The sequence below is a fragment of the Bacillus sp. 9.4 genome, assembly GCF_055486415.1.
This window is the reverse complement of sequence record NZ_JBVFMU010000004.1, coordinates 1-115,343: the sequence shown is the minus strand read 5'-3', so window position 1 is coordinate 115,343 and position 115,343 is coordinate 1. Positions and strand designations below refer to the sequence as shown.

Genomic DNA, 115,343 nt, shown 5'->3' with positions numbered 1-115,343 from the left:
TTATTTTGCTGATGCTGTTTTGGACAGCGGGACAGCAAGCGGACGGCGAGCTCGCTAAAACGATGATTGCCGCTTTTGTGCTAGTGGTGTTTCCGTTGACGGAAGCCTTTTTGCCGCTTTCGGATGCCTTAGGCGAAGTGCCGGGCTATCAGGATTCTATCAGACGCATGAACAAGGTGGCTCCTCAGCTGGAGGCGTCACAAACTGAATCAGGGGATCAAATGCTCGATCTTCAAGATGTCACCTTGGTCTTTCGTGATGTGACGTTTTCTTATGATAACAGCAGCCAAGTGCTGCACAACTTTTCCTTTACGCTGCGCCAAGGAGAAAAAATGGCGCTGCTCGGCCGATGCGGCTCTGGGAAATCAACATCGCTTGCATTAATAGAAGGCGCCTTGAAACCGGACTCCGGTTCTGTGACGTTAAACGGAGTGGAGACAGCGCTGTTAAAGGATCAGATTGCGGATGCGGTGGCCGTGTTAAATCAAAAACCGCACCTGTTTGATACAAGTATTTTGAACAACATCAGGCTCGGAAACGGAGAAGCAAGCGACGAGGATGTGCGCCGCGCCGCAAAGCAGGTCAACCTGCATGACTACATTGAGTCATTGCCTGATGGATATCATACCTCTGTACAAGAAACCGGCATCCGTTTTTCCGGTGGAGAGCGCCAGCGGATCGCACTTGCGAGGATTTTGCTGCAGGATACACCGATCATCATCCTCGATGAGCCAACAGTCGGCCTCGATCCTATTACCGAACGTGAATTGATGGAAACGGTGTTTGAGGTGCTGAAAGGAAAAACGATTTTATGGATTACCCACCATCTCGCGGGAGTGGAAGCGGCTGATAAAATCGTATTTCTCGAAAACGGCAAAACAGAAATGGAAGGAACCCATGAGGAGCTTCTGGCGGCAAACGAACGGTACAGCCGCCTGTATCACCTTGATGTTCCTGTAAAATAGAAGACAGCCCTAAAAGGCTGTCTTTTTTGTTTGAAAAAGAAAAGGGACAGGAAAAATAGGAAAAGAAAGCAGAGGAGGGATAGAGATGAATGTTCCATATTGGACGGAAGAGCATGTAAGGGCCACGCTTCCTGAAAGAGATGCGGAGAGCCATAAAGGCACGTACGGTACGGCTTTGCTGCTGGCTGGAAGTGACGACATGCCGGGGGCAGCGCTGCTTGCAGGGCTTGGGGCCATGCGGAGCGGTCTCGGCAAGCTTGTCATCGGTACATCAGAAAGCGTAATCCCGCTAATTGTTCCTGTTTTGCCCGAGGCGACCTATTGGCGTGACGGCTGGAAAAAGGCGGCGGATGCTCAGCTTGAAGAGACGTACCGGGCCATTGCCATCGGACCGGGCCTTCCGCAAACGGAAAGCGTACAGCAGGCAGTCGATCATGTGCTTGCGGCTGATTGTCCTGTTATTTTGGATGCCGGAGCGCTGGCGAAGCGCACATATCCGAAACGGGAGGCCCCCGTCATCCTCACGCCGCACCCGGGCGAGTTTTTCCGAATGACAGGGGTGCCCGTGAACGAATTGCAGAAAAAAAGAGCGGAATATGCAAAGGAATGGGCGGCTCAGCTGCAGACTGTCATTGTGTTAAAAGGAAACCAAACCGTCATCGCGTTTCCTGATGGAGACTGCTGGCTCAATCCAACCGGAAACGGGGCGCTCGCCAAGGGCGGAACCGGTGACACGCTGACGGGCATGATATTGGGGATGCTCTGCTGCCATGAAGATCCAAAGCACGCCATATTAAACGCGGTCTATTTGCATGGTGCGTGCGCCGAGCTCTGGACGGACGAGCACTCCGCTCATACGTTGCTCGCTCATGAGCTATCTGACATCCTGCCCCGCGTGTGGAAACGATTTGAATGATAAAAAAGCTGTCTTCAGAGAGAAGACAGCTTTTCTTGATACCCCGCCCGTTTTTTCAGACGCGGTTTCATTAATACATAGTAAAGCACAGAAGGCACGGCCAAGCCGATAATCCATGCGATGTCTCCGCCGCCAAACATTTTGGCAAGCGGTCCGATGTAAAAGCTTGTGTTGATAAACGGAATTTCCAGCAAGATAGACAGAACGAACGCAATTGTGGTGATCCAATTGACCTTTCCATAAGGCCCGTTTACGTCGAACATGGCTTTGACTTGATACTTTCCGTGGCGAACGAAGTAGTAATCGACTAAATTGATTGCCGTCCACGGAATTAAGAAATAACTGATGAAAAAGATAAAATTCAAAAACAGCTCCATAAAATTGCTCTGTCCCAGTAGGCTTAAGACTGTGCCGACAAGCGTGACACCCAGGATCATGATGATTCTGACTTTGGGCGTGACTTTTAATTTCAGAAACGGCTCCAGCGTTGTTGTCGTGGACATGAAGGCCCCATACAGGTTAAAAACATTGATTGCCATTTGCCCAAATAACACAATGATCAGCATAATAAACGAGAAGGGACCGAACAATTGGACAATCTGGCTGCCTGAGTTTGCCGTAAAGTCAGGAAGTGAGGTTGTCAGCAATGCGCCGAGCAGCATCATCCAGATGGAGCTGACAGATGTACCTGCATAGCTGTACCAAAATGTTTTTGAAGCCGGTGTTTTAACTGGCAGATATCTTGAATAATCGGCAACATACGGCGCGTAGGCAAGCTGCCACGTCGCAACTGCGCTGACTGCCACCAAGAAAATTGGCAGATCAATCGCTCCGGGAATCCAGCTGCCTGCCGGAATCGGCAATTGAAAAATGAGAATCGTTGCAGCAAAAAATACAGCAAAAGAGGTCCAAGAAAGGATTTTTTGCATTTTATGAATCAAATCATGGCCGAAAATGGTGAGTAAAAAACATACGGCGCTTAAGCCTATAATGCTCCATGATCCCGGGATGGGAACAAAGCTGCTTAAGGTTCCGGCCGCCAGAATCGTGCTGCTTGCGAAGAAACCAAGGTAGATAAACATGACTAAGAAGAGGGGAAGAATCGCTCCGATTACGCCGAATTGGGCACGGCTTTGAATCATTTGCGGGATGCCTAGCTGAGGGCCTTGCGCGGAATGAGACGCCATAAATATGGCACCGATTAAGGTTCCGCAAATAATAGCGGCAACACTCCAAAACAGATTAAGTCCCATTGCAACGGGAATCGTGCCGGTCACTAACGTGGTGATATGCATATTAGCCCCGAACCATACGGGAAATAAATCTTTCGCTTTACCATGTCTTTCTTCATTCGGAATATATTCAATCGTTCGCCTTTCTACTTTCAATGCATCGTCCTCCATATTGGATGTTTTTTTGAAATCGACATAAAGTCATAGCTTAACAGACTATAAGGGGGTTTACAAATAAGGATATGCAGCCAAACGGCCGGGAAGCCTGATCTGTCAATGGCTGAAAAGAATTGTAAAAAAGATGAACGCTTTTGAATCCGGTGTCGTCTCATAAGGCAGAAAAACAAAAAAGGGGGGATCACGGTCATTGGATACACATGAAGAACAGCGGCTGATCCAGCAGGCGAAAGAGGGAAACGACGAGGCGTTTACAGCCCTTTTCCACTATCACTATTCTTTCTTATATAAATACTTGTTAAAGCTTTCCCTTCACCCCGATCTCAGCGAGGAACTTGTTCAGGAAACCTTTCTGAAAGGGTACATCCATTTAAGAAGCTTTCAGGGCCGTTCAAAATTCTCCACATGGCTGATCTCCATTGCATCGCGGCTCTATCTCGATCACCAGAAAAAGAGAAAGAGAGAATGGAAACGGAATCAGACAGTTACGGAGGAAACAATCCGCAAGATCAAGTGGGACGTGTCGGCGAAAGGGGCAGAGTGGAGCGAAACGCTCGATCTGTTTTCAAAGCTGGACCCTAAACTGCGCACACCGGTTTTATTAAGGCATTACTACGGCTATACCTACGCTGAAATCGGGGTGATGCTTCAAATCAAAGAAGGCACTGTAAAGTCCAGAGTTCATAAAGGGCTCCAGCAAATCAGAAAGGAGTGGGATGATGAATAAAGAAAAGCTTTCTGATCATTTAAAGTCAGAATGGAAAAAAATTGATCAAACAGCCAATCCCTCTATACCGAATCAAAAAGAACTGCTTCACCAGCTGTCACAAATGAAAGCTGAATACAGAAAAAAACTTCTTCAAGAGATCATTTTATTTGTATTCTGCGCGCTGATGGTTGTGAGTGCTGCAATCTTAGCTTTCACTCAAGTTCCTGCTGTGTTTATTGTGCTTCAGGTTTGTGTGCTTGCGGTGCTGCCGATTTTGATTGCGGCTGAGAAAAAAAGGCATCTCGGCGAATGCGAGGTGAAACGCGGATGACACAAACAGAAATTGTCATAACGGTTGCGGCTTGTCTCATCGTATTGGCGCAGGGAATCTTTTTATTTATTGATGCGAAAAAACGTAATCGCATGGCATGGGTTTGGGGGATTGTCGGATTGATTCAAGCACCGATGCCTCTGATTTGTTATTACTTTTTTGTCATTAGGCCGGATCGGAAGAAAAGGGGGATCAAGCAATGAATATTTCTTGGGAAATGATTTTGCCGCTGATTGTATTACAGCTGGCTTTGGCGGTGTTTGCCCTTATCAGCTGTATAAAAGAAGAGCGGACAAACGGGCCAAAGTGGATGTGGGCTGCAATTATTGTATGTATCAATATTATCGGGCCGATTTTGTTTTTTACCGTCGGCAGAAAGCAAAGGTAAGCCGATATGCTGTCTATTGAATCATTATGCAAATCGTACAGGCATCATGAAGCTGTAAAGAATATCAGTTTTCACGTGAATGAAAACGAGTGTGTTGCGCTATTAGGTCCCAATGGAGCCGGCAAAACCACGACTCTGCAAATGCTGGCCGGACTGCTTTCGCCAACCTCCGGAAACATTAAGCTGTTAGGAGAAAAAAAGCCGGATCGGCGTTTGATTGGGTACCTCCCGCAGTATCCAGCTTTTTATTCCTGGATGACCGCAAATGAATTTTTGACATTTGCGGGGAGACTGTCCGGCCTTTCGAAGAGAAAATGCCAAGAGGAAATCGGCGAGATGCTGGAATTTGTGGGTTTGCACGAAGCGGAGCACAAAAGGATCGGGGGCTATTCAGGAGGCATGAAACAAAGACTCGGTCTGGCACAGGCACTGCTCCATAAACCGAAGTTTTTGATATTGGATGAACCGGTGTCTGCACTTGATCCGACAGGACGGTTCGAGGTGCTGGACATGATGCGGGAACTGAAAAAGCATATGGCCGTTCTGTTTTCTACACATGTTTTGCACGATGCAGAACAGGTGTGTGATCAAGTGGTGATTATGAAAAACGGTGAGATTTCATGGAAAGGCGAGTTACAGGAGCTGAAACAACAGCAGCAAACGAACGTTTTTACCCTTTCAGTGAAAGAGAAGCTGGAAGGTTGGCTTGAAGAGAAGCCTTACGTCTCAGCTATTGTCTATAAGAATCCGTCCCAAGCGGTTTTCGAGCTGCCTGATATACACGCTGGCCGGTCATTATTAAGTGACTGTATCCGAAAGGGATTGACCGTCACCCGCTTTGAACAGAAAACGGAGTCTCTAGAAGACGTCTATCTAAAGGTGGTGCACGCATGAAGGTGATGATGGCGCTATTGCAGAAGGAGTGGCTGGAAGGATGGAAAAGCGGCAAGCTGATTTGGCTGCCGATTGCGATGATGATCGTCGGGCTGACACAGCCGCTGACCATTTATTATATGCCGGAAATCATCGCACATGGAGGGAACCTTCCTGACGGCATGAAAATCATTTTTACGATGCCCTCCGGGTCTGAAGTGATGGTCAGCACGCTTTCTCAATTCAACACGCTTGGCATGGCTCTGGTCATCTTTAGCGTGATGGGCAGTGTAGCCAATGAAAGAAATCAAGGGGTAACAGCGCTGATTATGTCGCGGCCTGTGACGGCAGCCCATTATATCGTGAGTAAATGGCTCATCCAAAGCGTGATCGGCATTATGTCGTTTGCAGCTGGATACGGGCTTGCTTACTATTACGTCCGGCTGCTGTTTGAGGACGCATCATTCAGCCGCTTTGCCGCAAGCCTTGGCCTTTACGCGCTTTGGGTGATATTTATTGTGACCGCCGGCCTTGCCGGAAGTACGATATTCCGGTCTGTCGGAGCAGCTGCGGCTTGCGGGATCGGGCTCACAGCAGCCGTTTCCTTTGCTGTTTCATTATTTCCAGATGGTGCGAAGTGGCTTCCGGCTGAGATTTGCAAGCAGGCGGAGCATATCCTTCTTCATGGAGAGCGGGCAGATTTTTTCGGATGGTCACTCACTTTCTCCATTCTGTGCATCATGCTTCTGGCCGTGTTTTCTGTGTGGCGCTTCCAGCAGTATGAAAGCTATTAATTGATCATGTTACGTTTTTGCGCGAGCATCACAAAAAAGGCGGCAAATGCCAGAGACCCGGCTCCATAAAAAACTCCCGCAAGCCCGACAAGCTGTGCGATTTTTCCGGCAAGAAGGGGACCGAGGAAGATGCCTAGCGCATAAAATGATTGATAAAACCCCATCACTGACATTTTTAATCGGGCAGAACTGATTTCGACGACATGGCTTAGCAGCAGAGGAAAAACGAAGCCGAGCGCCAGTCCGATACAGGCGTGTGTGATGCAAACCGTGAACAATGCAGCTGAAAAAGGAACATATAGCAAACAGACCCCGGTGACAGCGAAACTAATGAGCATCACGGAGTAAGCGATAAGGCTTGTAAAGCGCAGAAACACAAAGCTTAATGTGGCGGCTGCGTGTGGGAGGAAAAAGGCGCTCATCACCCAAAGCAGCTCCGCGTCGCCCATTCCGAGCTGATCCATGTAAAGCGGCGTAAAACCAAACACTGTCATAAATAATACGGCATGGGCCGTCATAGACAGGATGGTGAAAAGCTTCAGCTTTGGCAGCCGCAATGTATCTTTGATGTACTGATTGACACGAATGGTGTCACGGTTTGCGGGAGGAGCAGACGGATCCTTAATAAAGCAGCAGATCACCAGACCTGCGGCAGAAGCTGACAGCGCCATCCAAAAAGGAACCTGCCTCCCTAAATGGGCTGCGGCGAGCCCGCAGAACACAATGCTGGCAAACTGAGGCATGACGGTAAAAAACTGCATGATGCCCATTGCTTTTGATGCATTGCCATTGTTGAAATAATGTGCGTATAAAATGGTCGCCATCACCCACATAGAAGCAGTGATTCCCGCGAACAGCCGGGCGGCCAGCACGAAGAAGAAAGAATCAAACATCAGAAAAAGCAGGCTGCTGAAGACGGAAAAGCCGAACCCGGCAATTAACAATTGCTTGCGCAAGGAAAACAGGATGTCTGACAAAAGGCCGAGCGGGAATCGCAGAAGGATTTGCGTGACCCCGTAGCTGCCGAGAATGATGCCGATTGCGCCATATGAAAAGTGCAGATCCTCCAAATACAGGCTGAATACAGGAACGTAAATATAGCCTGAAAACCAGAAACAAAATACCATGCATAAAAAAACGGCGTGATCTAAGGCGCCGATTGTTTTTTTCTGAGGAATCAAGTCCTGCTGTAATTCCATCGTATCTCTCCACCCCTTTCCTTCCAGTACAACACAATTGTTGAAAGCGTTTCAATAGAAAAATAAAAAAACAGGGCTTCAAAAAAGCCCTGTTCGCTGTTGTTAATACGGATCAGATGGATGGCTCTCCTGTTCAGCCTGCTTTGCAGCCTGTTCCGTTTCAGTTGTGCCGATCGGCCCGTTGCTGTTGTTTTCGGAAACCTTTTTTAGCCCTTCTGCTACGCGTTTTCCGTAGTCAGGATCAGCTTTTGTGAAATTCTCAATCATTTGATCCTGAATTTCTTTTCGGCACGTAGAAAGCGTATTCACCAAATTCGTAATCAGTTCGTTCCGCTCAAATTCAGTAAATCTCCGGTACGTTTCTCCAGCCTGTCCGAAGTTGTTTGTTCTGTCAATCGCTTCACGCTTTACATCACCTTCGACATGCGGCGTATGGTCTTTTCCGTCCTGCTTCGCTTCCTTCAGCCCGCCCATAATGGATGGCTCATAGTTGACGTGCGGGTTTTGTCCTTCTGCTCTATCGACCCGATATTGCATTTGCCCGCCTTCCTGGTTGGTGGCGACATGCTTTTTCGGCGAGTTGATCGGAAGCTGCAGGTAATTTGCGCCTACACGGTAGCGCTGCGTATCAGAGTAGGCAAACGTACGCCCCTGGAGCAATTTGTCGTCTGAAAAATCAAGCCCGTCGACAAGCACTCCCGTTCCAAATGAAGCTTGCTCCACTTCCGCATGGTAGTTTTCCGGATTTTTGTTCAGAACCAATTTGCCGATCGGTTTCCATGGGAAATCGTCTTTATACCACAGTTTTGTCGGATCAAGAGGATCAAAGTCCAGTTCAGGATGCTCATCATCACTCATGATTTGAGCATACACTTCCCACTCTGGATAATCGCCATTTTCAATCGCGTCATATAAATCCTGTGTGGCATGGTTAAAGTTTTTCCCTTGAATCTCTTCTGCTTCCTTCTGTGTCAGGTTGCGGATGCCCTGCTTCGGTTCAAAATGGTATTTCACGAGAACGGCCTTGCCCTCCTCATTCACCCATTTATAGGCATGTACGCCTGAGCCCTGCATTTGCCGGTAGTTGGCCGGAATGCCCCAAGGCGAAAACAAGAAGGTGATCATGTGTGTCGCTTCAGGAGATTGAGAAATGAAATCGAAAATACGTTCACCATCCTGGATGTTGGTCACTGGATCAGGCTGAAATGCGTGTACAAGATCCGGAAATTTCAGCGGGTCGCGGATAAAAAAGATTTTCAGGTTGTTTCCGACCAAATCCCAGTTTCCGTCTTCTGTATATAGCTTTACAGCAAAACCGCGCGGGTCTCTCAATGTTTCAGGCGAGTGTTTTCCATGATTCACAGTTGAAAAACGGACAAATGCCGGTGTTTTCTTGCCTTTTTCCTGAAAGAGCTTGGCCCGTGTGTATGTTGAAATCGGTTCGTCTCCGAAGCTTCCGTACGCTTCAAAATATCCATGTGCACCTGCTCCCCTGGCATGAACAACCCGCTCTGGGATGCGTTCCCGGTCGAAGTGGCTGATCTTTTCGAGAAAATCATAGTTCTCAAGTGTTGTAGGCCCTCTATTCCCGACGGTTCTCACATTCTGGTTGTCAGTAACAGGATGCCCCTGCCTATTCGTTAAGGTATCCTCTGACTCGTTTTTCCCGGATGTCTTATGAGAAAGCGCTTCCTCGCTCCCTTGGGCATTTGATTGGTGCTGCTTGTTTTGATGATCATCTTTCAATGGTTGGCCCTCCTTTTTTGAACGGTAACAATATTCCCTGAATGGAAAGATTTTAAAACAGCCGTTTTTTTTGATCTGCTTCGGGAATGGTACAATGTACAAAAATCGGTAAAAGGAGAGGTCGATTCGTGACGAGAGAAAAAAATCCGCTGCCCATCACGTTTTATCAAAAAACCGCTCTTGAGCTTGCCCCATCGCTTCTGGGCTGCCTTCTTGTAAAAGAAACAGACGAAGGTATAGCGTCAGGCTTTATTGTGGAAACAGAGGCCTATATGGGGGCTGGAGACAGAGCGGCCCACAGCTTTAACAACCGCCGGACGAAGCGGACTGAGATCATGTTTGCAGAAGCTGGGCGGGTATATACATATGTGATGCACACCCATACATTGCTGAATGTCGTTGCCGCGGAAGAGGATGTTCCGCAAGCGGTATTAATCAGGGCGATTGAGCCGCATGAAGGCCAGCTGTTAATGGAGGAGAGAAGGCCGGGCAGGAGTCCGAGGGAATGGACAAACGGACCCGGAAAGCTGACGAAAGCGCTTGGCGTTACGATGAATGACTACGGACGCTGGATCACGGAACAGCCGCTTTACATCGAAAGCGGGTACACACCGGAAGCAATTTCAACCGGCCCGCGCATCGGCATTGACAACAGCGGGGAGGCACGCGATTATCCATGGCGTTTCTGGGTGACGGGAAACAGGTACGTGTCGCGTTAAATGTTTAAGGAAGAGGCAATCAGGGGAATGGTTGAGAAAAAAGAAGGGAGAATCGGAGCTTTGAAAAAGATGATCAAAACCGTTATCAAATGGGCGCCGGTCATTTACCCGATTGTTCGAAAAATCATGAAGGACCGCAAGGCGTCTAAACAAAAGAATATGTCCGCATCTAGAACAGCCGGCTGACCCCGGCTGTTTTTTTATAGGTCAGTTTTCCCTCTAGTCCTCCGGATGCTCATTGACTTGCCATTCTCTCCATTATAGAATTTATATACATTTCGCATCCCTTCATCATCCTTTCTGCCTATTCACTGAATCCCTGCATCTACTAGATAGGAGGTTTTTCTCATGCTTCATGGGCGACTTCGTGATATTCTGCGCTTGCTGATGGCGGCTGAAGCCCCGGTGACAAGTTCGTTTTTTGCCGCGCAATTAAACGTAACGACGCGGACAGTCCGCAATGATATAAAGGAACTTCAAGGTGTGCTAAGCGGTCACGGTGCCTTTGTACAATCTGTAAGAGGCTCCGGCTACAAGCTCCGCATTGATGACGAGCAAGTATTCAGAACACTGCTGCAAGATGTATTTCAGCAAAAAAAGGGCCTGCCGGTATTGCCGGAGGAGAGAATGGCCTATCTTATGAAACGTCTGCTGCTGGCGGACCATTATCTCAAGCTTGATGAACTTGCTGAAGAACTATTTATCTCAAAATCTACACTCCAAACGGATTTAAAGGAAGTAAAGAAACGTCTGCTGCCTTACCGCATCGTCATGGAAACACGTCCGAATTACGGCTTCAAGCTGCGCGGGGACGAGGTGCAGATGAGGTACTGCATGGCGGAGTACATTGTTGATGAAAGAGAAACGGAGATAGATGTTTTAAATGAAAAGGCTGATATTTTGCCAAAAGAAGAAATTGAGATCATCCGTTCCGCCATCTTGAAAAAAATGAAAAACGACCGCATCCCTCTGTCCAACATGGGACTGAATAACCTCATTATCCATATCGCTATCGCCTGTAAACGGATCAGAACGGAAAACTATGTTTCTCTTTTCCCGAAAGATATGGATCATATCCTGCATCAAAAGGAGTACCAGGCTGCAGAAGCCATCGTAAAAGAGCTGGAATCAGCGCTTGCCGTTACGTTTCCGAAAGACGAGACGGCCTACATCACCATGCATCTCCTTGGCACAAAACGAATGACACATTGCGGAGAGGACACATTTTCAATAGAAGAAGAAACCGATCAGCTGACACTTGCCATGATCAAAGCTGTTGATCGTGAACTGAAGCTTGGCATCCTGCATGACAAAGAGCTGAAAATCGGCTTGGCCCTGCATATGAAGCCGGCGATCAGCCGCAACCGATACGGCATGAATCTTCGAAATCCGATGCTGGCAGCGATCAAGGAACATTATCCACTCGCTTTTGAAGCCGGGATCATTGCCGGAATCGTGATAAAGGAACAAACGGGTATTGAGATTCATGAAAACGAAATTGGATATTTGGCTCTCCACTTTGGCGCCGCGATTGAACGAAAAAAAACAGAAAGTCCGCCGAAACGCTGTATCATTGTATGCGCATCGGGTGCCGGAAGCGCCCAGCTTCTGCGCGAAAAACTGCGTTCCTATTTCGGCAAGCGGCTCGATATTCTTGGAACGGCTGAGTATTATAGTCTTGATCAAATGTCCTACGAATCAATTGATTTTGTCATCAGCACCATTCCGATTAAAAAAGAGCTCCCTGTACCAGTACTGAAGGTTAACACCATCTTAGGCGGAACTGACTTTACAAAAATAGAATCTATTCTGAGTGATGAAAAGGAAAAAGCCAATCGCTACCTAAAAAAAGAACTCGTTTTTTTTCAGGAGGATCTGCGCTCAAAAGAAGAAGTGATTCAATTTTTAGGGCAGAAAGCGGTCGAATGCGGCTTTGCCGATGAAGAAATCATAGATTCCATTTTTGAAAGAGAAGACATGTCGCCAACGTGTTTTGGCAATCTTGTTGCCATCCCGCACCCGCTTGTTCCGCAGACGAAAACAACGTTTTGGGCCGTTTGTACGCTCAAAAAACCGATCGATTGGGAGAGTCAGCGAGTTCAATTTGTCTGTCTGCTTTGTGTCGAAAAGGAGAACAAAGCGGATTTGCAAAGCATGTATAAACTGCTTGGCAGCATTTTGGATGACCCGGCGGCGGTGAACCAGCTGGTCAAATGCCGTTCGTATCAAGAGCTTTCGGATGTGTTTGACCAAAAAATGCTGAGCTGACAGCCTGTATATACCTTTTTTCCGTTGCCTGCGGAAAAACCCTGAGTGTTTATGAAAGCGATTTCATAATATGATGATAGCAACAGCAGGACATTACAAAATTGATCAAACTCTAGGGGGTCTTTTACATGAATATATTACTCGTTTGTGCAGCAGGCATGTCTACTAGCTTACTGGTGAGCAAGATGGAAAAAAGTGCGCAGGAACAGGGAAAAGACTATACCATTTGGGCAGTTTCAGGCGATTCTGTACAAAATCATATCGATAAAGCGGATGTATTGCTTCTCGGTCCGCAAGTCCGTTACATGCTTCCGCAGCTCAAAAAATTAGGAGAGTCAAAGGGGGTTCCGGTAGACGTCATTAATACCGTCCATTATGGCACGTGCAATGGGGCGGAAGTGCTGAAATCAGCTGAACAGCTTGGACATGTGTCATAGAGAGGGGCGGGCTATGTGAATAAAGTCAATCAGATCTTAGAAGAAAAGGTCATGCCTATAGCGGGAAGAATTGCGGGACAGCGTCATTTGCAGGCGCTGCGTGATGGTATCATCCTCACGATGCCCCTGATTATCATCGGTTCCTTTTTCCTCATCATTGGCAACCTCCCGATCCCGGGATACGCTGAGTTTATGGCAAAAACGTTTGGCAGCTCCTGGTCTGAAAAACTGGCCTACCCAGTCGACGCGACCTTTGAAATTATGGGTCTTGTCGCCGCGTTCGGCATCGCCTACCGGCTCGCCGAGAAATACGGCGTTGATGCCTTGTCGGCCGGAGCCATTTCCCTTGCGGCATTTTTATTAGCAACACCTTATCAAGTGCCGTTTATGCCGGATGGCGCGACGAAAGAAATCATGGTTGGCGGCGGGATTCCGCTTTCGCTCATGGGAAGCAAAGGCCTGTTTGTCGCCATGATTATCGCAATGGTGTCCACAGAGATTTACCGCCTCATTATCCAGCGCAATTTAGTCTTCAAAATGCCGGACGGTGTTCCGCCGGCGGTAAGCAAGTCATTTGTCGCGTTAATCCCCGGCTTTGCCGTCATCTTCCTGATTTGGGCAGCCCGGCTGATTGTTGAAGCGACACCGTTTGAAAGCCTTCATAATATTGTAAGCGTTTTATTGGGGACTCCGCTTTCCATTCTGGGAGGAAGCCTTGGAGGAAGCCTTGTCGCCGAAGCCGTCAAAATGCTTTTATGGGCCTGCGGCCTTCACGGTGCAAACATTGTCGGCGGCGTCATGGCACCGATTTGGTACGGCGCAATGGATGCCAACCGGATCGCATTCCAAGCCGGTGAGGAGCTTCCTAAGATTTTCACCCAGCAATTTTTCGATATCTGGGTCAATATCGGCGGAAGCGGCGCCACATTGGCACTGGTTGTCACGATGTTCCTGCGCGCCCGAAGCAAACAAATGAAGCAGCTCGGGAAGCTTGCGGTCGGCCCGGCCATCTTCAATATTAACGAACCGATTATATTCGGAATGCCGATCGTCATGAACCCAATGCTCTTACTTCCGTTTATCATCACACCGCTTGTCACAGTGACACTTACGTACATCGGAATGAGCACCGGCCTTGTCGCAAAACCGGCGGGTATCGCAGTGCCGTGGACCATGCCGCCGATCTTTTCAGGCTACTTGGCGACAGGAGGAAAAGTCTCAGGCGCGGTCATGCAAGCCATTAATATTGCCGTGTCCTTTGTTGTCTACTATCCATTCTTCAGAATGTGGGATAAGCAGAAGCTGAAAGAAGAAAACGATCTGGAGCTGGTCCAAACGCCTGCAGCATCAGATGACAAAGAAGCGGCTCTGTAGAGAAAGGAAGTGAATCGCGTGAATGAGGAAATGGAACAAATCATTTTTCAAATCATCCTTCACGGAGGAAACGGTAGAAGCTCCGCAATGGAGGCCATTGCCGCTGCGAAAAGCGGTGACGCAGAAGAAGCGCGGAAAAAGCTTCAAGACGCTGCTGAAGAATTGTCAAAAGCCCATCATTATCAGACAGAGCTGATCCAAAATGAAGCGGGCGGAGAAAAGACGGAAATGACGCTTCTGATGGTTCATGCACAGGATCATTTAATGAATGCAATGACAGTGAAGGATATGGCTGCAGAGATCATTGAGTTATATGAAAAAATCACCGAGCAAAGGGGAGCAAGCATATGACAAAAGGATTGAAGATTGTAACGATTGGCGGAGGTTCAAGCTATACGCCCGAGCTAGTGGAGGGGTTCATTAAACGGTATGATGAGCTGCCTGTCCGTGAATTATGGCTTGTCGATATCCCCGAGGGCGAAGAAAAGCTGAATATTGTCGGCACACTCGCCAAACGGATGGTTGAAAAAGCTGGCGTCCCGATTGACATTCATCTTACGCTCGATCGGAGAAAAGCGCTGAAAGACGCAGACTTTGTCACGACTCAATTCCGCGTCGGACTTTTGCAGGCAAGAGCAAAGGATGAGCGAATTCCGCTAAAATACGGTGTAATAGGCCAGGAAACAAACGGCCCGGGAGGCCTGTTTAAAGGATTGCGCACAATTCCGGTCATCCTTGAGATCGCAAAGGACATAGAAGAGCTTTGCCCGAACGCTTGGCTTGTTAACTTCACAAACCCTGCCGGCATGGTAACAGAAGCCTTGCTTCGCTACTCCAACCTGAAGAAAGTCGTCGGTCTCTGTAATGTTCCAATCGGCATCAAAATGGGCGTAGCCAAAGCGCTTGATGTAGATGTAGACCGCGTAGAAGTCCAATTCGCCGGACTGAACCATATGGTATTCGGGCTGGATGTTTTCTTGGACGGCGTAAGTGTGAAGGAGCAAGTCATCGAGGCGATGGGCGACCCGAAAAACGCGATGACAATGAAAAATATCTCAGGCGCCGAATGGGAACCGGATTTCTTAAAAGCGCTCAATGTCATCCCTTGCGGCTATCACCGTTACTATTTCAAAACAAAAGAGATGCTGGAGCACGAACTTGAAGCATCACAAACGGAGGGCACCCGCGCTGAAGTCGTACAGAAGGTCGAAAAAGAGCTGTTCGAGCTTTATAAAGATCCAAACCTTGCGATCAAACCGCCGCAGCTGGAAAAACGGGGCGGAGCTTACTACAGTGATGCAGCATGTAACTTAATCAGCTCCATTTATAATGATAAACATGACATTCAGCCGGTGAACACGATCAATAATGGTGCAATAGCGAGCATTCCAGACGATTCCGCAGTTGAAGTGAACTGTGTGATGACGAAAACCGGCCCTAAGCCAATTGCTGTCGGCGACTTGCCGGTGTCTGTCCGCGGCCTCGTCCAGCAAATCAAATCCTTTGAACGTGTCGCGGCAGAAGCGGCAGTTACAGGTGACTATCAAACTGCACTCCTTGCCATGACGATTAACCCGCTTGTCCCGTCCGATACTGTGGCCAAACAGATTTTAGACGAAATGCTGGAGGCGCACAAAGCGTATCTGCCGCAGTTTTTCAACAAAATTGAAGCGTAAAAAAAGCCGGCCTGTAATGGGCCGGCTTTTTTCTTATTTGCTTTCAGTCAGCGCTGCGACTTCGGTCGTCCATCCGAATTCGTCTGCGACAGCGCCTTTTTGAATGCCTGTAATCGTGTCATATAGTTTTTTTGCGATTTCCCCTGTTTCACCGTTGTTGATCGAAAGTGTTTCATCCTGCCAAATCAGCTCGCCGACTGGGGAAATAACAGCTGCTGTACCAGTTCCGAAGGCTTCTTCCAGGATGCCGTCTTTATAGGCTTGGATGACCTCATCGATCGCAATTTTTCGTTCTGAAACTTGAAGGCCCCAATGCTTAAGCAAGGCGATGACTGAATTGCGCGTAATGCCTTCCAGGATGCTTCCGTTCAGCATCGGCGTTACGATTTCACCGTTGATTTTGAAGAAGATGTTCATGCTTCCGACTTCTTCGATGTATTTCTTCTCAATGCCGTCCAGCCAAAGCACTTGGGAAAATCCTTTCTCTTCGGCGACCTGCTGCGCTTTTAAGCTTGAAGCATAGTTCCCTGCGGTTTTGGCATTTCCTGTTCCGCCTTTTACCGCACGGACAAATTCACTTTCAACAGCGATTTTGACCGGCTTAATGCCTTCTTTGTAATAAGAGCCGACCGGAGAAAGAATGATCAAGAGCTTATACGTATGAGATGCCGCAACACCAAGGAAAGGCTCGGTTGCGATGATGAACGGACGGATGTAAAGGGACGTGCCCTCCGCATTTGGAATCCAGTCTTTATCAATTGCGACAAGCTGCTTTAAGCCTTCAAGAACCTGTTCTTCATCAATTTGCGGGATGCAGAGGCGGTCGTTTGATTGATTCAGGCGTTCCATATTTTTTTCCGGTCTGAAAAGCAGAACATGGTCATCCTCTGACACGTAAGCCTTTAACCCTTCAAACACGGTTTGGCCGTAGTGATAGACCATTGCGGCCGGATCCATTGATAAGGGTTGATAAGGAATGATTCTTGGATCGTACCAACCTTTATCTGCCGCATAGTCCATTACAAACATGTGGTCTGTAAACACTCTTCCGAACGAAAGCTGATTGGGGTCTGGTTTCGGTTTTTTTGTTGATGTCAATTCAACGCGAATCGTTTGTTTAGTCATGGTCAATCTCCCTGCTGTTAAATTGTTTATATTATCAAACTTATTTGAAAATAATTATATTCTATTGTATACCTTCAACAAATAATCGCAATAGGTTTGCTCAAATTTGTAAGAAATTCATATGAAAAAAGCAGGAGAAATTAATTCTCCTGCGTGTTCATATGCTCGAATAACCTGTCATAATCGGCGCGAGTGGCATCCCGAAGACCTTCAACACGTTCATTTGTAATCTCCTGTTTGCCTTCCTTCAAGCCGTCCAAGAAATATTGAACATATTCTTCAGATGAAATGCCCCGGTACGTCAGGCCTTGTTTATCGCGTGATTTTTGGTTTAAGCCCGTGTCCACCATAGGCGGTGCCATTTCAATCACTTCCACGCTCGTGTCGCGGAGCTGGTGTCTGAGCGTAAGCGAGAACGAGTGAAGTGCTGCTTTTGTTGCGCAGTACACCGGATAAACAGCTAACGGGTTAAACGCAAGCCCGGATGTGACCTGAACGATTGCCGCTTCAGGCTGCTTCATCAAATGAGGTGTGAAAAGGGCGGATAAATGGACAGGCGCTTGGAAATTAAGTTCAATTTCATCACCGTCCACAAAAAGATCCTCTGTCCCTTTTTTAAAGTCAATTTCCTTTTGAATGCCGGCGTTGTTGACGAGAACATTCAAGTTCGGATATTCCTTTAAAGCCCATTCATACAATGCTTCCCGCTGCGAACGGTCTGCAACATCACATTGCTTTGTATGGATGTTTGGGAGCTGCTGCTTCGCTTCTGCAAGACGTGCTTCGCTGCGTCCGCAAATGATAACTTCATTGCCAATTTCCAGCAGGCGCTTGGCCAGTTCAAGCCCGATGCCAGCAGAACCCCCTGTGATTAAAACCGTATTGCCTGTCATCTTCATTGGATGTAACACCTCTTAATTAAGTTGGCTGTGATTCCTTTACTATTTCAAATCTTAGCAGGAAATATGCAGCCGCGTCCTATGAGATGCTCAGGATGAAGTGACTTTTCCGGTTTTATAAAATTCGTCAATTGCTTTATCGACATACACCCAGCCTTTCCAGCCGATGTGAATGGTGTCTTTCATGAAATACGGGTCATATTCATGCCCTGAGAAATCAGCAACCTGGAAGCCCTTCGCTCTGATTTGTTTATTTACCTTTTTGTAATAGTCAGTGCGTCCTTTTTTCGGGAAGCCCGTGTAATCGTACCATTTCCCGTTAACAGGAATGGTGACAAACATAGGCTCTGCGCCCGCATCCTTCAGGATATCGAGCATCATTTCAAAGTCGCCATATTCCGGTGACACCGCATACGATCTTCCTTTGTTTTTCCCTTTCAGCTTAGGCACTTTCGGCTTCAGCTTTTTATAGACAGGGTTGTCGATGTGAAAATCGTTAGAACCGGAGTGGCGTTTGCCCGATTGATCCGCTAGTTTATTCAATTCAGACCATGACTTATCCTTTACTGACTGCGAGATATAGCGCTTTGGCCCGGATGATTCTGTCGTTGAATAATACAGATCTTTCTTTTCCAGCATGCTGTAATACACTTTCGCCGCCGGCTTCAGCGCGTTCACTTTCCACGTCTGGCCGTTTACCATTGCTTTGTACAGCTCAGAAAGAATGGCATCGTTTTGCACAGCCTTAAAGCGAAGCATGCGTTTCATCATTTTCTTTTTAATTTCAGGATCGATCTGATCGTTAAATGCCAAATCAAGCCCTTGCAGCGCAGAATAGTTCGGCGCGAAATGCTGTTCATCAGACCCGCGCTTAATAAACCATTGCGGAGACACGATGAATACGATTTTTTTGCCCTTCAGCTGATCCATATGGGCAGCGAAGTTTAAAGAATGAATCAATGACTGGGATCCGCCTTTGCCGACAAGGTATGGCGTGAATCCCTCATTGTTTACCTGAAAATAATTAGATGGGTGGAACTCGTCCAGCCGAGAAAGCTCAGAAGACCCGTAAATCGGAAGATATGTCGGATCTTTGAGCATCTGATCTTGTAAATATAGCCCTTGAAACATACTCGGATTCAAGGCTGTTGCTGACTCTTTCACACGCTTATCGGTGATGAAGCCTGTCAGCCATGAAGATGGAATTGCGATGGCGCCTGCGAATAGAATAAACGCCAAAATAATTGGACCGAAAAAACGCTTTTTCATTATTTCAACTCAGACAGCTGATTTACAATGTTGTTAGGTGTATTCCAAACGTCCCGGTCAAATTCAGTGATCGGCACTAAAATATCAAAACGGTTTTCAATCGCAAGCAGCAATTCTACTGTTCCAAAAGAATCAAGCAAACCTTCTTCAAAAATTTCAATATCAGGATTTTCCTTTACGATGTCATCCTGGCAAACCTCTGCTAAAACGTCTAATACCTCTTGTTTAAAATCCATAGCTTTCTAATCTCCTTTAATGGTGGTGATGAAATGGTTTTCCTGAGAAAATGTAAAACCCGAAGCAAACGAAATGGAATGTGATCACAATAGCGAGAATGGTTGTCCAGCGGTTGGACGGCAGCCATTTATATTTCTTATTCCACTTCTCGAAAAAGTTGTAACATGTCATCAGCACGGCGTGATAAAGGCCGTAGATGATATATTGCGGCGCGAGCCCGTGCCAAACCCCCATCAGCATAAACAGCAGGAAATACCCGATGTTAGAGACGGCCATACGGTTTTTGATCCACTTTTTCTTAGTCATCCAAAATACGAATCTCATAAACACATAATCTCTGAACCAAAATGACAGAGACATATGCCAGCGATTCCAGAAATCTTTAATATTTTTACTGATAAACGGTTTATTAAAGTTTTCTGGTGATTTAATGCCCATAATGTAGCTGACCCCGACGGCAAACATCGTGTAGCCGGCGAAATCAAAGAATAAATACATGCTGTAGCCGTACATGTACAGCAGGTTCCCAAGAATCTTATTGTGCGTGATTGCGGGAAGATTCATGATGAAGTACGTATTGATCGCGTAGCCGATAATAAATTTATACAGGAAACCGATGAAGATTTTATGGATTCCCGTATACAGCAGGTCGGCGTATTCTTCTTTCGTCCAAGCCTTCTGTTCATCCTTGACGAACCGGCGGTATCTGTCGATCGGGCCGGAGGAAATCGTCGGGAAAAACAGGATGAAATACAGCAGGCGGTGCAATGGCAGCTGTTCTTTCAGCAGTCCGTCTCTTGCTTCCATAATCAGCTGAACGCCTTTAAAGGTTAAATACGAAATACCTAAAAAGCTGATCAGGTTATGCGGCGGATGATGCGGCTGCGGGTGTGAAAGAAACGGCCATATTTTTGACAGAAATAAAGGCAGAATAGACGCGATAACAGCCCCGCAGAAGACAAAGCCGCTGTTCGCTTTCTGCCGGTATGCCAGATAGCCGCTGATCAGGAGCACCTGCCATATTGTAAACAGGCACAGCGCGATGACCCCGTGTAAGTCGTGCGAAAAAATTAAAGCCAATATAATGATAGATATGAACATGTTGTATGCTTGAAATCTTTTTCCGTTTAAGCCGAGAATGATCGTCGGCAGAAGAAGAATGCCAAGCAGTATAAAGAATAAAAACGAGCTGTAAGGCGTCATACAAGAACCTCTTCGCCAATGCGTTTTCGGTCAATTTTGCCGTTAGCCGTCATTTGAATGTGATCCTGATAGATAAATTTTCTTGGGATCATATATGCCGGAAGAGAAGCGGCAAGCTCTTTTTTAATAGCGCTTGTCAGCTGGAATTCCTTCTCGAACTCATGCTCCTCAGGCACAATAGCAGCGATCAGGTACTCAACTGTTCCGTTTGGCTGATAAGGAATCACGACAGCAGAGCGAACGTACTGTGACTGTCTGACATGGAACTCGATTTCCTCCAGCTCCATTCGATAGCCGTGAAGTTTAATCTGAAAATCCAAACGTCCTTGGCAGAAAATCTGACCGTCTTGAATAAAGCCGGCATCGCCAGTTCGGTATGCCCACTGGCCTTCATGAGAGAAAAACGCTTTTTCCGTCAGCTCTGGCTCACCAAGGTAGCCTCGGCTTACACTCGGCCCTGCAATGACGATTTCTCCTTTTTCTCCATCAGGAAGCGGCTGTCCCTGTTCATCCATAATGAAAATGTTCATATCTGGTTTGGCGAAGCCCACTGGAAGCGATTCGTTGCGGCTGATGACGTCATCCGTAATTTCAACCGATGTGACAGCCACTGTCGCTTCAGTCGGGCCGTACGTATTAAAAATCTTCGCTTTCGGAAAACGCTCAAGCAGCGCTTTTGCCACAGAAACCGGAAGAACCTCTCCGCAAAACATAAATGTGTCCGCATGAGGCAGCAGATCCTGTGAAAAACCCGGATCCATCAGGCACATTTGCACAAAGGAAGGTGTTGATGTCCACACATTCAGCCCGGACTTCTTCAGCTCTTCAAATAAGACTTTCGGCTTGTTCACAGCATCCTTTGTCACGCAATGTAAAGTCCCGCCTGATTGAAGGCACGGATATAGGTCCATGACAGACAAATCAAATGAGAACGGCGCTTGGTTTAAAAATATTTTTCCTCCGCTGACTGGAAAGTCTGCACAAATCCAGTCTGTGAAGCTTTGAAGATTCGCAGCGGAAATCTGCACGCCTTTCGGATTTCCTGTGCTCCCGGAAGTGTAAATGATATAAAACGTCTCGTGTTCCTTAACCCATTGATCTTGGATGACAGAGCCGCCTTCGTTTTCCAGCAGTTCTTCCGCAGAAACTGTCTGAATCTGCTGGCCGACTGCATCAATTGAGAGTCCTGCTGCATGGATCAGCAATTCTGCTCCAGAACTTTCGATAATTTTCGCAATCCGTTCGGACGGAATGGACAGGTCAACCGGAATATAAGGATGTCCCGCTTTGACACTTCCCAAGAAGGAAACGATCATGTGCGGCTCCATATGGCCGTACACAAGGATAGGAGATTTCTTTTCCCCAGAAATGCGTTTTTGGATCGCGGCAGCCGCGCGGTCAGACTGCTCCCATAATTCCTGATACGTGAGCGACTGGCCTTGAGAGCGGAAGGCATCGGTTTGCGGATAAGTTTCCGCATGTGTTTGAATAGCATGTAAAAGTTTCATAGTTATTCTCTCTCCAATTAGAAATCGTTATAAATATATGAACCGGTATTCGCGGTGTGAAAACCATACATAAAAAACAAAACAAGCAGTATCATCAAATAAAAGCCTGTATGACATGTCCACTTGACAGCGGGTTTTTCATACAGCTGTTTCATTAATTGCAGCATATCAAAAATTCCCTTCCCGTTTTTTCGACAATCACATGAGTATTTGACGATCAGATGCTCAAAAAGTTTCATTTTTTCCCTAATCTCCCTCAAATTAATATATCGGCGTATGTTTTTGAAAATGAATCTTTATACCTGCAAGGGCAAGAATGGAATGTTTCGAGCTGATTCATAATAAAGGAAAAGATAGCTGGAGTCAAAAGATCTTTTTAACTTTTAAAAAGTGTAATGTACTTAAAAAAATTTTTCTGTACCTGTTCGTTCAAGTGAAAGCAGAAACCTAATGAAATCAGGGCGAGAAGCGTATAATAAGAAAGAAAACGCCTTCTTGCGGTATCTTGTGAAATAGGGGAGAAGTCATTATGATAGATAAGGAAGCAAAAGGAGTTTTTTATTAAGCTGCCGGCTGAAAAAAAGTAAGCCTTTTAATAGAAAGGAAGAGGAAGATGAACCAAACAAATAAGGGTGAGGGTCAGACAGCGCCGCAAAAAGAAAGCATGGGGCAGATCCTTTGGCAGTTAACTCGTCCTCATACGTTAACCGCATCGTTTGTGCCTGTGCTGCTCGGAACCGTTTTGGCGATGTTTTATGTGAAGGTTGATCTGCTGCTGTTTTTGGCTATGCTGTTTTCTTGCCTATGGATCCAGATCGCGACGAACTTATTTAATGAATACTATGATTTTAAACGCGGGTTAGATACAGCAGAATCAGTCGGAATCGGAGGGGCAATTGTACGCCACGGAATGAAGCCTAAAACGATTTTGCAATTAGCTCTCGCATCATACGGGATTGCCATTTTGCTCGGTGTCTATATTTGTGCGAGCAGCAGCTGGTGGCTTGCGCTGATCGGCCTTGTCGGCATGGCGATCGGCTACCTGTATACAGGCGGGCCGCTGCCGATTGCGTACACGCCGTTCGGTGAATTATTCTCAGGCATTTGCATGGGTTCGGTGTTTGTGCTGATTTCGTTTTTCATTCAGACAGATATGATCAACACGCAAAGCATTTTGATTTCCATCCCGATTGCGATTCTTGTCGGCGCGATTAACCTGTCGAACAACATTCGTGATATTGAAGAGGACAAAAAAGGCGGCCGCAAAACATTGGCGATTTTGATGGGGCATAAGGGAGCTGTTACTCTGTTAGCTGCGTCGTTTGCCGTCGCTTATATCTGGGTTGTCGGCTTGGTTATTACCGGTGCCGCAAGCCCATGGCTGTTTGTCGTCTTTTTGAGCGTGCCTAAGCCGGTTCAGGCAGTGAAGGGCTTCGTCCAGAACGAAATGCCGATGAATATGATTGTCGCAATGAAATCAACAGCCCAAACAAATACATTTTTCGGATTCCTGCTCTCGATCGGATTATTGATCAGCTATTTCCGATAATAAAAAAGACCGCTCGTTTCGTGCGGTCTTTTTTTGTTACAATCGACCGCATTTTGTAAAAAAATTCATAGAACCTTGCAGCAGACAGGGACGTCTAGTACATGGACAGCGGATAAAGTTCCGTTAAAGGAGATGACGAAAATGGATTTATCTGTAACACATATGGACGATTTAAAAGCAGTAATGGAAGACTGGAAAAATGAATTATTAGTTTATAAATTTGCGCTAGATGCGCTCGATACAAAGTTCTCAATTATTAGCCAGGAATATAACCTCATTCACGGACACAACCCGATTGAACATACAAAATCCCGTGTCAAAAGCTTTGAAAGCATCGTGAATAAGTTAATGAGAAAGGGCTGTGAGATTACGACGAAGGAAATGAAGGAGCATATTCACGACATTGCCGGCGTGCGCATCATCTGTTCCTTTATTTCTGACATTTATAATGTCGTGAATGTGTTGAAGCAGCATGAAGATTTGAGAATCGTAAAGGTAAAGGATTATATCCAGACACCCAAACCGAATGGCTATCGAAGCCTGCATTTAATCATTGAGATGCCTGTGAATTTAACGAACCGTGTGGAATACGTCAAAGCAGAAATTCAAATCCGGACAATCGCGATGGATTTCTGGGCGAGCCTTGAACATAAAATTTATTATAAATTGAACAATGACGTTCCTAAGCAATTAACAGATGAGCTGAAGGAAGCCGCGGAGATTGCCCATTACCTAGATGAGAAAATGCTGGGGATTAAGAAAGAAGTGGATTAAAAAAAGACGGCACCCAAGTGCCGTCTTTTTTTATTTGATATCTTCAAAAATGTCAGATGCTTTCGCCTTCATTTGTTTCTTAATGGTTTTCGGTTTCTTCTCTTTTTTCACAGCCTCATAGACTGCGGCTGTCACAAGATCGCCTGCTTGCTGGAGGCGTTCTTTGCTGATATGTTCGATCGAGTCTTCAGGGGTATGATACCACGGCTCAACTTCTTCTGTTTCCGGGTCTCCCCAAATAAAGTTCGCGGAATCAATGCCGGCTTCGTGGAATGGCACATGATCAGATGATCCTCCCTGTGTCAGAGACAGGCTGTCAAACCCAATTTTTTCAGCAGCCGTATGGCTGGATTCCCAAACATAGTTAGATTGGCCATCCAATGTGTTGACATACAGCTCAGACGCTTTTTCCCAGCTTGTGCCTACCATATCTAAGTTGAAGTTCACTTCGCTTCGTTTCAGCTCTTTTTCCGATAGATGATCTACATAGTGAGAGGAGCCGAGCAGGCCGAGCTCTTCGGCGCCGAAAGCGATAAAGCGGATTTCTTTATCAGATGGAACGCTTTTTAAGACACGCGCCATCTCCAGCATAACAGAGGTTCCTGAGCCGTTGTCATTTGCTCCGGGTGAAAAAGGAACACTGTCGTAATGGGCCGTCACGTACACAATGTCTGGATGTTTGATGTTCTTTGGTTTTTTGATTCCGATGATATTCTGGGAGGTTTGGTTTGTGAATGCTTTTAGTTTTAAGGTGGCTTCTTTTTGCTGGGTAAGTGCTTCGCCGTCTTCTTTCTTAATGCCGACGACCGGAATGCCGACTTTATTTCCCGACAGGTTTGGCGTCATAGGCACGAGGCTTTCTTTGTTGTTATAAATGATGACAGCTTTCGCTCCGGCGGCTTCGGCATTTTTGGCTTTCTCGTAATAAGTCAGGTCTCCTCTGGAAATCAAGGCGATTTTGCCCTTGACGTCAGCGGTAAAGTCCTTTTGATAGCCCAATCCCGCATTGTAAAGCGGGGCCGTCAGCCCTTGTTCCTCAGTCGGAGCTGAACCGGACGCCGCTTGGAGAAGAATATCGCGTCCTGCTGAAGACAGTGTTCCCTCAAGCCGGTCAGGAATGTTGAATCGTTGAACCTTCACATCAAGCTTTAATTTTCTCATTGATGAGGCGATCAATAGGGCACTCTTTTTTTCAGCTGCAGTTCCGGCTATTCTGGGGCCGATTGCTTCACTTAGCTGAGAAATGGTAGAGTACGCATGTTTTGCTTTGAATGGAAGCTCGCGCTCGCTATTTGATATTTGTACAGCGTGCGCGGCAGGGGTGACACTCTGTGCCGGCAAGAGCAGTGTGCCGGCAGTTAAAACAGCCATCGTCATGACAGTCAAAAGCTTTTTCATCAAAAATAAACCTCCCCTAAATGTATGGTTGGGGAATATTTCGGGATGCTAAAGGAGTTTCCTGCAAGATGGAGAGCGTTTTTGAAAAGACAGTGCTTTATACCTGCAAAAAAACGCTTATGAATGAAGGGTCATAAGCGTTTCGGAATATCAGACTATTGGAGCTTTAAAAACTTGCGTTTGCCGACTTGGATGATCATATTCTCTCTTATCTCTGCTTTGGCGTGAACATCTGTTATTTTCTCTCCGTCGATGCGTACACCTCCGTTTTGAATCATGCGGCGCGCCTCGCTCTTCGAAGAGAGGAGTTTTAGCTTGACGAGCAGATCAATCATCGCTATCGTTTTTTCGCCTTTCCAGTTTACGGCCGGTATATCTTCCGGCAGGCTGTTTTCCTGAAAGACTGTTTTAAACGAGTGTTCGGCAGCTTCTGCTGCTTTCTCTCCGTGATACATTCGGACGATTGTTTTGGCTAAAAGCATTTTGGCATCACGCGGATGAACGGCGCCGGTTTCTAAGTCTTTTACGAGCTGTTTTTTCTCTTCAAGCTCTAAGTCTGTCGCCAAGTGGATGTATTTTTTCATCAGGCTGTCGGGCAGTGACATCGTTTTTCCGTACATGTCGTTTGGATGTTCGTTAATGCCGATGTAGTTGTGTTTCGACTTTGACATTTTTTCGACGCCATCCAAGCCTTCCAAGAGCGGCATAAGGATGACGACTTGTTTTTCTTTGTTGTATCGTTCTTGGAAATGCCGTCCCATGAGGACATTGAAATGCTGATCCGTTCCGCCTAATTCAATATCACTTTCGAGAACGACAGAATCATATCCCTGCATCAATGGGTAAAAGAATTCATGCAGTGAGATTGGTTTTTGCATGGCGATGCGTTCTTCAAAGTCGTCGCGCTCCATCAGGCGGGCTACCGTTATTTTCCCTGCTAATTCAATGACATCTTCCAGATTCAATGTTTTCAGCCATTTTGAGTTATAGTGAAGCTCGACTTTTTCTGGATCAAGCACTTTTCCGAATTGCTCAAAGTAGGTTTTGGCATTGTGCTGAACTTCTTCATCAGTCAGTTGCTTTCTGGCTGCCGATTTTCCCGTCGGATCACCAATTTTTCCTGTGAAATCCCCAATTAACAGCTGGACAATGTGGCCGTTTTCTTGAAATTGGCGAAGCTTATTTAACACAACCGTATGGCCCAAATGTACATCCGGTGCAGACGGATCTAATCCGAGCTTAATTTTAAGCGGCGTGCCCGTGGAAATTGATTTCACGAGCTTTGCCTTTAATTCCTCCGGCGGTATGACTTCGTGGGCGCCTGTCATGTATAGCTGAAGCTGTCTTTCTACCTCTTTTTGCTGTGACGCTGTGAGCTGCTCAAATGTTCTCATCATTTTTCCTCCTTTTTTACAAACACAAAAAAGAGCCCATCCCGATAAGGGACGTGGCTCAATGCACGCGGTACCACCCTGGTTGAAGACATTGTCTTCCGCTCATTCGAATAACGGTTTCCCGTTCTTTGCTACTTTTAAGGTTCACAAAGAAAGCTCGGGGAGGTAATTCACGTTTGCTGTGTGCCGGCTCGCACCTTCCGCCGGCTCTCTGAAACAGGGAGACAAACCGCTACTGGATTCCCGTCAAAGCTTATGTTGTATGAAGATTGTCAGCTACCTTTCTAAGCAGCCCTGTCAATATTTTCTGTTCGTCCTTCGTCATTCCCGCAATGAGCTCTGTTTCCCCTTTGTGAAACTCCGGGTAGAGTTCTTCGATCGCTTGTTTGCCGGAATCGGTGATAGAGACAAACACGAGTCGCCGATCTCTTGTGTCGATGCTTTTACGGCAAAAATTCTTTTTTTCGAGCGTTTTGATCACGTTGCTTGCTGTAGCTGTAGATATCCCTGACAGCTCAGCGATTTTTCTCGTTTCGAGCGCTCCCCATACCCATAGATCATAAAGAATGGAGAAAGCGGTCCAAGAAAGGTTATAGGAAGAAAGAACCTCAGTCTCCATTTTGACACGGAGCCTTTGTGCAGACCGATACAGATTCGTAGCGATCGAAATGGCTTCTAGGTTGAGTGACTCGACGGGCATTTGTTTGAGCTTAGAAAGTGTATCGTGTTCTTCCTTCCGAAGCTGCTGATGTTGATGTGAACGTTCCATTTTTTAGGCCTGCCTTAAATTAACAGAATCATTAGCTATGAAACGAATTGTAACAGAGGATGATGTGAACTTCAAGCCCATATATCGGTTGAATAAAAAAAGCCCAAACAACGCCAAAATAAACAAAAAACCGCAAACGGGGGTGCAGTTTTGCAAAAATATGTTCAATCCGTCTATAAACATGATCCGTTTCATCTATTTTCGACAGAGCATGTAGTGACGTTAGCGATTATCGCCCTTTTCGCCATTCTGTTGTTTTTGTTCCAAGATGGGGTCAAGCAGCCGAGGGCCAGCCGGTTTTTGCGTTCTCTGTTTGTGTTTCTTTTGCTTGGTTCGCAAATCGGCTATCAAATATGGATGGTCGCCACGGGCAGGTGGTCGGTGCGCACTTCATTGCCTCTCCAGCTTAGTGACCTGTCGGTGTATTTGTCAGCTATTATGTTAGTGACAAAAAGCAGAAAGCTGTTTGTGTTTTTATTTTTTGCCGGCATCGGCAGTTCGATTCAGGCTCTTGCCACTCCTGACCTTGGTATGTTTTCATTTCCGCATATCCGATATATCCTCTTTTTTATTTCTCACGGGTCTGTGTTTTTATCCTGTCTGCTGATGGCTGTGATTGGCACCTACAGAATGGGCCAGCGCTCGTTATGGGTGACAGTCCTGCTTGTTAATGTGTACGGCGTCTGTATTTTCCTGATTGATCGCTGGCTTGGCGCGAATTATATGTATTTGACGAAAAAACCGGGCGGATCCTCTCTCTTAGATGTTCTCGGGCCATGGCCATGGTATATCGTCTCGGCTGAAGCCATCACGGTCGCCAGCTTTTTCATTCTTTATTGGCTTTATCGCATCTTCAAAAAATGACACCTTTTTTGTTGTATCACACATTCTGTTTTAAAAAATGTCGGAGAACGTGTTTATTTTTTTGAAAAAGGGTATGTAACTTGTACAACAAAAAGGGAGATGAATACCATTGAGGAAAGATGAAATCATGCATATCGTATCATGCGCAGATGATAATTATGCTCGTCATTTAGGTGGGATGTTCGTTTCTTTATTGACTAACATGGATCAGGAGAGAGAGGTAAAATTATACGTCATTGATGGCGGAATTAAGCCTGATAACAAAAAAAGACTGGAAGAAACCACTTTGAAATTCGGAGTGCCGATTGAGTTTTTAGAAGTGGATACCAAAATGTATGAACATGCGGTAGAGAGCAGCCATATTACAAAAGCCGCGTATTACCGCATTTCGATTCCCGACTTAATTAAGGATGAAAGCATCAAACGAATGATTTACATCGATTGTGATGCGCTTGTCCTAGAGGATATTTCTAAGCTATGGGACTTAGACATTGCGCCATACACCGTAGCCGCTGTTGAGGATGCGGGGCAGCATGAACGCCTGAAAGAAATGAACGTCACTGATACAGGGAAGTATTTTAACTCAGGTATCATGATTATTGATTTTGAGTCTTGGAGAAAGCAAAACATCACAGAAAAAGTCATCAACTTTATCAATGAACACCCAGACGAAGACTTTCTTGTGCTGCATGACCAAGATGCACTGAATGCGATCTTGTATGATCAGTGGTATGAACTTCATCCGCGCTGGAACGCTCAAACCTATATCATGTTAAAGCTGAAAACCCCACCGACTCTGTTAGGGCGGAAGCTTTACAACGAAGCGAGACAAAACCCGGCAGTCGTCCACTTCTGCGGCGGTGAAAAGCCTTGGAATTCCAATACGAAACACCCATATCGTGATCAGTATTTCCATTACATGTCGTATACGAAGTGGAATACGATCAGCAACCCGGCGATCAACCAATAATACAGATATAAAAAAACGCTTTTGAGATGATCAAAAGCGTTTTTTGTTTGTCTCAGCGTGCGACTGACCGTTGGTAGAACCGCTGAATATGCATGGCGATGTAGCACAATTCTTTTTCAGGAAACTCAAAGCCGTATTCCTTCTTCACAAAGGTGCCGATGCTTAGGGCACACAGGAAGGCATCCTTAAACTTCTCTTTAATGATGTCGATCATTTCTGCGTCCAGCTCGTAAATGGATTCGCCTGCTTTGATATGCTGAATGGCAAAGCGGAGATGGGTCACAAGCCGTTCATAAGAGATGGTATCTTCAACGATATTAATAGACAGTTGAATTTCGATAATCTCGATAATATCACGGATCATTGTTGTAATATCAAGCGTTTGTGTCATATCGCCGGCATTGTTTCTTGCTGTGTGGATATGCATGGCGATATTGCCGATTTCATCATCAGGAATGTGAATCCCCAGTTTATCTTTAATCAGTGCTCTGGCCCATAAGCCGATCTGGAACTCCTTTGGATAAAGGACTTTGATTTCATTCAGCAGCGGATTTTTGATAACCATCCCATTGCTCAGGCGTTCAATCGCAAAAGAAAGATGGTCTGAAAAAGCGACATGAATGCGCTCGTTGATTTTGATGTTCAGCTCTTTTTCGGCATGAGAGATAATTTGCTCAGAAATCTGAATGTGGTCTTCAGGCAATGTTTCTAAAATCTCTTCGAACTGCTTATAGTCAGGTGTATCTTTTCTGATAAAGGTTTTTTCTATTTTTGACGGATCGACAATATCATTCTTCTTTTTGTTAAACGCAATTCCTGCACCCAAGAGAATCTTCTCTTCATTTTGATCCTTTACGACGATAGCATTATGATTTAAGATTCTTTTAATTTTCATAGCTTTTTTGTCCTTTCATCCCCCGTTTTATGAATGAAAACGAATAAATCCAGTTATTCTGTCTCTTCTTTAAACCCGAGAAACAATGTAGCTATAAAAGCAGAGACGGCTGCGATCAAAAAACCGATCATATAATGAACAAAATTCGCGGCGCCAAACGGCAGCACAATTGAAATCATCGGAATGCCTGTCAGCCCGTAGGAATTTGCCACAACTTGTACCGCAACCACGTATGCTCCGCCAATAGCACCGCCGATGGCTGCTCCGATAAAGGGACGGATCAATTTGAGATTTACCCCGAATACAATCGGCTCAACAATGCCTAAAAACGCGGTCAGAGAAGCGGGGAGCGCAATTTTCTTCAGGCTTGATTGTTTCGTTTTGAGGAATACCGCAAGCCCCGCTCCGCCTTGGGCCACATTCGCCATCGACCATATCGGCACTAAAAAGTTGACACCGACATGCGGATTAGCAAGCAGCGTTGCCTCAATTGCATAAAAGCTATGATGCAATCCAGATAGGACGATGGTGGAGTAGATGCCGCCGAAAAGGGCTCCGGCGGCAATGCCGGCGTGATCATAGATATAGACGATCGATTGTGTCATGATCTGGCCGATGATGGACGCGGCGGGATTCATCACAATCAGCGCGAGGCACCCTGTCACCATGACCGTAATAAAGGGAATAATCACGACATCAAGTGACTTCGGCACAATCGATTTTAATAGCTTCTCAATTTTGCTCATGACAAAAACGGAGAGAAGAATCGGTATCATGGAACCCTGATACCCCATCATCGGGATATGAAGCCCCCATATGTCTAAAGAAGACGGGGTTTTGCTGCCGAGCATAGACGGGTCCAGCAGATCAGGATGCGTCAAAAGCCCCGCGATCACTGCCCCTAGGTATGGGTTGCTGCCAAATTGCCGTGCGGCACTGAAGCCGACTAAAATCGGCAGTAAAATAAAGGCTGTGCTGGACACGAGGTCGAGCATTTTAATCCATGGGCTGCCGGCAGCGAACCAGTGAAACACCTTAATCATGCCGATCAGCCCCATGAGCAGGCCGCTTGCTGTTATTGCCGGAATAATCGGCACAAAAATATCGGACAGTGTTTTCGCAAAAGCTGCGGCAGGGTTCAGCTTCCGGCTGGCTTTTTTCTGGTGGACAGGTTCTTCAGAAGGCGCGTTCTCCCATACATGAACGACTTCTTTATATATTTTGTTGACGACGCCTGCTCCGAAGATAATCTGGAAAAGCCCATAACGGAAAAAGGTGCCCTGCACACCTTGCAGGTTCTCAATGGCATGTATATCAATTTTCGTCTCGTCCTTTACATCAAAACGAAGACGGGTCGTACAATGGCTGATGCTGATAATATTGTTTTTTCCTCCTGCGAGCAGCAGTAATTCTTTTGCAATCTCTTTATGCAAGCAATCAAAACCTCCTTTGCTGAAGAAAAGTCGGCTTGTTCATCGTATCAAATGAAAAGTTGACAATCAAAATGAAAAAAGTGAGAAATACCGGCTGAAAATGACAAAAATGCCCGCGTCGACGACGGAGCATTAGAATAGGGGTTGTCCAAGGCGCCGTTATGAGCCCAACACGAAAAGAAGAGTTAAAATGCCCTGCTTTTTAGGCACTAATACTCCCTTTGCATCATTGGGTCTTGCCTGCCTGCCCAGTCACAATCCCGCCATATGTGGTGATAACTGTAATAACGTTCATTTTATGCTGTTCATGGCTGTATAGCAATAGTATGAAAAGCCTGTGAGGCGGATGGGAAAAAGGTTGTGTACGATTTTCTTAGAATGTAAAAAACCTTTAAGACCTGGAATGCAAGTCTTAAAGGTTTTTGGTTACTTTTTCGGTTTGACGGCGTTCAGCCGTTTTTGCAGCTTTGTTTTTTCATTGGATGCTTTTAATTGATTCACTGCAGACTGAGCGGATGCCTTTGATTTCTTTGTTTTGTCTTTTTCCGCTTTCTTCACTTTTGCCTTGGCAGTTTCCACTTTTTTTGCTTCAGCCGCCGCCACCTTTTTCTTCACTTTGTCTAACCGTTTTTGCAATGCCGTTTTGTCCTTGCCTGCTTGAAGCTGATTGACGGCTGATTGTGCTTTTGCCGTATTTGCATCAGTTGATTTCTTTTCGGCCGCAGATACGGATTGCTGCGCCGTCTTCAAATTGGTGCTCTTCACTTTGTTAAGGCGTTTCTGCAGGGACGTTTTTTCTGAACTTGCCGGCAGCTTGCCAATTGCTGATTGTGCGCTGTCCACATCTGTTTTCTTTTTGCTTTTCTCCGCTTTCGCAACTTTGTCTTTCGCTTGCTTTGACGCGATGTAGCGTTTTACTTGGTCTAAGCGTTTTTGCAGGTTCTTTTTGTCTGTTCCGTTTGGCAGCTTGTTGATGGCAGTTTGTGCTGTATCAACGGTTTGCTGTGTTTTATATTTTTCTGCATTTGCGACTTTGTCTTTCGCATCTTTTACATTTCTGTATGACTGTACTTTATCCAGTCTTTTTTGCAGGGCAGTTTTGGCGTCGGAGCCCGGCAGCTGGCTGACGAGTTCTTGCGCTTTGTTGATATCGGTTTGTGCTTTTGTTTGTTCCGCTTTTTTCACCGCTTGCTCTGCTGCCGCGTACGCTGAATCTGTTGCCTGTGCTTTATATTGGATTAAGCCGTAGCCAAATTGCTGATCGCGGCCTGCGGTACCAAGATCAACGATATTTCTCCGCATTTCCTCGCGAAGCTGGACGTTTGTCTCGGCAGGATCACGCTGTTTTAACAAGGCAAACATGGCAGCGGCGTGCGGTGTCGCTTGGGATGTTCCGCTTCCTGTTGCATAATACTGGTTTAAGTAAGTGCTTGTGATGTTTGTCCCCGGCGCTGAAAATTCAACTTCATCTCCAGTTGTTGAGAAGGAGGCAAGCTGATTCTTTTCGTTTGTTGCTGAAACAGCAACGACACTGCTGTATGCCGCCGGATAATTCACTGGCTTGCCGTTTCCGTCGTTACCGCTTGCGGCAACAAGCAGAACGCCTTGTTCATATGCTTTGTTCACGGCGTCATGAAGGATTTTGCTGTCTGACGTCGTGCCAAGGCTCATATTGACGATGTCCATCCCGTTTGCGATCGACCAGTCAATTCCTTGGAGAAGACTTTGAAGATCCCCCGAGCCGTTCTGATCAAGCGCTTTAACCGCGTATATTTGTGCTTCCGGTGCGATGCCGTCAATTCCGTAGCCGTTATGCTTGGCTCCGATAATCCCTGCGACATGTGTTCCGTGGCCGTTATCATCTTTGTAAGAAGAGGTATAACTGACAGCTGAATACCCGCCGGCAATCGACAGGTCATCGTGGGGGGAGATCCCGCTGTCAATGACGGCAATTTTGATATTTTTTCCTGTCAGTCCTGCCTTCCAAGCCTGTTTCACCTGAATGGGCTCAAGGTTCCATTGCTCAAAGTTGTCAGAGGTGTCAGAGCCGTCTGACAGCACTTTGAAATCCGTGCTGTCTGCTGCGGTAAATGATACGTTGTTTTCTACATACAAAATATCAGGATCCTGCTTTAATTCTTTTACTGTCTCCTGGTCTGCTGTGACCGCTACCGCGGGAAGATGCTTATACTGCTGTTCAACATCAGCATCACTATCCAGGATAGTTTCCTTTCCGGCCTTGTTTTTATAAACCACAATAACCTCTTTCTCGCTGCTGTTTTGCGCATGAGCGAGAGGGCCTATGGCGAGAAAACTGAAAAACAGAGTGACTGATACAACAAGTTTGCAAGACATGTTTTTCATGATTAATCTCCTTTTTCTATGATGTTTGATATATATATCGGAGAAAAAAGAGAGATTAATAGATAAAAATTTTTCATAGACAGGATTGTTTGGCAAAATGCAGATTTTTTCCGCAGGAAGAGGAAATTTTCCAAATGAATTTGTAAGCGTTTTCAAAATAAGATAAAGAAAACATTGCGGAGGTTGTTCACAAAGCAATGAGAAAAGGGGGCTTTTAAGATGAGCGCATTCACTCGGGTAATGGAAGAAAAAATAATGCCTGTCGCCGGGAAAATTGCCGGACAGCGGCACCTCAGCGCTTTGCGTGACGGAATTATCCTGACCATGCCGCTGATTATTATCGGGTCTGTCTTCTTGATTTTAACGAGCCTGCCGATTCCGGGGTATGCTGATTTCATGGCGAGTGTGTTTGGGAAGGAGTGGGCTGATAAGCTCGGATATCCCGTCAATGCTTCGTTTGATATTATGGCGATGATCGCCGCTTTCGGGATCGCCTATCGGCTGGCGGAAAGCTATGGTGTTGATGCCCTTTCGGCCGGAGCGATTTCAATTGCCGCATTTCTATTGGCAACGCCGTTTGAGGTGCCGTTTACACCGGATGGCTCAACGGAGTCCATCATGGTAGGGGGCGGAATCCCGATCACGCTACTTGGCAGCAAGGGCTTATTTGTCGCCATGCTGATCGCCTTGTTTTCAACCGAAATCTATCGGTACATTATTCAAAAAAATATCGTCTTCAAAATGCCAGACGGTGTGCCGCCTGCGGTAAGCAAATCATTTGTCGCGCTGATTCCCGGCTTTATCATTGTGCTTCTCGTATGGCTGGCGCGTCTTCTGATTGAAATGACACCTTTTCAGAGTCTGCACAATGTCGTAGGAGACCTGCTTGGCACACCGCTTTCCATCCTTGGCGGCAGTCTCGGCGGAAGCCTGATCGCTGAATTTGTGCAGATGCTGCTTTGGTCGTGCGGGATTCACGGGGCTTCCATCATTGGCGGAATCATGGCGCCAATTTGGTACGGCGCGATGGATGCCAACCGTCTCGCCTTCCAAGCGGGCGAGGCGCTGCCGAGTATTTTTACGACTCAGTTCTTTCAAATTTGGATCAATGTCGGCGGGAGCGGAGCGACGCTGGCGCTTGTCCTGACGATGCTTGTCCGATCTCGCAGCAAACAAATGAAGCAGCTTGGCCGATTAGGGATTGGGCCCGCGCTTTTTAATATCAACGAGCCGATCATTTTCGGCATGCCGATTGTCATGAATCCGCTCCTTATTGTCCCATTTATCATCGCACCGCTCCTCACGATTACCGCGACTTATATCGGCATGAGCACCGGGCTGGTGGCAAGACCGGCCGGAATCGCGGTGCCATGGACGATGCCGCCGCTCATATCAGGTTACCTGGCGACAGGCGGAAAGGTGTCGGGCGCCGTTATGCAGCTGGTAAATCTGCTGATCACCTGTGCCATCTACTATCCGTTTTTCAGAATATGGGATCATCAAAAATGGAAGGAAGAGAGTGCGGTTGAATCCGGGGGTGAGAATGTTTCGTAATTTTGTAAGCGTTTAAATAATAAAAAAAGCAGCGTTACGCTGCTTTTTTCTTAACGCTGAAAGAACTCAATCCACTCGCCATCAGGACCTTCAATATAGAAGTAACGGTACCCGTTTGGAAGAGTTGTGATCTCTTCGTCGATAAATTTCGCGTTCATTCTTTCCGCTTTTGTATATTCAGCCGCGATGTCATCCGTCAGCAGGGCAATGTGGTGTACTTTTCCTTCGACGGGAAGCTCACTGCTGTAGCCTTGAATCAGTTCGATTTCTGTTTCCGGACCGTCTTCAAAGCCAAGAAAAGCAAGCTCGATTACGCCGTTCGTATGTGTGATGCGATCCTTCAATTTCATGCCGAGAACCTCTTCATAAAATGTGATGGACGCGTTGATATCCCTTACCATAATGCCTGTATGGTCAATTCGTTTTGCCATGCTGCTCCTCCTCGTAACTCTTTTTGTCTATCGTAGAAAAACCTTTCCTTTCTGTCAATGCAGACATCTTGGCGTTTTGTGGTACGATAAGAGAAAGCAAACAGAAAGAGGACGAAATATATGAAGTTACTCACCCTAAAGAAAGCACATGCTGCAAAAATCAAAAAAGGCTATCCGCTCATCGAAAAGGAAGCTCTCGCAGGGAGTGCGGGGCACGTGAAAGAAGGAGACCTCGTTGATATCGTGTCTGAGAGCGGCGAGTTTCTTGCGCGGGGGTATTATGGCCTGCAAAACAAAGGGGTCGGCTGGACGCTTACCCGCAATAAGAATGAACAGATTGACCAAGCATTTTTTCTCAGCAAATTAACAAAAGCAGTTCAAGCGCGTGCCAAACTTTTCGCGACCCAAGATACTACCGCTTTCCGCATGTTCAATGGTGAGGGAGACGGCGTTGGCGGCGTCACGATCGACTATTATGACGGCTACCTGCTGGTTCAATGGTACAGCAAAGGCATTTACGCCTTTAAAGACATGCTGGTTTCCGCTTTGGATGAGCTGGATCTGAACTATAAAGCCATTTACGAGAAAAAACGCTTCGACACGGCGGGACAATATGTTGAAGATGATGATTTCGTGAAAGGGAAAAGAGGCGAGTTCCCAATCATCATTCTGGAAAATGGCATTCAATACGCGGTCGATCTGAATGAAGGCGCCATGACGGGCATCTTTTTGGATCAGAGACATGTGCGCAAGGTGATCAGAGACCGCTATGCAAAAGGAAAAACAGTGTTAAATACGTTTTCTTATACGGGGGCATTCTCCGTGGCAGCGGCGCTTGGCGGAGCAGAGAAAACAACAAGCGTAGACGTGGCAAACCGGAGCCTTGCCAAAACGATTGAGCAATTCAGCGTGAACAAGCTGGATTACGAGGCACACGACATTAAAGTGATGGACGTGTTTAACTATTTTTCGTATGCCGCGAAAAAGGATCTGCGCTTTGATCTGATTATTCTCGACCCGCCTTCCTTTGCGCGTACAAAAAAACGCACCTTCAGCGCGGCCAAGGATTATAAAAACCTGCTGAAGGAAACGATCGCCATCACAGCTGACAAGGGCATCATCGTTGCTTCCACAAACAGCAGCGCCTTCGGCATGAAGAAATTCAAAGGCTTTATCGATGCCGCCTTTAAAGAAACAAATGAACGCTACACCATCATTGAGGAATTTACACTGCCGGAGGATTTCAAAACGATTTCGGCGTTCCCGGAAGGCAACTATCTAAAAGTGGTTTTTCTGCAGAAAAAATAAAGAAAAAAGCTGCCCTGTTCAGGAGCAGCTTTTGTTATGTAGAAATGATCTGCTGGACGCGGCCGATGCGGCCATCTTCAAGCCGGACTTTAATGCCGTGCGGATGAAAGCTTGATTTCGTTAAAATATCCTTTACTGTCCCTCTCGTCAGTTTTCCTGTTTTTTGATCTGCTTTCAATACAATATCAACCTGTAATCCTTTCGAAATGCTGCTTCGCTCTTGCCCGTTCATAGCGTACATCCCCTTTCCTTTTGTTCATTATAGTCATTATGGTTTAAAAGTAACAGCCGGCTGATGAAGTGTATTTTTGTTTTTTTCAGCCTTCATTAAATATAATGTCAGCCCAAAGCCTGCTATGCTCAGAATGCCAAAAAGCAAGTAGACTGCGAAGATTGACACGTAGTCAAAAATGTATCCGCCTGTAAATGTACAGAACCAGTTGCCGAATCCATTGCCGATGGCGGCGTACATGGTCAGCGCCGTCGCTTCAACGTGGCTTGGCGTAATCTTTTTTACATATTGAAGCGCCGCCGGGATAAATAAACCGATCGCAACTCCCTGAAGAAAGACCGTCGCATAAATGATCCATAATGAAGGCGCTGTAAAATAGAGCGCCCACCTGAATAATGAGACCCCGCCTGACAGCATAATGACGTTGAGCAGCCCCATTTTATCTATAAATGTTTGGGCAAATCGCATAAATGGAATTTCCGAAATGACGCCGATGAAAAATAAAATGCCGATAGCGGAAAGTGACGCGCCGCTTTTGTCCAGAAAAAGACTGAAATACGTATTGTTCGCTAAGTTTGGAGCAAATGTCGTAAAGGTGATGATCATAAAGATGAGGAAGGTTTTGTTGCTGATAAGCTCCCGGAATCCTTTGCGGATATTGACCTTTGTTTTCGTTTTCTGCTGGCCCGGCATTTGAGAAGCCAATATGGCGGCAATGCACAGAAAGGCACAGCCAAAGATAAAGATCACGTGAATGGGGTACAGCTGGTTCGTCACCTGTCCCATGGCAAACACCGCGACGCCGAAGCCGAGAGAGCCAAACAGGCGGATTCCGCCGTAGTTGCCGTTTGTTTCTTGTGTGTACCTTAGTGAAATGCTGTCCGAAAGTGGAATAATCGTGCTTTGAAAGGCTGCAAAACAGGCCGCAATCAAAATAAACAGAGGAAAGCTGTCAAATGCAATATAGCCTAGTCCAATGATGCCTGTGATTGATGTGCAAACCGCCAGCAGGCCTTTCGTTTTTTGCGTATAGTCGCTCAGCATGCCCCAAAACGGCTGAAAGAAAATCATCACAATCGGGCCCAGTGACATGATCAAGCCGACCTGTGATCCGCTTAAATGCTGTTCCTTCGTTAAATACATACTGAGTAGGGGAATCATGCTGCCCGTACCGAGAAAAGCAAACAAATAAAATCCTTTTAACGCGGCATAATGCCGTCTCACCTGCAAGTTGTGCATCAGGGTGCCTCCTTTGGTATCCACAAATACATTATATTGGAATTCGTCAGCTTTTCAATAAGGGGAAGCACATAAAAAAAACTGCCCTCGAGAGGACAGTTTTTTACATAAATGAAAGCAAAAATGGCGCCGCGCAAAGCGTCATAATCGCAGCTAAGATCATCGATACGCTTGAAATTGTGCCGGACACAGAGCTGAGCTCAAATGCCTTTGACGTTCCCGCTCCGTGCGCGCTTGTGCCAAGCAGCACGCCCCGCGCAATTTCGTTATCAATGCGGAAATAACGGATGACCATCGGGCCGATCACTGTGCCGAGCAAAGCGGTTAAAATCACAAACACGGCTGTGACGGCAGGCATTCCGCCGATCATTTCAGATACGTTCATCGCGATCGGCGTTGTCACTGATCTCGGGACGAGGCTGTCAATTAAGCCGGTGCCGAGGTGAAGCCATTTCGCAATAAGAGCGGTAGAAATAATCGCGATGCATGAACCGACGGCCACATTCAAAATAATTTCCACTGCGTATTTCTTTAAAACAGGGAAATATTTATATAGCGGGATCGCGAATGCCACGGTGGCCGGCTGTAGCATATCGGTCAGCAATCCGCCGCCGAGATTATAGGACTCGTACGGGACATTCACCAGCAGCAGCAGACCGACTAACACAGCGGGCGTCACCAATAGCGGCGACGTATAAACACGCGGAAAGCGTTGATATACCTTTTTTGCTCCTAAATACACCAAAACCGTTAAAAACAAACTTACAATTCCGATGAACACGTATGCTTTTTCTCCTTTCTCTTTGCAATGAGTTGTGTAAGCGTTCCTGTAGACACCATCACGACAAACGTGCTGATGATGACAACAAGCAGAATGCTGACACCAAATTTCGACATAATGTCTCCGTATTCAATCACTCCGACGGCAGACGGGATAAAAAATAAAAGCAGCTCCCCGAGAAGCCACGCTGCACCAAGCTCTATCCATTCAAGCTTGATAATGTTAAAGTGCAATAATGTGAAAAGAATCACAATCCCTATTATACTGCCGGGAATATTTATATGAAGAAGGGCTGTCACCCAATTAATCAGCCGAGCAAATATAAATAACAGAGCGATTTGAATAACGGTTAGCAACAGTTTTTTCATATTGATGCCTCCCTTATATACTTATTGTACATAAGGTCTCGCTATAGGTAAAATATATATTAAGAATAAGAAGTATTCCTTTTGTCTATAGAAAGGGTGAAGCACATGGATATCCGCCATTTAACATATTTCTTGGAAGTCGCCCGTTTAAAAAGTTTTACGAAGGCTTCCCAATCCCTTTATGTTTCTCAGCCGACGATATCAAAAATGATCAAAAATTTAGAAGAAGAGCTCGGAATTGAACTGTTTTACCGAAACGGCAGGCAGGTGGAACTGACTGATGCCGGTCATAGCATGTATGTGCAGGCGCAGGAAATCATTAAATCATTTCAAAACCTGACGTCAGAATTAAATGATATTATGGAAGTCAAGAAAGGGCACGTACGGATTGGACTGCCGCCGATGATCGGATCGGGGTTTTTCCCCAGAGTGCTCGGCGATTTCCGTGAAAACTATCCGAATGTCACCTTTCAGCTAGTCGAAGACGGTTCTATAAAAGTCCAAGAAGGTGTCGGGGACGGCTCTCTTGATATCGGCGTTGTGGTCCTTCCCGCAAACGAAGATATCTTTCATTCGTTTACAATCGTAAAAGAAACCTTAATGCTTGTCGTTCACCCTTCCCACCGGCTGGCTGATGAGAAAGAATGTCAGCTGCGTGAGTTGAAGGACGAGCCTTTTATTTTCTTCAGGGAGGATTTTGTCCTGCACAACCGAATTATGACGGAATGTATCAAGGCTGGGTTCCGGCCCCATATCATTTATGAAACATCACAATGGGATTTTATTAGTGAGATGGTATCAGCCAACCTTGGGATCGGGCTTTTGCCGGAACGGATCTGCCGCGGCCTTGACCCGGAAAAAGTGAAAGTCATTCCGCTTGTCGATCCGGTCATCCCTTGGCACCTCGCCATTATTTGGAGAAAGGACCGGTACTTGTCGTTTGCCGCCAGAGCTTGGCTCGAACACACGAAATCGTATTTATGGGACCCGAAAAAAGAAAGTAAAGGATGATGCAAACATGGATGCACAATCAGCAGCGAAATGTCTTACGGCTGTCCGCCGGCATAGCCCACTGGTGCATAGCATAACCAACAATGTCGTAACAAATTTCACAGCAAACGGCCTGCTCGCGCTCGGCGCATCGCCCGTTATGGCATACGCGAAAGAAGAGGTCGCCGATATGGCGAAGATTGCGGGTGCACTCGTTTTAAATATCGGAACGCTGAGCAAGGAGTCAGTCGAAGCGATGATCATCGCGGGAAAATCAGCTAATGAACATGGCGTTCCCGTCATTCTTGATCCTGTCGGTGCCGGAGCAACACCGTTCCGCACTGAATCGGCACGTGACATCATTCGTGAGGTGCGCCTAGCTGCAATCAGAGGAAATGCGGCGGAAATTGCCCATACCGTCGGCGTGACCGATTGGCTGATCAAAGGTGTTGATGCGGGTGAAGGCGGAGGCGACATCATCCGGCTGGCTCAGCAGGCGGCACAAAAGCTAAACACGGTCATTGCGATAACTGGTGAAGTTGATGTCATAGCCGACACGTCACATGTATACACCCTTCATAACGGCCACAAGCTGCTGACAAAAGTGACAGGCGCCGGTTGCCTGCTGACTTCCGTCGTCGGTGCGTTTTGTGCTGTGGAAGAAAATCCATTGTTTGCTGCTATTGCGGCCATTTCTTCGTATGGGGTCGCCGCTCAGCTTGCCGCACAGCAGACGGCTGACAAAGGCCCTGGAAGCTTTCAGATTGAATTGCTGAACAAGCTTTCAACTGTTACTGAACAAGACGTCCAAGAATGGGCGACTATAGAAAGGGTGACTGTCTCATGACTCGTATTTCTCGGGAAATGATGAAAGAGTTTTTATCTGTTTACTTCATTATGGGGTCAAACAATACGAAAGCCGATCCTGTTACAGTTGTACAAAAAGCGTTAAAAGGTGGTGCCACCCTGTACCAGTTCCGTGAAAAAGGCGGGGATGCGCTGACAGGAGAGGCTCGGATTGAATTTGCTGAAAAAGTGCAGGCAGCCTGCCGTGAAGCTGGTGTTCCGTTCATTGTCAATGATGATGTGAAATTGGCTCTGAAGCTGAAAGCTGACGGTATCCACATCGGCCAGGAAGACGCAAATGCGAAAGAGGTAAGAGCTGCCATAGGTGATATGATTCTCGGCGTTTCCGCTCATACGATGTCTGAGGTGAAGCAAGCTGAAGAAGACGGAGCGGATTATGTCGGGCTTGGGCCGATCTATCCGACTGAAACGAAAAAAGATACGAGAGCGGTACAAGGGGTATCTCTTATTGAAGCAGTCCGCCGTCAAGGCATCAGCATTCCAATTGTCGGCATCGGCGGCATCACAATAGATAATGCAGCACCTGTTATCCAAGCGGGGGCCGATGGTGTCAGTATGATCAGCGCCATTAGTCAGGCGGAGGATCCTGAGAGTGCTGCACGCAAGTTTCATGAAGAAATTCAAACGTATAAAACAAGAAGATAAACGTTCTTCTTCCTTCAAAAGGCTGTTCTGTAAAAGGACAGCTTTTTTGCTGTCCATCAAGGTTTTCAGACCTTCAAATTTTAATTGACAAAGGACAGGAACTGGCTATGATTATGTTATACAATGATAATCATTTTCAATTATAGGAGGAACATGATGGCTCGGGGGCTGGCACTTATTCTATTCAGCTTGTTGATGGTTTTCGGTTCTGCGGCACATGCGGAAGATGATCCGATCGCTGCATTAATTCAATTAAACAAGCAAATGATCAAATCCGTACAAGACGGAGATATAGACTCGGCACAACAAACGTTTGAAACCTTCAAGGCGAAGTGGAAAAAAGAAGAACCTTCTATTAAGAAGGAAAACCTTTCTTCTCACAGCGAAATGGACGCGAATATCGCAATGATTTCTCTTTCTTTTATCAATAAAGACGCAGATAAGCTCAAAACACAGCTTGAAGAGCTTTCGTCTCATTTAGAAACCTATCAGCAGGCTGTCGTGCTGAAAAAGACAACCTCAGGTCAATCAAGGGCGTCCTTAACAGCCTATATACACAGCTTGAAAGACACGAAGCAGTTAATAGAAAAAAAACAATTGGATGAAGCATCATCCGCAATCGACAATTTAGTTACATCCTGGCTCGCCGTAGAGGGAGACGTCGTGTCCCAATCGAAAGAAGCCTATACGACATCGGAGGAAAATCTGGCACTGATGAAGGCGGAGATCGGCAGCCATCCCGAAAAGGTATCAAAGCAAATTGACGAAATGATTCAATTGCTCGAGCCGATCGCTTCAAGCAGCTACAGCTGGTGGGATGCCGCGCTGATCCCGATTCGTGAAGGAATGGAGGCCCTCCTTGTCATCGGAGCGCTATTAACCATGACAAAAAAAGCGCGTGTCACACGTTCCTCGACATGGATCTGGGGCGGAGCGTCCGCCGGCATGGCTGTTTCCTTAGCAGCCGGCATCGGTGTCACGGTTCTGTTCTCCTCCAGTGTATTCGGAGAAAACAATTTCTTGCTTGGCGGCGTTACCGGCGTACTGTCCGCTGTCATGCTTTTGTATGTCGGGGTGTGGCTGCACAGAAATGCCTCAATGGATAAATGGAGAGAAAAAATCAATATCCAGAAGTCACAGGCACTAAAAAAACGAAGCCTGCTTTCCTTTGCGCTCATTGCATTTCTGGCAGTTGTAAGAGAAGGTCTCGAAACGGTCATCTTTTTCATCGGGCTTGTCGGGAAGCTCCCGCTCACTGAACTGATCGGCGGAACTGCCGCAGGGCTTATCGTTCTCGTCATCGTCGGTGTTCTGATGATCAAGCTCGGAATGCGCATTCCATTGAAGCCGTTTTTTCTTCTATCAATGGCGGTTGTCCTGTATATGTGCGTGAAATTTCTCGGAACCGGCGTTCACAGCCTTCAACTGGCGGGCATTCTTCCGTCTGATGCAGAAAGCTGGCTGCCGTCTGTATCGGTGCTAGGAATTTATCCGTCTGTGTACAGCACGATTCCGCAAATGTTGATTTTCCTCTTTTTACTGATTGCGCTTGTTTCAGAAGCGGCAAAACATTTTACAAACGGAAAGGAACTGACAAAATGAATTTCACAAAAATCGCTGTATCAGCCGGATGCATCCTTGCGCTGTGCGCAGGCTGCGGAGCCAACGACACATCTTCAACTAAAGAAAAAGCTTCATCTGAAAAAAGCGGGGTCACTAAAGAAATCACCGCATCCGTAAATAAAATGGAAACCATCATTTCCAAGCTGAATGACTCAGCGGAAAAAGGAGACCAAAAAGAGATTGAAAAGAAGGGGAAAGAGTTAAACAGCTACTGGCTTTCCTTTGAAAACGACATTCGCAGCGACTATCCATTCGAATATACAGAAATCGAAAAGCATCTTCAGCCAATCTACACAGAAGCGCAAAAAGACAAACCGGATACAGCAAAAATCAAGACAGAATCCGAGTCATTGAAAGCGTCCTTAGAAGACCTGACAGAAGCGAAGAAGAGCGGCAAAAAGGCTAGCGATCAGCTGGCAAAAGCAGCGGATGAGTATAAAGGCTATGTCAAAAAGCAGAGTGACCAGCTTGTCAAAGCGACTGAAGCATTTACGAGTGTTGTGAAATCCGGTGATATCGAAAAATCTAAAACGTTATATGCGAAAGCGCGTGTTTATTACGAGCGTATCGAACCGATCGCTGAAAGCCTTGGAGATCTTGACCCGAAAATTGATGCACGAGAAAACGATGTTGAAGAAGGAGACAAATGGACAGGCTTCCATAAGCTTGAGAAGGCCATTTGGAAGGATCAAGATATTTCCGGGGAAAAGGCAACAGCTGACCAGCTTCTCAAGGATGTAAAAGAGCTTGACGGTTCAATTCAATCACTGAAATTAACACCTGAACAAATTGTTGCAGGCGCGATGGAGCTTCTGAACGAAGCCGGAATTTCGAAAATCACGGGAGAAGAAGAGCGCTACTCACGAATTGATTTAGTTGACCTTATGGCAAATGTGGAAGGCTCCGAAGCCGTTTATCAAACAGTGAAAAGCGCGCTTGTAAAAGATCACTCCGACTTGACGGAAAAACTGGATACGGAGTTCAGCGAATTTGAAGTTTTAATGGCAAAATACAAAACAAATGATCAGTCCTATACGTCTTATGATAAATTAAGTGAAAAGCAAATCAGAGAGCTGAGCACAAAGCTGACGACTCTTTCTGAAACCATGTCGAAGATTGCGAATGTGCTATAAAAGGAGTTTTGTAACAGCATGAGCGATGAACAAAAAAAGCCAGAACAAATTCACAGACGGGACATTTTAAAATGGGGAGCGATGGCGGGGGCAGCCGTTGCGATCGGTGCCAGCGGACTCGGCGGACTCGCTCCGCTTGTGCAGACCGCGGCTAAGTCATCGAAAAAGGATGAAAAAGAGGATGATCAGGTCGTTCCGTTTTACGGAAAGCATCAGGCCGGAATCACAACTGCCCATCAAACATATGTCTATTTTGCTGCGCTGGATGTAACAGCAAAAGACAAAAGCGACATCATTACGTTATTTAGAAACTGGACAAGTCTCACACAGATGCTGACGTCTGGCAAGAAAATGTCAGCTGAGCAGAGAAATCAATATCTGTCGCCGCAGGATACAGGTGAGTCTGCTGATTTATCCCCTTCCAACTTAACGGTCACATTCGGATTTGGGCCTGGCTTTTTTGAAAAAGACGGAAAGGACCGCTTCGGGCTGAAAAGCAAAAAGCCGAAGCACCTAGCCGCTCTTCCAGCGATGCCCAATGACAACCTGGATGAAAAGCAGGGAGGAGGGGACATCTGCATTCAAGTATGTGCAGACGACGAGCAAGTGGCGTTTCACGCGCTGCGTAACCTGCTAAATCAAGCGGTCGGCACTTGTGAGGTCCGCTTTGTGAACAAAGGCTTTTTAAGCGGAGGAAAAAATGGCGAAACACCGCGCAATCTCTTCGGGTTTAAAGATGGAACAGGCAACCAGAGCACGGAGGATGACAGCTTGATGAACTCGATCGTGTGGGTTCAGTCCGGTGAGCCTGACTGGATGACGGGCGGCACCTATATGGCTTTCCGGAAAATCAAAATGTTCCTTGAGATATGGGACCGCTCTTCCCTCAAGGACCAAGAGGATACCTTCGGCCGCAGAAAAAGCTCAGGGGCGCCTTTCGGACAGAAAAAGGAAACAGATCCCGTGAAGCTGAATCAAATTCCGTCTAATTCACACGTCAGTCTAGCGAAATCTACGGGAAAACAAATTTTGCGAAGAGCTTTCTCTTACACAGAAGGACTTGATCCGAAAACCGGCTATATGGATGCAGGTCTCCTGTTTATCAGTTTTCAAAAAAATCCCGACAATCAGTTTATCCCGATGCTGAAGGCTCTTTCAGCAAAGGATGCGTTAAACGAATATACACAAACAATCGGTTCTGCTTTATATGCATGCCCAGGCGGCTGCAAAAAAGGAGAATATATTGCCCAGCGTTTGCTGGAATCATAAAAGAAGCCTAAATCGGCTTCTTTATTTAAAAAACAGTTGTAACTTTAATTGTTACAGTTTAAAATCAATTTATACGAAAGGAGATTATCATGACAGTACACATTAAAGTTTATTCAGATTACGTCTGCCCATTTTGTTTTGTTGGAAAAGCCGCTTTTGAAGAAGCGACAAAAGGAAAGGATGTTGAAGTCGAGTGGATGCCGTTTGAACTGCGCCCAAGCCCATCTCCTCAGCTTGATCCGGTCAATGATTCTTCCAAACAGTACATGTGGCAGACATCTATTCAGCCAATGGCGGAGAAATTAGGGGTCGAGATCAATTTTCCAAACGTCTCGCCCCATCCGTATACAGACCTCGCGTTTGAAGGCTTCCATTTTGCGAAGGAATACAATAAAGGACATGAATACAACACCCGTGTCTTTCAGGCATTTTTCCAGGAGGGCCAAAATATCGGCGATATTGACATCTTGACGAAGCTCGCCGAGGAAGTGGGATTAGACGGTGCATCATTCAAATCAGCACTGGAAACAAGAACATATCAGGACGTGCAGCGCCAAGCCTTGAAGCACGCCTATGAAGAGGCTGACATCACAGCCGTTCCAACCTTTATTATCGGTGACACTGTAATTCCGGGTGCTGCCGGCAAGGATGTATTTGAAAAAGCGATTTCTGACGAGCAGAAGAAAAAGTAAGGAAAAAGCTCTCGATAAAGAGAGCTTTTTTTATTCCTGTTCCATATGGACGCCAGTATGCGCCTTCACCTGTATTTCTGCAAACGTATCCTCATCAATTGTTTTATCAGACGACAGCACCGTTCCGAGCCACGCGCCGAGAAAGCCGAGCGGGATAGAAATAATTCCTGGATTTGACAGCGGAATGAGCGGATCACCGGTAAAAATAGCACCTCCGGCCGGGTCCCACACACTAGGGCTCATCGATACCAGCACAAGCGCGCTGATCAGGCCTGTCAGGCTGCCCCATAAAGCGCCTGAGGCATTGAATCGTTTCCAGAAGACTGTAAACACAATCAGCGGAAGGTTTGCGCTGGCGGCTACTGCAAACGCGAGTGCAACAAGGAACGCCACATTTAAGGATTGTGCAAAAATCGCAAGGAGAATCGAGAGTACTGACACGGCGACAGAAGCCCATCTGGCCGCTTTCATTTGTTCTTTTTCAGTTGCTTCTCCCTTTCTGATAATCTGGCTGTAAATATCATGGGCAAATGCTGAGGCGGCAGACAGCACCAACCCTGTCACGACAGCCAAAATGGTGGCAAAGGCGATGGCTGATACAAACGCGAACAGAAAGTCTCCTCCGAGCGCTTTTGCTAAAAGCGGAGCCGCCATATTTCCCGCTTGATCAGCCGCCGTAATCGCGTCAAAACCGACAAATGCCGCGGCACCAAAGCCGAGAAACACCGTCATAATGTAAAACACACCGATAATCCATGTCGCTGACACAACGGATGTACGGGCCGTCTTGGCATCCTTAACGGTATAAAACCGGATCAATATATGCGGAAGCCCGGCGGTTCCCAGCACGAGTGCCAAATTTAACGACAAGGTCTCAAGCGGCACCTTGTATTTATTTCCGGGGTTCAAAAAATCAGCGCCCAGCGGAGTAGCCGTTTTCATCTGTTCAAACATGGTATTAAGGCTAAAGCCGAATTTCGAAAACACGATAATCGAAATCACGAGTGTGCCGGCCATCAGCAAAACGGCTTTAATAATTTGAACCCAGCTTGTCGCGATCATGCCGCCAAACACGACATAAATGGTCATCAGCACTCCGACGATGAGGACAGCCGCGGTATAATCCAGCCCTAGAAGCAGTTTGATCAGCGCGCCCGCCCCCACGAGCTGGGCGATCATATAAAAAGTAGAGATGGCAATGGTATTGAGAGCCGCGACACCGCGGATTTTCTTTTCTTTAAAGCGAGCGGCAATCATGTCTGCCATCGTGTACTTTCCAAGATTCCGAAGCGGCTCCGCCACGATGTACAAGACAACGAGATAAGCCACCAGAAAACCGATGCTGTAAAAGAAGCCATCAAATCCATATAACGCAATCATTCCGGCAATCCCGAGAAACGAGGCGGCAGACATGTAGTCACCGGCAATTGCCAGTCCATTCTGAACGCCGGTGAGCCCGCCGCCCGCCGTATAAAACTCACTCGTCGTTTTCGTCCGCTTCGCGGCAAAATACGTGATAATAAGCGTCAGGCCAACAATCGCCAAAAATAATAAAAAAGCAGTCATATTCATGTCTGTTCACCCTTCAGATCCTCTTTTAAAGCGCTTACATACTTATCGAAATGGGCGGCTCTCCGGGAATACACAGTACTCAGTATCCAGGTCATAGCGAATTGGGCGATGGCGAACAGCCAAGCCCATGAAACAGCTCCAATGGCCGGTGCATTCAAAAAGGTGAAATAAGATGTCAAAACAGGGAGTGAAAAATAAAAGACAAAAAAGAAAATCGCAGAAGGAACAATAAAAGCGCGTTTCTGCTTTAAAAAAGCTTGAAAAGACGGCGTTGCAGCAATCTGTTTATAATCAGCTTTGTACATGGCTTTCCTCCTTTTATTCGCTAAACGTAAGCAAAAAGGTACACCAATAGGTATGTACTGAAAGTCCGATTTATGCGTTGAACAATATCTGGAGGATGAAAAAAGAAGGAAGTCGTGAAGAGGTGAACACAGTGGTCTAAAGACAGGCGAAGGTTTTCAAGCTCGGCCGTGTATAAACGAGTTTGCTTTCAAAACCTCACCGAATGCAGCTTGTTCTCAGCAAAGCTGCTGTTTACCAGAGCACGGTTATCATGTTCGCATCACCTCTTTATGACAATGCATGTGCCAAAAGGTGATCGCATCACCGGCTGTCTGTCGTAGTTAGCTGACACACCGTTTGTCCTCAAGCTCAGCGCAGCGATTTGCTTTTGAATAGAGGATATGGTGAAAACTCAGATCAGGTGATAGAAAAGCCAGAGGTAAATAGATCCGCCTGTTCGGACTAGTCTTGCCGGACGGTTTTTTTGTGGTTTTTCTTTCTCGATGCTGTCTCAGATTCTAAAAACTGCCTCACATCATGAATGCCTAATCCAATGGATCTAGCTTCTTGAATTAACATATGCCAACCTTTGTCCAAATCTTTTTTAACATGAGTTTTCATAGTAACCTCCAATTGTATAAAATGTTTTCCTGCAACATGCGGGCAATAAAAGACAAGCCAGCGCGATGATGAGGCGAGTACAACAAATTTCACACATAGTTGCTCGGTGTCACAAACTGAAGGAAAAACCACCTACCTATTCCCTAAAAAAATGACTAATATAACCAATGGACCTTATTTATAATAATAAACAATTAAATACTGACTGGATAGTATGTAAATGAAAATAAATCATTTAGCCTATTAAAAATGACCCCTGGGAAACCGAATAGCATAACCGTTCAAAGAAATAAATACCGCTAAAGATTGATCCGGTGTAAGATAAGGGTAATCATTACCGCCAGGAGAAAAATATGAAAAAAAACAAATTTCAAATTAAAAGAGAAGCAACATTTGAAAGTTTTATAGACGCTGGCGTGAATTTGTTGATTGACCGAGCGTATGATCCGGTTTCTGTAGAAGATATCAGCAGAGCCGCCGGGTACAGCAAAGGAGCATTTTATGTTCATTTTGTCAGCAAGGACGATTTTCTGCTGTACCTTCTCGAAAAACGTCAGATGAAAAAAAAGATCATTATAGGGTATCTTGATCAAATGGAGCGGGAGTCAGTGAAATCGCTGACATTGGACGAGGCTGCAAAACACGCTGCAGAACTGCTTTATTCCTATTACATAAATAAGCCGTCGTGGGACATCACCTCGTTTGCCATGAACATGCCGACATATAAAGTCTTAAAGAAATGCAAGGCCTATGTCCGGCTGTACGAATTGTGGGTGGAAGAAAATGTGTTATATATTAAGTGGCTGAAGGAGAGAAAGCTGATTGACGCCTGTATTGATCCTGAATATACGGCTAAAATAATATGTGCAGTCCTCGACGGAATCATCAAACAATCATATGTATTGGGCCAGCCAGCCACCTTCCGCAGCTTTTTAGACGCACTCTCGGTATTTTTTACTTTAGACAGAGAGCACGAGACGCCAAGAATTTTGAAAAGTTTTTCAGAAAGCGAGGAACATCAGTGAAGTATAGAGAAATAATTATGTATATCATTATGGGGGTTTTCACAACCATTGTGAATATCGCCAGCTTTTATATCTTGGTAGAGATCATGAATGTGGATTACAAAGCCGCCACTGTTGCCGCTTGGATTTTGTCCGTGCTGTTTGCTTACATAACAAATAAATTATATGTGTTTCAGCAAAAAACACATGATCTGCAGAGCCTGCTGAAAGAGCTCACTGCTTTTTTCAGCGTTCGGGTCCTGTCTCTCGGCATAGATTTAGGCATGATGATCATTCTTGTCGGCCAGTTTAATACAAATGAAACCTTGGCCAAAATACTCGACAACGCGGTCATTGTTGTCGTCAACTATGTTGCGAGCAAATGGCTCGTCTTTAAAAAAACAAAAGAAGAAGGGGTATGAGAGGACTGCAGCATATGATCTGCCGTTTTCTAGAAATAAGGGGAATAAAAAATAAAAACCAGAAAGGTGATTGCACATGCGGGAAGAGCTAAAGGGGATATTTGCAAGTGTATTCGGAGAAAAAGAGGGGTTACGGTTTTTTTTCGCACCTGGAAGAGTGAATCTGATTGGAGAACATACAGACTATAACGGCGGGCATGTCTTTCCGTGCGCGCTGACAATGGGTACATATGCTGCTGTTGCAGAAAGAAACGACGGGCTTGTCCGGATGTATTCAGATAACTTTAGAAACGCAGGCATCAAGGAATGCAGCCTTGACGACATTCGCTATCAAAAAGAAGACGACTGGGCGAACTACCCAAAAGGCGTGATTTATGAATTTCAACAGAGGGGATATGCAGTTCCCCATGGCTTTGACATTGTATTTTCAGGGAATATTCCAAACGGGGCGGGGCTGTCGTCTTCCGCTTCTATTGAATTGCTGATGGGGGTCGTGCTCCAAAGCTATTTTCATCCTGAAGTAGATGCGCTTGAGCTTGTGAAAATGGCGCAGCATGCGGAAAACCATTTTATCGGCGTCAATTGCGGAATTATGGACCAATTTGCAATTGGAATGGGGAAAAAACATCATGCGATGCTGCTGAACTGCGACACGCTTGACTATGAATATAGCAAACTCAATGTCTCAGGCCTCGCGCTGGTCATCGCGAACACGAACAAAAAAAGGACATTGGCTGACTCAAGCTATAATACGAGACGCCAAGAATGCAATGATGCATTGCTTGATTTGAAAAAAGGCCTCGATATTGCCGCACTGGGCGACATCAAGCCTTCTGATTTCGATGCGCATTCCAGCCTGATCCAAAATGAAACGAACAGACGCCGGGCAAAGCACGCTGTATACGAAAATCATCGTGCTATTAGAACGGCCCATATGTTCAAAGAGAACAATATAGATGAAATCGGGCAGTTAATGAAGGAATCCCACCTTTCATTGAAGGATGACTATGAAGTAACATGCCCTGAACTTGATGAGCTTGTGTTTGCGGCATGGGATCACGAAGGTGTAATTGGATCAAGAATGACGGGAGCAGGCTTTGGCGGATGCACCATCAGCATTGTAAAAGATGAGTTCGTTGATGATTTTATTCAGAAGGTTGGAGACAGATATCAAGCAAAAACAGGGCTCCGAGCGGATTTTTATGTCGCGGATATCGGAGAGGGAGCGAGAGAACTAAAGGGGGAGTGACATATGAGTATTATTGAACATCTGGAACAGCTGCTTGAGTATGGCCTGGAACGAAAATTGATTTCGATCTGGGATCGGGAATATACGAGAAACCGTCTTTATGAAGCGCTGGGCATCACACATCCCGAGCCGGTCTCCAGCACCAGCATCAAGCAGTCACAAAGCCTGCCGGACTTGCTCGCTCCCATCTATAAATGGGCTGCCGAAACCGGCCGAATGGAAGCGGATACAGATACGTACCGTGACCTGCTCAGCGCAAAGCTGATGGGCTGTTTTGTACCTGCTCCGTCAGAGGTCATTCGCAAATTTGAAGAGACAAAAGCATTATACGGCCCAAAACAGGCGACAAAGGAATTCTATCAATATTCAGAGGATGTCTATTATATACGGACTGACAGAATCGCCAAAAATGTTCATTGGACGGTGCCGACCGAATATGGCGAACTGGAAATGACCATTAACCTATCAAAGCCTGAAAAGGACCCGAAAGCGATTGCGGCTGCAAAAGAGCAGGAACAGACAAATTATCCGATGTGTTTGCTGTGTAAAGAAAATGTCGGGTTCGAGGGAAGCGTGAATCATCCAGCCCGGCAAAATCACAGAATCATCCCGGTCATCCTTGAGGACGAACAATGGTTCCTGCAATTCTCGCCATATGTCTATTATCCGGAGCACTGCATTGTCTTAAAAGGTGAACATGAACCGATGGAGATCAGCAAAAAAACATTTGAAAGGCTGCTGTCATTTCTCGGGCAGTATCCGCATTATTTTATCGGTTCAAACGCGGATCTGCCGATTGTCGGCGGCAGCATCCTAAGCCATGATCATTTCCAAGGCGGCGCGCATGATTTTCCAATGGCACGTGCAGAAGCGGAAGACGTTTATGAATTAAAAGATTATCCCGGCGTGTCGCTGGGCTTAGTGAAGTGGCCGATGTCTGTGCTCAGGCTCCAAGGAGACGAACCGGGTCATGTCGCCGAAGCTGCTGACCATATCTTCCGCACGTGGCAGATGTATTCCGATGAAAAAGCCGCCATTGCCGCCTATACAGGCGATACGCCCCATAATACGGTCACACCGATTGCGCGGCGCAGGGGAGGCTTGTACGAACTCGATATCGTACTGAGGAACAACCGGACGGATGAGGAGCATCCATTAGGGATATTTCATCCCCATAAGGAAGTTCACCATATTAAAAAAGAAAATATCGGCCTGATTGAGGTCATGGGATTGGCGATATTGCCGGGCCGCTTACAGGAGGAAATGAAAGAAACGGCAGCGGCGCTATGCTCTGCTGATCCGAAAACAGCTTTAGAACAAAATCCGCTCACGGCAAAACATAGTGAGTGGGCTATTCGGATGATGGGAAAAAGAACCATAACAAAAGAGAATGCAGATCTAGTCATAAAAGAAGAGCTGGGACATGTATTCGCTCGCATTCTTGAACACGCCGGTGTGTTTAAACAGACAACAGAAGGAAAACAGGCCTTCAGAAGGTTTATCGACCAGTTGGGCGTCAAACCAGTCAAAAGCCTCAACCGCTAGGGTTGAGGCTTTTTCGATTTTTATGGCAAAACAAACACCCAAAGCGCTGACGCTTCGGGTGCTGCTGCTTTTATCCTCTTTTTCTGGTTAACAGGCTTACTAGAAAGACAACAATGGCTGCACCGATTACCGCTGGAATAATGGCAAATCCGGCTAGGTGCGGCCCCCATGTTCCAAGCAGCCCGTGTCCGATCCAGGCGCCAATAAGACCTGCGATCATAGACCCGATAATTCCTCCGGGCATATCTCCTTTTACAAACAGGCTTCCAAGCCATCCGATAATAATAGCGACGATAAGTGAAATAAGAAAACTCATCATGCAACACATCCTATTTTTTATTTATTTGCTTATATCATTCCTCTTTTTTGTATAAGATAAACAACTGGATGCTCTCATTAAAAAATACGGACAATTCAGAGCATATTGGCTCTTCATTGCGCCTTTTCTTTCAATATTTGATGCGTTAAAATGGTAACCGTGTGAAAAGATGCTAGACAAGGAAAAAATAATTCCTATCTAGAAAGTTTAACAAAATGAAATTTTTGATTGACCTAAGTTTTTTATTGTGGTAAACCTTTATTTGTCAGAATTAGTTCTTCATCATCTTTTCTTTACTTATATGCGGAAATAACTAGAAACTTTTCATCTTAAGCGATAGATGTGAATAAAGTTGGAGCAATTTTTGTCGATTTTATGACATTTAAGCGAAAATGGGATGAAGTTTATAAAAAAATAAAGCTAATAAGTGAAGTTTTTGATAGCATAACAAAGTAGAGAAAAGATTTTGAGGAAGTATGCACTTCAGATTTATTACATCAATAGGAAGGATGGTGATCTTCTTGTTCAGAGCATTAAAACCGTTGCTTGTATTAGCGCTGTTAACTGTGGTTTTCGTCCTTGGGGGATGCAGCAATGCTTCAGTACTAGATCCGAAAGGACCTGTAGCTGAACAGCAAAGTGATTTAATCCTGTTATCTATCGGATTTATGCTGTTTATCGTCGGGGTCGTCTTTGTTCTATTTACCATTATTTTAGTAAAATACCGCGACCGTAAAGGCAAAGATAATGGATCTTATAACCCAGAAATTCACGGTAACACGTTTTTAGAAGTAGTCTGGACAGTGATCCCAATTTTAATCGTCATTGCACTTTCTGTGCCAACAGTACAGACGATATATTCGTTAGAAAAAGCTCCTGAAGCAACAAAAGATAAAGAGCCTCTTGTTGTTTATGCTACTTCGGTAGACTGGAAATGGGTATTCAGCTACCCTGAACAGGATATTGAAACGGTCAACTACTTAAACATTCCTGTCGACCGCCCGATCTTGTTCAAAATCTCATCTGCAGATTCAATGGCTTCGCTATGGATTCCTCAGCTTGGAGGGCAAAAATATGCGATGGCAGGAATGCTGATGGATCAATACTTACAGGCTGACAAAGTGGGTACTTACGAAGGCCGCAACGCGAACTTCACAGGTGAACATTTTGCAGACCAAGAGTTTGATGTGAATGCAGTCACAGAAAAAGACTTTAACAGCTGGGTGAAAAAGACTCAGAACGAGGCTCCTAAGCTGACAAAAGAGAAGTATGATGAATTGATGCTTCCTGAAAATGTGGACGAATTAACGTTCTCTTCTACTCACTTGAAATACGTTGATCACGGACAAGACGCTGAGTACGCGATGGAGGCGCGCAAACGCCTTGGCTATCAAGCCGTTTCACCGCACTCTAAAACAGATCCGTTTGAAAACGTAAAGAAAAACGAATTTAAGAAGTCTGATGATACAGAAGAATGATATTGATCAGGAAAGGAGGAAGCCTGCATGAAATTCAAATGGGACGAATTTTTCGTAACTGGTGACCCATTAATTCTGGGCGCACAAGTTTCCATTGCGCTTTCAACCATTGCCATTATTTTTGTACTGACTTACTTCAAAAAGTGGAAATGGCTGTGGTCTGAATGGATAACTACTGTTGACCATAAAAAACTCGGAATCATGTACATTATATCTGCTGTAATTATGTTATTCCGCGGCGGTGTCGACGGTCTGATGATGCGTGCCCAGCTAGCGCTTCCGAATAACAGTTTTTTAGACTCAAACCACTATAATGAAATTTTTACAACTCACGGTACAATCATGATCATCTTCATGGCGATGCCGTTCTTAATCGGTCTTATTAACGTTGTTGTGCCTCTTCAAATCGGTGCCCGCGACGTTGCGTTCCCTTACTTGAACAACCTGAGCTTCTGGACGTTCTTTGTAGGGGCGATGCTTTTCAATATTTCTTTCGTTATCGGAGGTTCTCCGAACGCAGGCTGGACGAGTTATATGCCGCTTGCAAGTAACGACATGAGCCCTGGGCCGGGTGAGAACTACTACCTCCTCGGACTTCAGATTGCCGGTATCGGTACCCTGATGACAGGGATCAACTTTATGGTAACAATCTTAAAAATGAGAACAAAAGGCATGACATTAATGCGTATGCCAATGTTCACATGGACAACACTGATCACAATGGTTATTATCGTGTTTGCGTTCCCTGTACTTACAGTAGCATTAGCACTTTTATCATTTGATCGTTTGTTCGGCGCTCACTTTTTCACATTGGAAGCAGGCGGTATGCCGATGCTTTGGGCTAACTTGTTCTGGATTTGGGGACATCCTGAAGTATATATCGTTATTCTTCCGGCGTTTGGTATTTTCTCAGAAATCATTTCAAGCTTTGCAAGAAAACAATTGTTTGGTTACAAAGCGATGGTTGGTTCTATTATCGCCATCTCTGTATTGAGTTTCTTAGTTTGGACTCACCACTTCTTCACAATGGGGAACAGTGCGTCCGTTAACTCATTCTTCTCAATTACGACAATGGCAATCTCAATCCCAACCGGGGTTAAAATCTTTAACTGGCTCTTTACAATGTATAAAGGCCGAATCAGCTTTACAACACCTATGCTGTGGGCGCTTGCGTTCATTCCTAACTTCGTTATCGGCGGGGTTACAGGGGTTATGCTTGCGATGGCAGCAGCGGATTATCAATACCATAATACGTACTTCCTTGTATCTCACTTCCACTATGTGCTGATCGCGGGTACTGTATTTGCTTGTTTCGCCGGATTTATTTTCTGGTATCCAAAAATGTTCGGCCACAAGCTGAACGAAAGAATCGGAAAATGGTTCTTCTGGATCTTTATGATCGGGTTCAATATTTGTTTCTTCCCGCAATATTTCTTGGGGCTTCAAGGTATGCCTCGCCGTATTTACACATACGGACCGAACGACGGCTGGACAACATTGAACTTTATCTCAACTGTCGGAGCTTTCATGATGGGTGTAGGATTCTTAATCCTTTGCTATAACATCTACTACAGCTTCCGTTACTCTACTCGTGAAATCAGCGGAGATTCATGGGGTGTGGGACGTACGCTTGATTGGGCGACTTCTTCTGCGATTCCGCCGCATTACAACTTTGCGGTGCTTCCTGAAGTCAAATCTCAAGATGCATTCCTGCATATGAAAGAAGAAAAAACTGAATTATACCCTGAAAGCAAATTCAAGAAAATCCATATGCCAAGCAACTCAGGCAGACCGTTCTTTATGTCTGTTGCCTTCGGTCTCGCTGGCTTTGGACTGGTATTTGAATGGTACTGGATGGGCGTAGTCGGATTGATCGGAGTCCTGCTCTGCATGGTTCTGCGTTCATTCGAATACGACAACGGCTACTACATTAGTGTTGATGAAATAAAAGAGACGGAAAGAAAGATTTCCGAATAAGGAGGCGTGAGTTATGGAACATGCAGAACACGGCAATTCTAACGCGCCTATGGAATATCAATCTGAAACCGGCAGACTTAATATTCTCGGGTTTTGGATCTTTTTAGGGGCAGAAATTGTGTTGTTCTCAACACTATTTGCAACCTTCTTCGTTCTTAAAAACAGAACAGCTGGAGGTGTCTTGCCAGACGAACTATTTGAAGTCAATCTGGTAATGATTATGACGTTCTTGCTGCTGATCAGCAGCTTTACCTGCGGGATCGCTGTTCATGAAATGCGCCGCGGAAGTTTAAAAGGCGTAGTCATTTGGACAATTATCACTCTTCTTCTCGGTGCCGGCTTCGTCGGATGCGAGATCAACGAGTTTGTTCACTATGTACATGAAGGAGCGGCTCTCAGTACAAGTGCGTTCTGGTCTGGATTCTTTGTTTTACTTGGAACTCACGGAACTCACGTAACAATCGGGATTTTCTGGATCACAGGAATTCTGATTCAGTTGAAGAAACGCGGCTTAACTCCGCAAACTTCATCTAAAATCTTTATCTCAAGCTTGTACTGGCACTTCTTAGATGTTGTATGGATTTTCATCTTTACAGGTGTCTATCTCATGGGATTGGGGGGTCTGTAAAATGGCAAACAAATCTGCTGAACACAGTCACTTTCCATGGAAACACATTGTAGGTTTTATCCTGTCTATCGTTTTGACCCTGCTGGCTCTATGGGTTGCAGTGTATACTGACCTGAGCTCATCAGCAAAACTTTGGATAATCTTCGGCTTCGCCTTCATTCAGGCGGCGCTGCAGCTTCTCATGTTCATGCATATGACAGAGAGCGAAAACGGCACGATCCAAGTCGGAAACACGCTGTTCGGATTCTTTGGCGCGATCGTTATCGTACTTGGATCCATCTGGATTTTTGCGGCTCACTATCACCATGGTGACCATATGGACGGAAATCCTCCTGGAGGCGCTGAACACTCAGAGCATTCAGGCCATAACGAATAATACAAAAACCCTCTTCATTGGAAGAGGGTTTTTTGCTGTCTTCAGCTGCTTCGCTTTCTGCGAAGATACGGAAGGCCGTAAATGATAAATGCGGCGATATGAGCGACAATGACGTTAACGGCAAACAAGATAATCATGAGAGTGTGTCCAAGTGGAGAAAGGCTTTCTGTTGCGTAAAAGAAGAAGAATACCCACATTAAGATGATTGGCGGAATAGCTGAGAGTGCGACTTTTTTGTTATCAAGCCAAATAAAGAGAGGCGTTGCGCTGGCAACCAATAAGTAAGCAAAAAACATGTCCATCATACCCGTCTCCTTTCATTTTGTGATAACGTTTACAAAAATGAAATAGAGGAACTGAGTTGTGTCTGTTTTGTGATTGTTTTTTGAACATTCTGTTACAATTATTATACCATGTTTTCCAGAAATTGATACGTGTTTTTGCAGAAATGGACTGGATCTATCGTCTTATTTTTTCGTTTAATGTGCTAGGAGAATGTATGGGCATGGGGCTCTGAATTTTTAGCTGTTTCTTATGAGGTATCACATTATTTGGGAACATAACACATTATCGCATTCGTTTTTTAACAAATTCTTTTGGTATGGCGTTTTTTTCATTTGAAAAGTTTTGTGTCAATCGAAACATTTCGGTTTATGATACGTCATATTTCGTGTAGCTGAAAAAGGGCCGCAAATGCTGAAAAAACATAAAAGGAAGCGAGCTTCACGTGTCATCTTGAACGTGGTTCATGTATAATAAACATTAGTGATTTTCCGATGAAAATGTAAGGCGGGATAGAATGAGTCGATATAAGAAACAGCAAAGCCCCTTTTATCAGGGGGATTTGATTTTTATATTTGGTGTGTTTTTTATTATAAGCGTAGTATCAATTTATGCTGCCGGTCAGTTTGGGCAGTATGGGAACACGGATTGGATTCAGCAAATTGTGTTTTATCTTTTGGGGGCTGTTGCCATTACAGTTCTTTTGTACTTTGATTTAGAACAGCTTGAAAAGTTAAGTTTATATATTTTTATCATTGGTATTTTATCTTTGATTATTCTTAAAATCAGTCCCGAGTCTATTGCACCTGTTATTAAAGGGGCAAAAAGTTGGTTTAGGATCGGTAGAATAACAATACAGCCGTCAGAGTTTATGAAGGTTGGTTTGATTATGATGCTTGCTTCAGTTATTGGAAAAGCAAATCCTAAAGGAGTTCGGACGCTTAGGGATGATATCCACTTGTTATTAAAGATTGCGGGTGTCGCAGTTATTCCTGTAGGTCTTATCCTGATGCAGGATGCTGGGACTGCGGGAATATGTATGTTTATCGTTCTTGTAATGGTTTTTATGTCAGGGATAAATTGGAAATTGATTGCGATCATAGCTGGTTCAGGTATCTTACTCATTTCATTAATTTTATTAGTAATGATAAACTTTCCTGACGTTGCTAAATCAGTTGGAATACAGGATTATCAAATTAAGCGGGTCACTTCTTGGGTGTCTGCTTCAAATGAGACACAGGAAGATTCAAATGACAGCTGGCAAGTTGATCAGGCCATCATGGCAATAGGATCTGGTGGTATTTTAGGTAATGGTATTTCTAATTTGAAGGTTTATGTTCCAGAGAGTACGACTGACTTTATCTTTTCTATAATAGGTGAGTCATTTGGCTTTATAGGCTGTGCAATTGTTGTCATCATGTTCTTCTTTTTAATCTACAGGCTTGTCGTTCTGATTGACAAAATACATCCGTTTAACCGTTTTGCTTCTTTCTTTTGCGTTGGCTATACGGCGTTAATTGTGATCCACACATTCCAGAATATCGGAATGAACATCGGCATTATGCCTGTTACCGGAATTCCGCTGCTGTTTGTCAGCTATGGGGGAAGTTCGACACTTTCCACGTTAATTGGATTTGGGATTGTGTATAATGCGAGTGTTCAGCTGACGAGATACAGAAGTTATCTTTTTAATTCTTAATATGCAGACAGCCTTTACAGAGGCTGTCTTTTTTTTGTGCAGAGCATTTCACTTTTGAGATCACTTTTTTTCGGATATGATAAAAAGTGATAAGGAGGTTCTTGTGATGAATAACACAATCGAAACCATTTTGAATCATCGGTCAATCCGGTCTTTTACTGATCAGCTTTTGACAGCTGAAGAAATTGATACATTAGTGAAAAGTGCGCAGGCTGCGTCTACATCCAGCTATGTGCAGGCATATTCGATTATCGGGGTTTCTGATCCTGAGAAAAAACGTGAGCTGTCCGTGCTTGCTGGGAATCAGCCTTACGTTGAGAAGAACGGACACTTTTTTGTATTTTGTGCGGATTTGTACCGCCATCAACAACTGGCTGAGGAAAAAGGTGAACATATTTCTGAGCTGCTCGAGAATACAGAAATGTTTATGGTTAGCTTGATTGATGCGGCGCTGGCAGCGCAAAATATGAGCATTGCCGCTGAATCCATGGGGCTTGGCATTTGCTATATCGGCGGCATTCGGAATGAACTGGACAAGGTGACAGAGGTGCTGCAAACGCCTGACCATGTGCTCCCGCTTTTCGGACTGGCAGTAGGCCATCCTGCGAACCTTTCCGGCAAAAAACCGAGATTGCCAAAGCAGGCCGTTTATCATGAGAATACGTATAATGTGAACACAGACGATTTCCGTCATACTATGAATACGTATGACAAAACCATTTCTGATTACTATAGAGAAAGAACAAACGGGCAGCGGGAAGAAACGTGGTCCGATCAAATACTGAACTTTATGAAGCAAAAGCCGCGTACGTATTTAAATGACTACGTGAAAGAAAAGGGCTTTAATAAAAACTAAAGCAAACCTCTCCGTCTGGAGGGGTTTTTATGTTTCACGTGTAACATATTCCGACAAATAGGGACAGGCTTTCACAAATAAATGGCGAATGATAGGGGACACTGATAAGCAGTGTGAGCGGCTTTGGAGAAAAAACAGGGGGATCAGTGATACGATGAGGATGAGGTGGTAGGGATGGTTTCATTAAGTATATTAGATCAATCTCCAGTATCAGAGGGCAGCAATGCAGAAACGGCCTTACAGCAAACCGTTGCGCTTGCCCAAGCTGCTGAGGACCTTGGATATAAGAGATTTTGGGTTTCTGAGCATCACTTTTCAAAACGTCTGGCAGGGTCCAGTCCTGAGGTGCTAATCAGTCATATAGCAGCGAAAACAAAGCGAATCCGTGTTGGATCAGGAGGAGTCATGCTGCCGCATTACAGTGCTTATAAAGTAGCTGAAAACTTTCGTGTTCTGGAGGGGCTGACACCAGGAAGAATTGACCTGGGGCTTGGCAGAGCACCGGGGGGAATGCCGATTGCATCATGGGCGCTGAATGACGGCGGAAAGCGCAATGCTGATCAGTATCCGCAGCAAATCAAGGAGCTGACCATGTATTTGCATGATTTGGCGGATGATAAACACCGTTTTCCGAATCTGACGGCTGCGCCGCATATTTCAACGGCTCCGGATGTGTGGCTGCTCGGCTCATCTGGAGAAAGCGCGCTGCTCGCAGCTGAATCTGGCGCTGGCTATATGTTTGCCCATTTTATCAATGGAGAGGGCGGAGAGGGTACTGTCAGACAGTATAAGAGGCGATTCAAACCGTCTGTGTTAGGAGATACGCCTCGAGCGGCAGTTGCTGTTTTTGTTCTTTGTGCTGACACGGAGAAGAAGGCAGAGGAGCTTGGGGCTGTGCTTGATTTTACACTTTTGGCGGGAGAGCAGGGTATTCCTTTAGAGGGAGTTCCTTCGTATGAAGCTGTTCGGAAAAATACGTATTCTCCTTATGAACAGAGACGAATTGCTGATAATCGAAATCGAATGATTGTTGGTACGAAAGAACAGGTTAAGGAGCGGCTGCTAGCTTTGAGTAAAGCGTATGAAACAGAGGAAATCATGGTGGTGACCATCACGCATCATTTTGAAGATAAGCTCCGATCGTATCGCTTATTGCAGGAGGCGTTTGCTGACTGATCTTTAAAAAGCCCTGCCGATTCGGCAGGGCTTTTTCTTATTCAACAGTGAAAGGTTCTTCGGTCAAAACCTGGCTTGACTTGCCTTTGTTCGCGGCATATGCGAGCAAGTAATACTCTCCGGCCGGAAGTTTGGTTCCGCCATTAATCGTGCCGTCCCAGTCAAAGTACTGGTAACCTTTATCTTGGTTTTTATAAATGCCGGCTTGGCCTGCGAAATCAAGGTTGCTGTCATAGACGAGGAACGCCAGCTCTTCCGCTCCCGCAGGAAGGTAGGTTTCAATTTGATAGGTGCCTTGTACAGACCCTTCGCTGACAGAGACAGATGTGACTCTCGGATAATCGGGCTCTTTCACAATCAGCAATGTAGGTACCTTAGCGACCGTTTTTCCGCCTTCTCTGACGATAACCGTTCCTTCATAGGTGCCAGCTTTTGTTTTCTTCGTATTGACCTTTACTTTTGCAGTGGCTTTCCCGGTTTGATGTGCCGGAATCACAACACGGCTTGTGCCGGATGTGGAGATGCCGCTGCCATTAAATGAGTATTCCAGTGTGTATGATTTTCTAATGGAAGATTGATTTTCAATCGTAAACGTTTCTTTTTTCGTTTCGTTTCCGTTTTCCTTCAAGAACGTGCCGTATGAATAGCTTCCAGGTGAGACGAGCGAATCTGCTTTGATTGCGTTCATGATTCTTGCGCTGCCTGCGCCTTGAGCGTTATGCGGATATACTTCCCCATCGCTATCCTTTAAAGTGACAGCGGTATTCATGATGGCGGCTTTAATCTGTTCAACGCTCCACTTTGGCTTGGCTTGTTTAATAACGGCAACCGCTCCGGCAATATGAGGCGATGCCATGCTTGTTCCTTGTTTTGATCCGTAGCCGTATGGATGGTCAGGATCGTGTGTTGGGATCGTGCTCACGATATTGACCCCTGGCGCCGAAATATCAGGCTTAATCATCCACGTATCCATAACAGGGCCGCGTGATGAGAAATCAGCCACTTGTTCACCGAGCGCTTTTGAGACCGTCAACTTGAATGTTGTTTTTGTCTCACCAGCTTTCAGGGCGCTGACGAGTTTTTCGCCGTCTTCTAATGAAAGCTTAATCGTTGGGACAGACATGCCTGGGACATTGGCTTCAATTTCTCCAGAGAGGTTGTTATACACAACCATGCCAATGGCACCGGCTTTTTTAGCGTTATCCGCTTTATCCACAAATGCAATGCTGCCTCGTTTGACAACGGCGACTTTGCCTGTCAGGTCTTTCCCTTCAAAATCCTTTTCTTCGCCGATTCCTGCTTCGACAAGCTCAATTTCTTTGTTATTGAGCGCTTTGACGTCGTCCTCTTTGTTATAGCCCATCACTTTTGCTGAAGAATAGGAGCCGAAAGTGACGGCGTATTCATTGAGCGGCAGCTGAGTCGCACCGACAGAAATCGCTTCTCTTGATGTGCCCGGCGATCCGACTGTCCAGCCGTTCGGTCCGCTGTTGCCGTTTGAGGTAACAGCGACAACGCCTTCTGACATGGCCCAGTCAAGCGCTGTGCTTGTCGCCCAGTCCGGGTTGTTTAAAGAGTTTCCGAGAGACAGGTTCATCACATCTGCTCCGTCCTGCACTGCACGTTCCACACCGGCGATGACGTTTTCCGTTGTGCCGCTTCCGCCAGGTCCTAACACACGATAAGCAAGAAGTGTGGCATCAGGCGCTACGCCTTTAATTGTTCCGTTTGCAGCCACAGTTCCGGCTACGTGTGTGCCGTGGTCAGTCGCTCCGCCCCTCGGATCGCCTGTTGGTGTTTCTTTTGGATCGTAATCATTGTCCACAAAATCGTATCCTTTATATTGTCCAAAGTTTTTCTTCAGATCTGGGTGATTGTATTCAACCCCAGTGTCAATAATCGCCACCTTGATGCCTTTTCCTGTGTAGCCTAAATCCCATGCATCGTTTGCTCCGATATAAGGCGCACTGTCATCCATTTGCGGAGATACGGCGTCTTCGGAGATTGTGACGTCTTTATCCTTCATATTGTCTGTTTTATATGTGACGTTCGGGTACACTGCCTTAACGTCTTTTACCGCGAGAAGTTTTGGAATCTCATTAGCTGGAAGCTTCATAGAGAAGCCTGAGAATACCTGCTCATATTCCCGGTTTACTTTTCCGTTTTTCACCGCTTTGATTGCTTTGTTTTTTGCTTTTGTGCGAGCGGTTTTCAGCTTGCTTTTCGATTGGCTTTCTCCCGCTTCCTTCGCTTCTGCCAAGGATTTTTCTTTTAATTCCACTATAACGGTTGTTTTTTTGCTTGTCGTCATATCGATATCACCGAATACCTCGGCTTTTTCCAGATCAGCCGACGTTTTTGAAGAAGCCGGAGCTGCCTGGACGCCCGTAATACCTGTGGATAACGCAAAAAATAAGACAAAACTTACAAGCAGAAAGCGAATGATCCCCTTTTTCAATGTGTTTCCCCCTTTGTATTTAGAAAAAATGTGAAAGATCTAGTATATATTTCTTGAAAATTCAAAAAAATCCTTGTGTCATTTGGACCATTTATTGGATTTTGTTTGTGTATAACGAAGGAGTTATACACAGAACCCTGTGTATAAGTGAATAAACCTGTGTATATATATAGTTAGGAATATACGTTCGTATACAAAATATAGATAGAGTTTGTGGACATGTGGATATCTCTTGTGATTAAGTTGTTCTTATCTTTGGGATAACTTGTGTATAAAGTTTTCAAAGCGGTTCTCCAATTTTCATTTCAATTCTTTCAGCTTTCAACAAAACTTCTAAAAACTAGTTGGTTTTTTCACTCATATTGTGACAAAGAATTCTCTTTCCACGGTCTATCATAGAGTCATGAGTTTTGCTAGAGCCGCTAGTTTGCGAGAAAAGAAATCGGCCGTCTTTTCTTGCGGGCTGCGGCTGAGAAAACGGGCTGCTAAAAAGGCTGCCTGCCAAAAAGAAGCGGAGGGATGTTTTTCTATGAAACGTTTGCTTGTATCTTTACGGGTGTGGATGGTCTTTTTGATGAACTGGGTGACGCCGGACAGAAAAACTGCGGCTGCTGCGGTCTATTCGGCTCAGCGTACATACCAAAGAAAGGCGGCGGTGCAGGCCGCAGGACTCGTTTCGTTTTATGAATGGCGGATGGCTGTGAATGAGGAAGAAAAGCAGAAAGCGAAAGCCGCCGCGCTTTATAAAAGAAGATGTTTGCAAGCTTTCAAGGAATCGCCAAAGCAGGAGAGAGCGGGCCCGCATCTTTACATGGCGGTCAAAAGGAGGTAAAATCCCAGTCAAAAGCAAATTGGCGGGAGAGATAACCTCTTGAAAATCTATAAAGTATTAAACAACAATGCGGCTTTAATAAAAGAGGATGATCAGGAAAAAATCGTGATGGGACCGGGAATCGCTTTTCAAAAAAAGAAAAATGATCTCATCCCTATGAATAAAGTGGAAAAAATCTTTGTCGTGCGCGACGAGAATGAAAAGTTCAAACAAATCCTTCAAACACTGCCGGAGGAGCATATAGAAATAGCTGAGGATATCATCAGCTATGCGGAAGGAGAGCTCGCGGCGCCGCTGAGCGATCACATTCATATCGCGCTTTCCGACCATTTGTCCTTTGCGATCGAAAGGATTCAAAATGGGCTGCTTGTGCAGAATAAATTGCTGCATGAGATAAAGGCGCTCTATAAAAAAGAATACGAGATCGGCCTGTGGGCGATCGGACATGTAAAAGAGACATTGGGCGTGTCTCTGCCTGAAGATGAAGCGGGTTATATTGCCCTTCACATCCATACGGCGAAGATGGATGCGGAGAGCATGTATTCGGCGCTGAAGCATACGACCATGATCAAAGAAATGATAGAGAAAATAGAACAATACTTTAATCGAAAGGTGGATGAAAACAGCATTTCCTATCAACGCCTTGTCACGCATTTGCGATACGCGGTCAGCCGGTTGGAATCAAATGAAGCGCTCCATCGTATGGACGAGGAGATGCTTTATTTCATCCAAAAAAAGTATTCATTCGCCTATCAATGTGCGCTGGAGCTGGCGGAGTTTTTGAAAAATGAATATCAATTACATTTGCCGGAATCCGAGGCCGGCTATATCACGCTGCATGTCCAGCGTCTTCAAGATCTCTCGGAATAACCGCTTTGACTTGCAGGGAGTGATCTCTGGAAGTTTTTTTATTGATCAGGATTCAGTGTGTAGTACATCCAGCCCATCATAACTATTCCCGCGGTCAGATTGCCGAGCGTAACGGGAATTAAGTTTCTGACTGCTCCCATCAGTGTCACTGTATCAGGGTGCTCGATCAAAAGCGAGATGGCGAATGTGCACATATTGGCAATGCTGTGTTCAAAGCCGGAAATAAAGAAGCAGAAAACGAATAGCATCATGGTAAAAAGCTTTGCTCCTTCCCCTTTGAGAGACATTGGAATGAAAAAGGCGAGGCACACAAGCCAATTGCACAGCATTCCTCTGAAAAACAATTCGGAAGCCGGGGGTTCCATTTTGTGCTCTGCCAAATGAATCAAAAAGGAATGAACAGAAGGCTCCTCAAAAAGTCCCGTCGCGCTGATCAGGATGGCAAACAGAATGGCGCCGATTAAATTGCCGGCATAGCTTGACATCCACAAGTACAGGGTGTCGCGCCAGCTGAGTTTTTTCCGGAGCGCGGTATAGGTGAAATAAAAGGTGTTGCCGGTAAATAAATCTCCGCCTCCGTAAGCAATCAGCAGAATAGCGGCCCCGAAAGTGACAGCGGCTGCCGGAAAGGCAAATGGAGAATCAGCCATAAAGAAATAGCTGCCTGTTTTGCTTGCGGCTGTAATACCAAAACCAATAAACATACTGGCCAAAATGGACCGAAGCACATAACGGATTTTGCTTGAAGCGAATATGTTTTGTTTTTTCAAAGCATACTGTTCAACCTTTTGCAATGCTTGAGTTTCCATTGTCTTTTCCTGCTTTCTTTCATGATTGAGCATAGTATAGCACGATATTGTGAAGTATTTCACAATTAATTTTTACGAATTTTTGTCTACATGTTTTATCAAACTATTTAACTAAAAAAATAGTTGACGAAAACGCTGTCATGATTTATGATGAAAGCGTATTCTTAATCTGAATAAGCGGGATTGTGACTGGTAAAGCAGGCAAGACCTAAAATTTGCGTAAATGAAAAAGGATCGCTGTATCCTTTATTCGTTGGCGAATTTTAGGTCTTTTTTGTTTAAATAAAAGGGGGAGAAATAGATGGATTACAAAGAGACTGCCAAACGCCTCATTGAGCTTCTCGGAGGGAAAGAAAATATTATCAGCGCGGCTCATTGTGCAACAAGACTGCGTTTAGTGATGAAAGATGAATCAAAGATAGATCAAGCACAAGTAGAAGAGCTTGATGGCGTCAAAGGGGCTTTCAGCAGCTCTGGCCAGTACCAGATCATTTTCGGAACAGGCCTTGTGAATAAAGTATTCGATGCCTTTTCTAAAGAAGCAGATATCGAGCGTGAAGAACACGTAAATCATCAGGATGCGGCAAAAGAAAAGCTGAATCCCGCTGCGAGATTTGCGAAAACGCTTTCTAATATTTTTGTTCCAATCATCCCGGCTATTGTAGCCAGCGGCCTATTAATGGGATTGCTGGGTATGATCAATGCGTTTCATTGGATGAGCAAGGATTCTGCAGTTTTTCAGCTGCTTGATATGTTTTCAAGTGCAGCATTCATTTTCTTGCCGATTCTAATCGGAGTAAGCGCTTCAAAAGAATTTGGCAGCAACCCGTACTTGGGAGCGGTCATTGGGGGAATCATGATTCATCCAAACCTTTTGAATCCATGGGGATTGGCGGAAGCGACACCTGATTATATGCATCTTTTCGGATTTGATATCGCGCTTCTCGGCTACCAGGGAACTGTCATACCTGTCCTGCTTGCGGTGTATGTGATGAGCAAGGTAGAGAAATGGACGAGAAAAGTGGTTCCGCATGCGGTAGATTTGCTTGTTACACCTTTTGTTACTGTAATTGTCACCGGGTTTGTTGCTTTTATCGCGATTGGCCCTCTGGGAAGAGCGCTTGGCTCCGGGATTACGGTTGCTTTAACTTATGTGTATGACCATGCCGGTTTTGTCGCAGGTTTGATTTTCGGGGGCACGTATTCACTCATCGTGCTGACAGGTGTTCATCACAGCTTCCATGCGATTGAGGCGGGGCTAATTGCAGATATAGGCAAAAACTACTTGCTGCCGATCTGGTCAATGGCGAATGTCGCACAGGGCGGGGCAGGTCTTGCCGTCTTCTTTATGGCGAAAAAGGCAAAGACAAAAGAAATCGCGCTTCCGGCAGCATTTTCCGCTTTTCTCGGCATTACTGAGCCCGTCATATTCGGAGTCAATCTTCGCTACCGAAAACCGTTTATCGCCGCGATGATCGGAGGCGCATTGGGTGGGGCATATGTCGTCTTTACACATGTAGCTGCAAACGCTTACGGGTTAACGGGAATTCCGATGATCGCCATTGCGGCTCCGTTTGGCGTCAGCAACTTGATTCACTATCTGATTGGCATGGCGATTGCGGCAGTGTCAGCGTTCATTGCAGCATTTGTCATGAAGATTAATGAGGATGAGGAGAGGAAAAAATGACAGCACATGACCAGGAGCTTCGTCGCCGGGCTTATGAAGAAGTGGAGAAAAAAGAGCCCATCGCTAACAGCGATCCGCACCGCCAGCATTTTCACATCATGCCGCCGGTTGGGCTGCTGAATGACCCGAATGGCGTGATTTATTGGAAGGGCAGCTATCATGTATTCTTTCAGTGGCAGCCGTTTCAGACGGGGCACGGCGCAAAATTTTGGGGGCATTATACGACACAGGATGTTGTGAATTGGAAGCGGGAAGAGATTGCGCTGGCTCCGAGTGATTGGTTTGATAAAAACGGCTGCTACTCGGGCAGCGCTGTCACGAAAGACGATCGGCTCTATCTGTTTTACACAGGAAATGTCAGGGATCAGAATGGAAACCGGGAAACGTATCAATGCCTTGCTGTATCTGACGACGGACTGTCCTTTGAGAAAACGGGTGTCGTCGCCCGCCTTCCGGAAGGATATACGGCGCATTTTCGCGATCCGAAGGTATGGGAGCATGAAGGCACATGGTATATGGTGATTGGTGCGCAAACAGAGAATTTGAAAGGGCAGGCTGTATTGTTTGCTTCTGATAACCTGACAGAGTGGAGATTTCTTGGCCCGATAACCGGCGCGGGCTTCAACGGGCTGGACGATTTTGGATACATGTGGGAATGTCCGGATTTGTTTTCCCTTCAAGGATCGGACGTGCTGATTGTTTCGCCTCAAGGGCTTGAGGCTGACGGTTTCCGTTATCAGAACGTATATCAATCAGGTTATTTTGTCGGCCGTCTCGATTATAACAAGCCTGAACTGAAGCATGGTGAATTTACGGAGCTTGATCAAGGTTTTGATTTTTACGCGCCGCAAACACTTGAAGACGATCAGGGAAGGCGGATTTTGTTTGCATGGATGGCGGTGCCTGATCAGGATGAAGGGTCCCATCCGACGATTGACTGCCACTGGATTCACTGCATGACGCTGCCGAGACAGCTGACGCTTTCAGGCCAGAAGCTGATTCAGCAGCCGCTGCCTGAGCTAAAAGCCATGCGCAGAAATGAGAAAAAAATACACATCAATATGCATGGATCATCTGGTACGCTTCCAGTGGAAAAACCTGAAAGAGCTGAGATTCTGCTGGAAGACATTCATACGGAGTCTGGCTTTTCAATCAGTATCCGCGGAACGGCTACGTTTTCCTTCCAAAAAGACGAGGGGATTGTTACGCTGGAACGAAAGAGCTTTGACGGAAAAAGAACAGAAGCGAGACATTGCCACATCAAGGATTTGCATACCGTACACATGTTTCTCGACGCGTCATCTGTGGAAATCTTTATCAATAACGGAGAAGAGGTCTTTAGTGCGAGATATTTTCCTTTCCCGGGAAATCATGAAGTAACAGCCAGTTCGACCGGGAAATCTGAAATGAATGTCGGAATTTGGACACTTATGTAGAAAATCCTTCTATTTTCTTATGTGAAATCTGAGTCATCTGTGCTATTCTTCAACGATAACCTACTATTTTTTTCTGTAAAAGGAGTTGTTTTCTTGAATATACATGAACAGAAGATAACACCGGAATGTTTGGAAAAGGCTGCTAACCAAGTTGAAGATAAGCGGGAAGAATATAAGGATGTGCTGCTTCAGCTGAAAAAAATGCTTGGCGGAACAACGCCGCACAGTGAAACGGCGGAAATTCTCACGCGGGCATATGAACAAATGAAGGAATATGCACTTTTTGTTCAGTCGATAGAAACATTTTTGAGGAAATCTGCAAACAATTTAAAAATCAAATAAACAGGCTGCCGATGGGATCGGCAGTTTTTTCTGTGTAAAGTCTTCGGTGATTTAAAAAGGGCTGCCTCTCTGTAAGGCAGCCCCTTTTGTTTATGATTGTTGATTCAGGCGCAGTGCAGAATGCTTCGTAGGACCAACATACTGGTTTAGCGGGAAAGATTCTTTAATGGCCGCTGTGATGAATTCTTTCGCTGCGTAAATGGCTTCTTTGACTTCCGCACCTTTGGCAAGCTCCGCTGTCACGGCTGCTGAGAATGTACAGCCTGCGCCATGTGTATAAGGCGTATCGATCATTTCGTTTTCAAGGACTTCCGCTGTTTCTCCGTCATAGAGAACATCAACGGCTTTCTCATGTTTGAGTTTGCCTCCGCCTGTAATGACGACATATTGAGCGCCGAGTGCGTGAATTTTTTTCGCGGCTTCGATCATATCGTCAACTGTTTTTAGTTCATCCATGCCGCTGAGCTGGCTGGCTTCAAACAAGTTTGGCGTAATGACAGTGGCTAGCGGAGCCAATTGCTCACGCAGGGCTTGGGCGTGCTCCGGATAAAGGACTTCATTAGCACCTTTGCAAACCATAACCGGGTCAATTACCACATTTTTTAATTGTTTTTCTTTGATCGTTTTTGCCGCAAGCTCGATAATATCAACGGTTGGCAGCATTCCTGTTTTCATGGCGTCCACACCGATGCCGTCCGTAATTGTTGCAAGCTGGGCACGGATTGTATCAGTATCGATCGGGAATACCTGATGGTCCCAGCTGTTGTTTGGGTCCATCGCAACGATCACCGTTAAGGCGGTCATCCCGTATACGTTTTTTTCTTGAAATGTTTTTAAATCAGCTTGAATCCCAGCACCGCCGCTGGAATCTGAGCCGGCAATGGTGAGTGCTTTATGCATAGACATGTCTTGAACCTCCATCGTGTTTTGTCTTTCATTATAGTTAGATTTTCTCTGTATCACAATATAGAAGGCTTAGCAATTCATCTAGTATTTTCATTATCACCTTATCCGGTTCAGTAGGATATTCCCACTGATCTCCCGTCCAATATATGTTTTAATAGTACATGACTATGAAAATGAGAAGGAGAGCATCATGAAGATTTCTATCGTAATTGTGACCTATAATCGGATTCCGGCTTTGTGTGAGCTTCTGGAGTCGATTTCCCGCCAGACCTTGAAGCCGTATGAAATTATTATTGTGAATGATGCCGGGGAATCGGTCGTGCCGGTCAAAGCACTGTATCCGGAGCTGCCGATTGCTGTCATCAATTTAGAAAAGAACTCGGGGCATGTGGCTGCGAGAAATGCCGGTGTAAAAGAGGCGTCTGGCGATTGCATTATGCTGTGTGATGACGATGATTTCTTTACGCCAGGGCATGTCGAGAAAATGGCAAAGGAAATAGAAACGGCAGACTTCGTTCATTCTGATGCGGAAATAGTTTCGTTTGAAGAGAAAAACGGAACAAGATATCCAGTGTCACGGAAATTGTTTGCTTATACCGCTGACTATGAGGATATGAGAGTGTTTTCTACATACGTGCCGTCGGGCAGCATGTACAGACGTTTTCTGCATGATGAAATCGGGTATTTCGATGCTGATGTGCACAATTACTGGGATTGGGATTTTTATTTGCGCGTGGCCAAGGATTACCGGGTGAAGCGTGTCCCTTGCGCCAGCGTGATTTATGCCTTCAGTGACGCGGGAGACAATCAGTCTGCGGACCTTGGCGCCAAGCGGAAGCAATATTTGGATCGTTTAAGTGAAAAGCACGGACTCGGGGAGCTGCCGACGAAAAACTTTGCCGTCCTGCTTGAAGAGCCTGAGATGAAGAGGCGGGAAGCAAAAAGTGAAATGGTTTGGGATGGCGAGCCTGTCTATTCCAGACTTCATTGTTCGTAAGGGGGCCTGAATCTTGAAACAGCTTTTACAAGACAGCTGGTGGAATCAGCTAAAGGAAGAGTTTGAGAAACCGTATTATCAAGAGCTCAGAGAAATGCTGAAGCGGGAATACGCGGAGCAAACGATTTATCCGGACAGCCGGGATATTTTCAATGCGCTGCATTATACCTCATACGATGATGTCAAGGTCGTCATTCTCGGCCAAGATCCGTATCACGGGCCGGGACAGGCTCAAGGTTTAAGCTTCTCTGTCAAGCCCGGTGTAAAGCAGCCGCCTTCGTTAAAAAATATTTTTCTTGAGCTGCAGCAGGACATCGGGTGCAGCATCCCGAATCACGGGTCGCTTGTGAGCTGGGCAAAGCAAGGCGTTCTTTTGCTGAATACTGTGCTGACAGTAAGGCGCGGACAGGCGAATTCCCATAAGGGAAAAGGCTGGGAGCGACTGACGGACCGAATTATTGACGTGCTGAGTGAAAGGGAGCGGCCGGTTATCTTTATTTTGTGGGGACGGCATGCTCAAATGAAAAAAGAACGGATCGACACGTCCAAGCATTTTATCATTGAATCGACGCATCCCAGCCCGTTTTCGGCGAGAAACGGATTTTTCGGGAGCAGACCGTTTTCCCGGGCGAATGCCTATTTGGAGAAAATGGGAGAGGCGCCGATTGATTGGTGTATTAAGGATTTGTAAAAAGCGCAGGTTATCTGCGCTTTTTTATTTGAGTATTTTTCGAATCATTCGCAGCCCGTTTTTGGAGGAAGGATAACGAAATGCGAAGTCGAAGCGGTTCGTTTGTTTGACGACGCTTTTTTTGTGCGTGAATGTGTTAAAACTGTCAAACCCGTGATAGCTGCCGATGCCGCTTTCCCCGACGCCGCCGAATGGCAAATACGGCGTCGCCACATGCATTAACGTATCATTGACACAGCCCCCGCCAAACGACAGGTTTCCTAAAACAGCGCGCTCAATTTCTTTGTTTGTGGTGAAGAGGTACAGGGCGAGCGGCTTAGGGCGCGATTGGACTTTTTCAATGACTTCCCCGATATCGCGGTATGTAAAGAGCGGAAGAATCGGCCCGAAAATCTCCTCCTGCATCACTTGAGAGTCATCCCTCACTTGGTCGAGAATGGTCGGCGCAATTTTGTGATGATTGGGATCAGAGTGTCCGCCTGTGAGTGGGATGCCGTCATTCAGAAAGCTGAGCAGCCGCTGATAGTGCCGTTCACTGACGATTTTGCCGTACTGCGGATTCCGTTCCGGCTGAGGGCCGTAAAATTCTCTGATCGCACGCTTCATTTCTTCTGTGAGCTTCGTTTTGATGTCCTCGTGTACAAATAAATAATCCGGTGCGATGCAGGTTTGTCCCGCATTTGTAAATTTCCCGAAGACGATGCGTTTGGCGGCAAGCTGAATGTCAGCATCTTTATGGACGATGCAGGGGCTTTTGCCGCCGAGCTCCAAGGTTACGGGAATTAATTGTTTGGCGGCGGCCTCCATGACGACTTTTCCCACGGATACGCTGCCGGTAAAGAAAATGTAGTCAAAGGGCTGCTGTAATAATGCTGTGCTGACGTCGGGCCCGCCTTCTGCCATAGCGACATAATCGGTTGGAAAAACGCTGCTGATGAGTTTGGAAAGAAAAGCAGAAACAGCCGGCGTATATTCTGATGGCTTGAGAACGACCGTGTTCCCCGCCGCAATGGCGCCAATCAACGGAGAAAGCGCCAGCTGCAAGGGATAGTTCCAAGGTGCAATCACCAAAACGGTTCCATACGGCTCAGGGATGATGATGCTTTTGGAGCCTAGATGAGTCAACGGCGTTTTGACTCGTTTCGGCTTGGACCATTTTCTCAGCCGTTTCATGACAAAGCTGATTTCCTCCAAGACGATTCCGATTTCTGTTGAGTATGCTTCTTGCTCGGATTTATGGAGATCCTGGTAGAGAGCGGCTATGAGATCGGCTTCATGAGTTCTGACGGCTTGTTTCAGCTTTCGCAAAATGTTCAGTCTCGATTCAAGCGGTCTCGTATGTCCCGCCGCAAAATAGGCTTTATGCTTGCTGATGATAGAGGGGATGCTGTTCATTCCGTTTCTCCTTTTTGTAAGGTATGGTGATTTATTATGTGAAAAATCTCTTCTGCTTGTCAATCGCGCAAGGTTTGTCAGAAAAAATAACAAACTCATATCTGCGTTTTCAGCAGGAATTTGATAAAATGCAGGAAGACAACATTTATTTTTTTGGAGGGTGCTTCATGAACATTCATATATCTGCATTAATTCAAAAGATGGAAGAGGAGCTGAAAAAAGCAAAAACAGCTGAACGGGATGAGGAGCTGAAGCGTTATGTAGCGGTTGTCCGTTCTCTGTGTGATGTCGTGCTTGATCAGCCGGAGAACGTGAGCGCGCCCCGCATACAGCCGAGCGTTACGCCAAGTCCTGCCGCGCCGCCATCGACAGACCAGCTGATGATGGAAAAAATGATGGGGAGCGCGGGATTAAACAAATATCGAAAGCAAGAAAAAGAGAAGCAGGAAGAGGATGGAAACGGAGAGTCTTTATTTGATTTTTAAAGAGAGAGGTTGAGCTTACGTGAAATTGGTTCTTGGCGCGCTGCAATGGACAGCGTTTATTATTGCTGCGGCGATAGTTGTTCCGGTGGCGGTTGCCCAGTCGTTCCATCTGAATCACTCAGATTCTGCGAGATTGATTCAAAGCACTTTTTTTGTACTGGGGATTGCCGCCGTCATTCAGTGTTTGAAAGGCCACAGACTGCCGATCAATGAAAGCCCAGCCGGCTTGTGGTGGGGAGTGTATACGATCTACGCAGGGCTGACGGGAACTGTGTTTGCGACATATGGAGACACACTGCGGGGTTTGCAGGGAGCTCTTCTTGTAAGCGCTGTATGTTTCTTTTTGTTAAGTGTTTTCAAGGTCATTGACAGACTTGCAAAATTGTTTACTCCGGTTGTAACGGGCGTCTATTTATTGCTTCTTGTCATGCAGCTGAGTCAGCCCATTATAAAAGGAATTCTCGGAATCGGTTATCGACAGGACGGGGTGGACGGTCTTGTATTTGGTCTGGCGCTTTTTGTGATCGCTGCCGCCTTTATAATGACAAATTCGAACATCATGTTTTTTAAGCAATATTCTATTTTATTAGCTTTGTTCGGCGGATGGGTGCTGTTTGCGGCTGCCGGAGCGGCAAAGCCGATTGAAATGCCGGACCGGCTGTTTCAGCTGCCTTCCCTGTTTCCTTTTGGGACCCCGTTATTTAACAGCGGCCTGATCATCACTTCTATTTTTATTACCATCTTGCTGATCGTGAATATGCTGGCGAGCATGAAGGTCGTGGACATCGCCGTGAAAAAATTCAGCAAACAGCCTGATGGAAAGCATCATGAACGCCATGCCGGTTTTGCCGCTTCATTCAGCCATCTGCTTAGCGGTTTGACGGGAGCCATTGCGCCTGTTCCGATTTCGGGAGCCGCAGGTTTTATTGAAACGACCAAAATGCCTTCTAAAAAACCGTTTATGCTCGGCAGTATTCTGGTTATCGTGATCAGCGTGATCCCGTTTTTTATGAATACGTTTGCGAGCCTGCCGTCACCCGTTGGATTTGCGGTGAATTTTGTTGTGTTCTCCGCAATGGGCGGTCTGGCCTTTGCCGAATTTGATTCATATGAGAAAGAAGAATCAAAAAGGGTGAGGTCTATCATCGGCATCTCGCTGCTGACAGGGGTCGGTATCATGTTTGTTCCTGAAACTGCGTTAAAGGGATTGCATCCGGTATTTATTTCTCTATTAAGCAACGGGCTCGTATTAGGGACGCTTGCTGCAATAGCAGCTGACCAGGTCCAGCTTTGGCGCAGGAGAAAATCCGACAATCTCGTGTCAACGGAGAACAAACATTGAATTTTGGAGCAGGTGCGATAAGATAAATGATATGAGTTTAACGAAAAGGCGGGAGAGATAGATGAAAGTTTTTATCATATTAGGGGCCATTAACGCCCTGCTTGCCGTGGGACTCGGAGCATTCGGCGCTCACGGATTAGAAGGGAAAATACCTGATAAGTATCTTCAGGTTTGGCACACAGGCGTGCAGTATCATATGTATCACGCCCTTGGGTTATTCGTTGTCGCGTTTCTGGCTGATAAATTATCCGGCATAGGCAGTGTCACGACAGCCGGCTGGCTGATGTTTGCGGGAATTGTGCTGTTTTCCGGAAGCTTATATATTCTAAGTGTGACGCAAATCTCTATTCTTGGAGCGATCACCCCGCTCGGCGGTGTGGCGTTTATTATTTCTTGGATTATGATCGTTGTCGCAGCCGTCAAATATCTATAAACAAAAAAGCCAATCCTCATCATATGAGTGATTGGCTTTTTTCTTATCTTGGCGAATAGGACGCCATGGAATATGGATACGTATAAGCAATTTCTTCATCAAATGTAATGTAATCGAGGTAGATTGTCAGGAGCAGGTAGCGTGTTCCTGATTTCGGGTCGCTGATAATAATGTGATCCCGGCCCGCAGCTTCGATGACGCCGCGAAAAATCTTCGAGCCCCATTCCTTGCTGTTTTCAAATGTCATATAAATGGTGGCCGTTTTTCCTCGATTCAGGCGCAAAATATTCTCGATGTAAGATTCCTCAACAGGCAGCATGCCGGGAACGCTTTGGCCCGGTCCTGACGGTGTAGGCCCCGATGGAATTTGAAAACCGCCGCCCTGCTGCTGGCCCGGGAATCCAAATCCCTGCTGTCCTTGTTGTCCTTGCTGTCCCTGCTGCATTGGCATCATTGGCTGCATCCCCATTGTCTGCATTTGTGAGCCTTGGCCTTGCTGCGGGTACGGGTTGGCGCCAAACTGAGGCTGATACCCCTGCATATTATCAAATGCCTGCATTTGCTGATATTGATTTTTTTTCGGTTTCATATCGTTCCTCCTTTTTATGAAAACCATTCAAAACATGTTCTGGATGTATAGGTGAACGCTCCGCGATGACTCACCTCCGATGGAAAACGATCTTAGTCGCTGGTGCGATTTTTATCTCTTTCACCTTATGAGGCTGATGCTTGGATTATGCTGAAAAAGAACAGCGGACCGATCAGATTTCGCTCTGGGCAGCCGCTGTTTTTCAGAGACATACACAAACTTTTCGCATATTGGTTTGTATCCCTAGCGCAACTTGAGCATAAGCAACATAAGATAACGATAGTTTCAGGTGTGAAGTTCCAAGAAGGAGGTGTAGGATTTGCCTAAAGTATCAGTCATTATGACGAGCTATAACAAAAGCGATTATGTGGCAAAGTCCATTTCTAGCATACTCTCACAAGCGTTTTCAGATTTTGAATTGTTTATTATGGATGACAACTCCAATGAAGAGACGCTGAATGTAATCCGTCCTTTTTTGAATGATAACCGAGTGCGTTTTTATCAAAGCGATGTATCTGGAGTGAAGGAAAGAACAGAAAAAACGAGATACGCGGCACTGATCAATCAGGCGATTGAGATGGCGGAGGGTGAATATATCACCTATGCGACGGATGACAACATCTATATGCCGGACCGCCTCCTGAAAATGGTGCGGGAGCTCGATACCCATCCTGAAAAGGCTGTGATTTACTCAGCCTCCAAAACCTATCATTTAAACGAGAATCGCGACATTGTAAAAGAAACTGTCAGGCCTGCCGCTCAAGTGACATGGAACGCGCCGTGCGCAATTGATCATTGCTCGGTGATGCACAGGTATTCGGTGCTTGAGAAGGTAAAGGGGAAGTTTGGCTCCTATTGGGATGAAAGCCCGGCGTTTTACCGTATAGGAGATGCCCGGTTCTTTTGGAGAGTCAATCATTTTTATCCGTTTTACCCACTGGATGAGGAGCTGGACCTGAATTATATTACCGACCAATCGATTCACTTTCAGCTGTTTGAATCAGAAAAAAATGAATTTGTCAGGAACCTTCCTCCGCAGCGAAATTGCCGAGAGCTGCGTGAATCATTAAAAAAGCTTGGAATGGGGTGAGAGCTTGTCGGCCTATTTAAGCAATTATTGGGTGCTGTACCGGAAGTACGTGGAGCTTTTTGACAAACTTCGCTACAAAGGGATTCCGCTTGGGCTTATCAGTAATTTTTATCAATACATCAGCCCTGAACTGAGGGTGATGATGGAAGAAGAACCGGAATTATTCGGATCGGTGGATCAGCATATCGATGAGGGACAGATTCAGCCGTTTTTTGAAGAAAGAATCCAAAACATCGTTAAAACAAATGATGAACCTGTTAAAGGGAAAGTCATTTTGCACTTTGATTACCTGCGTTTTTCAAACGAAAATTACTATCAATTTGATCCTGAAAAAACGGCTGTTTTGGCCAGATGGAGTTTGCCGCATTATTGTGATCTGCCTGTAATTAGCAAGCGGGAGATTGCGGATTCATGCCAAAAAGGCGATTCGAAGCAGTATCTCGAAACAGCCTGTTCGCTTCTCGCCCCTTATGATGATCACCCGGCATTTGGTGATCAAGCGTTTCGCGACCGGCTTTTCAAAGATATTCCTTTATTTATAGAGGCCATTGATACAGTTGATGCGCTGTTTGAGCAGGAAAAGATTTCAGCTGTTATTGTCGGAACGGCAGAAGACATTTACAGCAGGGTGCTCGCTCTCATGTGTCAAAGAAAAGGGGCCGTCAGCATTTGTCTTCAGCATGGCGCATTGATGGGAGATGAAGCCTTCATTCCTGTTTTTACAAGCTATCAAGCTGTTTTTGGTGCGTATGAAGCAGAGTGGTTCATACGAAAAGGCTGTAAACCCGAGCAGATTCTCGTAACGGGACATCCCCGCTTCGATCAGATTTTTAACAGAACGCCTATGGATATGTCCATATTCTATCGAAAACTTGCTTTTCAGCCGACTAAAAAAATTGTGCTCATTGCCACTCAGCCCTTTTCAGAAGACTTTTATTCCGGTGTGCTGCAGGGGCTTTCTGATCAGAAGCAGCTGCAAATCATTATCAAACCCCACCCGTGGGAAATCGGAAAAAACAAGCTTGATCTGTATCACGAGGCGGCGAAAAAACATCAAGCATGCAGAGTCATCAAAAAGGAGCTGGAGCTTTATGATTTGCTGCCGTATGTTGATGCCGCAGTGACGCAAACCTCGACAGTCGGTCTTGAAGCCATGCTGTTTCAAAAGCCTGTGCTGATCGGAAAATCGTCCGGAAATCGCTCGTATCCGTATTATGAGTCTCTTGGCGATTTTATGTTTGACCAGCCGGATGAACTGGCGCACACCTTGGTTGAGGTTCTTCGAAGTCCCGACGTGCATCAAAAAGCAGAAGAGGCGCGCCTGGCATTCATAGCGGCTAATTATCCGGTGGCAGAATCAACAAATGCTTTATTTGCGGAACTGAAAGCCAAAACAGGGGTTGATTACAGGCGGGAAGATACTGAATAAAATGATAGGAGCGCAAAGAAATGGTGCAAAAGAGAAATCATTTTCTCCCTTACTCATTGCCGTTAATCGGTAAGGAAGAAATTCAGGAGGTTACAGAAACGCTTGAATCGGGATGGCTCTCTAAAGGCCCGAAGGTTCAGCAGTTTGAAAAAGAGTTTGCCGCGTTTGTCGGGGCGAAGCACGCCGTGGCGGTGAATTCATGTACCGCAGCTTTATTTTTGGCTTTGAAAGCAAAAGGGATCGGGCCCGGGGACGAGGTCATTACCTCTCCGCTTACGTTCAGCTCGACCGCCAATACGATTATTCATACAGGAGCGACGCCTGTGTTTGCGGATATTGACGAAAACACGCTCAATATTGACCCGGTAAAGCTTGAGGCGGCCGTCACACCGCAAACGAAAGCAGTTGTGCCCGTCCACTTTGGCGGGCAGTCCTGCGATATGGATGCAATATTGGCTATTGCCCAAAATCATGGTTTATTCGTGCTGGAGGATGCGGCACATGCGGTATATACGACTTATAAGCAAAGAATGATCGGTTCTATCGGGGATGCAACGGCATTCAGCTTTTACGCCACCAAAAACCTCGCGACAGGGGAAGGCGGCATGCTGACGACTGATGATGAGGAGCTTGCCGATAAGATCCGGGTGCTAAGCCTTCACGGCATGAGTAAAGCCGCATGGAACCGTTATTCTTCAAATGGCAGCTGGTACTATGAAGTCGAATCGCCCGGCTATAAGATGAATATGTTTGATTTGCAGGCGGCCCTCGGACTTCATCAGCTGAAACGGCTGGATGATATGCAGAAACGGAGAGAAGAGATTGCCGGCCGCTATCAAACCGCTTTTCAGCAGATTCCTGGGCTGATCACGCCGTTTGTCCATGATGACGGCAGGCACGCCTGGCATCTATATGTTCTGCAAGTTGATGACAAAAAGGCCGGGGTTACGCGCAGCGAAATGATTACGGCTTTAAAGGATAAATACAATATCGGCACTAGCGTTCATTTTATTCCAGTACACATTCATCCGTATTATCAAAAGCAATTTGGATATAAGGAAGCGGACTTTCCGAATGCCATGAATTACTATAAACGAACCCTTTCTCTCCCGCTCTATCCATCAATGTCTGACGACGATGTAGATGATGTCATTGAAGCTGTGCGGGATATCGTAAAAGGGGCTGATTAAGTGTATACGGTAAAAGAAAATGTCTCCAAAGAGTTGATTGAGGAATTTCTCCAAAGCCGACAGCTTACACTGGATGTTCCGTATCAATTTTCCCTCGGCCTTTTTGAAAACAGCAGGCTCCAAGGCGTATTGCTTTACGAAGATTCTTTGTGGGAAAGCAAGGTGCTTCAGAAGAAAGTCATGAACGTCAAACTTCTTGCGGCAAATAGTACCGGGCAGCTAAAGAGGCTGTTTGAAGCTTTTTATACTGTACGCCAAATGGATGAAACGGATTTTATCTTTGTCCGCGTTCCGGCTGAAGATATCGGAGCCGCGCATGTGATACAGCAGCAGCCATCCTCTTACTTTGTCGGGAGTTTGCTGAAGCTGGCGATGCCTCCGTCTTTTTATGACAAAACACCGCCATTTTTTGAACTGGGCCCGCCTGAGCCCGGGGACACAGAAGCGATATGTGAGCTGGCCCGAGACTCGTTTACAAAAAGCAGATATTTTCAGGATCCTCATCTCAGCCGCGATGCAGCAAACAAAATATTTCAGGAGTGGACACGAAACAATCTGAATGGAAGGGCGGCGGTCAATATTGTCGCTAAACACAATGGCGAGGTCATCGGCTATCTTCAGGGCTTATCAAGAGATGATGAATGCATTCTCGATTTGATGGCTGTAAAGCCGGGATTTGAAGGAAAACGTATTGCATTTCATTTATTGGCGAATCTCATAGAACAACCGGAGACCCAGAAGCATAGAACGGTAACAGCGGGGACGCAGCTTCACAATGTAAGGGCGATCCGCCTTTATGAACGAATGGGCTTCACCGCTGAACAATCGTATTACTATTATCATATTTGGCCGGGCAAGGAGGCGAAATAATGGCAGCGTTTCAGATCGCGAATAAAACTGTAGGCAAAGACGCTCCTGTTTTTATTATTGCTGAGGCGGGGATTAATCATGACGGGAAGCTTGATCAGGCTTTTGCGCTGATAGACGCCGCGGCGGAAGCGGGAGCGGATGCCGTGAAATTTCAAATGTTCCAAGCTGATAGGATGTACCAGAAAGATCCTGGTTTGTACAAGACGGCAGCGGGCAAGGACGTCTCTATTTTTTCTTTGGTTCAATCTATGGAAATGCCTGCTGAGTGGATTTTACCGCTATTGGATTACTGCCGCGAAAAGCAGGTGATCTTTTTAAGTACGGTATGTGACGAGGGGTCAGCTGATCTGCTTCAGTCTACCTCGCCGAGCGCTTTTAAAATCGCATCCTATGAAATTAACCATCTCCCGCTGCTCAAATATGTCGCCCGGCTGAACAGGCCGATGATTTTCTCGACAGCCGGAGCTGAAATCTCTGATGTTCACGAAGCTTGGCGCACCATCAGGGCAGAGGGAAACAATCAAATTGCCATAATGCATTGTGTGGCGAAATACCCAGCACCGCCGGAGTACAGCAACCTCAGCGTCATTCCGATGCTTGCCGCCGCTTTTCCTGAAGCGGTCATCGGCTTCTCCGATCATAGCGAGCATCCGACAGAAGCGCCGTGTGCCGCGGTTCGGCTCGGAGCAAAACTGATAGAAAAGCATTTTACGATCGATAAAGATCTGCCGGGTGCCGACCACTCGTTTGCATTAAATCCGGATGAATTGAAAGAAATGGTCGATGGCATCAGGAAAACGGAAGCTGAGCTGAAACAGGGGATCACAAAGCCGGTCTCTGAAAAACTGCTTGGCAGTTCATACAAAACAACAACCTCCATCGAAGGAGAAATCAGAAATTTTGCATACAGAGGCATTTTTACAACAGCTCCGATTCAAAAAGGTGAAGCCTTTAGTGAAGACAATATCGCAGTGCTTCGGCCCGGACAAAAGCCGCAGGGGCTGCACCCGAGATTTTTTGAACTGCTGACCAGCGGTGTTCGGGCTGTAAGAGACATTCCAGCCGACACAGGCATTGTCTGGGATGACATTTTACTGAAGGACAGCCCGTTTCATGAATGATATTCTCTTTATCATTCAAGCAAGAATGGGTTCAACAAGGCTTCCGGGAAAAGTGCTTCGGCCGCTCGGATCGAATCGTTTACTTGATATTCTCGTTCACCGTGTCCGGCAAAGCGCGTTTTACCAAAAGGATCGGGATAATCTTGTCATCGCCACGTCTGACAAAGAAACTGACGACATATTAGAGGCGCACTGTATCAAACAAGGCTTTCGTGTTTTCCGCGGGAGCGAAGAACGTGTCCTCGATAGGTTTGTGAAGGTCATAGAAGCTGTTAAACCGTCAGTCATCATCCGGTTAACGGGTGATAATCCGTTTGTCGATCCTGAGCTGCTCGATGTAATGATTAAGGCGCATTTTGATCAAGGATCGGATTATACGTATATCCTGAATGCGCCATTAGGGATTTGCGGCGAAGTGGTCAACGCCAACCTGTTAATTGACATCAGCCGTATTCAGAATATGGAGGATCAATATCAGGAGCATGTCACGTTATATATAAGGAATCATCCAGCTCTTTATCGTGTTCAGTTTTTAGAGGCGCCGGAACGATTTCGCGCCCCTCAATATCGGCTGACCATTGATACAAAGGAAGACTATGAATCGATAAAGGCCCTCTATCAAAAAGCAGGCGAGCGCCCCGATGTATCCGCCTCAGAGCTTATCACCCTTCTGAACCGGAATCCCGATGCGGCAACCGAACGAGAGGCTGACTAGCCATGCATGTTGGGATCTTCGCAGACGGCGGCTATGAAAAGGGAATGGGCCATGTTGTCCGGATGAAGAGACTTGCGGAAGAACTCAAACAGAGCTGCTTGATTACGTTTTACACGAATCAGGAGTCTGAAGCGTTTCTTCATGAAGAGCATTGGCGTGTCATCGTAAAGCCGGAGCTGCAGCAGCACGAATTTATTCTCCGGGAAATAAAAAGCAAGAAGCTTGATTTGCTTTTGTTTGATATTCTAGGCGCGCCTGCAGAGCTGTTAAAGAAAATAAAGACGGAGACAGATGCGAAAATTGTTCTTTTTGAAGAGAAAAACGGTAAATCGATTCAATATAGTGACGCAGTCATTAACGGAATTTACGGTCACATCAGAAGCAGGGTGTACGTTCAGGGAAACACACGCATCTATGAAGGTCCGGACTATCTTATTCTTCACCCCGCCTTTCAGGCCGCTAGAGAGGATTACACACTTAAGAAAGACTGCCGCAATATCCTTGTTGCATTAGGAGGAAGTGATCCGAAGCAGCTTATTTTTAAAGTGCTGGCTGCCGCTGATCAAGTCCCCGACATAAAAGACAAAAACATGATGTTTGTAATGGGGAGCGCTTCACCGCATCAAGAGGCAGTCCGAAGGCGGATCGAAAAGAAGCCGCAGTACAAGATGATCGAACAGACAAATGATATGGCAGGTTTGATGAAACAAGCGGACGCAGCCATTGTCGCCGGCGGCATCTCTCTATATGAAGCCATTTGCATCGGCGTGCCGTGCCTTGTTCTTTCTCAGGTTGAGCATCAAACGGCAACAGCAAAAACATTTGCTGGCCAAGGCGCCGCTCTTGATCTTGGATTGGGTGAGCTTGTACCGGATGAAACACTCATCTATCAGATGTCACGCATTATGAGCAGCTATCCTCTTCGCCTTTCTTTGCACAAGGGAGGAAGGCCGCTCGTGGATGGCAAAGGCATTATACGGGTAACAGCTATTCTTCAAGATTTATATGAACAAGAGATATAAAAATGCATGTAAGGAAGTGTTAATGTGAAAGGTGTTATTTTAGCCGGAGGAAACGGCTCACGCCTTATGCCCTTAACGAAAGCCGTCAACAAGCATTTGCTTCCTGTAGGCCCGTATCCGATGATATACTGGTCGATTATGAAGCTGGAGGAAGCCGGAATAAAAGACATTTTACTCATCAGCCAAAAGGAGCATATGCCGCAATTTTACAAACTGCTTGGGAACGGGGAAGAGCTTGGCGTTACTATCACTTATCAAGTACAGCCGGCAGCATCGGGCATTTCGGATGGGCTGTCTTATGCAAAGCGCTTTACGAAAAAAGAGTCTTTCATTTTATTATTAGGTGATAATATATTTGAAGATTCATTAAAGCCTTATACAGAACGCTTTGAACAGCAGGGGAAAGGAGCAAAAGTGCTTCTGAAAGAAGTTGATGACCCGGAACGTTTCGGGATTGCTGAGATTGATGAGAAAAACAAGCGGATTCGTTCCATCATCGAAAAGCCCGAACAGCCACCGACCAACCTTTGTGTTACCGGCATTTATATGTATGATGCAGAGGTGTTTTCGTATATTGAACAAATATCACCATCAAAGCGCGGCGAGCTGGAAATCACCGATGTGAATAATCTATACATCGAAAACAGCCAGCTTACGTATGATGTGTTATCAGGCTGGTGGGTAGATGCCGGAACTCACGAATCGCTTTATCTCGCTTCCCAGCTTGTACACCAGGCTTTACGGAAAGGACAGGACGAAAAGTGATGGCAAAATCATATTTAATTACAGGCGGGGCCGGCTTCATCGGGCTCACGTTTACAAAGCTCATGCTGAGGGAAACGGATGCGCGCATTACCGTTTTAGATAAACTGACGTACGCCAGCCACCCGGAGGAAATGGAAAAATTACAGCAAAACAGCCGTTTTCGCTTTGTAAAAGGGGACATCAGCGTTCAGGAGGATATCGACCGGGCGTTTGACGAGACCTACGACGGCGTCATTCACTTCGCAGCAGAATCGCATGTGGACAGAAGCATTTCCCAAGCGGAGCCGTTTATCACCACAAATGTCATGGGGACTTACCGATTGGCGGAAGCGGTCTTGAAAGGAAAAGCCAAGAAGCTGATTCATATTTCAACAGATGAGGTGTACGGGGATTTAAAAGCGGATGATCCCGCGTTTACAGAAACGACGCCGCTTTCTCCTAATAATCCATACTCAGCCAGCAAAGCAAGCTCAGATTTGCTCGTGTTGTCTTATGTGAAAACCCACAAGCTTCCGGCCATCATTACACGATGCAGCAACAATTACGGACCTTATCAGCACAGCGAAAAAATGATTCCGACGATTATCCGTCATGCGAAGCAGGGCCTGCCTGTTCCGCTGTATGGCGATGGACTCCAGATCCGAGACTGGCTGTTTGCGGAGGATCATTGCCGCGCAATCAAACTGATTTTAGAAAAAGGAACCGACGGCGAGGTGTATAACATCGGCGGCGGAAATGAACGCACGAATAAAGAGCTGGCGAGTGTCATTTTGAAGCATCTGGGCTGTGAGGAATTGTTCGCCCACGTGGAAGACCGAAAAGGGCATGACCGGCGCTATGCGATCAATGCATCTAAGCTGAAAAATGAACTGGGCTGGCGGCAGGAAGTGACGTTTGAAGAAGGCATTGCGCGTACGATTCAGTGGTATACAGACAATGACCGATGAGAAGGTGATCTGATTGACAAAGGTATTGGTAACTGGGGCGGGAGGACAGCTTGGCTTGGAACTATGCCGCCAGCTGAAGCAAGCCGGATATGAGGTCATTGCGTTAACAAAGAAGATGATGAACATTGCTGACCAGCGCTCAGTACGGCATTCGTTTGGCCATTATCAGCCGGATATCGTGGTCAATAGCGCCGCGTTTACGTCGGTTGATCAATGCGAGAAAGAGCTTGATAAAGCGTACTTGGTTAACGGAATCGGCGCTTATTATACAGCGCTTGAGTCAACCCGCATCGGTGCTCAATATGTTCATATCAGCACGGACTATGTATTCAATGGGAAAGGAACCCAGCCATACAGGGAAGACGATCCCCTCGATCCGAAAACCATTTATGGTAAAAGCAAAAGGCTTGGAGAAGAACTGATACGATTAACGACAAAAGACAGCACGATCATCAGAACATCGTGGGTGTACGGACATGGCGGCAATAATTTCGTTGAAACCATGCTGAAGCTTGCTGAAACGAAACAAGAGCTTCGGGTTGTCAGCGATCAAATTGGTTCGCCGACTTATACGAAGGATTTAGCAGAAGCGGTCATCAAGCTGTTCAGCCATCCGCGGGGCATCTATCATGTCAGCAATTCAGGCATATGCAGCTGGTATGAGTTTGCGACGGCAATTATGGAAGAAAGCGGGCTGGAAACAGCCATTTTGCCTGTAACGACAGAGGAATACGGGAACAAAACGCCCCGCCCGGCATACTCTGTGCTGAGCCATCGGGCTATTGAAGAAGCCGGCATCCGCCCCCGCCACTGGCGGGAAGCGTTACGAGAGTATTTGCAGGAAAGGAGCAGTGCGTGTGATTGATGGAGTCAAGGTGAAAAAATTGATGAAGCATAGCGATGACAGAGGCTTTTTTGCTGAGCTGGTCCGGGACGATGAGAATCTCCTTGAGCATTTTGGGCAGGCCTCTTGGTCGAAAAGCTATCCGGGTGTGATTAAGGCATTTCATTATCATGAGAAGCAGGATGATCTCTGGTTCTTCCCAACCGGCCACGCTCAGGTTGTCCTATACGATCTTCGAGAGGATTCAAAGACAAAAGGAGAAACGGACGTCTATTATATGGGCGAAGACAACCCGATGCTGTTATTAATCCCAAAAGGGGTGGCTCACGGATATAGAGTGCTGGGAGAGACGCCGCTGACAATTATCTATTTTACCACCATGTCGTATAACCCGGATCAGCCTGATGAAAAAAGAATTCCGTGGAATGATGAGACGATCGGTTTTAACTGGAACACTGAATTCAGATAAAAATAGGAACGTGATCAATCGAAGAGCAGAGGCATCTTCGACTTTTTTTGCCCTTTTTTAAAATAGGATAAAAGATAGAAAATGTCGGGCGGATGTTACTAGAAAAAGAGAGAGAAATCGTCCATTTGAACCTTGTATAAACAGGAAGGAATTCTCATTGAATTCCAAGTGTTAATATTCCTTAAAAAACATTTACTTCCATGGAAAATGATGATAGATTAATTTTTAAGAAAAAGAACTGGTAATTCGCGAATTATGAAAAAGCGCTTTTTCTGCAGAGGACGCTCTGGCCAAATTTCAACAATCAATTAGGGGGAAATGTCATGCTAAAAAGAACTTCATTCGTATCTTCATTATTCATCAGTTCAGCTGTTTTACTATCAATCTTACTTCCTTCGGGCCAAGCTCATGCACAGTCTGCATCAATCGAGGCAAAAACAATTAACAGCACGAAAGAGTGGACCACTTCTGATATTGAAGTGACATATAAACCAAATGCGGTGCTTTCTCTCGGAGCGGTAGAATTTCAATTTCCTGACGGGTTTCATGCTACGACAAGAGATTCAGTGAATGGAAGAACACTGAAAGAAACACAGATTTTAAACGATGGAAAAACAGTCAGACTCCCGCTTACGCTTGATTTGTTAGGCGCATCCGAATTTGACCTCGTCATGGTGCGTAAAACTCTTCCTCGCGCAGGCACTTACACGATTAAAGGCGATGTAGTAAACGGTTTGGGAATCGGCAGTTTTTATGCTGAAACGCAGCTGGTGATTGATCCCCGTTAATCGATAGATTTGTAGTCAGAGACTGAGATGTTTTCAGTCTCTTTTTTTGTGGATTCAAAAGCTGGTATGGATCTTGCATGATGATAAGGGTGAATCCGATGCAGAAAGGAATTGGCGGGCTGATTTTTTAAAGCGCTTACATTACAACCGGCCAAAAAAACAATGAGGTGAAAAAGATGTCAGCAAAGCAAGTCTCGAAAGATGAAGAAAAAGAAGCTCTTAACTTATTTCTGTCTACCCAAACAATCATTAAGGAAGCCCTTCGGAAGCTGGGTTATCCGGGAGATATGTATGAACTCATGAAAGAGCCGCAGAGAATGCTCACTGTCCGCATTCCGGTCAAAATGGACAATGGGAGCGTCAAAGTGTTCACAGGCTACCGGTCACAGCACAATGATGCTGTCGGTCCGACAAAGGGGGGCGTTCGCTTCCATCCAGAAGTTAATGAAGAGGAAGTAAAGGCATTATCCATTTGGATGACGCTCAAATGCGGGATTGCCAATCTTCCTTACGGCGGCGGGAAGGGCGGTATTATTTGTGATCCGCGGACAATGTCATTTGGAGAACTGGAAAAGCTGAGCAGGGGGTATGTCCGTGCCATCAGCCAGATCGTCGGTCCGACAAAGGATATTCCAGCTCCAGATGTATACACAAATTCGCAGATTATGGCGTGGATGATGGATGAGTACAGCCGGCTGCGGGAATTCGATTCTCCGGGCTTTATTACAGGTAAACCGCTTGTTTTGGGAGGATCGCAAGGACGGGAAACAGCGACGGCACAGGGCGTCACGATTTGTATTGAAGAGGCGGTGAAGAAAAAAGGGATCAAGCTGCAAAACGCGCGCATCATCATACAGGGCTTTGGAAACGCGGGTAGCTTCCTGGCCAAATTCATGCACGATGCGGGCGCGAAGGTGATCGGGATTTCTGATGCCAATGGCGGGCTCTACAACCCAGACGGCCTTGATATCCCTTATTTGCTCGATAAACGGGACAGCTTTGGTATGGTCACCAATTTATTTACTGACGTCATCACAAATGAGGAGCTGCTTGAAAAGGATTGCGATATTTTAGTGCCTGCCGCGATCTCCAATCAAATCACAGCCAAAAACGCACATAACATTCAGGCGTCAATTGTTGTCGAAGCAGCGAACGGCCCGACAACCATTGATGCCACTAAGATCCTGAATGAAAGAGACGTGCTGCTTGTGCCGGATATCCTGGCGAGTGCCGGCGGCGTCACGGTTTCTTATTTTGAATGGGTGCAAAACAACCAAGGATATTATTGGTCAGAAGAAGAGGTTGCAGAAAAACTGAGAAACGTCATGGTCAGCTCGTTCGAAACAATTTATCAAACAGCGGCAACACATAAAGTGGATATGCGTTTGGCGGCTTACATGACGGGCATCAGAAAATCGGCAGAAGCATCGAGATTCCGCGGATGGGTGTAATTTGAGAAGCCTCCGCAAAATCATTTTGCATTTGTTTTTTGCGTAAAGAGCAAAAATCGCAAAATAAATTTGCGTTCAAGATCGGAAAAAGAGAAAGGTGATCACCTGTTAGACAAATTTCTGTTCGATTCAACAAGTTTTTTCAGCAAAAGACAAGAAAATGGCATGATTCTTGCATTTTTATTCATATGCGAAGATATATTTCATAACACGAGGGGGACTACATATGACAGTCACATACGCGCACGAACCATTTACCGATTTTACGGAAGCAAAGAATAAAACTGCATTTGGGGAGTCATTGGCCTTTGTAAACACTCAGCTCGGCAAGCATTATCCGCTTGTCATAAATGGAGAAAAAATTGAAACGGACCGCAAAATCATTTCTATTAATCCGGCAAATAAAGAAGAGATCATTGGGTACGCGTCTACAGCGGATCAAGAGCTTGCCGAAAAAGCGATGCAAGCCGCATTGCAGGCATTTGATTCCTGGAAAAAACAAAGACCGGAGCACCGCGCGAATATTCTCTTTAAGGCAGCGGCTATTTTGCGCAGAAGAAAGCATGAATTTTCAAGCTATCTTGTGAAGGAAGCGGGAAAACCGTGGAAGGAAGCAGATGCGGACACGGCTGAAGCGATAGACTTTTTAGAGTTCTACGCGCGCCAAATGTTAAAGCTCAAGGAAGGGGCTCCGGTGAAGAGCCGTGCTGGCGAGGTCAATCAATATCATTACGAAGCGCTTGGCGTCGGCATCGTCATTTCTCCATTTAACTTCCCGCTTGCGATTATGGCGGGAACAGCGGCGGCAGCGATTGTGACAGGAAATACGATTCTCTTAAAACCGGCTGACGCAGCCCCGGTAGTGGCAGCAAAATTTGTCGAGGTCATGGAGGAAGCGGGTCTGCCAAACGGCGTTCTGAATTACATTCCGGGAGATGGAGCGGAGATCGGTGATTTCTTAGTTGAGCATCCGAAAACACGGTTTGTCTCATTTACAGGTTCCCGTGCAGTCGGCTGCCGGATTTATGAGCGAGCCGCCAAAGTGCAGCCGGGCCAAAAATGGCTCAAACGGGTAATTGCAGAAATGGGCGGAAAAGACACAGTGCTTGTCGACAAGGACGCTGATCTTGACCTTGCTGCATCCTCTATCGTGTATTCAGCCTTTGGATATTCAGGACAGAAGTGTTCTGCGGGATCCCGCGCGGTCATTCATCAGGATGTTTATGATGAAGTGGTGGAAAAAGCTGTGGCGCTGACCAAAACGCTGACTGTCGGCAATCCAGAAGATCCTGATACGTATATGGGTCCCGTGATTCATGAAGCATCCTACAACAAAGTGATGAAATACATTGAAATCGGCAAATCTGAAGGCAAGCTATTGGCCGGCGGAGAAGGCGATGATTCAAAAGGCTACTTTATTCAGCCGACGATCTTTGCAGATGTTGATGAAAACGCCCGCTTGATGCAGGAAGAAATTTTCGGTCCGGTTGTTGCGATTTGCAAAGCGCGTGATTTCGATCATATGCTGGAGATTGCCAATAACACGGAATACGGATTAACAGGTGCGCTTCTGACGAAAAACCGTGCGCACATTGAACGGGCACGCGAGGATTTCCATGTCGGAAACCTATATTTTAACAGAGGATGTACCGGAGCAATTGTCGGCTATCAGCCGTTCGGCGGTTTTAATATGTCAGGAACAGACTCAAAAGCAGGCGGTCCCGATTACTTAATTCTTCATATGCAAGCCAAAACAACGTCCGAAGCTTTTTGATAGCTTTTTGATTTGAGAGAAATAAAATCGTGCGATTCTTTAGCGGATCGCACGATTTCAACTTTTTGATCAGGAGGACAATTTATGCAGTATACAAAAATCAGTCACATGAATCCGGCTGAAAGAGTGGAGGCGCTGACAGCATCTCTGGTCAGCCTCAGCAGCGTGAACGGCACCGTTGGAGAAGGGACAAAAGCAGATTTCATCAAAGAAGTGATCACGAGCTATCCTTATTTTCAGGAAAACCCCAGTCATGTGTGGGAACAGGCCATTCCCAATGACCCATACAATCGCAAAAATATTTTTGCGTTTATTAAAGGACATGGAGAAAGCCGTAATACAGTCATTTACCATGCCCATCTGGATACAGTTGGAATCGAAGATTTCGGCCCTTTAAAGGATATCGCTTTTGATTGTGAGAAATTGGCCGAGTATTTCAGCCGCTATGAGTTCGATCAGGATGTTCAGCGGGATGCCAAATCAGGCGAGTGGATGTTCGGAAGAGGATCTGTCGATATGCAAAGCGGCATCGCCGTGCATTTAGCCAATCTCCTGCATTTTTCGGAGAACCTTGAGACGTTGCCGGGAAATGTATTGTTTATGGCCAATCCCGATGAGGAGAGCCAGCATTCGGGCATTCTTGCCAGCATTTCAGAGCTGAACCGGCTAAAAAAAGAAAAACAGCTTCACTATTTGGCTGCTATTAATACGGATTTTATTACCCCGCTTTACGATGGTGATCAGACAAGATATATCTATACCGGAGCCGCGGGAAAACTGCTGCCTTGCTTTTACATTTACGGGCGTGAAGTCCATGTTGGCGATACACTGGCAGGGATTGACCCAAATTTAATTTCATCTGAAATCACAAGCCGTCTTCACAATAACATCCATCTGGCAGAAAAGGTTGAAGGGGAGTTGGTTCTGCCCCCATCCTGTTTGTATCAGCGTGATAACAAGGAATCCTATAATGTGCAAACGGCTGTCAGTACCAGCTTGTATTTCAATTGTTTTATTTATGAAAGAACAGCAAAAGAAATGATGGATTTGCTTATTGAAGTCACTGAGGAAGCATGCCGAGAGACAGAACAAAAATTATCAGATTATTATGAAGAATATACAAAAAGAGCCAACCTGCCAAAGAAACATTTATCATGGGACATTCAAGTGTATAGCCTGGAGCAATACTTAGAAAAGCTGAGAAACCGGGGGATAGATCCCGAGCAGTGTATCGAGCAGACATTCAAAGCCAACGAGCACCTTGAACTTCGCATGAGATGCTTTCAGGCAATCGAAGAGCTTCAAAAGCTTGACCCCGATCAAGGCGCAAAAGTCATTCTATTTTACGCACCTCCTTACCTGCCGCATAACTATTTGAAAGAAGATAGCGCAAGAGATCAGCTTTTGCAGCATGTGATTAAAGAAGCGGCTGACAAAACCGCTGAATCGACAGGCGAAACATTTGTCTTCAAAAAGTTTTTCCCCTACTTGGCAGACGGCAGTTTTTTATCACTGCACGAAACCGATGGCGAAATTGATTCTTTTATCAGGAACTTCCCTGGGTGGAATATGATTGGGACCATTCCGTTCAAAGATATACGCAAGCTGAATATTCCATCCATTAATATGGGTGTGTACGGAAAAGACGGCCATAAATGGACAGAACGAGTCTATAAACCGTACACATTTCATGTATTGCCTCTCCTCATACAGCAAACCACCGTTCACCTTTTGCAAAGCTACCGGATGACCATCACGGCAAAAGAACCAAAGGGGGAAGGATGATGCAGAATCATAAAAATGAATTGCAGCGCAGCATGAAAAGCAGGCATTTGTTTATGATTGCTTTGGGAGGGGTGATTGGCACTGGGCTGTTTCTAGGCTCTGGCTTTACCATTAGCCAGGCGGGACCGCTCGGCGCCATTGCCGCGTATATCATCGGCGGATTTTTAATGTATCTCGTCATGCTTTGTTTAGGAGAATTGGCTGTTGCCATGCCGGTGGCCGGATCGTTTCAGGCCTACGCCACTAAATTTCTGGGACCGTCGACAGGCTTTATGATTGGCTGGCTGTATTGGTTCAGCTGGGCGAATACAGTGGGGTTAGAGCTGACGTCAGCAGGCATTTTGATGCAAAGGTGGCTGCCCTCCGTTCCGATCTGGATATGGTGCCTCGTGTTCGGCATCGTCATCTTTTTGATTAATGCGCTCTCTGTCAGAAGCTTTGCGGAAATGGAATTTTGGTTTTCAAGCATCAAAGTGGCGGCGATCATATTATTTATTGTGATTGGCGGAGCCGCTGTGTTTGGCTTGATTGACTTTAAAGGCGGACAGGAAACACCCTTTTTGTCTAACTTTATGACTGATAGAGGGCTTTTCCCTAATGGGGTGCTGGCCGTTATGTTTACGCTGGTCATGGTAAACTTCTCGTTCCAAGGAACGGAGCTTGTCGGCATTGCGGCAGGGGAAAGTGAAAGCCCGGAAAAAACACTGCCAAAGTCCATTCGAAATGTTATTTGGCGCACGCTGTTTTTCTTTGTGCTCGCTATGTTCGTCTTGGTTGCCATCCTTCCGTACAAAACGGCGGGGGTGATTGAAAGCCCATTTGTAGCGGTACTCGATCAAATCGGCATCCCATTTTCGGCAGATATCATGAACTTTGTCATCTTAACAGCCATTTTATCTGTTGCTAATTCGGGATTGTATGCGGCGTCGCGTATGATGTGGTCACTTTCATCAAATCAAATGGGTCCATCCTTTCTCACCAGACTGACAAAACAAGGCGTGCCGATGAATGCTCTGCTGATTACGCTAGGCATTTCAGGCTGTTCGCTGCTGACAAGTGTCATGGCCGCAGAAACAGTGTATTTATGGTGTATCTCAATCTCGGGCATGGTCACAGTTGTCGCATGGATGTCCATTTGTGCGTCGCAATTTTTCTTTCGCAGACGTTTCCTGGCAGAAGGCGGAAATGTGAATGATCTGGAGTTCAGAACGCCGCTTTATCCGCTAGTCCCGATTCTCGGATTTTGTTTATATGGCTGCGTGTTGATCAGCCTTATTTTCATTCCGGATCAAAGAATTGGCTTATACTGCGGTGTGCCGATCATTATTTTCTGTTATGCATACTATCATCTAAGCATCAAAAAGCGTATAAATCATGAACCGATTGAAAAAAAGCAGACAGAGGCGCAATAGAAAAAGCTCTCCGGGAGGCCGGAGAGCTTTTTTTACGCATTACATCCTCATGTATTTTTAGAATGAAATATAGAAATATATAATGGGGTTTAAATGAAAATAATAAAACTTATAAATATTTCGTTCGAATTGTAAATAGTGAAAAAACAATGCTAAACTATAATACAACTTTATGATAAGAAGATTATGGAAGAGGTGTTTGAGAAAGAATGAACAGCAATCAAAACAATGACATCAAAACAAAACATCATTTTCCGTTATTGTTGGCACTGGCTTTAACGATGGGGGTATTTGCAGCCGGATCTGAAGAGCTTGTGATCTCACCGCTGCTGCCGGATTTAGCAAAAGCCTTCAGCTCAGATGTCAGCGTCCTTGCATTATCTATCAGTATTTACGGCGTTATGATTTTTATCGGTGCGCCGCTTTTGGTTCCATTAGGCGATAAATACTCCAGAGAACTGAGCTTATTGGCCGGGCTTATGATCTTTATCATAGGAACGGTGATATGCGCTTTAGCTCAAAATATTTTTTTCTTCTTTTTAGGCCGGGCGCTTTCGGGATTGGCTGCGGGAGCGTTTGTTCCGACCGCTTACGCAGTTGTCGGTGATCGTGTTCCTTATACATACCGGGGCAAGGTGATGGGACTGATCGTTTCAAGCTGGTCGCTGGCGCTGATTTTCGGAGTGCCGCTCGGATCATTTATCGGCGGCGTCCTGCATTGGAGATGGACGTTTTGGATTTTCGCCTTGATGGGCGTTTTAGTTGTCCTGCTGATTCTCCTTGAAATGCGCCGCCATGCCCAACATAAAAACAGCGGCAAGGAAGAAATAGAAGAGCCGGCAGGAACATTCCGGGATGCGATGAAAGTCCCTCGTGTACCTGTTTATATCACGATAACTTTTTGTAATATGATTGGTTTTTACGGTATGTATTCCTTTTTAGGCACCTATCTTCAGGACGTTTTTACCGGAGGAAACACGGCTGCGGGCTTATTTATCATGATTTATGGAATCGGGTTTTCCATGAGTGTGATTACAGGAAAGATAGCCGACCGCATTGGAAAAATGCGCTCCCTTTTGATTGCGCTGGGGATCATCAGCGTTCTGCTGGCGTGTTTACCATATGCGCCGGCGTCTATGTTTCTGTTAATCACCAGCCTATTTATTTGGGGATTAATGCAAAGTTTGACGGTGACGCTGCTCAGCACCATTTTGAGTGACTGCTCAGAGCGTCATCGCGGAAAAGTCATGGTGTTTTACAGCCTCGCCTCGAATCTGGCCGTGACATTAGGTTCTGCTTTAATGGGACCCGTATATGTGGCATACGGCTATGCAGCTGTCGGATTGATTTGCGCCGCCATCACAGTCCTCGGATTTGTGCTCAGTGTATTCGCATATAAAAAGTACGGCAAACTTGAGCAGAAGGCCGATCAGTCCTTATCTCAATAAACAAAGTTTCTAAATTCCTATAATTAAAAACCCTTTATAAAGGGTTTTTTTGTTTGTATGGGAATAATTATCAATATTTTCAAAAAACATTGACAGTTCAATTTCCGCTGGATAAAATTTACTTAAAATTTTAAAAGATTGGTTGGTGCTCATGATTATATTGGATAATAGCATTCAGACAAAAAAAAGAACTGATTCACTATCCAAACTCATTACAGTCAACACGCTCGGCCCTGAGGGGACAAGCAGTGAGTACGCAGCAAAGCATTTCATTTCCAATTTTACTCTTCTACAAGGGCTGAACAGTAAATTGTCCTTGCATGATACTTTTGAATCATGCATCGAAAGGACGCTCCAAAGCCCGCTGGAATATACCATCGTCCCACATGCTTACGATGGCATTAAGCATTTCTACATGAGGCCGGATTTGCAGCTATTGCAGATCTTCAGGTGCGATACACCGATGTACGGCCTGGCTGTTCGTCCTGATTTTGAATTCAGAGACGATATGCTTGATACATCTGTTATTGTTTCACATCCTTCACCTATTAATTTAATAAAATATTTTACCCGCAAAGATGTTCGTTTCAAACTAGTCAATTCAACCAGTCAAGCCGCAAGAAAAGTAAAAGAAGGTTTGTATGACATTGCCTTAACCAATGAGCTTGCACGGCAAAAGTACGGGCTAACCTTTGTAAAAACATTCAAAAGCATTCCAATGAGCTGGTCATTATTTGGAAAAGGAGACGTTGATGATGAAAACTAAAGAAGATATGCAGGAGCTTTATTTCCCGACACCGAAATTAATTGAATGGGAAAACGGAGTGAGGCAGTATTCAACCGTACGAGGGGATACTGAAGTATTAATGTCTTACGTCCCGCCGCATACCAATGTTGAACCCCATCAGCATAAGGAGGTCCAAATCGGCATGGTCGTTTCTGGCGAGCTGATGATGACTGTCGGAGATGTGACAAGAAAAATGACAGCCTTGGAATCTGCCTATATCGCGCCGCCGCATGTGCCTCACGGGGCAAGAAACGACACAGACCAAGAAGTGATTGCTATTGATATCAAGCGGCTGAAAGCTGATGAAACATATACAAGTCCTGAGGACTACTTTTTGGATATTTTCAAAACAAGAGACCTGTTGCCGGGCATGGAAGTCACGTTCTTTGTTGAGGATTGGGTAGAAATTATGCTTGCCAAAATCCCTGGAAATGGCGGAGAAATGCCTTTCCATAAACATCGGAATGAACAAATCGGCATCTGCATCGGCGGCGGCTATGACATGACGGTCGAAGGCTGCACAGTCGAGATGAAATTCGGCACAGCCTATTTCTGTGAGCCTCGTGAAGATCACGGTGCCATCAACCGTTCGGAAAAAGAATCAAAATCGATTAATATCTTCTTCCCGCCGCGCTACAACAGAGCAAAAGCAAAAAAAATGAAGGCGGATGAATGATCATGAACCTCACCGATAAAACCGTCCTCATAACAGGAGGCGCATCAGGCATTGGTTATGCTGCGGTTCAGGCTTTTTTGGGCCAGCAGGCCAATGTAGTTGTGGCGGATATTGACGAAGCGCAGGGAGAAGCAATGGTACGAAAAGAAAATAATGACAGGCTGCACTTTGTGCAAACGGACATCACAGACGAAGCTGCCTGCCAGCACGCAGTTGAATCGGCGGTTCATACATTTGGCGGGCTCGATGTCTTGATTAATAATGCAGGCATCGAAATCGTGGCGCCTATTCACGAGATGGAGCTCAGAGATTGGAACAAGGTGCTGCAAGTCAATTTGACCGGCACGTTTTTAATGAGCAAACATGCACTCAAGCATATGCTGGCCGCCGGCAAGGGCAACATCATTAATACGTGCTCTGTCGGCGGACTCGTGGCATGGCCTGATATTCCTGCCTATAACGCCAGCAAAGGCGGGGTTTTGCAGCTGACTAAATCAATGGCTGTTGATTATGCGAAGCATCACATTCGAGTGAACTGCGTATGCCCAGGGATCATCGACACACCGCTGAATGAAAAATCATTCCTTGAAAATAATGAAGGCACACTTGAAGAGATCAAAAAAGAAAAGGCGAAGGTAAATCCGCTGCTGAGGCTTGGGAAACCTGAAGAAATCGCAAACGTGATGCTGTTTTTAGCCTCGGATTTATCAAGCTATATGACCGGAAGCGCCATCACCGCAGACGGAGGATACACCGCACAATAGAGAAGGAGTGTTTTACATATGGAGAGAAAAACAGTATTGGTCATCGCTGATCTTGGAGGCTGCCCGCCGCACATGTTTTATAAAAGCGCTGCTGAAAAATATAACCTGGTCAGCTTTATTCCAAGACCTTTTGCAATTACAGCCTCCCATGCAGCATTGATTGAAAAATACTCGGTCGCGGTCATAAAAGATAAAGACTATTTTAAGAGTTTAGCTGATTTTGAGCATCCTGATTCCATTTATTGGGCGCATGAGGATCATGACAAGCCTGAGGAAGAGGTCGTCGAGCAAATCGTCAAGGTTGCCGAAATGTTTGGGGCGGATGCCATCACAACAAACAATGAATTATTCATTGCTCCGATGGCGAAAGCCTGTGAACGTCTGGGCCTGAGAGGTGCCGGCGTGCAGGCAGCCGAAAATGCCAGAGATAAAAATAAAATGAGGGACGCTTTTAATAAGGCCGGAGTCAAATCGATCAAAAACAAACGAGTCACAACTCTTGAAGATTTCCGTGCTGCTCTTGAAGAGATCGGCACACCTCTTATCTTAAAGCCTACATACTTAGCGAGTTCAATCGGTGTAACGCTGATTACGGACACTGAGACGGCAGAAGATGAATTTAACAGAGTCAATGACTATCTGAAATCAATTAACGTGCCAAAGGCGGTTACGTTTGAAGCGCCGTTTATCGCTGAAGAATTTTTACAGGGTGAGTACGGAGACTGGTATCAAACAGAAGGGTACTCCGACTATATCAGTATAGAAGGCATCATGGCTGACGGTGAGTATTTCCCGATCGCCATTCATGATAAAACGCCGCAAATCGGGTTTACAGAGACATCCCACATTACGCCGTCCATTCTGGATGAAGAGGCAAAAAAGAAAATTGTCGAAGCTGCCAAAAAGGCAAATGAAGGGCTTGGCCTGCAAAATTGCGCAACACATACAGAGATCAAGCTAATGAAAAACAGAGAACCGGGTTTAATAGAATCAGCAGCCAGATTTGCCGGCTGGAATATGATTCCTAACATTAAAAAGGTTTTCGGCCTTGATATGGCGCAATTATTATTAGATGTCCTTTGTTTCGGAAAAGACGCCGATCTGCCGGACGGATTATTGGATCAAGAGCCTTATTATGTTGCCGACTGCCATTTGTACCCACAGCATTTCAAACAAAATGGCCAGATTCCAGAAACTGCTGAGGATTTGGTCATTGAAGCGATCGATATTCCGGACGGGCTTTTAAAAGGGGATACTGAAATCGTTTCTTTTTCGGCCGCAGCACCAGGCACTTCAGTTGATTTGACATTGTTTGAAGCTTTCAATTCCATTGCTGCATTTGAACTGAAAGGCAGTAATTCACAGGATGTGGCTGAATCAATCAGACAAATTCAGCAGCATGCGAAGCTGACGGCAAAGTATGTGCTGCCAGTATGAAACAGCTGAAACCCAACTCTAAATACTTGCTTTACGGGCAGGCGCTATCGTTTATGGGAGACTATTGTGTTCTCCCAGCCCTGCTCATTTTGTCTACATATTATCACGATTATTGGGTGACGTCCGGGGTCATCGTGGTCAGAAGCATTCCGATGGTGTTTCAGCCGTTTTTGGGGGTTCTGGTCGACCGGTTAGACAGAATTAAGATCATGCTGTGGACGGATATCATCAGAGGCATCATCTTTTTGGGGCTCACATTTCTTCCAAAAGGCGAGTATCCGCTGATTTTTCTGGCCCTGCTGTTTATTTCTTATGGAAGCGGCGTGTTTTTTAATCCCGCCCGTCTCGCTGTCATGTCATCCTTGGAATCAGATATTAAAAGCATCAACACGTTATTTGCAAAAGCGACAACCATTTCCATTATCGTCGGGGCGGCTGCCGGAGGGCTCTTTCTGTTAGGCGGATCTGTAGAGCTGGCTGTTGCCTTTAACGGTGTGACATACCTGGTTTCGGCATTTTTTATCAGCCGTATCAAGCTGCAATTTGTGCCGATTCAATCTGAAAACATTAAAGAGGCCTTTCAGTCTTTTAAGGAAGGACTCAAGGAAATCAAAACCAATGCATTCGTATTAAACGCCATGTTTACGATGATTACGATGGCTTTGCTGTGGGGAGTCGTGTACAGCTATTTTCCGATTGTCAGCCGCTTTCTGGGTGACGGGGAAATCGGCAACTTTATTCTCACGTTCTGCATCGGCTTCGGCGGCTTTATCGGAGCGGCGCTTGTCAGCAAATGGGGCTTTAACAACAATAGAGGCCTGACGTACTTTACCGTTTTATCCATTGTCTCGCTGGCGCTGTTTTTATTCACGCCGATTTTCGCTGTTTCTGTCATCGCGGCGATCCTCTTTTTCATCGCGATGGAATACGGGGAAGTGCTTGCAAAAGTGAAGGTTCAGGAAAATGCGGCAAACCAGATTCAAGGGCGCATTTTTTCAGTGGCCGAAGCGTCTATCGGATTATGCATTTCTATTGGTTCAATGTTCATTAACATCCTAAGCGCTCCGGTCATTATGGGGCTGATTGTCGTGATCGTATGCGGTTTGTTTTTGCATACGAAGCTCGTCAACAAATCGTTTTTGGAACGGGATAACAAAACGGAGCAAAAAGGAGTCTTTTAGATGGAAATAACACCGTCCGATGTCATCAAGACACTTCCAAGGCAGGAGTTTTCTCTCGTTTTTCAAAAGGTAAAGGAAATGGAAAAAACGGGAGCCCATATCATTAATCTCGGACAGGGGAACCCTGACCTTCCCACTCCGCCGCATATTGTCGAGGCTTTGCGAGAGGCGTCTCTGAATCCTTCGTTTCATGGATACGGCCCATTCAGAGGTTATCCTTTTTTGAAGGAAGCAATCGCTGCTTTCTATAAAAGAGAATACGGCGTGACAATCAATCCTGAAACGGAGGTCGCGCTTTTCGGAGGCGGGAAAGCCGGTTTGTATGTGCTGACACAATGCCTGCTCAATCCGGGAGACATCGCTTTAGTCCCGAATCCAGGCTACCCTGAATATTTATCAGGGATTACGATGGCGCGAGCTGAGCTTTACGAAATGCCGCTGTATGAAGAAAATGGCTATCTGCCGGATTTTGAAAAGATTGATCCAGCCGTGCTGGAAAAAGCGAAGCTTATGTTTTTAAACTATCCGAACAACCCCACTGGAGCTGTGGCTAATGCGGCTTTTTATGCAAAAGCTGCTGCTTTTGCGAAAGAGCATAACATCCATTTGATTCATGATTTTGCATACGGGGCGTTTGAATTCGATCAAAAACCGGCCAGCTTTCTTGAGGCAGAGGATGCCAAAATTGTCGGAGCAGAGCTTTATTCATTTTCAAAAACATTTAACATGGCCGGCTGGAGAATGGCGTTTGCGGTTGGGAACGAAAGGATCATTCAGGCCGTCAATGAATTTCAGGATCATGTATTTGTCGGCATGTTCGGCGGGCTGCAGCAGGCAGCGAGTGCGGCGCTTTCTGGAGATCCGGAGCATACGGAATCGTTGAAACGAATTTATAAGGAACGAATTGACTTTTTTACGGAGCTTTGTGAAAAGGAACTGGGCTGGAAGATGGAAAAGCCAAAAGGAACCTTTTACGTATGGGCTGAAATTCCGAATACGTTTGAGACATCTCACCAATTTTCCGATTACTTGCTGGAGCATGCCCATGTCGTAGTCACACCGGGCGAAATTTTTGGAAGCAACGGAAAAAGGCATGTCAGAATCTCAATGGTGTCGAAGCAGGAGGATCTGCGGGAATTTGTCATGCGGATTCAAAAGCTGAACCTGCCGTTCGGGTCATTACAAGAAACATCCCGCTAAAAAGCGGGATGTTTTTATATGCTTTTCATGCTGCCGCCGTCAGCGGAAATTTGCTGCCCCGTGATGTAGGAGGCTTCCTCAGAGGCAAGAAACGCGGCGAGCGCTGCGGTTTCTTCGGCTGATCCGACCCGTTTCATCGGAATCCCGGAAGCAATCTGTTCCTCTGCTTCCTGTTTGGATATGCTGTTCTTTTTCATCATATTTTCCACAAATTGATGATAACGGTCTGTAGCGATAAAACCAGGATTCAGACAATTGACAGTAATGTTGTGAGGAGCAAGCTGGATGGAAATATTTTTACTGGCGTTAATTAAAGCGGCATTCATCATACTGTTTGTGAACATGTTGGCGCCGGGTTCTTTCCACAGATTTCCGACAATGTTGATGATTCTGCCAAACTCGTTTTGTTTCATCAGTGAGGAAGCACGCTTGATAGCGTCAATATAGGCAACGGTCTTTTGAGTGAACGTGGCCGTCATATCGTCTATATTGCAGTTATCAAATGTATCAGGCGCGCCGCCCGGGATATTATTAATCAGAACATCAAGCCGTCCGCATTGAGATTCGATTTCCTGAAAAATGCCCGCTCTCGTATGCCGGTCAGACATATCCCCCGCAAGGACAATGACGCTCGCCTCAGGATGCTTGGTAAAAATGTCTTCTTTGACAGATTCAATATTATCCAAATTTCGCGAATTAATGACGAGGGAAAAATGCTGGTCTGCTAATTTCAGAGCGATTGCTTTCCCGATCCCTTGACTGGCTCCCATAACAAATGCGGTTCGTTTTGACAAATAACTGCACCCCTTTGAAAAAATTGGATTATTATCTACATCGTAAGAAAAAACGAAGAAAATAGCAAATTTTATTTAAATTCTGATAAAGGAGGATTGAAAAACTCCCGCCGGATAGGGCGGGAGGGGATATTATACATATAGGAATTGAGGAAGTGTATCAAGCGAAAGGTGATTGCCGACAAAGAATGAACCAAATTCGCCATAGCGAGCGCTGACTTCGTCAAAACGCATTTCATACACTAGCTTCTTGAATTGAAGGACATCATCGCTAAATAATGTAACGCCCCACTCGTAATCGTCAAAGCCGACAGAGCCGGTGATGATCTGTTTGACTTTGCCCGCATAGCTGCGGCCGATTAAACCGTGGCTTCTCATCAAGTTTCTGCGTTCTTCCATTGAAAGCATATACCAGTTGTCGTTGCCAGATCTTCTTTTATCCATTGGATAGAAGCATACATATTTAGATTCCGGCAGTTCAGGGTAAAGGCGAGCGCGCACATGCGGATTTTCATAAGGATCGCCGTCACCGCTTGCCAAGTAGTTGCTCAGCTCTACCACTGATACGTAGGAGTATGCCGGAATGGTGAACTCAGCAAGTCTTGATTTGTTGAATTCAAGCTCAATTTGATTTAATTCTTCCATTGTAGGACGAAGGATCATCAGCATAAAATCAGCTTTTTGGCCGACGATGCTGTAAAGAGTTTGCGATCCTTTTCCTTCTTTTTGGGCTACGCCCCATTTTTCAAGCAACCCGGTGAATTCATGTATGATAGATTGGCGCTCATCACTGGACAGCAGCTTCCAGGAAGTCCAATCCATTGTGCGGAAATCATGAAGCGCATACCAGCCGTCAAGCGTTTTTGCAGCTTCATTCGTCATTTGCTGTTCACTCATTTATCTTCACTCCCATTATCTTTTCATGATTGCCTTCACTATACCATAGTTTATCCGATTCTACTGTGGAGAAACCTTGAACATCCCTTCCGTATAACTCCATCAAAATAGAAGAACCTATAAGGGAAGATTGAGTCACTTAAATTAGTTAGAAAAATAAGATTTTTTTATGAAAGCGCTATAATGAAAGTTGGCTGTTTGAATTTGATTGGAAGAAGAGTATGCTAGTAAAAGAAAGCGTTTTTGTAACTTTTTGAGGAGGTTTTATTGTGGCAGATTTATTTTCAACAGTGCAAGAAAAAGTAGCTGGAAAAGACGTTAAAATTGTATTTCCTGAAGGCTTAGACGAGCGTATTTTAGAAGCGGTCAGCAAGCTTGCAGGAAACAAAGTGCTGAATCCGATTGTGATCGGCAATGAAAATGAGATCCAAGCAAAAGCAAAAGAATTGAACCTTACGCTGGACGGCGTTAAGATTTATGATCCTCATACATATGAAGGCATGGAAGACCTTGTACAAGCATTTGTAGAACGCCGCAAAGGCAAAGCGACAGAAGAACAGGCTCGCAAAGCGTTATTAGACGAGAACTACTTCGGTACAATGCTGGTGTATAAAGGCCTTGCAGACGGACTTGTAAGCGGAGCTGCTCACTCGACAGCTGACACTGTCCGCCCGGCTCTTCAAATCATCAAAACAAAAGAAGGCGTGAAAAAGACTTCAGGCGTGTTCATCATGGCTCGCGGGGAAGAGCAATACGTATTCGCAGATTGCGCGATCAACATTGCGCCTGACAGCCAAGACCTTGCCGAGATTGCGATCGAAAGTGCCAATACGGCAAAAATGTTCGACATTGAGCCTCGCGTGGCAATGCTCAGCTTCTCTACAAAAGGCTCAGCAAAATCTGATGAAACAGAAAAAGTAGCGGATGCAGTGAAAATCGCGAAAGAAAAAGCGCCTGAACTGACACTTGACGGCGAATTCCAATTCGATGCTGCATTTGTTCCATCTGTAGCTGAGAAAAAAGCGCCGGATTCCGAGATCAAAGGGGACGCTAACGTATTCGTATTCCCAAGCCTTGAAGCAGGAAACATCGGCTATAAAATCGCTCAGCGTTTGGGCAACTTTGAAGCAGTAGGACCAATCCTGCAAGGTTTAAATATGCCTGTAAACGACCTTTCAAGAGGATGTAACGCTGAAGATGTTTACAATCTCGCATTAATTACAGCGGCGCAAGCACTGTAATAAAAATGAAGACGATGGCAGCTCTCGACCGAGGGCTGCCTTTTTTGCGCTTCCGTATAGCCTTCTTTACCAAGATGGATGATATGAGTACAATAAAGAAAACTAATCATAACCATATATTTCATTAATGACAGGGGTGGGGTTTTTGTATTACGACGTGCTGAAAACGTTTATAGCGGTGGTAGAAGAAAAAAACTTCACAAAAGCGGCGGAAAAGCTGATGATCTCCCAGCCCAGCGTCAGTCTGCATATCAAAAATCTTGAGAAAGAATTTCAAACGGCTCTTCTGAACAGGTCGCCAAAACACTTTACGACAACGCCGACAGGAGACATTTTATATCAAAGAGCAAAGCAAATGGTGTTTCTCTACGAACAAGCCAAGGCTGAAATCTATGCGCATCATCACTATGTGAAGGGCGAATTGAAAATAGCTGCAAGCTTTACAATTGGTGAGTATATTCTTCCGCCGCTATTGGCCCAACTGCAAAAGCTGTATCCAGAGCTGAACCTCGATGTCATGATTGGCAATACAGAGGAGGTCAGCGAGCGTGTGCGTATGCTTCAGGCTGATATCGGGCTGATTGAAGGACATACAAACGAGAATGAGCTGGAAATTGAACCGTTCATGGAGGATGAAATGTGCATTGCCGCTCCAAATCAGCATCCGCTCGCCGGGCGGAAAGAGATTTCGATCAGCGATTTGCAGAACGAAGCGTGGGTGACAAGAGAGAAAGGCTCCGGGACGAGAGAATATCTCGATCATGTACTCAGTTCAAATGGACTTCGGCCGAAATCAATGTTCACTATCAGCAGCAATCAAGGTGTAAAGGAAGCGGTGATTAACGGCATGGGACTTTCGGTTCTATCCAGAAGCGTACTGCATAAGGATTTGATCCACCGCGAAATCTCAATTCTGCATATTAAAGATTTCTCGTTAAAGCGCAAGCTGTCTTACATTCATTCCCCTCTCATGGAGAATACAAAAAATAAAGAAATTTTTCTTACGATGCTGAAAAGCAATTATCAATCACAGCTGCTGAAATGATATAATAGTTTTCGTTCAATAAGCCTAACATGAAAGGGTTTTACATAGATGGCAAACCAACCGATTGATTTACTGATGCAGCCGAAATGGAGAGTCATTGACCAATCCAGTCTCGGCCCTTTATTTGATGCGAAGCAATCCTTCGCAATGGATGATACGCTGTGCATGTCCGTCGGAAAAGGCGTGTCGCCGGCGACAGCGCGCTCATGGGTGCACCACGATACAATTGTCCTTGGAATACAGGATACACGCCTCCCGTTTTTGCAGGATGGCATCTCCTTGCTGGAGAGCGAAGGATACCGTGTGATCGTACGCAATTCCGGCGGTCTTGCCGTCGTATTGGATGACGGTGTTTTAAATATCTCTCTCATATTCGAGGACGAAAAGAAAGGCATCGATATAGACAAAGGATATGAAGCGATGGTCGAGCTGATGAGACGAATGCTGAGACCGTATAACGCAAAGATCGAAGCCTATGAAATTGAAGGGTCTTATTGTCCCGGCAGCTATGACCTCAGTATAAATGGCAAAAAGTTTGCCGGCATCTCTCAGAGACGCGTTCGCGGCGGAGTCGCTGTTCAAATTTATCTCTGTGCGGATAAAAGCGGCAGTGAAAGGGCCGACTTGATCAGACGATTTTATCAAGCGGCGCTGAAAGACAAACAAAACGATAAAAAAGGCGTCTATCCGGAAATACGTCCGGAAACGATGGCGTCCTTAAGTGAGCTTCTGCAAAAAGACATCTCCGTACAAGACTTAATGTTCGCTTTATTGACGGAATTAAAAGCGTTAAGCACCCATCTTTATTCAGCTGGACTGTCCATTGATGAGGAAATGGAATTTGAGAAAAACCTTATCCGGATGGCTGAGCGGAATGCAAAGGTATTTGGGTGAACGTTCTTCGCATGCCGGCTGTATATGACGGCATGCATTTTTTATCTCAAGCGGCATTTTACCCCAATAATCTTATTTTCAGATAAATCCTTCTTACATACAGATAACCACGACAAAAAGAAAAACGATAAAATGACATCAGCATCCATATTAAAGGGGAGAGGCAGATGAAGGGGAATATTTACAGCCTTTTTGTATTGATGGCGGCTTTTTTCTGGGGAACTACGGGAACCGTTCAGGCGTTGGCTCCAGAAAGCGCCACACCACTGGCATTTGGGGCGTTCAGGTTATTAATAGGAGGAAGCGCCATGCTGCTTGCGGTTTGGATCAGCCGGGAGCTTCACGTGAAAAATTGGTCATGGCCGCTCGTATTTTTAGCCGCTGTTTGTATGGCGTGTTACCAGCCGCTGTTTTTCACAGCGGTTAAAGAAACGGGAATTGCAGTGGGAACTGTGATTGCCATCGGCAGTGCGCCTATCATTGCCGGGACCCTCGAATGGGCCGTATTGAAGAAACGCCCGCGAAACTCTTGGTGGATTGCGACTGTGCTGGCTTTAGCGGGTTGCTGGCTTCTGTTTTCCGACAGTTCCAATGTTCGGATTGATGTGGCTGGTGTTCTTATGGCGCTTGGAGCGGGTGCTTCTTTTGCAGGCTATACGCTCATCAGTAAAGCGATGATGAAAACCCAGCCTCCTCGAGCGACCTCCGCCGTTGTATTCATGATCAGCGCCATCTTGCTGACGCCGCTATTATGGCAGTCAGATATCTCGTGGATATGGACCCCTAGAGGACTGGGAACAAGCCTTTACATCGGGTTAATTGCAACATGTGCCGCATACTTTTTGTTTGCGAAAGGGCTTACCGGGGTTCCGGCCTCGGCGGCGGTCACGCTGTCTTTAGCTGAACCGCTGACGGCTTCATTGCTTGGTGTGTTTTTCATAGGGGAAATGCTTTCGCCTTCCTCGTGGCTGGGCATTGCGCTTATGATGCTGGGGCTTTTGGTCATTTCTGCTGCGCCTCGGAAACAAAAAACGGCCGAGGCAGCTCACATGTCTTAATAGATTCACATAAGCTTGGCCTCATTTTACAAGAATAGCTGATCCGGCTGCAAAATGAGGAAATTCTCTTTTCTCAATAGAAAAGGGGATTTTGTACATGGCGAAAATCCCAAAACAGCTGCCCGTCTTGGGATTTTTCTATGTCATTCCGCTAATTTTTCTAAATTGCCGTTCCGGTCCATTTTGAAGGACGGAGAGGCATGTTCATCTTCTTCAAATAAAACTAGCTTTCTGGCTCTGTTCATAATTTTCACCAAGGTTTCATAATCTTCTTGGATCGTTTTTTGGTCTTTTTCAAGCTTTTGAACTTCTGCCTCTAGCTGCTCTGTTTTGTTTTGCAATTCCTGATTTTCTTTCTTTAAACGCTCGTTTTCCATTTTTAATGCTGATGATTGCTCGTTATTGCCTTCGTAATTCTGCAGGAAGCGGATCACATCATTCATCGTCATCTCAGGCGCAGCTGCAGGCGTTTGAGGAGACAATAAGTGTGATAGACTAGCTAACTCTTCCTTAAAGCTTTCATCAACAAAAGGCATATGTTCGCCAGACATTAAAGGTTGCTCATTTTCGACAGAAGGTGTTTCCGTTTTAACCGGCTCTTCTGCAGCGGTTTCTTGAATGATTTCAGGATCAACGGCAGGAGGCTGATATAATAATCTTTTTTTCGCGGGCTGCCCGTTTCCGAGCGCTCTCATCCGCTGTTTTCGTTGTTTCTTCGCAAGCTGAAGCGCTTTTTCATATTGATGGCGGACCACTGCGTTCCATCTGAATCCGCAGGCTGCGGATGTCCGGTTTAATTTATCGCCGACTTCTTCAAAGGCGTTCAGCTGAGTGCTGCCCTCCCTCACATGCCGAAGCACTGTTTCGGCTAAAAGCAGATCGTTTTCCTCTGACCAAGCGTCTTGTCGCTGTTTTGTCATTTATCTCAACTCCCATTTTTCTTTTCATGGTATTAGAATGTCCAGGTTGGAAAATATTTATACAAATTGGCTGAAAGAATAGGAGATACGAAGGATGGAGCGGCTTGCAGGAACAGTCGAATCCTTGTAAAATGAAGAGTGATGTGATTTTTTTTGAAACGTGATTTTAGGTTATTCACATAGATGAACATAGAAATGAAGGGAAGCGTACGTCATGGCTAATGAATTTCGAGTGTGTGATGATTGCCAAGCCACTAATATCAAAACATTGCTGCCGCGTTTGAAAGAAGTGGACCCGGACGCAAAGGTTGAGGTAGGATGCCAATCTTATTGCGGGCCCGGACGGAAAAAATCATTTGCTTTTGTGAACAATCGCCCGCTGTCAGCTCCGACAGAGGATGAGCTGATTGACAAAGTAAAAAAGAAAATAAAAAAGTAAAAACATATTTTTTCTTAGCCTCGGCCCTCAGGTCAGGCTTTTTTGCTTCACAAGATGTGTTTTTCATGAAGATGGAACAAATCGCCGGGCAAATTCAAGGATGTTTTCAAAGAATAGAGTCGATATAATAGAAACACGGCTAAAAAAAAGAGGGAATGACGATGGCGTATCCAAATGGAAAATTATCAGAAGAAAAAGTGTTTAAAGATCCGGTGCACCGCTATGTTCATGTTCGGGACAAGCTGATATGGGATTTGATCGGAACCCGTGAATTTCAGCGTCTCCGCAGAATTAAGCAGCTCGGAACGACCTATTTGACGTTCCATGGGGCTGAGCACAGCCGGTTCAACCATTCTCTCGGTGTCTATGAAATTGTCAGAAGAATGGTTGATGACGTCTTTAAAGGCCGCCCTGAATGGGATGACAGTGAGCGCGAACTCTGTTTGGCCGCGGCGCTGCTTCATGACCTCGGGCACGGGCCGTTCTCGCATTCATTTGAAAAGGTCTTTCACCTTGACCATGAGGATTTTACAAGAGGTATCATTTTGGGAGACACGGAGGTTAATCAGGTGCTCAGAAAGGTGAGCCCGGGTTTCCCTCAGGATGTTGCTGAAGTCATTGCCAAAACATATAAAAACAAGCAAGTAGTCAGCCTGATTTCGAGTCAGATTGACGCAGACCGCATGGATTACCTGCAGCGCGACGCATATTATACGGGCGTCAGCTACGGCCATTTTGATATGGAGCGGATTCTTCGGGTGATGCGGCCGCGCGAGGATCAGATCGTCATTAAAGAAAGCGGAATGCACGCTGTCGAAGACTATATCATGAGCCGTTACCAAATGTACTGGCAGGTCTACTTCCATCCTGTGACCAGAAGTGCAGAGGTCATTTTAACGAAGATTCTTCACAGGGCGAAGCAGCTGCACGATGAAGGCTATGTCTTCACTCACGCTCCGGTTCATTTCTATTCTATTTTTGAAGGGAAATTGACACTGGAGGATTATGTAAAGCTGGATGAATCTATTATTTTGTATTACTTCCAGGCCTGGGAGGATGAAGAAGACGCGATTTTATCCGACTTGTGCCGCAGATTCATTAACCGCCAGCTGTTCCAATACGTTGAATTCAATCCGAATGAAGAAATGTCGGCTTATTTTGAGCTGACTTCATTGTTCAAAGAGGCGGGAATCGATCCGAGCTATTATTTGGTCGTTGATTCTTCATCAGATCTGCCATACGATTTTTACCGACCGGGAGAGGAAGAGGAGCGTCTGCCGATCCATCTCTTGACGCAAAACGGCCAAATTAAAGAGCTGTCCAGGCAGTCGGCTATTGTGGAATCCATCTCAGGTAAACGGCGGACGGACCACAAGCTGTACTATCCAAAGGACTTGATTTGTGACGGCTCTGAACATCCGGAAGCGAAAATGAAAATCCGGCAGCTGCTGGGACTGACATAGAAATTGGAAAGAAGGAAAAAGGAGATGTCGGGAATTTGTTGAAAGAACATGCAAAACTGATGAAGGTGTTCTCGGATTCTGGAGAAATCATCGGGCGAAAGAAGCTGCAGAAAATGATTTATATCGCCAAGAAAATGCAGTTTCCTTTCTATGAGAAATATGATTTTCACTTTTACGGACCATATTCAGAGGAACTGACGCTCCAGATTGAAGAGCTGTGCAACCTTGGATTTCTGCATGAGGTGAAGGAAAAAAAGGGCGGCTACTTTCAATACCGGTATTCGCTGACTGAGACAGGCTCCGCATTTTTAGACCATGCTGATCTGGACATGCCGGATATGAAAGGCTATATCGACAGTGTAAACAGCCGTTCATCACGGTTTTTAGAGCTGGTTTCCACGATCCTTTACTTTGACGGGCTTGAGGAAGAGGAAAAGAAAGAAAAAGTCTTTACCATCAAAAGCAAGCAAAAATATACAAATGAAGAATATGACGAAGCGCTTCAATACATAGAGGAACTGAAGCAGATTTGTTAACCATACCAAGCAAAAGAAATGAATCGTTTCTTTTGCTTTTTTTATTGACAAAAGCTGCTAAGAGATTCATTATGGATAATAGTTATCCATAATGAATCAGGAGTGAATAGAATGAAAATGAAATCAGGAATGGAGCAGGCGGTTTCTGTGCTGCTGTTACTGTCACGGCTGCCGGTACAGGCTTCTTTGACGTCAGAGGCTATAAGCCAGCGATTGCGTGTGTCTCCGTCTTACTTGAAGAAGCTGATGAGAACATTGGTTCAAGCCGGTTTGGCAGAATCCTTGCCAGGGACGAAGGGCGGTTTTACCTTGACGAAGCCTTTGGCTGACATTACGCTTTATGATGTTTATCAAGCGGTCGAAGGCAGAGGTTCGATGTATCAGGGGAAAGGCCTGCTGCAATCTGTATTTGAGGGTGAAAGTCACTGTGTGCTGGAGACAGTCATGGGGGAAATCGAGGATAAATGGTCCAATCTTATGAGAGAAGAATCCTTGCAGCATGTCATGGACAGAGTCGGGGAATTGTATGATCTTGAAAAAATAGATGATTGGGTAATCAAGCAAGTGAAAGGGCAATTGTAATGAAAAATAGCGGGTCTATACAAGAATCAACATCATCAACAGGCATATCCGTGCTGATCGTGCTCGCACTTGGTTTCCTCATGGCAACTCTTGATGTAACCGTTGTAAATGTGGCGATGGCTGATATGCAAAACGCTCTTTCGATGTCACTTTCAGGTGTAACGTGGGTTGTGGACGGGTACATTCTTACTTTTGCGTCGCTTCTGCTGGCGGGCGGAGCCTTGGCTGACCGTTTCGGCTCGAAGACGATCTATATCTTGGGTCTAGCCGTTTTTGTTCTGGCCTCCTGTCTATGCGCTGCATCTATAAATGGGCAGATGCTGATTGCCGGACGTCTCATACAGGGAATTGGAGCAGCTTTGTTTATGCCAAGCTCACTCAGCCTTTTGGCTGCCTCTTACCCTGATGAGCGGGTGCGGGCGAGAATGTTTGGACTGTGGGCCGCGCTTGTTTCCGCCGCTTCAGCCCTTGGGCCTTTTATCGGGGGCGTGCTGGTAGAGTTGGCGGGCTGGCAGAGTATTTTTCTGATCAATGTGCCAATAGGGGCTGCTGCGCTCATTTCAGCTTACCGAATCCTCAGCCGCGTTCCGGGAAAAAGCAGCCGCGTGAACATCATCGGGCATCTGCTTGGCATGATGGCTCTCGGGTTTCTTTCCTATGCTTTGATACAGGGGCCTTCAGCGGGCTGGCGCTCGCCAGTGATTCTTGCAGCATTTACTGCAGCGATTTTGGCATTTGTGCTGTTTTTGTTGCGGGAAATTTCTGCAAAAGCACCCATCCTGCCGGCGTCCTTATACAAAAACGGCCGCTTCTCAGCTGCCCAATTTATCGGGTTTTTGCTGAATTTCGCCCTTTTTGGCGGCATGTTTATGCTCAGCCTTTTTTTGCAGGAAGCAGGAGGCGCAAGTTCCTTTATGGCTGGAGTGGAGCTGCTGCCGATGATGGCGGTCTTCGTGATCGGCAATCTGCTGTTTGCCCGTCTGGCGAATCGGTTTGAAGCCGGTCAGCTTATGTTTGTATCAATGGCGGTCAGCTGTATCATTGCATTGCTGTTGTTTGTGCTGATTTCTCCGGATTTTCCTTATTGGCAGCTGGCGGTGTTGATGTCTGTTATGAACCTCTGTACCGGTATTACAGTTCCTGCCATGACAACTGTGATCATGCAGGCTGCCGGGCAAAGACATGCGAATATCGCCGGTGCGGCGTTAAATGCAAACCGGCAAATCGGAGCCTTGATCGGTGTAGCGATAACCGGGGTGATTATTCATCTGTCCGCCACTTGGTATGCCGGTGCCGGGTTTACGTTTTTGATGATGGGAGCGGCATACAGCCTCGCTGCATTGCTTGTATGGCTGTTTCTGGCTGCCCATAACGGGACTGCCGCGTCAGAAAAAAATGTAAATCACTGATTGCGCTTTGTGGGAATATATAGTAAGATATAAAAAATTATTGAAACAACAGGCACTGATAAGGACACGAGATGCTTTTTACGGTTTCCAGAGAGGGAAGGACAGCTGAGATCTTCCTAACGAAGGGAAAGCAGCTTACCGCCTTTGAGCCGTATCGGGGAAAACAAGTATCTGATACCGTCATGCTGCGTTACAGCATCTTTAAGCCGATCACCATGTGTAATTGATCGGGAATTTGGGTGGAACCACGGATGATCAACACATTCGTCCCTTTTAGAGGGATGGGTGTGTTTTTTTATATGAACTACATAAATGCGTTGAAAAGGACACGAATGATAGTTACGGTTTTCAGAGAGGGAAGGAAAGGTGAGAGCTTCCCAGCTTAGGAGTATCATTTACCGCCTTGGAGCAGCATTGGGGAACTGAAGTATCCAATGCCGTCTATGCTGCGTTACAGCACCGAGCCGACAACATAGTATTTGTCGGGAACTTGGGTGGAACCACGGGTTAATCACACACTCGTCCCTATCTGCGGGACGGGTGTGTTTTTTT

The 115,343-nt window shown here is 45.8% G+C and carries 116 protein-coding genes and 3 other annotated features (1 of these 119 running past the window's edge); of the genes, 82 read left to right on the top strand and 34 right to left on the bottom strand.

Going from position 1 to position 115,343, the window contains the following annotated elements:
- A protein-coding gene (gene cydC / locus ACZ07B_RS16370; protein ID WP_464877439.1) for a thiol reductant ABC exporter subunit CydC crosses the window boundary here: on the top strand, nt 1–965 show its 3' portion. Its footprint begins 763 nt before the window's first position; 965 of the gene's 1,728 nt are visible here — the last part of the coding sequence; the start codon falls outside the window, past its left edge; the stop codon is at nt 963–965.
- An 85-nt stretch (nt 966–1,050) separates the two neighbouring features.
- On the top strand, nt 1,051–1,881 hold the full coding sequence (locus ACZ07B_RS16365) for an NAD(P)H-hydrate dehydratase (protein ID WP_024573404.1): 831 nt from the start codon (nt 1,051–1,053) through the stop codon (nt 1,879–1,881).
- A gap of 14 nt (nt 1,882–1,895) precedes the next feature.
- Here ACZ07B_RS16365 and ACZ07B_RS16360 read toward each other — a convergent pair whose 3' ends face one another.
- Nucleotides 1,896–3,269, bottom strand: a complete 1,374-nt coding sequence (locus ACZ07B_RS16360; RefSeq protein ID WP_003244111.1) for a cytosine permease — start codon at nt 3,267–3,269, stop codon at nt 1,896–1,898.
- Nucleotides 3,270–3,480: 211 nt separating this feature from the next.
- Here ACZ07B_RS16360 and sigY point away from each other — a divergent pair, with 211 nt between their 5' ends.
- From sigY to ACZ07B_RS16330, 6 genes are read left to right on the top strand one after another with little or no spacing between them, the layout of a single operon-like run.
- Nucleotides 3,481–4,017, top strand: coding sequence for an RNA polymerase sigma factor SigY (gene sigY, locus ACZ07B_RS16355; protein ID WP_015250905.1), 537 nt, complete (start codon nt 3,481–3,483; stop codon nt 4,015–4,017).
- Entirely contained in the window at nt 4,010–4,330 is a 321-nt protein-coding gene (locus ACZ07B_RS16350) for a YxlC family protein (RefSeq protein WP_015714946.1), read from the top strand. Before sigY ends, ACZ07B_RS16350 begins: the two co-directional genes overlap by 8 nt.
- Nucleotides 4,327–4,533 carry a sigma Y negative regulator YxlD gene (gene yxlD, locus ACZ07B_RS16345; protein ID WP_114523601.1) on the top strand — a complete coding sequence of 69 codons (207 nt, stop codon included), beginning with the start codon at nt 4,327–4,329 and terminating at the stop codon, nt 4,531–4,533. The genes ACZ07B_RS16350 and yxlD overlap by 4 nt, the downstream gene beginning before the upstream one ends.
- The gene (gene yxlE, locus ACZ07B_RS16340) at nt 4,530–4,718 is read left to right on the top strand and encodes a sigma Y negative regulator YxlE (RefSeq protein ID WP_003227293.1); all 189 of its coding nucleotides are present in this window, start codon (nt 4,530–4,532) and stop codon (nt 4,716–4,718) included. The genes yxlD and yxlE overlap by 4 nt, the downstream gene beginning before the upstream one ends.
- A gap of 6 nt (nt 4,719–4,724) precedes the next feature.
- Nucleotides 4,725–5,612 carry an ABC transporter ATP-binding protein gene (locus ACZ07B_RS16335; RefSeq protein WP_212128856.1) on the top strand — a complete coding sequence of 296 codons (888 nt, stop codon included), beginning with the start codon at nt 4,725–4,727 and terminating at the stop codon, nt 5,610–5,612.
- On the top strand, nt 5,609–6,385 hold the full coding sequence (locus ACZ07B_RS16330) for an ABC transporter permease (protein WP_464877438.1): 777 nt from the start codon (nt 5,609–5,611) through the stop codon (nt 6,383–6,385). The genes ACZ07B_RS16335 and ACZ07B_RS16330 overlap by 4 nt, the downstream gene beginning before the upstream one ends.
- Here the strand turns inward: ACZ07B_RS16330 and ACZ07B_RS16325 are convergent.
- The gene (locus ACZ07B_RS16325) at nt 6,382–7,584 is read right to left on the bottom strand and encodes an MFS transporter (RefSeq protein ID WP_464877437.1); all 1,203 of its coding nucleotides are present in this window, start codon (nt 7,582–7,584) and stop codon (nt 6,382–6,384) included. The two genes, ACZ07B_RS16330 and ACZ07B_RS16325, sit on opposite strands and share 4 nt — an antisense overlap.
- A gap of 102 nt (nt 7,585–7,686) precedes the next feature.
- Nucleotides 7,687–9,330 (bottom strand): catalase KatX, encoded by a 1,644-nt coding sequence (gene katX, locus ACZ07B_RS16320; protein ID WP_015385023.1) that lies wholly within the window; start codon nt 9,328–9,330, stop codon nt 7,687–7,689.
- A gap of 128 nt (nt 9,331–9,458) precedes the next feature.
- On the opposite strand from katX, the gene ACZ07B_RS16315 reads away from it, so the two are divergent.
- From ACZ07B_RS16315 to licH, 7 genes are all read left to right on the top strand, one after another.
- Nucleotides 9,459–10,049: a DNA-3-methyladenine glycosylase gene (locus tag ACZ07B_RS16315; protein ID WP_017697246.1), complete on the top strand. Its 591-nt coding sequence runs from the start codon at nt 9,459–9,461 to the stop codon at nt 10,047–10,049.
- A 27-nt stretch (nt 10,050–10,076) separates the two neighbouring features.
- Entirely contained in the window at nt 10,077–10,235 is a 159-nt protein-coding gene (locus ACZ07B_RS16310; protein ID WP_009968374.1) for a hypothetical protein, read from the top strand.
- Nucleotides 10,236–10,397: 162 nt separating this feature from the next.
- On the top strand, nt 10,398–12,317 hold the full coding sequence (gene licR, locus ACZ07B_RS16305; RefSeq protein WP_464877436.1) for a transcriptional regulator LicR: 1,920 nt from the start codon (nt 10,398–10,400) through the stop codon (nt 12,315–12,317).
- 128 nt (nt 12,318–12,445) lie between these two features.
- A complete protein-coding gene (licB, locus tag ACZ07B_RS16300; protein ID WP_003218755.1) occupies nt 12,446–12,754 on the top strand; it encodes a PTS lichenan transporter subunit IIB in 309 nt (102 codons plus the stop codon).
- Nucleotides 12,755–12,769: 15 nt separating this feature from the next.
- Nucleotides 12,770–14,128, top strand: a complete 1,359-nt coding sequence (gene licC / locus ACZ07B_RS16295; RefSeq protein WP_015250911.1) for a PTS lichenan transporter subunit IIC — start codon at nt 12,770–12,772, stop codon at nt 14,126–14,128.
- Between the two features lie 18 nt (nt 14,129–14,146).
- Complete coding sequence (gene licA, locus ACZ07B_RS16290; RefSeq protein ID WP_003227313.1) at nt 14,147–14,479, top strand: PTS lichenan transporter subunit IIA; 333 nt, start codon at nt 14,147–14,149, stop codon at nt 14,477–14,479.
- Nucleotides 14,476–15,804 carry a 6-phospho-beta-glucosidase LicH gene (gene licH / locus ACZ07B_RS16285; protein WP_003244285.1) on the top strand — a complete coding sequence of 443 codons (1,329 nt, stop codon included), beginning with the start codon at nt 14,476–14,478 and terminating at the stop codon, nt 15,802–15,804. The genes licA and licH overlap by 4 nt, the downstream gene beginning before the upstream one ends.
- A 33-nt stretch (nt 15,805–15,837) precedes the next feature.
- On the opposite strand, the gene ACZ07B_RS16280 is transcribed toward licH, so the two are convergent.
- The 7 genes from ACZ07B_RS16280 to ACZ07B_RS16250 form a co-directional block, all read right to left on the bottom strand.
- Nucleotides 15,838–16,929, bottom strand: coding sequence for a branched-chain amino acid aminotransferase (locus ACZ07B_RS16280; protein ID WP_464877435.1), 1,092 nt, complete (start codon nt 16,927–16,929; stop codon nt 15,838–15,840).
- Between the two features lie 140 nt (nt 16,930–17,069).
- Nucleotides 17,070–17,828: an SDR family oxidoreductase gene (locus ACZ07B_RS16275; RefSeq protein WP_041850366.1), complete on the bottom strand. Its 759-nt coding sequence runs from the start codon at nt 17,826–17,828 to the stop codon at nt 17,070–17,072.
- A gap of 90 nt (nt 17,829–17,918) precedes the next feature.
- Nucleotides 17,919–19,097 (bottom strand): D-alanyl-lipoteichoic acid biosynthesis protein DltD, encoded by a 1,179-nt coding sequence (gene dltD, locus ACZ07B_RS16270; RefSeq protein ID WP_003227323.1) that lies wholly within the window; start codon nt 19,095–19,097, stop codon nt 17,919–17,921.
- Entirely contained in the window at nt 19,097–19,333 is a 237-nt protein-coding gene (gene dltC / locus ACZ07B_RS16265) for a D-alanine--poly(phosphoribitol) ligase subunit DltC (protein WP_003227325.1), read from the bottom strand. The genes dltD and dltC overlap by 1 nt, the downstream gene beginning before the upstream one ends.
- Nucleotides 19,334–19,349: 16 nt before the next feature.
- Complete coding sequence (gene dltB, locus ACZ07B_RS16260; RefSeq protein ID WP_003227327.1) at nt 19,350–20,537, bottom strand: D-alanyl-lipoteichoic acid biosynthesis protein DltB; 1,188 nt, start codon at nt 20,535–20,537, stop codon at nt 19,350–19,352.
- Nucleotides 20,534–22,045, bottom strand: a complete 1,512-nt coding sequence (gene dltA, locus ACZ07B_RS16255) for a D-alanine--poly(phosphoribitol) ligase subunit DltA (protein WP_217020006.1) — start codon at nt 22,043–22,045, stop codon at nt 20,534–20,536. The genes dltB and dltA overlap by 4 nt, the downstream gene beginning before the upstream one ends.
- 17 nt (nt 22,046–22,062) lie before the next feature.
- Nucleotides 22,063–22,212: a teichoic acid D-Ala incorporation-associated protein DltX gene (locus tag ACZ07B_RS16250; RefSeq protein ID WP_003227330.1), complete on the bottom strand. Its 150-nt coding sequence runs from the start codon at nt 22,210–22,212 to the stop codon at nt 22,063–22,065.
- Nucleotides 22,213–22,361: 149 nt separating this feature from the next.
- On the opposite strand from ACZ07B_RS16250, the gene ACZ07B_RS16245 reads away from it, so the two are divergent.
- The 3 genes from ACZ07B_RS16245 to ywaC all read left to right on the top strand — a co-directional run bounded on the left by ACZ07B_RS16245 (nt 22,362) and on the right by ywaC (nt 24,368).
- Complete coding sequence (locus ACZ07B_RS16245) at nt 22,362–22,496, top strand: hypothetical protein (RefSeq protein WP_021480955.1); 135 nt, start codon at nt 22,362–22,364, stop codon at nt 22,494–22,496.
- 162 nt (nt 22,497–22,658) lie between these two features.
- Complete coding sequence (locus ACZ07B_RS16240) at nt 22,659–23,594, top strand: 1,4-dihydroxy-2-naphthoate polyprenyltransferase (protein ID WP_015714937.1); 936 nt, start codon at nt 22,659–22,661, stop codon at nt 23,592–23,594.
- A gap of 141 nt (nt 23,595–23,735) precedes the next feature.
- Entirely contained in the window at nt 23,736–24,368 is a 633-nt protein-coding gene (gene ywaC, locus ACZ07B_RS16235) for a GTP pyrophosphokinase YwaC (RefSeq protein WP_464877434.1), read from the top strand.
- Between the two features lie 30 nt (nt 24,369–24,398).
- On the opposite strand, the gene ywaD is transcribed toward ywaC, so the two are convergent.
- From ywaD to ywaE, 3 genes are all read right to left on the bottom strand, one after another.
- The gene (ywaD, locus tag ACZ07B_RS16230; protein WP_464877433.1) at nt 24,399–25,766 is read right to left on the bottom strand and encodes an aminopeptidase YwaD; all 1,368 of its coding nucleotides are present in this window, start codon (nt 25,764–25,766) and stop codon (nt 24,399–24,401) included.
- Between the two features lie 155 nt (nt 25,767–25,921).
- Nucleotides 25,922–27,163: a tyrosine--tRNA ligase gene (tyrS, locus tag ACZ07B_RS16225; RefSeq protein ID WP_080351463.1), complete on the bottom strand. Its 1,242-nt coding sequence runs from the start codon at nt 27,161–27,163 to the stop codon at nt 25,922–25,924.
- Nucleotides 27,164–27,204: 41 nt separating this feature from the next.
- Nucleotides 27,205–27,419 (bottom strand) — a binding site (T-box leader).
- Complete coding sequence (ywaE, locus tag ACZ07B_RS16220; RefSeq protein WP_019712840.1) at nt 27,414–27,929, bottom strand: tyrZ transcriptional regulator YwaE; 516 nt, start codon at nt 27,927–27,929, stop codon at nt 27,414–27,416. (Overlaps the previous feature by 6 nt.)
- Nucleotides 27,930–28,079: 150 nt before the next feature.
- On the opposite strand from ywaE, the gene ACZ07B_RS16215 reads away from it, so the two are divergent.
- Both ACZ07B_RS16215 and ACZ07B_RS16210 read left to right on the top strand, forming a co-directional pair.
- Nucleotides 28,080–28,793, top strand: coding sequence for a YwaF family protein (locus tag ACZ07B_RS16215; protein ID WP_464877432.1), 714 nt, complete (start codon nt 28,080–28,082; stop codon nt 28,791–28,793).
- A 109-nt stretch (nt 28,794–28,902) separates the two neighbouring features.
- Entirely contained in the window at nt 28,903–29,763 is an 861-nt protein-coding gene (locus ACZ07B_RS16210; protein ID WP_464877431.1) for a glycosyltransferase family 8 protein, read from the top strand.
- A gap of 52 nt (nt 29,764–29,815) precedes the next feature.
- Here the strand turns inward: ACZ07B_RS16210 and sacY are convergent, their stop codons facing one another.
- From sacY to epr, 3 genes are all read right to left on the bottom strand, one after another.
- Nucleotides 29,816–30,658, bottom strand: a complete 843-nt coding sequence (gene sacY, locus ACZ07B_RS16205) for a transcription antiterminator SacY (protein ID WP_003244589.1) — start codon at nt 30,656–30,658, stop codon at nt 29,816–29,818.
- A 53-nt stretch (nt 30,659–30,711) separates the two neighbouring features.
- On the bottom strand, nt 30,712–32,091 hold the full coding sequence (gene sacX / locus ACZ07B_RS16200; RefSeq protein WP_024572918.1) for a SacY negative regulator SacX: 1,380 nt from the start codon (nt 32,089–32,091) through the stop codon (nt 30,712–30,714).
- A gap of 426 nt (nt 32,092–32,517) precedes the next feature.
- The gene (gene epr, locus ACZ07B_RS16195; RefSeq protein ID WP_464877430.1) at nt 32,518–34,455 is read right to left on the bottom strand and encodes a minor protease Epr; all 1,938 of its coding nucleotides are present in this window, start codon (nt 34,453–34,455) and stop codon (nt 32,518–32,520) included.
- Between the two features lie 219 nt (nt 34,456–34,674).
- Here epr and celB point away from each other — a divergent pair, with 219 nt between their 5' ends.
- Nucleotides 34,675–36,009, top strand: a complete 1,335-nt coding sequence (celB, locus tag ACZ07B_RS16190; protein WP_464877429.1) for a PTS cellobiose transporter subunit IIC — start codon at nt 34,675–34,677, stop codon at nt 36,007–36,009.
- Nucleotides 36,010–36,059: 50 nt separating this feature from the next.
- Here the strand turns inward: celB and glxA are convergent, their stop codons facing one another.
- The gene (gene glxA / locus ACZ07B_RS16185) at nt 36,060–36,440 is read right to left on the bottom strand and encodes a glyoxalase GlxA (protein ID WP_003236077.1); all 381 of its coding nucleotides are present in this window, start codon (nt 36,438–36,440) and stop codon (nt 36,060–36,062) included.
- Between the two features lie 120 nt (nt 36,441–36,560).
- On the opposite strand from glxA, the gene ACZ07B_RS16180 reads away from it, so the two are divergent.
- Nucleotides 36,561–37,748 (top strand): class I SAM-dependent rRNA methyltransferase, encoded by a 1,188-nt coding sequence (locus ACZ07B_RS16180; protein WP_019259830.1) that lies wholly within the window; start codon nt 36,561–36,563, stop codon nt 37,746–37,748.
- Between the two features lie 34 nt (nt 37,749–37,782).
- On the opposite strand, the gene ACZ07B_RS16175 is transcribed toward ACZ07B_RS16180, so the two are convergent.
- The 4 genes from ACZ07B_RS16175 to ACZ07B_RS16160 form a co-directional block, all read right to left on the bottom strand.
- A complete protein-coding gene (locus ACZ07B_RS16175; RefSeq protein WP_003236073.1) occupies nt 37,783–37,980 on the bottom strand; it encodes a YwbE family protein in 198 nt (65 codons plus the stop codon).
- A 36-nt stretch (nt 37,981–38,016) separates the two neighbouring features.
- Nucleotides 38,017–39,219 carry an MFS transporter gene (locus ACZ07B_RS16170; protein WP_217002765.1) on the bottom strand — a complete coding sequence of 401 codons (1,203 nt, stop codon included), beginning with the start codon at nt 39,217–39,219 and terminating at the stop codon, nt 38,017–38,019.
- Between the two features lie 103 nt (nt 39,220–39,322).
- A complete protein-coding gene (locus tag ACZ07B_RS16165) occupies nt 39,323–40,000 on the bottom strand; it encodes a CidB/LrgB family autolysis modulator (RefSeq protein ID WP_003227371.1) in 678 nt (225 codons plus the stop codon).
- Nucleotides 39,982–40,368 (bottom strand): CidA/LrgA family holin-like protein, encoded by a 387-nt coding sequence (locus ACZ07B_RS16160; protein ID WP_003227375.1) that lies wholly within the window; start codon nt 40,366–40,368, stop codon nt 39,982–39,984. The genes ACZ07B_RS16165 and ACZ07B_RS16160 overlap by 19 nt, the downstream gene beginning before the upstream one ends.
- A gap of 105 nt (nt 40,369–40,473) precedes the next feature.
- On the opposite strand from ACZ07B_RS16160, the gene cidR reads away from it, so the two are divergent.
- From cidR to ACZ07B_RS16125, 7 genes are all read left to right on the top strand, one after another.
- Nucleotides 40,474–41,379, top strand: coding sequence for a cidABC operon transcriptional activator CidR (gene cidR, locus ACZ07B_RS16155; RefSeq protein WP_015250931.1), 906 nt, complete (start codon nt 40,474–40,476; stop codon nt 41,377–41,379).
- Between the two features lie 7 nt (nt 41,380–41,386).
- Nucleotides 41,387–42,205 (top strand): hydroxyethylthiazole kinase, encoded by an 819-nt coding sequence (gene thiM, locus ACZ07B_RS16150; protein WP_003244274.1) that lies wholly within the window; start codon nt 41,387–41,389, stop codon nt 42,203–42,205.
- Nucleotides 42,202–42,870 carry a thiamine phosphate synthase gene (thiE, locus tag ACZ07B_RS16145; protein ID WP_464877428.1) on the top strand — a complete coding sequence of 223 codons (669 nt, stop codon included), beginning with the start codon at nt 42,202–42,204 and terminating at the stop codon, nt 42,868–42,870. The genes thiM and thiE overlap by 4 nt, the downstream gene beginning before the upstream one ends.
- A 156-nt stretch (nt 42,871–43,026) precedes the next feature.
- The gene (gene efeU, locus ACZ07B_RS16140; protein WP_464877427.1) at nt 43,027–44,472 is read left to right on the top strand and encodes a ferrous ion permease EfeU; all 1,446 of its coding nucleotides are present in this window, start codon (nt 43,027–43,029) and stop codon (nt 44,470–44,472) included.
- Nucleotides 44,469–45,626 (top strand): iron uptake system lipoprotein EfeM, encoded by a 1,158-nt coding sequence (gene efeM / locus ACZ07B_RS16135; RefSeq protein ID WP_464877426.1) that lies wholly within the window; start codon nt 44,469–44,471, stop codon nt 45,624–45,626. The genes efeU and efeM overlap by 4 nt, the downstream gene beginning before the upstream one ends.
- Before the next feature lie 18 nt (nt 45,627–45,644).
- Complete coding sequence (efeB, locus tag ACZ07B_RS16130; protein WP_464877425.1) at nt 45,645–46,895, top strand: iron uptake transporter deferrochelatase/peroxidase subunit; 1,251 nt, start codon at nt 45,645–45,647, stop codon at nt 46,893–46,895.
- 89 nt (nt 46,896–46,984) lie between these two features.
- Nucleotides 46,985–47,587: a DsbA family oxidoreductase gene (locus tag ACZ07B_RS16125; RefSeq protein ID WP_464877424.1), complete on the top strand. Its 603-nt coding sequence runs from the start codon at nt 46,985–46,987 to the stop codon at nt 47,585–47,587.
- A 30-nt stretch (nt 47,588–47,617) separates the two neighbouring features.
- On the opposite strand, the gene ACZ07B_RS16120 is transcribed toward ACZ07B_RS16125, so the two are convergent.
- From ACZ07B_RS16120 to slrA, 3 genes are all read right to left on the bottom strand, one after another.
- Nucleotides 47,618–49,159 carry a solute symporter family protein gene (locus tag ACZ07B_RS16120; RefSeq protein WP_003227390.1) on the bottom strand — a complete coding sequence of 514 codons (1,542 nt, stop codon included), beginning with the start codon at nt 49,157–49,159 and terminating at the stop codon, nt 47,618–47,620.
- On the bottom strand, nt 49,156–49,464 hold the full coding sequence (locus tag ACZ07B_RS16115) for a DUF485 domain-containing protein (RefSeq protein WP_003227392.1): 309 nt from the start codon (nt 49,462–49,464) through the stop codon (nt 49,156–49,158). The genes ACZ07B_RS16120 and ACZ07B_RS16115 overlap by 4 nt, the downstream gene beginning before the upstream one ends.
- 442 nt (nt 49,465–49,906) lie before the next feature.
- Entirely contained in the window at nt 49,907–50,065 is a 159-nt protein-coding gene (gene slrA, locus ACZ07B_RS16110; protein ID WP_003243648.1) for a transcriptional regulator SlrA, read from the bottom strand.
- Between the two features lie 353 nt (nt 50,066–50,418).
- Here slrA and slrC point away from each other — a divergent pair, with 353 nt between their 5' ends.
- The 4 genes from slrC to galT all read left to right on the top strand — a co-directional run bounded on the left by slrC (nt 50,419) and on the right by galT (nt 54,285).
- Nucleotides 50,419–51,090: a transcriptional regulator SlrC gene (slrC, locus tag ACZ07B_RS16105; protein ID WP_014478350.1), complete on the top strand. Its 672-nt coding sequence runs from the start codon at nt 50,419–50,421 to the stop codon at nt 51,088–51,090.
- A gap of 17 nt (nt 51,091–51,107) precedes the next feature.
- The gene (locus ACZ07B_RS16100) at nt 51,108–51,491 is read left to right on the top strand and encodes a GtrA family protein (RefSeq protein WP_003227398.1); all 384 of its coding nucleotides are present in this window, start codon (nt 51,108–51,110) and stop codon (nt 51,489–51,491) included.
- Between the two features lie 76 nt (nt 51,492–51,567).
- The gene (locus ACZ07B_RS16095) at nt 51,568–52,740 is read left to right on the top strand and encodes a galactokinase (RefSeq protein ID WP_049140921.1); all 1,173 of its coding nucleotides are present in this window, start codon (nt 51,568–51,570) and stop codon (nt 52,738–52,740) included.
- Nucleotides 52,741–52,743: 3 nt separating this feature from the next.
- On the top strand, nt 52,744–54,285 hold the full coding sequence (galT, locus tag ACZ07B_RS16090) for a UDP-glucose--hexose-1-phosphate uridylyltransferase (protein ID WP_049140922.1): 1,542 nt from the start codon (nt 52,744–52,746) through the stop codon (nt 54,283–54,285).
- A gap of 70 nt (nt 54,286–54,355) precedes the next feature.
- Here galT and ACZ07B_RS16085 read toward each other — a convergent pair whose 3' ends face one another.
- Entirely contained in the window at nt 54,356–54,601 is a 246-nt protein-coding gene (locus ACZ07B_RS16085; protein WP_009968363.1) for a GlsB/YeaQ/YmgE family stress response membrane protein, read from the bottom strand.
- 515 nt (nt 54,602–55,116) lie between these two features.
- On the opposite strand from ACZ07B_RS16085, the gene qoxA reads away from it, so the two are divergent.
- Genes qoxA through qoxD form a run of 4 tightly spaced genes read left to right on the top strand, consistent with a single transcriptional unit; the run spans nt 55,117 to nt 59,063 of the window.
- The gene (gene qoxA / locus ACZ07B_RS16080; protein ID WP_010886637.1) at nt 55,117–56,082 is read left to right on the top strand and encodes a cytochrome aa3 quinol oxidase subunit II; all 966 of its coding nucleotides are present in this window, start codon (nt 55,117–55,119) and stop codon (nt 56,080–56,082) included.
- Between the two features lie 27 nt (nt 56,083–56,109).
- Nucleotides 56,110–58,059 carry a cytochrome aa3 quinol oxidase subunit I gene (gene qoxB / locus ACZ07B_RS16075; protein WP_003227407.1) on the top strand — a complete coding sequence of 650 codons (1,950 nt, stop codon included), beginning with the start codon at nt 56,110–56,112 and terminating at the stop codon, nt 58,057–58,059.
- Between the two features lie 13 nt (nt 58,060–58,072).
- The gene (gene qoxC / locus ACZ07B_RS16070; protein ID WP_003227409.1) at nt 58,073–58,687 is read left to right on the top strand and encodes a cytochrome aa3 quinol oxidase subunit III; all 615 of its coding nucleotides are present in this window, start codon (nt 58,073–58,075) and stop codon (nt 58,685–58,687) included.
- 1 nt (nt 58,688) lies between these two features.
- Nucleotides 58,689–59,063, top strand: a complete 375-nt coding sequence (gene qoxD, locus ACZ07B_RS16065) for a cytochrome aa3 quinol oxidase subunit IV (RefSeq protein WP_003227410.1) — start codon at nt 58,689–58,691, stop codon at nt 59,061–59,063.
- 41 nt (nt 59,064–59,104) lie between these two features.
- Here the strand turns inward: qoxD and ywcE are convergent, their stop codons facing one another.
- Nucleotides 59,105–59,368 (bottom strand): spore morphogenesis/germination protein YwcE, encoded by a 264-nt coding sequence (gene ywcE, locus ACZ07B_RS16060; protein WP_003227411.1) that lies wholly within the window; start codon nt 59,366–59,368, stop codon nt 59,105–59,107.
- Nucleotides 59,369–59,862: 494 nt separating this feature from the next.
- Between ywcE and rodA the strand changes: the two genes are divergently transcribed.
- The 3 genes from rodA to ACZ07B_RS16045 all read left to right on the top strand — a co-directional run bounded on the left by rodA (nt 59,863) and on the right by ACZ07B_RS16045 (nt 63,076).
- Nucleotides 59,863–61,044 carry a cell shape-determining peptidoglycan glycosyltransferase RodA gene (gene rodA / locus ACZ07B_RS16055; RefSeq protein WP_464877423.1) on the top strand — a complete coding sequence of 394 codons (1,182 nt, stop codon included), beginning with the start codon at nt 59,863–59,865 and terminating at the stop codon, nt 61,042–61,044.
- Between the two features lie 106 nt (nt 61,045–61,150).
- The gene (gene nfsA, locus ACZ07B_RS16050; protein ID WP_014478349.1) at nt 61,151–61,900 is read left to right on the top strand and encodes an oxygen-insensitive NADPH nitroreductase; all 750 of its coding nucleotides are present in this window, start codon (nt 61,151–61,153) and stop codon (nt 61,898–61,900) included.
- Nucleotides 61,901–62,074: 174 nt separating this feature from the next.
- Nucleotides 62,075–63,076: an LLM class flavin-dependent oxidoreductase gene (locus tag ACZ07B_RS16045; protein ID WP_032725137.1), complete on the top strand. Its 1,002-nt coding sequence runs from the start codon at nt 62,075–62,077 to the stop codon at nt 63,074–63,076.
- A 37-nt stretch (nt 63,077–63,113) separates the two neighbouring features.
- On the opposite strand, the gene vpr is transcribed toward ACZ07B_RS16045, so the two are convergent.
- Nucleotides 63,114–65,534 (bottom strand): serine protease Vpr, encoded by a 2,421-nt coding sequence (gene vpr / locus ACZ07B_RS16040; RefSeq protein WP_134982250.1) that lies wholly within the window; start codon nt 65,532–65,534, stop codon nt 63,114–63,116.
- A 529-nt stretch (nt 65,535–66,063) separates the two neighbouring features.
- Here vpr and ACZ07B_RS16035 point away from each other — a divergent pair.
- Both ACZ07B_RS16035 and sacT read left to right on the top strand, forming a co-directional pair.
- Nucleotides 66,064–66,366 carry a hypothetical protein gene (locus tag ACZ07B_RS16035; protein WP_003222155.1) on the top strand — a complete coding sequence of 101 codons (303 nt, stop codon included), beginning with the start codon at nt 66,064–66,066 and terminating at the stop codon, nt 66,364–66,366.
- A gap of 39 nt (nt 66,367–66,405) precedes the next feature.
- Complete coding sequence (gene sacT / locus ACZ07B_RS16030; protein WP_003227423.1) at nt 66,406–67,236, top strand: sac operon transcriptional antiterminator SacT; 831 nt, start codon at nt 66,406–66,408, stop codon at nt 67,234–67,236.
- 38 nt (nt 67,237–67,274) lie between these two features.
- On the opposite strand, the gene ACZ07B_RS16025 is transcribed toward sacT, so the two are convergent.
- The gene (locus ACZ07B_RS16025; RefSeq protein ID WP_069964380.1) at nt 67,275–68,045 is read right to left on the bottom strand and encodes a formate/nitrite transporter family protein; all 771 of its coding nucleotides are present in this window, start codon (nt 68,043–68,045) and stop codon (nt 67,275–67,277) included.
- A gap of 301 nt (nt 68,046–68,346) precedes the next feature.
- On the opposite strand from ACZ07B_RS16025, the gene scrA reads away from it, so the two are divergent.
- The 3 genes from scrA (at nt 68,347) to ACZ07B_RS16010 (ending at nt 71,510) form a co-directional block, all read left to right on the top strand.
- Nucleotides 68,347–69,732, top strand: coding sequence for a PTS system sucrose transporter subunit IIBC (scrA, locus tag ACZ07B_RS16020; protein ID WP_029318665.1), 1,386 nt, complete (start codon nt 68,347–68,349; stop codon nt 69,730–69,732).
- Nucleotides 69,729–71,168 carry a sucrose-6-phosphate hydrolase gene (gene sacA, locus ACZ07B_RS16015; RefSeq protein ID WP_464877422.1) on the top strand — a complete coding sequence of 480 codons (1,440 nt, stop codon included), beginning with the start codon at nt 69,729–69,731 and terminating at the stop codon, nt 71,166–71,168. Before scrA ends, sacA begins: the two co-directional genes overlap by 4 nt.
- 93 nt (nt 71,169–71,261) lie before the next feature.
- On the top strand, nt 71,262–71,510 hold the full coding sequence (locus ACZ07B_RS16010) for a hypothetical protein (protein ID WP_003243437.1): 249 nt from the start codon (nt 71,262–71,264) through the stop codon (nt 71,508–71,510).
- Between the two features lie 90 nt (nt 71,511–71,600).
- Here the strand turns inward: ACZ07B_RS16010 and ACZ07B_RS16005 are convergent, their stop codons facing one another.
- Nucleotides 71,601–72,416: a bifunctional hydroxymethylpyrimidine kinase/phosphomethylpyrimidine kinase gene (locus ACZ07B_RS16005; protein ID WP_464877421.1), complete on the bottom strand. Its 816-nt coding sequence runs from the start codon at nt 72,414–72,416 to the stop codon at nt 71,601–71,603.
- A 190-nt stretch (nt 72,417–72,606) separates the two neighbouring features.
- Between ACZ07B_RS16005 and ACZ07B_RS16000 the strand changes: the two genes are divergently transcribed.
- Together ACZ07B_RS16000 and ACZ07B_RS15995 are read left to right on the top strand one after the other, a co-directional pair.
- Entirely contained in the window at nt 72,607–73,413 is an 807-nt protein-coding gene (locus tag ACZ07B_RS16000) for a glycosyltransferase family 2 protein (protein WP_464877420.1), read from the top strand.
- Between the two features lie 13 nt (nt 73,414–73,426).
- On the top strand, nt 73,427–74,104 hold the full coding sequence (locus ACZ07B_RS15995; RefSeq protein ID WP_003242965.1) for a uracil-DNA glycosylase: 678 nt from the start codon (nt 73,427–73,429) through the stop codon (nt 74,102–74,104).
- 24 nt (nt 74,105–74,128) lie between these two features.
- On the opposite strand, the gene ACZ07B_RS15990 is transcribed toward ACZ07B_RS15995, so the two are convergent.
- Complete coding sequence (locus tag ACZ07B_RS15990; protein WP_464877419.1) at nt 74,129–75,499, bottom strand: aldehyde dehydrogenase; 1,371 nt, start codon at nt 75,497–75,499, stop codon at nt 74,129–74,131.
- A gap of 167 nt (nt 75,500–75,666) precedes the next feature.
- On the opposite strand from ACZ07B_RS15990, the gene ACZ07B_RS15985 reads away from it, so the two are divergent.
- The 3 genes from ACZ07B_RS15985 (at nt 75,667) to ACZ07B_RS15975 (ending at nt 77,759) form a co-directional block, all read left to right on the top strand.
- Nucleotides 75,667–75,984: a YwdI family protein gene (locus tag ACZ07B_RS15985; protein ID WP_041351304.1), complete on the top strand. Its 318-nt coding sequence runs from the start codon at nt 75,667–75,669 to the stop codon at nt 75,982–75,984.
- A 19-nt stretch (nt 75,985–76,003) separates the two neighbouring features.
- Nucleotides 76,004–77,326: a purine/pyrimidine permease gene (locus tag ACZ07B_RS15980; RefSeq protein WP_464877418.1), complete on the top strand. Its 1,323-nt coding sequence runs from the start codon at nt 76,004–76,006 to the stop codon at nt 77,324–77,326.
- Nucleotides 77,327–77,387: 61 nt separating this feature from the next.
- Nucleotides 77,388–77,759, top strand: a complete 372-nt coding sequence (locus ACZ07B_RS15975; protein WP_003227446.1) for a DUF423 domain-containing protein — start codon at nt 77,388–77,390, stop codon at nt 77,757–77,759.
- A gap of 43 nt (nt 77,760–77,802) precedes the next feature.
- Here the strand turns inward: ACZ07B_RS15975 and gerQ are convergent, their stop codons facing one another.
- The gene (gerQ, locus tag ACZ07B_RS15970) at nt 77,803–78,348 is read right to left on the bottom strand and encodes a spore coat protein GerQ (protein ID WP_003227448.1); all 546 of its coding nucleotides are present in this window, start codon (nt 78,346–78,348) and stop codon (nt 77,803–77,805) included.
- A gap of 319 nt (nt 78,349–78,667) precedes the next feature.
- Between gerQ and spsA the strand changes: the two genes are divergently transcribed.
- The 23 genes from spsA to bacF all read left to right on the top strand — a co-directional run bounded on the left by spsA (nt 78,668) and on the right by bacF (nt 103,513).
- Nucleotides 78,668–79,438: a spore coat dTDP-glycosyltransferase SpsA gene (gene spsA / locus ACZ07B_RS15965; protein ID WP_464877417.1), complete on the top strand. Its 771-nt coding sequence runs from the start codon at nt 78,668–78,670 to the stop codon at nt 79,436–79,438.
- Nucleotides 79,439–79,442: 4 nt separating this feature from the next.
- Nucleotides 79,443–80,867, top strand: coding sequence for a CDP-glycerol glycerophosphotransferase family protein (locus ACZ07B_RS15960; protein ID WP_024572039.1), 1,425 nt, complete (start codon nt 79,443–79,445; stop codon nt 80,865–80,867).
- Nucleotides 80,868–80,887: 20 nt separating this feature from the next.
- The gene (locus ACZ07B_RS15955) at nt 80,888–82,057 is read left to right on the top strand and encodes a DegT/DnrJ/EryC1/StrS family aminotransferase (protein ID WP_464877416.1); all 1,170 of its coding nucleotides are present in this window, start codon (nt 80,888–80,890) and stop codon (nt 82,055–82,057) included.
- Nucleotides 82,058–82,927 carry a GNAT family N-acetyltransferase gene (locus ACZ07B_RS15950; protein ID WP_014481248.1) on the top strand — a complete coding sequence of 290 codons (870 nt, stop codon included), beginning with the start codon at nt 82,058–82,060 and terminating at the stop codon, nt 82,925–82,927.
- Nucleotides 82,927–84,048, top strand: a complete 1,122-nt coding sequence (locus tag ACZ07B_RS15945) for an N-acetylneuraminate synthase family protein (RefSeq protein WP_031601100.1) — start codon at nt 82,927–82,929, stop codon at nt 84,046–84,048. The genes ACZ07B_RS15950 and ACZ07B_RS15945 overlap by 1 nt, the downstream gene beginning before the upstream one ends.
- Complete coding sequence (locus tag ACZ07B_RS15940) at nt 84,041–84,763, top strand: glycosyltransferase family protein (protein ID WP_014481245.1); 723 nt, start codon at nt 84,041–84,043, stop codon at nt 84,761–84,763. The genes ACZ07B_RS15945 and ACZ07B_RS15940 overlap by 8 nt, the downstream gene beginning before the upstream one ends.
- A 2-nt stretch (nt 84,764–84,765) precedes the next feature.
- Nucleotides 84,766–85,785, top strand: a complete 1,020-nt coding sequence (locus ACZ07B_RS15935) for a PseG/SpsG family protein (protein ID WP_217017245.1) — start codon at nt 84,766–84,768, stop codon at nt 85,783–85,785.
- Nucleotides 85,786–85,809: 24 nt separating this feature from the next.
- Nucleotides 85,810–86,550: a sugar phosphate nucleotidyltransferase gene (locus ACZ07B_RS15930; protein WP_014478328.1), complete on the top strand. Its 741-nt coding sequence runs from the start codon at nt 85,810–85,812 to the stop codon at nt 86,548–86,550.
- Nucleotides 86,550–87,497 carry a dTDP-glucose 4,6-dehydratase gene (gene rfbB, locus ACZ07B_RS15925; RefSeq protein WP_024572044.1) on the top strand — a complete coding sequence of 316 codons (948 nt, stop codon included), beginning with the start codon at nt 86,550–86,552 and terminating at the stop codon, nt 87,495–87,497. The genes ACZ07B_RS15930 and rfbB overlap by 1 nt, the downstream gene beginning before the upstream one ends.
- A gap of 13 nt (nt 87,498–87,510) precedes the next feature.
- Nucleotides 87,511–88,362 (top strand): dTDP-4-dehydrorhamnose reductase, encoded by an 852-nt coding sequence (gene rfbD, locus ACZ07B_RS15920; RefSeq protein WP_049140933.1) that lies wholly within the window; start codon nt 87,511–87,513, stop codon nt 88,360–88,362.
- On the top strand, nt 88,355–88,810 hold the full coding sequence (locus tag ACZ07B_RS15915) for a dTDP-4-dehydrorhamnose 3,5-epimerase family protein (RefSeq protein WP_014481242.1): 456 nt from the start codon (nt 88,355–88,357) through the stop codon (nt 88,808–88,810). The genes rfbD and ACZ07B_RS15915 overlap by 8 nt, the downstream gene beginning before the upstream one ends.
- Before the next feature lie 323 nt (nt 88,811–89,133).
- Nucleotides 89,134–89,598 carry a biofilm surface layer hydrophobin BslB gene (gene bslB / locus ACZ07B_RS15910; RefSeq protein WP_003227472.1) on the top strand — a complete coding sequence of 155 codons (465 nt, stop codon included), beginning with the start codon at nt 89,134–89,136 and terminating at the stop codon, nt 89,596–89,598.
- Between the two features lie 176 nt (nt 89,599–89,774).
- Nucleotides 89,775–91,049, top strand: coding sequence for a glutamate dehydrogenase (gene rocG, locus ACZ07B_RS15905; protein ID WP_464877415.1), 1,275 nt, complete (start codon nt 89,775–89,777; stop codon nt 91,047–91,049).
- A gap of 226 nt (nt 91,050–91,275) precedes the next feature.
- The gene (gene pruA / locus ACZ07B_RS15900; protein WP_086344447.1) at nt 91,276–92,823 is read left to right on the top strand and encodes an L-glutamate gamma-semialdehyde dehydrogenase; all 1,548 of its coding nucleotides are present in this window, start codon (nt 91,276–91,278) and stop codon (nt 92,821–92,823) included.
- Between the two features lie 84 nt (nt 92,824–92,907).
- Nucleotides 92,908–94,608, top strand: a complete 1,701-nt coding sequence (locus ACZ07B_RS15895; protein ID WP_327845684.1) for a M20 family metallopeptidase — start codon at nt 92,908–92,910, stop codon at nt 94,606–94,608.
- A complete protein-coding gene (locus ACZ07B_RS15890; protein ID WP_024571626.1) occupies nt 94,608–96,020 on the top strand; it encodes an amino acid permease in 1,413 nt (470 codons plus the stop codon). The genes ACZ07B_RS15895 and ACZ07B_RS15890 overlap by 1 nt, the downstream gene beginning before the upstream one ends.
- A 209-nt stretch (nt 96,021–96,229) precedes the next feature.
- A complete protein-coding gene (locus ACZ07B_RS15885; protein ID WP_464877414.1) occupies nt 96,230–97,468 on the top strand; it encodes an MFS transporter in 1,239 nt (412 codons plus the stop codon).
- Between the two features lie 151 nt (nt 97,469–97,619).
- Nucleotides 97,620–98,234: a prephenate decarboxylase gene (bacA, locus tag ACZ07B_RS15880; protein WP_009968341.1), complete on the top strand. Its 615-nt coding sequence runs from the start codon at nt 97,620–97,622 to the stop codon at nt 98,232–98,234.
- Nucleotides 98,224–98,931, top strand: a complete 708-nt coding sequence (gene bacB / locus ACZ07B_RS15875) for a 3-((4R)-4-hydroxycyclohexa-1,5-dien-1-yl)-2-oxopropanoate isomerase (RefSeq protein ID WP_003244300.1) — start codon at nt 98,224–98,226, stop codon at nt 98,929–98,931. The genes bacA and bacB overlap by 11 nt, the downstream gene beginning before the upstream one ends.
- 2 nt (nt 98,932–98,933) lie before the next feature.
- Nucleotides 98,934–99,695 (top strand): dihydroanticapsin 7-dehydrogenase, encoded by a 762-nt coding sequence (gene bacC, locus ACZ07B_RS15870; protein WP_070549230.1) that lies wholly within the window; start codon nt 98,934–98,936, stop codon nt 99,693–99,695.
- Between the two features lie 18 nt (nt 99,696–99,713).
- Nucleotides 99,714–101,132 carry an alanine--anticapsin ligase gene (bacD, locus tag ACZ07B_RS15865; RefSeq protein WP_038429808.1) on the top strand — a complete coding sequence of 473 codons (1,419 nt, stop codon included), beginning with the start codon at nt 99,714–99,716 and terminating at the stop codon, nt 101,130–101,132.
- Nucleotides 101,129–102,313 (top strand): bacilysin exporter BacE, encoded by a 1,185-nt coding sequence (bacE, locus tag ACZ07B_RS15860; protein ID WP_014481236.1) that lies wholly within the window; start codon nt 101,129–101,131, stop codon nt 102,311–102,313. The genes bacD and bacE overlap by 4 nt, the downstream gene beginning before the upstream one ends.
- Nucleotides 102,314–103,513: a transaminase BacF gene (gene bacF / locus ACZ07B_RS15855; protein ID WP_464877413.1), complete on the top strand. Its 1,200-nt coding sequence runs from the start codon at nt 102,314–102,316 to the stop codon at nt 103,511–103,513.
- A gap of 14 nt (nt 103,514–103,527) precedes the next feature.
- On the opposite strand, the gene bacG is transcribed toward bacF, so the two are convergent.
- Nucleotides 103,528–104,307, bottom strand: coding sequence for an NADPH-dependent reductase BacG (bacG, locus tag ACZ07B_RS15850; RefSeq protein ID WP_464877412.1), 780 nt, complete (start codon nt 104,305–104,307; stop codon nt 103,528–103,530).
- Nucleotides 104,308–104,439: 132 nt separating this feature from the next.
- A complete protein-coding gene (gene hemQ / locus ACZ07B_RS15845; protein WP_003227507.1) occupies nt 104,440–105,204 on the bottom strand; it encodes a hydrogen peroxide-dependent heme synthase in 765 nt (254 codons plus the stop codon).
- A gap of 269 nt (nt 105,205–105,473) precedes the next feature.
- On the opposite strand from hemQ, the gene pta reads away from it, so the two are divergent.
- From pta to ACZ07B_RS15825, 4 genes are all read left to right on the top strand, one after another.
- Nucleotides 105,474–106,445, top strand: a complete 972-nt coding sequence (gene pta / locus ACZ07B_RS15840) for a phosphate acetyltransferase (protein WP_003235941.1) — start codon at nt 105,474–105,476, stop codon at nt 106,443–106,445.
- A 145-nt stretch (nt 106,446–106,590) separates the two neighbouring features.
- Complete coding sequence (gene cysL / locus ACZ07B_RS15835; protein ID WP_088272553.1) at nt 106,591–107,490, top strand: cysJI operon transcriptional regulator CysL; 900 nt, start codon at nt 106,591–106,593, stop codon at nt 107,488–107,490.
- Between the two features lie 48 nt (nt 107,491–107,538).
- A complete protein-coding gene (gene ywfL / locus ACZ07B_RS15830) occupies nt 107,539–108,384 on the top strand; it encodes an octanoyl-[GcvH]:protein N-octanoyltransferase (protein ID WP_024571618.1) in 846 nt (281 codons plus the stop codon).
- 167 nt (nt 108,385–108,551) lie between these two features.
- Nucleotides 108,552–109,442 carry a carboxylate/amino acid/amine transporter gene (locus tag ACZ07B_RS15825; protein ID WP_064671821.1) on the top strand — a complete coding sequence of 297 codons (891 nt, stop codon included), beginning with the start codon at nt 108,552–108,554 and terminating at the stop codon, nt 109,440–109,442.
- Nucleotides 109,443–109,585: 143 nt separating this feature from the next.
- Here ACZ07B_RS15825 and rsfA read toward each other — a convergent pair whose 3' ends face one another.
- Nucleotides 109,586–110,362, bottom strand: a complete 777-nt coding sequence (rsfA, locus tag ACZ07B_RS15820; RefSeq protein WP_003227516.1) for a prespore-specific transcription regulator RsfA — start codon at nt 110,360–110,362, stop codon at nt 109,586–109,588.
- A 214-nt stretch (nt 110,363–110,576) separates the two neighbouring features.
- On the opposite strand from rsfA, the gene ACZ07B_RS15815 reads away from it, so the two are divergent.
- The 5 genes from ACZ07B_RS15815 to ACZ07B_RS15795 all read left to right on the top strand — a co-directional run bounded on the left by ACZ07B_RS15815 (nt 110,577) and on the right by ACZ07B_RS15795 (nt 114,791).
- Entirely contained in the window at nt 110,577–110,801 is a 225-nt protein-coding gene (locus tag ACZ07B_RS15815) for a YuzB family protein (RefSeq protein WP_003222050.1), read from the top strand.
- A gap of 161 nt (nt 110,802–110,962) precedes the next feature.
- Nucleotides 110,963–112,264, top strand: coding sequence for an HD domain-containing protein (locus tag ACZ07B_RS15810; protein ID WP_024571616.1), 1,302 nt, complete (start codon nt 110,963–110,965; stop codon nt 112,262–112,264).
- Nucleotides 112,265–112,299: 35 nt separating this feature from the next.
- The gene (locus ACZ07B_RS15805) at nt 112,300–112,800 is read left to right on the top strand and encodes a YwgA family protein (protein ID WP_017696246.1); all 501 of its coding nucleotides are present in this window, start codon (nt 112,300–112,302) and stop codon (nt 112,798–112,800) included.
- Between the two features lie 111 nt (nt 112,801–112,911).
- On the top strand, nt 112,912–113,382 hold the full coding sequence (locus tag ACZ07B_RS15800; RefSeq protein ID WP_017696247.1) for an Rrf2 family transcriptional regulator: 471 nt from the start codon (nt 112,912–112,914) through the stop codon (nt 113,380–113,382).
- A complete protein-coding gene (locus ACZ07B_RS15795) occupies nt 113,382–114,791 on the top strand; it encodes an MFS transporter (protein ID WP_464877411.1) in 1,410 nt (469 codons plus the stop codon). The genes ACZ07B_RS15800 and ACZ07B_RS15795 overlap by 1 nt, the downstream gene beginning before the upstream one ends.
- 46 nt (nt 114,792–114,837) lie before the next feature.
- Nucleotides 114,838–115,066: a binding site (T-box leader), on the top strand.
- A 33-nt stretch (nt 115,067–115,099) separates the two neighbouring features.
- Nucleotides 115,100–115,321 (top strand) — a binding site (T-box leader).
- The last annotated feature ends 22 nt before the right edge of the window (nt 115,322–115,343 follow it).

Coding starts and splice junctions, on each gene's coding strand:
- ACZ07B_RS16365 (WP_024573404.1), top strand. CDS start 1,051: ATGAATGTTCCATATTGGACGGAAGAGCATGTAAGGGCCACGCTTCCT.
- ACZ07B_RS16350 (WP_015714946.1), top strand. CDS start 4,010: ATGAATAAAGAAAAGCTTTCTGATCATTTAAAGTCAGAATGGAAAAAA.
- yxlD (WP_114523601.1), top strand. CDS start 4,327: ATGACACAAACAGAAATTGTCATAACGGTTGCGGCTTGTCTCATCGTA.
- yxlE (WP_003227293.1), top strand. CDS start 4,530: ATGAATATTTCTTGGGAAATGATTTTGCCGCTGATTGTATTACAGCTG.
- ACZ07B_RS16335 (WP_212128856.1), top strand. CDS start 4,725: ATGCTGTCTATTGAATCATTATGCAAATCGTACAGGCATCATGAAGCT.
- ACZ07B_RS16330 (WP_464877438.1), top strand. CDS start 5,609: ATGAAGGTGATGATGGCGCTATTGCAGAAGGAGTGGCTGGAAGGATGG.
- ACZ07B_RS16325 (WP_464877437.1), bottom strand. CDS start 7,584: ATGGAATTACAGCAGGACTTGATTCCTCAGAAAAAAACAATCGGCGCC.
- ACZ07B_RS16310 (WP_009968374.1), top strand. CDS start 10,077: ATGGTTGAGAAAAAAGAAGGGAGAATCGGAGCTTTGAAAAAGATGATC.
- licR (WP_464877436.1), top strand. CDS start 10,398: ATGCTTCATGGGCGACTTCGTGATATTCTGCGCTTGCTGATGGCGGCT.
- licB (WP_003218755.1), top strand. CDS start 12,446: ATGAATATATTACTCGTTTGTGCAGCAGGCATGTCTACTAGCTTACTG.
- licH (WP_003244285.1), top strand. CDS start 14,476: ATGACAAAAGGATTGAAGATTGTAACGATTGGCGGAGGTTCAAGCTAT.
- ACZ07B_RS16280 (WP_464877435.1), bottom strand. CDS start 16,929: ATGACTAAACAAACGATTCGCGTTGAATTGACATCAACAAAAAAACCG.
- ACZ07B_RS16275 (WP_041850366.1), bottom strand. CDS start 17,828: ATGAAGATGACAGGCAATACGGTTTTAATCACAGGGGGTTCTGCTGGC.
- dltD (WP_003227323.1), bottom strand. CDS start 19,097: ATGAAAAAGCGTTTTTTCGGTCCAATTATTTTGGCGTTTATTCTATTC.
- dltC (WP_003227325.1), bottom strand. CDS start 19,333: ATGGATTTTAAACAAGAGGTATTAGACGTTTTAGCAGAGGTTTGCCAG.
- dltB (WP_003227327.1), bottom strand. CDS start 20,537: ATGACGCCTTACAGCTCGTTTTTATTCTTTATACTGCTTGGCATTCTT.
- dltA (WP_217020006.1), bottom strand. CDS start 22,045: ATGAAACTTTTACATGCTATTCAAACACATGCGGAAACTTATCCGCAA.
- ACZ07B_RS16250 (WP_003227330.1), bottom strand. CDS start 22,212: ATGCTGCAATTAATGAAACAGCTGTATGAAAAACCCGCTGTCAAGTGG.
- ACZ07B_RS16245 (WP_021480955.1), top strand. CDS start 22,362: ATGGAATGTTTCGAGCTGATTCATAATAAAGGAAAAGATAGCTGGAGT.
- ACZ07B_RS16240 (WP_015714937.1), top strand. CDS start 22,659: ATGAACCAAACAAATAAGGGTGAGGGTCAGACAGCGCCGCAAAAAGAA.
- ywaC (WP_464877434.1), top strand. CDS start 23,736: ATGGATTTATCTGTAACACATATGGACGATTTAAAAGCAGTAATGGAA.
- ywaD (WP_464877433.1), bottom strand. CDS start 25,766: ATGAAAAAGCTTTTGACTGTCATGACGATGGCTGTTTTAACTGCCGGC.
- tyrS (WP_080351463.1), bottom strand. CDS start 27,163: ATGATGAGAACATTTGAGCAGCTCACAGCGTCACAGCAAAAAGAGGTA.
- ywaE (WP_019712840.1), bottom strand. CDS start 27,929: ATGGAACGTTCACATCAACATCAGCAGCTTCGGAAGGAAGAACACGAT.
- sacY (WP_003244589.1), bottom strand. CDS start 30,658: ATGAAAATTAAAAGAATCTTAAATCATAATGCTATCGTCGTAAAGGAT.
- epr (WP_464877430.1), bottom strand. CDS start 34,455: ATGAAAAACATGTCTTGCAAACTTGTTGTATCAGTCACTCTGTTTTTC.
- celB (WP_464877429.1), top strand. CDS start 34,675: ATGAGCGCATTCACTCGGGTAATGGAAGAAAAAATAATGCCTGTCGCC.
- glxA (WP_003236077.1), bottom strand. CDS start 36,440: ATGGCAAAACGAATTGACCATACAGGCATTATGGTAAGGGATATCAAC.
- ACZ07B_RS16180 (WP_019259830.1), top strand. CDS start 36,561: ATGAAGTTACTCACCCTAAAGAAAGCACATGCTGCAAAAATCAAAAAA.
- ACZ07B_RS16175 (WP_003236073.1), bottom strand. CDS start 37,980: ATGAACGGGCAAGAGCGAAGCAGCATTTCGAAAGGATTACAGGTTGAT.
- ACZ07B_RS16170 (WP_217002765.1), bottom strand. CDS start 39,219: ATGCACAACTTGCAGGTGAGACGGCATTATGCCGCGTTAAAAGGATTT.
- ACZ07B_RS16160 (WP_003227375.1), bottom strand. CDS start 40,368: ATGAAAAAACTGTTGCTAACCGTTATTCAAATCGCTCTGTTATTTATA.
- cidR (WP_015250931.1), top strand. CDS start 40,474: ATGGATATCCGCCATTTAACATATTTCTTGGAAGTCGCCCGTTTAAAA.
- thiM (WP_003244274.1), top strand. CDS start 41,387: ATGGATGCACAATCAGCAGCGAAATGTCTTACGGCTGTCCGCCGGCAT.
- thiE (WP_464877428.1), top strand. CDS start 42,202: ATGACTCGTATTTCTCGGGAAATGATGAAAGAGTTTTTATCTGTTTAC.
- efeU (WP_464877427.1), top strand. CDS start 43,027: ATGGCTCGGGGGCTGGCACTTATTCTATTCAGCTTGTTGATGGTTTTC.
- efeM (WP_464877426.1), top strand. CDS start 44,469: ATGAATTTCACAAAAATCGCTGTATCAGCCGGATGCATCCTTGCGCTG.
- efeB (WP_464877425.1), top strand. CDS start 45,645: ATGAGCGATGAACAAAAAAAGCCAGAACAAATTCACAGACGGGACATT.
- ACZ07B_RS16125 (WP_464877424.1), top strand. CDS start 46,985: ATGACAGTACACATTAAAGTTTATTCAGATTACGTCTGCCCATTTTGT.
- ACZ07B_RS16120 (WP_003227390.1), bottom strand. CDS start 49,159: ATGAATATGACTGCTTTTTTATTATTTTTGGCGATTGTTGGCCTGACG.
- ACZ07B_RS16115 (WP_003227392.1), bottom strand. CDS start 49,464: ATGTACAAAGCTGATTATAAACAGATTGCTGCAACGCCGTCTTTTCAA.
- slrA (WP_003243648.1), bottom strand. CDS start 50,065: ATGAAAACTCATGTTAAAAAAGATTTGGACAAAGGTTGGCATATGTTA.
- slrC (WP_014478350.1), top strand. CDS start 50,419: ATGAAAAAAAACAAATTTCAAATTAAAAGAGAAGCAACATTTGAAAGT.
- ACZ07B_RS16100 (WP_003227398.1), top strand. CDS start 51,108: ATGTATATCATTATGGGGGTTTTCACAACCATTGTGAATATCGCCAGC.
- ACZ07B_RS16095 (WP_049140921.1), top strand. CDS start 51,568: ATGCGGGAAGAGCTAAAGGGGATATTTGCAAGTGTATTCGGAGAAAAA.
- galT (WP_049140922.1), top strand. CDS start 52,744: ATGAGTATTATTGAACATCTGGAACAGCTGCTTGAGTATGGCCTGGAA.
- ACZ07B_RS16085 (WP_009968363.1), bottom strand. CDS start 54,601: ATGAGTTTTCTTATTTCACTTATCGTCGCTATTATTATCGGATGGCTT.
- qoxB (WP_003227407.1), top strand. CDS start 56,110: ATGAAATTCAAATGGGACGAATTTTTCGTAACTGGTGACCCATTAATT.
- qoxC (WP_003227409.1), top strand. CDS start 58,073: ATGGAACATGCAGAACACGGCAATTCTAACGCGCCTATGGAATATCAA.
- qoxD (WP_003227410.1), top strand. CDS start 58,689: ATGGCAAACAAATCTGCTGAACACAGTCACTTTCCATGGAAACACATT.
- ywcE (WP_003227411.1), bottom strand. CDS start 59,368: ATGATGGACATGTTTTTTGCTTACTTATTGGTTGCCAGCGCAACGCCT.
- rodA (WP_464877423.1), top strand. CDS start 59,863: ATGAGTCGATATAAGAAACAGCAAAGCCCCTTTTATCAGGGGGATTTG.
- nfsA (WP_014478349.1), top strand. CDS start 61,151: ATGAATAACACAATCGAAACCATTTTGAATCATCGGTCAATCCGGTCT.
- ACZ07B_RS16045 (WP_032725137.1), top strand. CDS start 62,075: ATGGTTTCATTAAGTATATTAGATCAATCTCCAGTATCAGAGGGCAGC.
- ACZ07B_RS16035 (WP_003222155.1), top strand. CDS start 66,064: ATGAAACGTTTGCTTGTATCTTTACGGGTGTGGATGGTCTTTTTGATG.
- ACZ07B_RS16025 (WP_069964380.1), bottom strand. CDS start 68,045: ATGGAAACTCAAGCATTGCAAAAGGTTGAACAGTATGCTTTGAAAAAA.
- scrA (WP_029318665.1), top strand. CDS start 68,347: ATGGATTACAAAGAGACTGCCAAACGCCTCATTGAGCTTCTCGGAGGG.
- sacA (WP_464877422.1), top strand. CDS start 69,729: ATGACAGCACATGACCAGGAGCTTCGTCGCCGGGCTTATGAAGAAGTG.
- ACZ07B_RS16005 (WP_464877421.1), bottom strand. CDS start 72,416: ATGTCTATGCATAAAGCACTCACCATTGCCGGCTCAGATTCCAGCGGC.
- ACZ07B_RS16000 (WP_464877420.1), top strand. CDS start 72,607: ATGAAGATTTCTATCGTAATTGTGACCTATAATCGGATTCCGGCTTTG.
- ACZ07B_RS15990 (WP_464877419.1), bottom strand. CDS start 75,499: ATGAACAGCATCCCCTCTATCATCAGCAAGCATAAAGCCTATTTTGCG.
- ACZ07B_RS15985 (WP_041351304.1), top strand. CDS start 75,667: ATGAACATTCATATATCTGCATTAATTCAAAAGATGGAAGAGGAGCTG.
- ACZ07B_RS15975 (WP_003227446.1), top strand. CDS start 77,388: ATGAAAGTTTTTATCATATTAGGGGCCATTAACGCCCTGCTTGCCGTG.
- gerQ (WP_003227448.1), bottom strand. CDS start 78,348: ATGAAACCGAAAAAAAATCAATATCAGCAAATGCAGGCATTTGATAAT.
- ACZ07B_RS15955 (WP_464877416.1), top strand. CDS start 80,888: ATGGTGCAAAAGAGAAATCATTTTCTCCCTTACTCATTGCCGTTAATC.
- ACZ07B_RS15945 (WP_031601100.1), top strand. CDS start 82,927: ATGGCAGCGTTTCAGATCGCGAATAAAACTGTAGGCAAAGACGCTCCT.
- ACZ07B_RS15940 (WP_014481245.1), top strand. CDS start 84,041: ATGAATGATATTCTCTTTATCATTCAAGCAAGAATGGGTTCAACAAGG.
- ACZ07B_RS15935 (WP_217017245.1), top strand. CDS start 84,766: ATGCATGTTGGGATCTTCGCAGACGGCGGCTATGAAAAGGGAATGGGC.
- rfbB (WP_024572044.1), top strand. CDS start 86,550: ATGGCAAAATCATATTTAATTACAGGCGGGGCCGGCTTCATCGGGCTC.
- bslB (WP_003227472.1), top strand. CDS start 89,134: ATGCTAAAAAGAACTTCATTCGTATCTTCATTATTCATCAGTTCAGCT.
- rocG (WP_464877415.1), top strand. CDS start 89,775: ATGTCAGCAAAGCAAGTCTCGAAAGATGAAGAAAAAGAAGCTCTTAAC.
- pruA (WP_086344447.1), top strand. CDS start 91,276: ATGACAGTCACATACGCGCACGAACCATTTACCGATTTTACGGAAGCA.
- ACZ07B_RS15895 (WP_327845684.1), top strand. CDS start 92,908: ATGCAGTATACAAAAATCAGTCACATGAATCCGGCTGAAAGAGTGGAG.
- ACZ07B_RS15890 (WP_024571626.1), top strand. CDS start 94,608: ATGCAGAATCATAAAAATGAATTGCAGCGCAGCATGAAAAGCAGGCAT.
- ACZ07B_RS15885 (WP_464877414.1), top strand. CDS start 96,230: ATGAACAGCAATCAAAACAATGACATCAAAACAAAACATCATTTTCCG.
- bacA (WP_009968341.1), top strand. CDS start 97,620: ATGATTATATTGGATAATAGCATTCAGACAAAAAAAAGAACTGATTCA.
- bacB (WP_003244300.1), top strand. CDS start 98,224: ATGAAAACTAAAGAAGATATGCAGGAGCTTTATTTCCCGACACCGAAA.
- bacC (WP_070549230.1), top strand. CDS start 98,934: ATGAACCTCACCGATAAAACCGTCCTCATAACAGGAGGCGCATCAGGC.
- bacD (WP_038429808.1), top strand. CDS start 99,714: ATGGAGAGAAAAACAGTATTGGTCATCGCTGATCTTGGAGGCTGCCCG.
- bacE (WP_014481236.1), top strand. CDS start 101,129: ATGAAACAGCTGAAACCCAACTCTAAATACTTGCTTTACGGGCAGGCG.
- bacF (WP_464877413.1), top strand. CDS start 102,314: ATGGAAATAACACCGTCCGATGTCATCAAGACACTTCCAAGGCAGGAG.
- hemQ (WP_003227507.1), bottom strand. CDS start 105,204: ATGAGTGAACAGCAAATGACGAATGAAGCTGCAAAAACGCTTGACGGC.
- ywfL (WP_024571618.1), top strand. CDS start 107,539: ATGGCAAACCAACCGATTGATTTACTGATGCAGCCGAAATGGAGAGTC.
- ACZ07B_RS15825 (WP_064671821.1), top strand. CDS start 108,552: ATGAAGGGGAATATTTACAGCCTTTTTGTATTGATGGCGGCTTTTTTC.
- rsfA (WP_003227516.1), bottom strand. CDS start 110,362: ATGACAAAACAGCGACAAGACGCTTGGTCAGAGGAAAACGATCTGCTT.
- ACZ07B_RS15815 (WP_003222050.1), top strand. CDS start 110,577: ATGGCTAATGAATTTCGAGTGTGTGATGATTGCCAAGCCACTAATATC.
- ACZ07B_RS15810 (WP_024571616.1), top strand. CDS start 110,963: ATGGCGTATCCAAATGGAAAATTATCAGAAGAAAAAGTGTTTAAAGAT.
- ACZ07B_RS15800 (WP_017696247.1), top strand. CDS start 112,912: ATGAAAATGAAATCAGGAATGGAGCAGGCGGTTTCTGTGCTGCTGTTA.
- ACZ07B_RS15795 (WP_464877411.1), top strand. CDS start 113,382: ATGAAAAATAGCGGGTCTATACAAGAATCAACATCATCAACAGGCATA.